Annotated in this window: 106 protein-coding genes and 1 other RNA gene (1 of these 107 only partly in view); 36 read left to right on the top strand and 71 right to left on the bottom strand. The window is 33.1% G+C overall.

Annotation, left to right across the window (positions count from 1 at the left end; genetic code table 11):
* From FUA22_RS02900 to FUA22_RS02880, 5 genes are all read right to left on the bottom strand, one after another.
* Positions 1–1,005, bottom strand: the 5' portion of a protein-coding gene (locus tag FUA22_RS02900) for an ABC transporter ATP-binding protein (protein WP_147766334.1). 261 nt of this gene lie to the left of the window's left edge; 1,005 of the gene's 1,266 nt are visible here — the first part of the coding sequence; its start codon is at positions 1,003–1,005; its stop codon lies off the left edge, out of view.
* Between the two features lie 17 nt (positions 1,006–1,022).
* Positions 1,023–1,838, bottom strand: coding sequence for a glycosyltransferase (locus FUA22_RS02895; protein WP_147766333.1), 816 nt, complete (start codon positions 1,836–1,838; stop codon positions 1,023–1,025).
* Between the two features lie 2 nt (positions 1,839–1,840).
* Positions 1,841–2,704, bottom strand: a complete 864-nt coding sequence (locus tag FUA22_RS02890) for an ABC transporter permease (protein WP_147766332.1) — start codon at positions 2,702–2,704, stop codon at positions 1,841–1,843.
* Between the two features lie 117 nt (positions 2,705–2,821).
* Positions 2,822–5,296 (bottom strand): GumC family protein, encoded by a 2,475-nt coding sequence (locus FUA22_RS02885; protein WP_147766331.1) that lies wholly within the window; start codon positions 5,294–5,296, stop codon positions 2,822–2,824.
* A 3-nt stretch (positions 5,297–5,299) separates the two neighbouring features.
* Positions 5,300–6,091: a polysaccharide biosynthesis/export family protein gene (locus FUA22_RS02880; protein ID WP_147766330.1), complete on the bottom strand. Its 792-nt coding sequence runs from the start codon at positions 6,089–6,091 to the stop codon at positions 5,300–5,302.
* 1,025 nt (positions 6,092–7,116) lie between these two features.
* Here FUA22_RS02880 and FUA22_RS02875 point away from each other — a divergent pair.
* The 5 genes from FUA22_RS02875 (at position 7,117) to secA (ending at position 14,924) form a co-directional block, all read left to right on the top strand.
* A complete protein-coding gene (locus FUA22_RS02875; protein WP_147766329.1) occupies positions 7,117–8,979 on the top strand; it encodes an ABC-F family ATP-binding cassette domain-containing protein in 1,863 nt (620 codons plus the stop codon).
* A 3-nt stretch (positions 8,980–8,982) separates the two neighbouring features.
* A complete protein-coding gene (locus FUA22_RS02870; RefSeq protein WP_147766328.1) occupies positions 8,983–9,756 on the top strand; it encodes an O-methyltransferase in 774 nt (257 codons plus the stop codon).
* A 380-nt stretch (positions 9,757–10,136) separates the two neighbouring features.
* On the top strand, positions 10,137–10,709 hold the full coding sequence (locus tag FUA22_RS02865; protein WP_147766327.1) for a cob(I)yrinic acid a,c-diamide adenosyltransferase: 573 nt from the start codon (positions 10,137–10,139) through the stop codon (positions 10,707–10,709).
* A 469-nt stretch (positions 10,710–11,178) separates the two neighbouring features.
* Positions 11,179–11,400 carry a DUF2795 domain-containing protein gene (locus tag FUA22_RS02860; RefSeq protein WP_019387375.1) on the top strand — a complete coding sequence of 74 codons (222 nt, stop codon included), beginning with the start codon at positions 11,179–11,181 and terminating at the stop codon, positions 11,398–11,400.
* Between the two features lie 170 nt (positions 11,401–11,570).
* Complete coding sequence (secA, locus tag FUA22_RS02855) at positions 11,571–14,924, top strand: preprotein translocase subunit SecA (RefSeq protein WP_147766326.1); 3,354 nt, start codon at positions 11,571–11,573, stop codon at positions 14,922–14,924.
* A 149-nt stretch (positions 14,925–15,073) separates the two neighbouring features.
* Here secA and argS read toward each other — a convergent pair whose 3' ends face one another.
* Positions 15,074–16,846 carry an arginine--tRNA ligase gene (argS, locus tag FUA22_RS02850; RefSeq protein WP_147766325.1) on the bottom strand — a complete coding sequence of 591 codons (1,773 nt, stop codon included), beginning with the start codon at positions 16,844–16,846 and terminating at the stop codon, positions 15,074–15,076.
* A 452-nt stretch (positions 16,847–17,298) separates the two neighbouring features.
* Here argS and FUA22_RS02845 point away from each other — a divergent pair, with 452 nt between their 5' ends.
* Positions 17,299–19,365, top strand: coding sequence for a tetratricopeptide repeat-containing sensor histidine kinase (locus tag FUA22_RS02845; protein ID WP_147766324.1), 2,067 nt, complete (start codon positions 17,299–17,301; stop codon positions 19,363–19,365).
* A gap of 2 nt (positions 19,366–19,367) precedes the next feature.
* Here the strand turns inward: FUA22_RS02845 and ctlX are convergent, their stop codons facing one another.
* From ctlX to FUA22_RS02830, 3 genes are all read right to left on the bottom strand, one after another.
* Positions 19,368–20,303: a citrulline utilization hydrolase CtlX gene (ctlX, locus tag FUA22_RS02840; RefSeq protein WP_147766323.1), complete on the bottom strand. Its 936-nt coding sequence runs from the start codon at positions 20,301–20,303 to the stop codon at positions 19,368–19,370.
* A gap of 91 nt (positions 20,304–20,394) precedes the next feature.
* Complete coding sequence (locus tag FUA22_RS02835) at positions 20,395–21,084, bottom strand: response regulator transcription factor (RefSeq protein WP_147766322.1); 690 nt, start codon at positions 21,082–21,084, stop codon at positions 20,395–20,397.
* A 3-nt stretch (positions 21,085–21,087) separates the two neighbouring features.
* Complete coding sequence (locus FUA22_RS02830) at positions 21,088–22,341, bottom strand: sensor histidine kinase (RefSeq protein ID WP_147766321.1); 1,254 nt, start codon at positions 22,339–22,341, stop codon at positions 21,088–21,090.
* A 133-nt stretch (positions 22,342–22,474) separates the two neighbouring features.
* Here FUA22_RS02830 and FUA22_RS02825 point away from each other — a divergent pair, with 133 nt between their 5' ends.
* Positions 22,475–23,308 carry an energy transducer TonB gene (locus tag FUA22_RS02825; RefSeq protein WP_147766320.1) on the top strand — a complete coding sequence of 278 codons (834 nt, stop codon included), beginning with the start codon at positions 22,475–22,477 and terminating at the stop codon, positions 23,306–23,308.
* Positions 23,309–23,357: 49 nt separating this feature from the next.
* On the opposite strand, the gene FUA22_RS02820 is transcribed toward FUA22_RS02825, so the two are convergent.
* Genes FUA22_RS02820 through FUA22_RS02810 form a run of 3 tightly spaced genes read right to left on the bottom strand, consistent with a single transcriptional unit; the run spans position 23,358 to position 26,642 of the window.
* Positions 23,358–24,236, bottom strand: coding sequence for a class II fructose-bisphosphate aldolase (locus FUA22_RS02820; protein ID WP_147766319.1), 879 nt, complete (start codon positions 24,234–24,236; stop codon positions 23,358–23,360).
* Positions 24,220–25,728 carry an L-fucose/L-arabinose isomerase family protein gene (locus FUA22_RS02815; protein WP_147766318.1) on the bottom strand — a complete coding sequence of 503 codons (1,509 nt, stop codon included), beginning with the start codon at positions 25,726–25,728 and terminating at the stop codon, positions 24,220–24,222. The genes FUA22_RS02820 and FUA22_RS02815 overlap by 17 nt, the downstream gene beginning before the upstream one ends.
* Positions 25,729–25,739: 11 nt before the next feature.
* Entirely contained in the window at positions 25,740–26,642 is a 903-nt protein-coding gene (locus tag FUA22_RS02810) for a carbohydrate kinase family protein (protein WP_147766317.1), read from the bottom strand.
* 115 nt (positions 26,643–26,757) lie between these two features.
* Here FUA22_RS02810 and FUA22_RS02805 point away from each other — a divergent pair, with 115 nt between their 5' ends.
* Positions 26,758–27,627 carry an AraC family transcriptional regulator gene (locus tag FUA22_RS02805; protein ID WP_147766316.1) on the top strand — a complete coding sequence of 290 codons (870 nt, stop codon included), beginning with the start codon at positions 26,758–26,760 and terminating at the stop codon, positions 27,625–27,627.
* A 7-nt stretch (positions 27,628–27,634) separates the two neighbouring features.
* Here the strand turns inward: FUA22_RS02805 and FUA22_RS02800 are convergent, their stop codons facing one another.
* The 37 genes from FUA22_RS02800 to rpsL form a co-directional block, all read right to left on the bottom strand.
* Positions 27,635–28,546, bottom strand: coding sequence for a dimethylarginine dimethylaminohydrolase family protein (locus tag FUA22_RS02800; protein ID WP_147766315.1), 912 nt, complete (start codon positions 28,544–28,546; stop codon positions 27,635–27,637).
* 143 nt (positions 28,547–28,689) lie between these two features.
* Complete coding sequence (locus FUA22_RS02795; protein WP_147766314.1) at positions 28,690–29,976, bottom strand: citrate synthase; 1,287 nt, start codon at positions 29,974–29,976, stop codon at positions 28,690–28,692.
* Between the two features lie 183 nt (positions 29,977–30,159).
* Positions 30,160–31,488 (bottom strand): citrate (Si)-synthase, encoded by a 1,329-nt coding sequence (locus tag FUA22_RS02790; RefSeq protein WP_147766313.1) that lies wholly within the window; start codon positions 31,486–31,488, stop codon positions 30,160–30,162.
* 193 nt (positions 31,489–31,681) lie between these two features.
* A complete protein-coding gene (gene eno / locus FUA22_RS02785) occupies positions 31,682–32,974 on the bottom strand; it encodes a phosphopyruvate hydratase (protein WP_147766312.1) in 1,293 nt (430 codons plus the stop codon).
* 156 nt (positions 32,975–33,130) lie between these two features.
* Positions 33,131–34,234: a glutamine-hydrolyzing carbamoyl-phosphate synthase small subunit gene (carA, locus tag FUA22_RS02780; RefSeq protein ID WP_147766311.1), complete on the bottom strand. Its 1,104-nt coding sequence runs from the start codon at positions 34,232–34,234 to the stop codon at positions 33,131–33,133.
* Between the two features lie 86 nt (positions 34,235–34,320).
* Positions 34,321–34,794, bottom strand: coding sequence for a 50S ribosomal protein L17 (gene rplQ / locus FUA22_RS02775; RefSeq protein WP_147766310.1), 474 nt, complete (start codon positions 34,792–34,794; stop codon positions 34,321–34,323).
* 61 nt (positions 34,795–34,855) lie between these two features.
* Positions 34,856–35,848 carry a DNA-directed RNA polymerase subunit alpha gene (locus tag FUA22_RS02770; protein ID WP_147766309.1) on the bottom strand — a complete coding sequence of 331 codons (993 nt, stop codon included), beginning with the start codon at positions 35,846–35,848 and terminating at the stop codon, positions 34,856–34,858.
* A gap of 100 nt (positions 35,849–35,948) precedes the next feature.
* A complete protein-coding gene (gene rpsD, locus FUA22_RS02765) occupies positions 35,949–36,554 on the bottom strand; it encodes a 30S ribosomal protein S4 (protein WP_147766308.1) in 606 nt (201 codons plus the stop codon).
* 185 nt (positions 36,555–36,739) lie between these two features.
* Positions 36,740–37,123, bottom strand: a complete 384-nt coding sequence (gene rpsK, locus FUA22_RS02760; protein ID WP_147766307.1) for a 30S ribosomal protein S11 — start codon at positions 37,121–37,123, stop codon at positions 36,740–36,742.
* A 6-nt stretch (positions 37,124–37,129) separates the two neighbouring features.
* Positions 37,130–37,498, bottom strand: coding sequence for a 30S ribosomal protein S13 (gene rpsM, locus FUA22_RS02755; RefSeq protein ID WP_147766306.1), 369 nt, complete (start codon positions 37,496–37,498; stop codon positions 37,130–37,132).
* A gap of 107 nt (positions 37,499–37,605) precedes the next feature.
* Entirely contained in the window at positions 37,606–37,722 is a 117-nt protein-coding gene (gene ykgO / locus FUA22_RS02750; RefSeq protein WP_013305171.1) for a type B 50S ribosomal protein L36, read from the bottom strand.
* A gap of 4 nt (positions 37,723–37,726) precedes the next feature.
* Positions 37,727–37,942: a translation initiation factor IF-1 gene (gene infA, locus FUA22_RS02745; RefSeq protein WP_007094967.1), complete on the bottom strand. Its 216-nt coding sequence runs from the start codon at positions 37,940–37,942 to the stop codon at positions 37,727–37,729.
* A 10-nt stretch (positions 37,943–37,952) separates the two neighbouring features.
* Positions 37,953–39,299 (bottom strand): preprotein translocase subunit SecY, encoded by a 1,347-nt coding sequence (gene secY / locus FUA22_RS02740; protein WP_147766305.1) that lies wholly within the window; start codon positions 39,297–39,299, stop codon positions 37,953–37,955.
* A 15-nt stretch (positions 39,300–39,314) separates the two neighbouring features.
* Positions 39,315–39,767, bottom strand: a complete 453-nt coding sequence (gene rplO, locus FUA22_RS02735; protein WP_147766304.1) for a 50S ribosomal protein L15 — start codon at positions 39,765–39,767, stop codon at positions 39,315–39,317.
* Positions 39,768–39,784: 17 nt separating this feature from the next.
* The gene (gene rpmD / locus FUA22_RS02730; protein WP_147767400.1) at positions 39,785–39,964 is read right to left on the bottom strand and encodes a 50S ribosomal protein L30; all 180 of its coding nucleotides are present in this window, start codon (positions 39,962–39,964) and stop codon (positions 39,785–39,787) included.
* Between the two features lie 12 nt (positions 39,965–39,976).
* Positions 39,977–40,501, bottom strand: a complete 525-nt coding sequence (rpsE, locus tag FUA22_RS02725) for a 30S ribosomal protein S5 (protein ID WP_116038977.1) — start codon at positions 40,499–40,501, stop codon at positions 39,977–39,979.
* A 6-nt stretch (positions 40,502–40,507) separates the two neighbouring features.
* The gene (gene rplR / locus FUA22_RS02720; RefSeq protein WP_147766303.1) at positions 40,508–40,864 is read right to left on the bottom strand and encodes a 50S ribosomal protein L18; all 357 of its coding nucleotides are present in this window, start codon (positions 40,862–40,864) and stop codon (positions 40,508–40,510) included.
* A gap of 10 nt (positions 40,865–40,874) precedes the next feature.
* Positions 40,875–41,417 carry a 50S ribosomal protein L6 gene (gene rplF / locus FUA22_RS02715; protein WP_147766302.1) on the bottom strand — a complete coding sequence of 181 codons (543 nt, stop codon included), beginning with the start codon at positions 41,415–41,417 and terminating at the stop codon, positions 40,875–40,877.
* Between the two features lie 18 nt (positions 41,418–41,435).
* A complete protein-coding gene (gene rpsH, locus FUA22_RS02710; RefSeq protein WP_147766301.1) occupies positions 41,436–41,834 on the bottom strand; it encodes a 30S ribosomal protein S8 in 399 nt (132 codons plus the stop codon).
* 73 nt (positions 41,835–41,907) lie between these two features.
* Entirely contained in the window at positions 41,908–42,177 is a 270-nt protein-coding gene (gene rpsN, locus FUA22_RS02705) for a 30S ribosomal protein S14 (protein WP_147766300.1), read from the bottom strand.
* Positions 42,178–42,180: 3 nt separating this feature from the next.
* A complete protein-coding gene (rplE, locus tag FUA22_RS02700) occupies positions 42,181–42,732 on the bottom strand; it encodes a 50S ribosomal protein L5 (protein WP_147766299.1) in 552 nt (183 codons plus the stop codon).
* 2 nt (positions 42,733–42,734) lie between these two features.
* The gene (gene rplX, locus FUA22_RS02695; protein ID WP_147766298.1) at positions 42,735–43,046 is read right to left on the bottom strand and encodes a 50S ribosomal protein L24; all 312 of its coding nucleotides are present in this window, start codon (positions 43,044–43,046) and stop codon (positions 42,735–42,737) included.
* Between the two features lie 12 nt (positions 43,047–43,058).
* Positions 43,059–43,427 carry a 50S ribosomal protein L14 gene (gene rplN / locus FUA22_RS02690; RefSeq protein WP_019386277.1) on the bottom strand — a complete coding sequence of 123 codons (369 nt, stop codon included), beginning with the start codon at positions 43,425–43,427 and terminating at the stop codon, positions 43,059–43,061.
* A gap of 2 nt (positions 43,428–43,429) precedes the next feature.
* A complete protein-coding gene (gene rpsQ / locus FUA22_RS02685) occupies positions 43,430–43,687 on the bottom strand; it encodes a 30S ribosomal protein S17 (protein ID WP_147766297.1) in 258 nt (85 codons plus the stop codon).
* A gap of 12 nt (positions 43,688–43,699) precedes the next feature.
* Positions 43,700–43,891 (bottom strand): 50S ribosomal protein L29, encoded by a 192-nt coding sequence (gene rpmC, locus FUA22_RS02680; protein WP_147766296.1) that lies wholly within the window; start codon positions 43,889–43,891, stop codon positions 43,700–43,702.
* 12 nt (positions 43,892–43,903) lie between these two features.
* On the bottom strand, positions 43,904–44,323 hold the full coding sequence (gene rplP / locus FUA22_RS02675) for a 50S ribosomal protein L16 (RefSeq protein ID WP_147766295.1): 420 nt from the start codon (positions 44,321–44,323) through the stop codon (positions 43,904–43,906).
* A gap of 21 nt (positions 44,324–44,344) precedes the next feature.
* Positions 44,345–45,058 (bottom strand): 30S ribosomal protein S3, encoded by a 714-nt coding sequence (rpsC, locus tag FUA22_RS02670; protein ID WP_147766294.1) that lies wholly within the window; start codon positions 45,056–45,058, stop codon positions 44,345–44,347.
* Positions 45,059–45,065: 7 nt separating this feature from the next.
* Positions 45,066–45,473: a 50S ribosomal protein L22 gene (rplV, locus tag FUA22_RS02665; RefSeq protein ID WP_147766293.1), complete on the bottom strand. Its 408-nt coding sequence runs from the start codon at positions 45,471–45,473 to the stop codon at positions 45,066–45,068.
* A 6-nt stretch (positions 45,474–45,479) separates the two neighbouring features.
* Positions 45,480–45,758, bottom strand: coding sequence for a 30S ribosomal protein S19 (rpsS, locus tag FUA22_RS02660; RefSeq protein WP_013869040.1), 279 nt, complete (start codon positions 45,756–45,758; stop codon positions 45,480–45,482).
* A 3-nt stretch (positions 45,759–45,761) separates the two neighbouring features.
* On the bottom strand, positions 45,762–46,589 hold the full coding sequence (gene rplB / locus FUA22_RS02655; RefSeq protein WP_147766292.1) for a 50S ribosomal protein L2: 828 nt from the start codon (positions 46,587–46,589) through the stop codon (positions 45,762–45,764).
* Between the two features lie 10 nt (positions 46,590–46,599).
* Positions 46,600–46,890: a 50S ribosomal protein L23 gene (rplW, locus tag FUA22_RS02650; protein WP_147766291.1), complete on the bottom strand. Its 291-nt coding sequence runs from the start codon at positions 46,888–46,890 to the stop codon at positions 46,600–46,602.
* Positions 46,891–46,897: 7 nt separating this feature from the next.
* Positions 46,898–47,527 (bottom strand): 50S ribosomal protein L4, encoded by a 630-nt coding sequence (gene rplD, locus FUA22_RS02645; RefSeq protein WP_147766290.1) that lies wholly within the window; start codon positions 47,525–47,527, stop codon positions 46,898–46,900.
* The gene (gene rplC / locus FUA22_RS02640) at positions 47,527–48,144 is read right to left on the bottom strand and encodes a 50S ribosomal protein L3 (protein WP_147766289.1); all 618 of its coding nucleotides are present in this window, start codon (positions 48,142–48,144) and stop codon (positions 47,527–47,529) included. The genes rplD and rplC overlap by 1 nt, the downstream gene beginning before the upstream one ends.
* A 139-nt stretch (positions 48,145–48,283) precedes the next feature.
* The gene (rpsJ, locus tag FUA22_RS02635; protein ID WP_044626940.1) at positions 48,284–48,589 is read right to left on the bottom strand and encodes a 30S ribosomal protein S10; all 306 of its coding nucleotides are present in this window, start codon (positions 48,587–48,589) and stop codon (positions 48,284–48,286) included.
* A gap of 11 nt (positions 48,590–48,600) precedes the next feature.
* Positions 48,601–50,727: an elongation factor G gene (gene fusA / locus FUA22_RS02630; protein WP_147766288.1), complete on the bottom strand. Its 2,127-nt coding sequence runs from the start codon at positions 50,725–50,727 to the stop codon at positions 48,601–48,603.
* Between the two features lie 3 nt (positions 50,728–50,730).
* Positions 50,731–51,207, bottom strand: a complete 477-nt coding sequence (gene rpsG / locus FUA22_RS02625; protein WP_147766287.1) for a 30S ribosomal protein S7 — start codon at positions 51,205–51,207, stop codon at positions 50,731–50,733.
* A gap of 20 nt (positions 51,208–51,227) precedes the next feature.
* Complete coding sequence (gene rpsL / locus FUA22_RS02620; protein ID WP_133357246.1) at positions 51,228–51,602, bottom strand: 30S ribosomal protein S12; 375 nt, start codon at positions 51,600–51,602, stop codon at positions 51,228–51,230.
* Positions 51,603–51,852: 250 nt separating this feature from the next.
* On the opposite strand from rpsL, the gene FUA22_RS02615 reads away from it, so the two are divergent.
* The 8 genes from FUA22_RS02615 to rlmB all read left to right on the top strand — a co-directional run bounded on the left by FUA22_RS02615 (position 51,853) and on the right by rlmB (position 66,850).
* Complete coding sequence (locus tag FUA22_RS02615; protein ID WP_241664737.1) at positions 51,853–53,478, top strand: BamA/TamA family outer membrane protein; 1,626 nt, start codon at positions 51,853–51,855, stop codon at positions 53,476–53,478.
* A gap of 117 nt (positions 53,479–53,595) precedes the next feature.
* A complete protein-coding gene (locus FUA22_RS02610) occupies positions 53,596–56,754 on the top strand; it encodes a SusC/RagA family TonB-linked outer membrane protein (RefSeq protein WP_147766285.1) in 3,159 nt (1,052 codons plus the stop codon).
* Between the two features lie 24 nt (positions 56,755–56,778).
* Positions 56,779–58,431 (top strand): RagB/SusD family nutrient uptake outer membrane protein, encoded by a 1,653-nt coding sequence (locus tag FUA22_RS02605; protein WP_147766284.1) that lies wholly within the window; start codon positions 56,779–56,781, stop codon positions 58,429–58,431.
* Between the two features lie 248 nt (positions 58,432–58,679).
* On the top strand, positions 58,680–61,802 hold the full coding sequence (locus tag FUA22_RS02600) for a SusC/RagA family TonB-linked outer membrane protein (RefSeq protein WP_147766283.1): 3,123 nt from the start codon (positions 58,680–58,682) through the stop codon (positions 61,800–61,802).
* Between the two features lie 11 nt (positions 61,803–61,813).
* Positions 61,814–63,253 carry a RagB/SusD family nutrient uptake outer membrane protein gene (locus tag FUA22_RS02595; RefSeq protein WP_170309826.1) on the top strand — a complete coding sequence of 480 codons (1,440 nt, stop codon included), beginning with the start codon at positions 61,814–61,816 and terminating at the stop codon, positions 63,251–63,253.
* A gap of 97 nt (positions 63,254–63,350) precedes the next feature.
* Positions 63,351–65,273 carry a S8 family serine peptidase gene (locus FUA22_RS02590; RefSeq protein WP_170309825.1) on the top strand — a complete coding sequence of 641 codons (1,923 nt, stop codon included), beginning with the start codon at positions 63,351–63,353 and terminating at the stop codon, positions 65,271–65,273.
* A 28-nt stretch (positions 65,274–65,301) separates the two neighbouring features.
* Positions 65,302–66,045, top strand: coding sequence for a hypothetical protein (locus FUA22_RS02585; RefSeq protein WP_147766280.1), 744 nt, complete (start codon positions 65,302–65,304; stop codon positions 66,043–66,045).
* Positions 66,046–66,112: 67 nt separating this feature from the next.
* A complete protein-coding gene (gene rlmB / locus FUA22_RS02580) occupies positions 66,113–66,850 on the top strand; it encodes a 23S rRNA (guanosine(2251)-2'-O)-methyltransferase RlmB (protein WP_147766279.1) in 738 nt (245 codons plus the stop codon).
* Between the two features lie 31 nt (positions 66,851–66,881).
* Here the strand turns inward: rlmB and FUA22_RS02575 are convergent, their stop codons facing one another.
* The gene (locus FUA22_RS02575; protein WP_147766278.1) at positions 66,882–67,607 is read right to left on the bottom strand and encodes a rhomboid family intramembrane serine protease; all 726 of its coding nucleotides are present in this window, start codon (positions 67,605–67,607) and stop codon (positions 66,882–66,884) included.
* 212 nt (positions 67,608–67,819) lie between these two features.
* Here FUA22_RS02575 and FUA22_RS02570 point away from each other — a divergent pair, with 212 nt between their 5' ends.
* Positions 67,820–69,100, top strand: a complete 1,281-nt coding sequence (locus FUA22_RS02570) for a replication-associated recombination protein A (RefSeq protein WP_147766277.1) — start codon at positions 67,820–67,822, stop codon at positions 69,098–69,100.
* Between the two features lie 109 nt (positions 69,101–69,209).
* Here the strand turns inward: FUA22_RS02570 and FUA22_RS02565 are convergent, their stop codons facing one another.
* The 6 genes from FUA22_RS02565 to radC form a co-directional block, all read right to left on the bottom strand.
* A complete protein-coding gene (locus FUA22_RS02565) occupies positions 69,210–70,100 on the bottom strand; it encodes a hypothetical protein (protein WP_147766276.1) in 891 nt (296 codons plus the stop codon).
* A 90-nt stretch (positions 70,101–70,190) separates the two neighbouring features.
* Complete coding sequence (locus tag FUA22_RS02560; protein WP_147766275.1) at positions 70,191–71,585, bottom strand: DUF5723 family protein; 1,395 nt, start codon at positions 71,583–71,585, stop codon at positions 70,191–70,193.
* Entirely contained in the window at positions 71,582–72,145 is a 564-nt protein-coding gene (locus FUA22_RS02555) for a hypothetical protein (protein WP_147766274.1), read from the bottom strand. Before FUA22_RS02555 ends, FUA22_RS02560 begins: the two co-directional genes overlap by 4 nt.
* A 40-nt stretch (positions 72,146–72,185) precedes the next feature.
* A complete protein-coding gene (locus tag FUA22_RS02550) occupies positions 72,186–72,872 on the bottom strand; it encodes a YjjG family noncanonical pyrimidine nucleotidase (RefSeq protein WP_147766273.1) in 687 nt (228 codons plus the stop codon).
* Positions 72,862–74,163 (bottom strand): polysaccharide deacetylase family protein, encoded by a 1,302-nt coding sequence (locus tag FUA22_RS02545; RefSeq protein ID WP_147766272.1) that lies wholly within the window; start codon positions 74,161–74,163, stop codon positions 72,862–72,864. Before FUA22_RS02545 ends, FUA22_RS02550 begins: the two co-directional genes overlap by 11 nt.
* The gene (gene radC / locus FUA22_RS02540) at positions 74,164–74,862 is read right to left on the bottom strand and encodes a RadC family protein (RefSeq protein WP_147766271.1); all 699 of its coding nucleotides are present in this window, start codon (positions 74,860–74,862) and stop codon (positions 74,164–74,166) included. It lies immediately after the preceding gene.
* A 53-nt stretch (positions 74,863–74,915) separates the two neighbouring features.
* Here radC and FUA22_RS02535 point away from each other — a divergent pair, with 53 nt between their 5' ends.
* Complete coding sequence (locus tag FUA22_RS02535; RefSeq protein ID WP_147766270.1) at positions 74,916–75,368, top strand: DUF1569 domain-containing protein; 453 nt, start codon at positions 74,916–74,918, stop codon at positions 75,366–75,368.
* A 23-nt stretch (positions 75,369–75,391) separates the two neighbouring features.
* Here FUA22_RS02535 and FUA22_RS02530 read toward each other — a convergent pair whose 3' ends face one another.
* From FUA22_RS02530 to FUA22_RS02515, 4 genes are read right to left on the bottom strand one after another with little or no spacing between them, the layout of a single operon-like run.
* Positions 75,392–76,711 (bottom strand): TolC family protein, encoded by a 1,320-nt coding sequence (locus tag FUA22_RS02530; protein WP_241664736.1) that lies wholly within the window; start codon positions 76,709–76,711, stop codon positions 75,392–75,394.
* Complete coding sequence (locus tag FUA22_RS02525) at positions 76,698–79,880, bottom strand: efflux RND transporter permease subunit (protein WP_147766268.1); 3,183 nt, start codon at positions 79,878–79,880, stop codon at positions 76,698–76,700. Before FUA22_RS02525 ends, FUA22_RS02530 begins: the two co-directional genes overlap by 14 nt.
* A 3-nt stretch (positions 79,881–79,883) precedes the next feature.
* Positions 79,884–80,999, bottom strand: a complete 1,116-nt coding sequence (locus tag FUA22_RS02520) for an efflux RND transporter periplasmic adaptor subunit (RefSeq protein ID WP_147766267.1) — start codon at positions 80,997–80,999, stop codon at positions 79,884–79,886.
* A gap of 10 nt (positions 81,000–81,009) precedes the next feature.
* The gene (locus FUA22_RS02515; protein WP_147766266.1) at positions 81,010–81,468 is read right to left on the bottom strand and encodes a MarR family winged helix-turn-helix transcriptional regulator; all 459 of its coding nucleotides are present in this window, start codon (positions 81,466–81,468) and stop codon (positions 81,010–81,012) included.
* A gap of 261 nt (positions 81,469–81,729) precedes the next feature.
* Here FUA22_RS02515 and FUA22_RS02510 point away from each other — a divergent pair, with 261 nt between their 5' ends.
* The 3 genes from FUA22_RS02510 to FUA22_RS02500 all read left to right on the top strand — a co-directional run bounded on the left by FUA22_RS02510 (position 81,730) and on the right by FUA22_RS02500 (position 83,907).
* Positions 81,730–82,617: a dienelactone hydrolase family protein gene (locus tag FUA22_RS02510; RefSeq protein ID WP_147766265.1), complete on the top strand. Its 888-nt coding sequence runs from the start codon at positions 81,730–81,732 to the stop codon at positions 82,615–82,617.
* A gap of 70 nt (positions 82,618–82,687) precedes the next feature.
* A complete protein-coding gene (locus FUA22_RS02505) occupies positions 82,688–83,167 on the top strand; it encodes a hypothetical protein (protein ID WP_147766264.1) in 480 nt (159 codons plus the stop codon).
* A gap of 8 nt (positions 83,168–83,175) precedes the next feature.
* Entirely contained in the window at positions 83,176–83,907 is a 732-nt protein-coding gene (locus FUA22_RS02500; RefSeq protein WP_147766263.1) for a Tim44 domain-containing protein, read from the top strand.
* 5 nt (positions 83,908–83,912) lie between these two features.
* Here FUA22_RS02500 and FUA22_RS02495 read toward each other — a convergent pair whose 3' ends face one another.
* Complete coding sequence (locus FUA22_RS02495) at positions 83,913–85,268, bottom strand: UDP-N-acetylmuramate--L-alanine ligase (RefSeq protein WP_147766262.1); 1,356 nt, start codon at positions 85,266–85,268, stop codon at positions 83,913–83,915.
* A gap of 36 nt (positions 85,269–85,304) precedes the next feature.
* Complete coding sequence (locus tag FUA22_RS02490) at positions 85,305–86,258, bottom strand: tetratricopeptide repeat protein (RefSeq protein ID WP_147766260.1); 954 nt, start codon at positions 86,256–86,258, stop codon at positions 85,305–85,307.
* A gap of 142 nt (positions 86,259–86,400) precedes the next feature.
* Between FUA22_RS02490 and FUA22_RS02485 the strand changes: the two genes are divergently transcribed.
* The gene (locus tag FUA22_RS02485) at positions 86,401–92,964 is read left to right on the top strand and encodes an alpha-2-macroglobulin family protein (protein WP_147766258.1); all 6,564 of its coding nucleotides are present in this window, start codon (positions 86,401–86,403) and stop codon (positions 92,962–92,964) included.
* Positions 92,965–92,986: 22 nt separating this feature from the next.
* On the opposite strand, the gene FUA22_RS02480 is transcribed toward FUA22_RS02485, so the two are convergent.
* Both FUA22_RS02480 and typA read right to left on the bottom strand, forming a co-directional pair.
* The gene (locus tag FUA22_RS02480; RefSeq protein ID WP_147766256.1) at positions 92,987–94,309 is read right to left on the bottom strand and encodes an O-antigen translocase; all 1,323 of its coding nucleotides are present in this window, start codon (positions 94,307–94,309) and stop codon (positions 92,987–92,989) included.
* A 449-nt stretch (positions 94,310–94,758) separates the two neighbouring features.
* The gene (typA, locus tag FUA22_RS02470; protein ID WP_147766252.1) at positions 94,759–96,558 is read right to left on the bottom strand and encodes a translational GTPase TypA; all 1,800 of its coding nucleotides are present in this window, start codon (positions 96,556–96,558) and stop codon (positions 94,759–94,761) included.
* Positions 96,559–96,788: 230 nt separating this feature from the next.
* Between typA and kdsA the strand changes: the two genes are divergently transcribed.
* Positions 96,789–97,607: a 3-deoxy-8-phosphooctulonate synthase gene (kdsA, locus tag FUA22_RS02465; protein WP_147766250.1), complete on the top strand. Its 819-nt coding sequence runs from the start codon at positions 96,789–96,791 to the stop codon at positions 97,605–97,607.
* 24 nt (positions 97,608–97,631) lie between these two features.
* On the opposite strand, the gene FUA22_RS02460 is transcribed toward kdsA, so the two are convergent.
* The gene (locus FUA22_RS02460; RefSeq protein ID WP_206667076.1) at positions 97,632–97,958 is read right to left on the bottom strand and encodes a DUF1801 domain-containing protein; all 327 of its coding nucleotides are present in this window, start codon (positions 97,956–97,958) and stop codon (positions 97,632–97,634) included.
* Positions 97,959–98,036: 78 nt separating this feature from the next.
* The gene (locus FUA22_RS02455; RefSeq protein ID WP_147766246.1) at positions 98,037–98,768 is read right to left on the bottom strand and encodes a slipin family protein; all 732 of its coding nucleotides are present in this window, start codon (positions 98,766–98,768) and stop codon (positions 98,037–98,039) included.
* 172 nt (positions 98,769–98,940) lie between these two features.
* Between FUA22_RS02455 and FUA22_RS02450 the strand changes: the two genes are divergently transcribed.
* From FUA22_RS02450 to FUA22_RS02405, 10 genes are all read left to right on the top strand, one after another.
* Complete coding sequence (locus FUA22_RS02450) at positions 98,941–99,549, top strand: hypothetical protein (RefSeq protein ID WP_147766244.1); 609 nt, start codon at positions 98,941–98,943, stop codon at positions 99,547–99,549.
* 56 nt (positions 99,550–99,605) lie between these two features.
* Positions 99,606–99,902 (top strand): winged helix-turn-helix domain-containing protein, encoded by a 297-nt coding sequence (locus tag FUA22_RS02445; protein ID WP_147766242.1) that lies wholly within the window; start codon positions 99,606–99,608, stop codon positions 99,900–99,902.
* A gap of 48 nt (positions 99,903–99,950) precedes the next feature.
* The gene (locus tag FUA22_RS02440; RefSeq protein WP_147766240.1) at positions 99,951–101,330 is read left to right on the top strand and encodes a DUF4153 domain-containing protein; all 1,380 of its coding nucleotides are present in this window, start codon (positions 99,951–99,953) and stop codon (positions 101,328–101,330) included.
* A 5-nt stretch (positions 101,331–101,335) separates the two neighbouring features.
* On the top strand, positions 101,336–101,713 hold the full coding sequence (locus FUA22_RS02435; protein ID WP_147766238.1) for a hypothetical protein: 378 nt from the start codon (positions 101,336–101,338) through the stop codon (positions 101,711–101,713).
* Positions 101,710–102,219, top strand: coding sequence for a hypothetical protein (locus FUA22_RS02430; RefSeq protein ID WP_147766236.1), 510 nt, complete (start codon positions 101,710–101,712; stop codon positions 102,217–102,219). The genes FUA22_RS02435 and FUA22_RS02430 overlap by 4 nt, the downstream gene beginning before the upstream one ends.
* The gene (locus tag FUA22_RS02425; RefSeq protein WP_147766234.1) at positions 102,197–102,883 is read left to right on the top strand and encodes a SanA/YdcF family protein; all 687 of its coding nucleotides are present in this window, start codon (positions 102,197–102,199) and stop codon (positions 102,881–102,883) included. The genes FUA22_RS02430 and FUA22_RS02425 overlap by 23 nt, the downstream gene beginning before the upstream one ends.
* A gap of 1 nt (position 102,884) precedes the next feature.
* Positions 102,885–103,274, top strand: a complete 390-nt coding sequence (locus FUA22_RS02420) for a ribosomal maturation YjgA family protein (protein WP_147766232.1) — start codon at positions 102,885–102,887, stop codon at positions 103,272–103,274.
* Positions 103,246–103,911, top strand: coding sequence for a DUF1361 domain-containing protein (locus FUA22_RS02415; RefSeq protein WP_147766230.1), 666 nt, complete (start codon positions 103,246–103,248; stop codon positions 103,909–103,911). The genes FUA22_RS02420 and FUA22_RS02415 overlap by 29 nt, the downstream gene beginning before the upstream one ends.
* Positions 103,912–104,272: 361 nt before the next feature.
* Positions 104,273–104,667: a transfer-messenger RNA gene (gene ssrA / locus FUA22_RS02410) on the top strand.
* A gap of 172 nt (positions 104,668–104,839) precedes the next feature.
* Positions 104,840–105,370: an Hsp20/alpha crystallin family protein gene (locus FUA22_RS02405; protein ID WP_147766228.1), complete on the top strand. Its 531-nt coding sequence runs from the start codon at positions 104,840–104,842 to the stop codon at positions 105,368–105,370.
* Positions 105,371–105,483: 113 nt separating this feature from the next.
* Here the strand turns inward: FUA22_RS02405 and FUA22_RS02400 are convergent, their stop codons facing one another.
* From FUA22_RS02400 to FUA22_RS02385, 4 genes are read right to left on the bottom strand one after another with little or no spacing between them, the layout of a single operon-like run.
* Positions 105,484–106,503: a UDP-glucose--hexose-1-phosphate uridylyltransferase gene (locus FUA22_RS02400; protein ID WP_147766227.1), complete on the bottom strand. Its 1,020-nt coding sequence runs from the start codon at positions 106,501–106,503 to the stop codon at positions 105,484–105,486.
* A gap of 20 nt (positions 106,504–106,523) precedes the next feature.
* Positions 106,524–107,675, bottom strand: coding sequence for a galactokinase (gene galK / locus FUA22_RS02395; protein WP_147766225.1), 1,152 nt, complete (start codon positions 107,673–107,675; stop codon positions 106,524–106,526).
* Positions 107,676–107,687: 12 nt separating this feature from the next.
* Entirely contained in the window at positions 107,688–108,581 is an 894-nt protein-coding gene (locus tag FUA22_RS02390; protein WP_147766224.1) for an aldose 1-epimerase, read from the bottom strand.
* A gap of 4 nt (positions 108,582–108,585) precedes the next feature.
* Entirely contained in the window at positions 108,586–109,578 is a 993-nt protein-coding gene (locus FUA22_RS02385; protein ID WP_147766222.1) for a GntR family transcriptional regulator, read from the bottom strand.
* 146 nt (positions 109,579–109,724) lie between these two features.
* Between FUA22_RS02385 and FUA22_RS02380 the strand changes: the two genes are divergently transcribed.
* On the top strand, positions 109,725–111,386 hold the full coding sequence (locus FUA22_RS02380; RefSeq protein ID WP_147766220.1) for a sodium/sugar symporter: 1,662 nt from the start codon (positions 109,725–109,727) through the stop codon (positions 111,384–111,386).
* Between the two features lie 330 nt (positions 111,387–111,716).
* Here the strand turns inward: FUA22_RS02380 and FUA22_RS02375 are convergent, their stop codons facing one another.
* The gene (locus FUA22_RS02375) at positions 111,717–112,136 is read right to left on the bottom strand and encodes a (4Fe-4S)-binding protein (RefSeq protein WP_147766218.1); all 420 of its coding nucleotides are present in this window, start codon (positions 112,134–112,136) and stop codon (positions 111,717–111,719) included.
* Positions 112,137–112,253: 117 nt separating this feature from the next.
* Here FUA22_RS02375 and kynU point away from each other — a divergent pair, with 117 nt between their 5' ends.
* Positions 112,254–113,525: a kynureninase gene (gene kynU / locus FUA22_RS02370; protein ID WP_147766216.1), complete on the top strand. Its 1,272-nt coding sequence runs from the start codon at positions 112,254–112,256 to the stop codon at positions 113,523–113,525.
* A 423-nt stretch (positions 113,526–113,948) separates the two neighbouring features.
* Positions 113,949–115,343 (top strand): FAD-dependent oxidoreductase (locus FUA22_RS02365; RefSeq protein WP_147767399.1); only part of this gene is annotated, 1,395 nt, incomplete at its 3' end.

The raw sequence follows: 115,343 nt of genomic DNA, 5'->3' as shown, positions 1-115,343 counted from the left end.
AGGATCTCCCATTTCATTAAATATATGATATGTAATATGATAATCCTCTGGGTTGGGCGCTTTAAAATTCAAAAATGTCTTTATCTCAATTTCGGCATCTTCAACAATGGCATCATCTACCAACCTATTGGTATTCTTTACACTTATTTGGTGTAAATGAAAGACTTCTTTATTTATTGCGTTTCCAAATTTACGGTGATTTAATAAATCTGCACCCCCTTTTAAATAAAAGCTCACTGCATCATCGGTTGACCCATTGTATACTACTTCTCCGTGCTCTAAAACCAAAGCCCTGGTGCATAAAGACTTTACAGATGCCATATTATGACTAACAAATAAAACCGTACGTCCTTGCCCTCTACTAATATCTTGCATTTTACCTATGGCTTTTTTCTGAAACTCTGCATCACCAACAGCCAGCACTTCATCAATTACCAAGATATCGGGTTCTAAAAAGGCAGCCACGGCAAAAGCCAATCTCACCCGCATTCCAGAAGAATAGCGCTTAACTGGTGTATCAATATAATTTTGACAACCACTAAACTCAATAATATCAGCTTCCTTTTGTTTAATTTCGGATTTGGTCATGCCTAGTATAGCCCCGTTGAGATAAATATTTTCTCTACCCGTTAGTTCTGAATGGAAGCCCGTACCTACCTCTAAAAGAGAAGCAATACGCCCTCTAGTCTTTACAACACCTGTTGTAGGCATGGTTATTCTAGATAATATTTTAAGAAGTGTAGATTTCCCTGCTCCATTTTTCCCTATGATACCTAAAACCTCTCCTTCCTTGACTTCTATGTTAATATCTCTAAGCGCCCAAACATAATTAGAATCACTTTTTTGATGACGAATATTAACCGCGCCCACTTTAAGAAAAGGATCTGGCTTTTTTAGAAGCTTATACCACCAACGCTTTAAATCATCGCTTAAAGTTCCCGTACCAATAAGTCCTAAACGGTATTGCTTAGATAAATTTTCAATTTTTAAAATTATGGAACTCATGAACTTAATGTAGTTGATTAATTATTACGAAACTGATACATTCTTTTTTTTAGTTTCTTGTAAAGGATAAATATATAATATCTAAAACTAAATGTTATGTTTTCTAAAAAATCAAAGCCATCCAAATATGCTTTTTTGTAAGTAAGCTGATTTCCTAAAGCATTAGATACATTTCTATCATGTATTATTTGCAACCAATAAAAGCCATTCTTCACAGGTATATAGTCTACAACACCTACCCAAGACGTATGCTCTCTATTATATACGGTTAATATGGGTTCGTTTAGTATCAAATTCTCACATAAACTTATAAACGGTCCTGACACCACATTTTTCCTTAGTGCTAATTTATATTCACCCGACACCTGAAGTGTTAATCCATTAGATAAATCAATAATGCTCCGTTTCTTGTTTGTGAAATGCTCTTGAATGACACTTATAGCATCCTTATGAAAACAATCGTCGTTATCCAAGCGTGTTGTGATTACATATTTGAAATTAGCCTCTAAATTGGTTTCAATAATTTCTGGTAATTCAACATGGAAGGCTTCAAAATCTTTAACATATATGGGAGTAAATTGGCTAAAAACTTTATTTAAATTTATATTCTTTTCTCTAAATAATTGCGGTGTGGTTTCATCAAAGAACACTAACCATTTAAAGTCCAAATTGGTCTGGTTCCTCATGGATGGAAAACAATATTTTTCAAAAATATCATATCTATTCTTTAACCATATGTTATTATTAAGCTCTACTCCTTTTTTATCAGAACCCCAAATAGATTGCCTTAAATTAAACCTAGTGATAACAAAATGATTAAAAGGTTTGGACATTATTAAACGGTATCAATAAATTTCTTTTCCGTGGCGTTAAAAATTAGTATCCCAAAAAACAAGACTATCAAAGTAATTACGCAAGTATATAATAAACCATACCAGGACATGGTACCATCACTAAGTAACATGAATCTGGCCGTTTCAACAACATAGGCCATGGGATTATATTCTACCAACCACGCGAAACGTGGCAGTTTTTCGCGCATTAAACTAAGCGGGTACATCACTGCCGATAGATACATTAACAACTGCACTCCAAAGCCTATTAAAAATTTTAAATCTTTATATTTAGTAACCATGGAAGAAATAAGCATCCCAATACCTAAGCCAAATAAACCCATAATAACCACTAATACAGGGAATAATATAATTAATCCATTGACATGTATCTGGGCACCGTTAACGTAATAATATATGTAAAAGCCAATAAAAATAAGTAATTGAATCCCAAATTTGAACAAATTTGTGATGACCACTGATAAGGGTATAATGATTCTTGGAAAATACACTTTACTAAACATACCAGCGTTTGAAGCAAAGGTATTTGAAGTACCAGTTAAACAGGATTTAAAATAGGTCCATACAGAAATACCAGCCAAATTAAACAAAAACGATGGTACTTGGCCTGTTTCTATATTGGCCACCTTATTAAAAATAATAGTAAATGTAAGTGCCGTAAACAAGGGTTGAATCAGATACCACAGAGGCCCTAAAATAGTCTGCTTATAAACAGTAATAACATTTCGTTTGACAAACAGAAACATGAGGTCTCTATACTTCCATATTTCTTCAAAATTGAAGTCAATAAATTTTCTGTTAGATGAAATGGTATATAACCATTTATTATTAGTAGAAATACTCAAAGTTAAGGGCTTAAAATTATACCGCTAAGATAAAATAATTTAGAAACTCTTTATTAGATTTAAAAGATAGACACTTTATTAGGTATTTTTAAAGTGTCTTTTTTGTCTTATTATAATTTATGACCAAAGCTTTAGCCAGCTCTTTAATTTATATTTTAGGCCTTTTTTAGAGCTTTCATGATAAGCCTCACCATACACCCCATAACCATAACCATAGCCATAGCCATAACCATACCCGTAATTTTGATTGGTTTTGTGTTTATAAAAATTCAGGACAAAACTTACATTTTTCAACTCTCCCTTTCTGTATTTGGCATTCACCAATTGTAACATCCCTTTTTTTGTATAATCTAAACGCACTACAAACAAAGTAGCGTCTGCAAAATTGGAAATTTCCAAAGCGTCAGTCACCAAACCTAAAGGTGGTGTGTCTAAAATAATCATATCATATTCCTGTCTTAAATCTTCTATCAATTTAGACAAACGATTGCCCATAAGCATTTCTGAAGGATTTGGAGGGATAGGACCAGAAGTCACCACATCTAAATTTTCAATATGCGTTTTATTTAAGACTTCGTGAAATTGAGCGTCTTCAATCAAATAGTTCACAATGCCTTGTTCGTTATTTAAATTAAAATCGTTAAAGATTTTTGGTTTTCGCAAATCAAGACCTAATAAAATGGTTTTTTTGCCAGATAAGGCATAGGCCGTAGCTATGTTAATAGAGCAAAAGGTTTTTCCTTCTCCACTCACCGAAGAGGTAAGCATAAGTGTTCTGCCTCCTTCTTTCTTTTTATTTTTATAAAAAAACTGCAAACTAGAACGAATGGACCTAAAGGACTCTGCCTCCGCCGACTTCGGTTTTTCATTAACGACCAAATTATTATGATACCGATACTTACCTATTAACCCAAGGATTGGAATGGTAGACAAACGTTCAACCTCATCCGATCCGTGAATGGTAGTATCTAGTAGAAACACCACAAAAATAAGAGCTAAAGGCGCAAAGAAGCCCACCATTAAGGCCATCATATAGTTCAGACTTTTATTAGGCCCTATGGGGCCATTCCCAATATCTTTGGCTTCATCAATCATAGAAATATCAGACACATTAGCCGCTTTTACAATAGCCGCCTCACTACGTTTGGCCAAATAGACGTTATAAGCTTCCTGACTCAGGTCTAGCTTACGCTGAATTTTTAAAAACTGTTGTTGATCTTCGGGTAAGTCGGATAACTTAGACTCTAATCTGGCGATTTGGTTATTTATAGAATTTAACTGAATGTTGACTGTCCCTTTTGTGCCTTTTATTATTTCAAATAAGACATTCTTTTCCGCATCAATCCTACTATCCAATTCCTTAAATAAAGAAGAACCTTCCTTTGTAGTGGCTTCCAGATTTTGGCGTTCAATGGCCAAATTTGTAATTTTACCTACACTTGTTAAGATATTAGACTCCTCAATACCTACGGAAGTCGGTGCCGCTATTTCGGTATAATCTGTTTTAGTTCTCAGGTAGTTTTCTAATAAATCTAAGTACTTTATCTTATTGTTTACAGCTTCCTTTTCCTTATCTAACGTCTTTAATTTAGAAGATACTTCTTGCAATTCCTCATCTACATCAAAAACTTTACTTTGTCTTCTAAAGTCATTCATTTCCTCATTCACAGATTTCAAATCGGAATTAACAGCTGCTAAACTACTATCAATAAATTTTATGGTATTGGTAGCATATTGGTTTTTATGCTCTAATTCTGTCTTACTCAATATGGCAACCGTGGCATTTAAATAATCTACAATTTTCCCCTTGTTTGCACCATTCATTGATAGTCTTAAAACTGAGGAAGTCTGTCCACTCGGGCTAGCTCTTACTATATTTTTGTATTGGTTTACAATACCATCAAAATCTAAGAACTGCACATAATATTCTGATTTGGGTGTTATTGAAGTTGAAGGTCTTTTATGTAAAATAAAGTGAGCAAAGGGCAGTGAAACCTTTTCTCCAATTTTAAACTCTTTGGTAAACTCTCCCAAAGGAACCTTAACTCCTACTTTTTTCTTATTTAAATATACCTGCCCACTCGCATTTTCACTTTCGGAAGATGTAAAAACCTCATAACGCTCATTACTCAAAAAGCGTATACCAATATACCGTCCCAAAACTTGCGCTTTAGACTTATCAATTTCCAAATAAAAAGGCGCTTTTTTATAAATATCTATCTTTCTGTATTTCCCTTCGACCATATAACGCATATAGTATTGCAAGGAGTCTACCACTTTCTCATTATGCCGTCTGGTCCCTAATGTTGTGATGACTTTGCCTACCTTTCCAGAAACGCCTCCCCAATTAAAGGAAATACTGGTATTGGCTGTAAAAAACGGATTTTGATCATTCTCTATAGATACCAAAGCTCCTAATCTGTAGACATTTTGTTTCCTTACATTAATAGAATACGCTACAATAAGTGCCACCCCAATGGAAAGAAAGATTAACTTCCAAAGGTGTAAGACCTTAAATAAAAAGCCTTTAAAATCAAAGGTCATCCCCTTTGATTCTACATGGTCTAAATCTTCAAATTCGTTATAAGACATAGGTTAGATTCGTTGAAATAGCAAAATAGACGTTGTAACAAGTGATAAAATAGTGGCTATTGAACTTATATTTTGTAAAGCATTTGTACCCGTGCCCCATGATTTTTGCTTTACAGGCTTCACATAGATCATATCATTGGGTTGCACATAATAGTAAGGCGAATTCATAACATTAAGATCGGTTAAATCGATATGATGAATTTTTTGACCTTGTGGATACTGCCTTACAATTAAAACATCTGTTTTATCACCTGTATCTGTTATGTCTCCAGCATTAGCGATGGCTTCAAAAATATTAACACGTTCTTGGTATATGGTTTGCATACCTTTACCTATCTCTCCATAAGTGGTGTATCTTAAACCGGTAAGTTTTACCGTTACAAATATATTAGCCGTTTCCTTAAATTGATCTTCTAACAGCTTATCTGTTATCAATTTTTCAATTTCCGTAGTGGTATATCCTAATACATTCATCTCACCCAATTCCGGGATTCTTATGTTCCCATGTAAATCAACCGTAAAACCATCAAAATAAGCCCGTTCTGATCCACTGGCATTTAAATTACCGATACCAATAGGATTGAAAATCTGCACATTATCCTGATCTGTTACCTTGATACGTACATTTAGAATATCATTAATTTGTACGCGATACGGTTTTTGTTGTTCTACAATAACTTGAAGCGAATCTGTAGCCGTACTTTTATTCTGTAGATACAAGGTGTCCTTATAAGGAATACATGATGTATAAAAAATGGATAAAAGTATTATAGAAACTAAAAAGTATCTCTTCATATTGAGGCACATTGATGAAACACAAATCTACATATTTTTTTTGTTTTAAAACATCCTAATATGGTGCTTTAGTGGAATGCTTGGACCAGTGGTTGTTCCGGATATTTATACTGAGTCCTATCGAAGAGCAATCCTGATAAAAAATGGGATTACTTGAACTGAGGTATTCATATATTCTTGATTTGATAAGCATAACGGATTCGATACGTATTTTATTGGTGGAACCTTTAAGTTTTAATATGAATGTGGAAGTCATAACACTTCGACTGCGCTCAGTGTGACACAGTTAATTTACTTTTCGGGTGCCATAACTTAAGAATAACATGTTTTTAATGGTCAATTTTAATGAAAACGTGAAACTACACTTCGACTAAATCCTCTAGCTACTTTCAAATAAAATATATTTTATTTTCAGCAATGCTCAGTATGACAATGGTCTTTGTTGGGTGAGATTCTTCAGTCGCATACTCCTTCTGAATGACAAGATATATATGATATTAGCTGTCAGTTTAACGAAAACCTAAATAACCACTTCGACGGAGTCTATGCTGAGCGCAGACGAAGTACTCAGTGTAACAGTAATATAAAAATTACGCGCCGTCATTCTGAGCGAGGACTTGTCTGAGCGTAAGAATCTTTTGGTTTTTAGTTCAAATAATGAGATTCTTCAGTCGCATACTCCTTTTGAATGACAGGACATATATGCTATTAGCTGTCAGTTTAACGAAAACCTAAATAACCACTTCGACGGAGTCTATGTTTTACGCAGAAAAATTACTCAGTATGACATTAATATAAAAATCACGCGCAGTCATTCTGAGCGAGGTACGAGCGTAAGAATCTCCTCCAATCAAAACCACATAATCAAAATACTCTTCTTCAATTAATAGATTATTCAGTCGCATACTCCTTCTAAATGACAAGATCTAAGTTATTTAAAGTAAACCGCTGTTAAGCACAGAAACTCATACATAAATCACTTAATTTTTCCTCAATTTATCCCATATTTGCAAAAAAGCATTCCTTTGAACTACTTAACAGTTGAAAATATAACAAAATCTTATGGCGAATTGGTTCTTTTTGAAGACCTCTCATTCAGCGTTCATAAGGACCAAAAAATAGCCTTTATTGCAAAGAATGGCACTGGAAAAACATCTATACTAAACATCTTATCAGGTGATGATGAACCAGATAATGGTAATATTATTTACAGAAAAGACATTAAAGTATCTTTCTTAAGTCAAGACCCAAAGTTTGATAATAAACTAACCATTGAAGAAACAATATTTGCAAGTGACAACCCAATCTTGTCAATCATTCATAATTATGAACAAGCGCTTTTAAATCCTGATGATACCGAGACATATCAGAAAGCTTTTGAATCCATGGAGCAACACCAAGCCTGGGATTTTGAAACCTTATACAAACAAATACTTTTCAAATTAAAACTTGATGATTTAAGTCAAAAAGTAGGACTACTTTCTGGTGGGCAAAAAAAACGATTAGCTCTTGCTAATGCTCTAATTAACAAACCAGATCTACTTATTCTAGATGAGCCTACAAATCATTTAGATTTGGAAATGATTGAATGGTTGGAATCCTTTTTTGCTAAAGAAAATATCACCTTATTTATGGTTACCCATGATCGGTATTTTCTAGAACGTGTTTGTAATGAAATCATTGAATTAGATGAAGGCATATTGTACGGTTACAAAGGTAATTATTCATACTACCTAGAAAAACGAGAGGCAAGAATAGAACGTGAGGCTGTTGAAACGGGAAAAGCCAAACAACTCTTTAAAAAAGAATTGGCTTGGATGCGCAGACAACCCAAAGCTAGAACTACAAAATCGAAATCTAGAATAGATGATTTTGCAGATATAAAACACAGAGCGCATCAACGCAGAAATGACCATGAAGTTCAATTAGAATTGAATATGGAACGTTTAGGAAGCAAGATTATTGAATTCCATAATGTTTCAAAATCTTTTGAAGATAAAACCATTTTAAAAGGATTTGACTACACTTTTAAAAAAGGCGAACGTGTTGGAATCATTGGGAAAAATGGCACAGGAAAAACAACCTTTCTAAACATTTTGACACAAACCGCACAACCTGATGGTGGTAAAGTAGTTAAGGGGGATACAGTTAAATTTGGCTACTATACCCAAAGTGGTATTACCATAAAACCCGAACAAAAAGTTATTGATGTTATAAGAGAATTTGGTGATTACATTCCACTAAAAAAAGGTCGCCAAATTAGTGCTCAGCAACTTTTAGAACGTTTTTTATTTAGTAGAAAGAAACAGTATGATTTTGTTGAAAAACTAAGTGGTGGAGAACGTAAACGTTTGTATTTGTGTACGATTTTAATTCAAAACCCTAACTTTTTAATTCTTGATGAGCCAACAAACGATCTAGATATTGTTACACTCAATGTTTTAGAAAGTTTTCTAATGGACTTCCCAGGGTGTATCATAGTAGTGTCTCACGATAGATATTTTATGGATAAGGTGGTAGATCATCTTTTTGTATTTAAAGGTGATGGTGTTATTGATGATTTCCCTGGAAACTATACAGACTATCGTGTTTATGAAGATAGTCAGCCCGTAATTTCAAAAGTCACGGAGGATAAAAAGGATAAACAATCTTGGAAACAAAACGAGGCTTCTAAGCTTTCTTTTAATGAAGAAAAAGAACTTAGAAATATTGAAAGTAAACTCAAGTCTTTAACTTACGATAAAAAGGAATTGGAAAATAAATTTTTAAATCCGGATTTATCTCAGGATGATATAAACAAATTATCTGAAGAACTTCAAGGTATTATTTCTACTATTGAATCTAAAGAAGAGCGTTGGTTTGAATTATCCGAAAAATTAGAGGGTTGATAAATGTTTTATCAAATAATTCAATACATAAAATTTATATTTAAATCTACCAACCAGCATGGTGTACACTCGCCTTTTATGTATGATTTGGTTACTAAATGTTTTTATGATAAAAAGATATATCCAGAGTATAAGAATATTGCTAATTATCGTAATGAATTATTAAAAAATAATAACTTCCTTGAAGTTAACGATCTTGGTCCTGGCTCTAGAAAAACTAAAACTAACAAAAGACAAATTGGTGAAATAGCAAAAACATCTGGAACTACAATAAAACGAGCAAAATTACTTTATAGAATTTCTAAATATTTTAAGTCTAATACTGTTTTAGAACTGGGAACCTCTTTGGGGACAGCAACACAAGCTATTGGTTTAGGATTTCCCGAATCCAATATCACTACTATTGAAGGTTGCCCTAATATTTCATTCTTTTCTAAAAGTAATTTCAAAAAACAACAATTGAACAATATTGAAGTTTTAACGGGAGATTTTGATGAAACCATTAAAAACCTGTCTAATAAAAGTTATGACCTCATTTTCTTTGACGGGAATCATCAAAAAGAAGCTACTTTAAGTTATTTCGAGAATTTATTGCCTAAAACCAATAACAATACAGTTTTTATTTTTGATGATATTTACTGGTCTAAGGAAATGACCGAAGCTTGGGAAACCATAAAACAACACCCAAAAGTCACCGTTTCTCTTGATACTTTTTATTGGGGATTTGTATTTTTTAGAAAGGAGCAAGCCAAGGAACACTTTACGTTAAGAGTTTAATCGTCATTCTGAGGGAGGAACGACCGTAAGAATCTGTTTAATTAAATAGACAAACTTTATCAATGAAGGCTGTATATGAGGAGATTGTTACGTCACTTCGTTCCTCACAATGACGTAATGTTTATATTATTTTTCGTCGTTCTGAGAGAGGAACGAGCGTAAGAATCTGTTTAATTAAATAGACAAACTATATCAATGAGGTTTGTATAGGAGCAGATTGTTACGTCACTGCGTTCCTCATAATGACGTCTTTTTTAGCTATCAACCCAAAAATTATTTTTAAAAATAAATTCCTGCCTTCGCAAGAATGACAAAGGTCGGTTTATTAGAATTCACACAAAATCTTTTAACTTTTAACTTTTAACTTCTAACTTTGAATTATGAAAGTTTACACAAAAACAGGCGATAAAGGTACCACAGCGTTATTTGGAGGAACACGCGTACCAAAACATCATATTAGAATTGACAGCTACGGAACTGTAGATGAATTGAATTCTTATCTTGGTTTAATTAGAGATCAGGATATTAATTCGCACTATCAAGACCTTTTAATTAAGATTCAACACAACCTATTTACCGTAGGAGCCACCCTTGCCACAGACCCTGATAAAGCCATTTTAAAAAGTGGAAAAGAACGTTTAAATATTGATAAAATTTCTGAAGAGGACGTTATTCTGTTAGAAAAAGAAATGGACACGATGAACGAAGCCTTACCTCCTATGACTCATTTTGTGCTTCCTGGAGGTCATCAAACCGTGTCATTCTGTCACATAGCCCGGTGTGTTTGCCGTAGAGCTGAACGTTTAGCTACTGCGTTAAATGAAATTGAATCTGTTGAAACTAACTCTTTAGTCTATTTGAACCGCCTTTCTGACTATCTTTTTGTATTGGCACGAAAGTTGACCCACGACTTACAAGCGAATGAAGTTAAATGGATTCCTGAAAAGAAATAAATTCTTGAAGGCAAAATCCGAAAAGCAGAAATTTGAAAGTATGCAATTACATATTTTATGTAAAATGAAAATTGCAAACTAGTACGCGTTAGGGATTGAGGTATTGTTGGAGCTACTCAAAGAGAGCGACTACCGAAAGCGCGACCCAATTGGGTAACGCCCAAATTATTTGCACAATAATTGTTATGTTATATTATTATTAACATAGCAGAAATAATTTCAACTGTTTAGAGTACAAAAAGATATGTTCTTTTAATTAATGATTAAATGAGGTTAAAAAATGTTTTAAAAATATTGAGACTATTTTATACCATTTTTTTAACGAAAGCGAAGCGGTTGATATTCAACTAAACCTTTTAATTACTTTTTTTGAAAAAATTAAAAGTTTAAATGAATATGAAATAATTCAATTTTTTCTTGCACGTTTAAACTAAAAAATTATTTTTGCAGAAAAATAAACCTAGAAGAAATGTATTGGACTTTAGAACTAGCATCTTATTTAAGTGATGCCCCTTGGCCAGCGACAAAAGACGAGTTAATTGACTACGCTATTAGAACTGGTGCTCCTTTAGAAGTTGTTGAAAATTTACAGTCTATTGAAGACGAAGGCGATTCGTATGATTCTATTGAAGAAATCTGGTCTGATTACCCAACAGATGAAGATTATCTTTGGAATGAAGATGAATATTAAAACAAAGCATAAAGAATAGTTTAAAAAGTCTCGGTTTGAGACTTTTTTTTATTCTAATAGGTTTATAAACACGGTAACAAAATGTATCTTTGAATGCTTTTGTTACAAGTATAAAAAATTAAGAAAAACACCTAGGGAAACCCTAGTAAAAATATATAAAACATAAAACCATGAGTTTTTTAAATTCTGTCCTAAAAGTATTTGTAGGAGATAAATCTAAACAAGACGTAAAAGCCATTACGCCCATTGTTGAACAGGTAAAAACATTTGAGTCGGCTTTAGAGGCTCTATCACATGATGAGCTTAGAAACAAAACTGTTGAGTTTAAGGCAAAAATTGCTGAAGCTTGTAAAGATTTAAACGATAAAATTAATAATCTAACCGAAGAAGCTGAAAACACCGAAGATATTGACAGACGTGAAGACATCTACCAAGACATTGATAAATTACATGATGATGTTTACAGCGTTACAGAAGATGTATTAAATGATATTTTACCCGAAGCTTTTGCTGTGGTAAAAGAAACTGCTAAACGTTTTGTAAATAACACGTCTATAACGGTACAAGCCACCACTTATGATAGAGAATTATCAGGGTCTAAAGAATATATAACTCTTGAAGGTGATAACGCCACTTGGGCAAATTCTTGGGATGCTGCTGGTAAACCTATTACTTGGGATATGGTTCATTATGATGTGCAGCTCATTGGTGGTATTGCCATGCACCAAGGAAAAATTGCCGAAATGCACACGGGTGAAGGTAAAACACTTGTAGCTACTTTACCAGTTTATTTAAATGCGCTTTCTGGCAAGGGTGTTCATTTGGTAACAGTTAACGATTATCTTGCAAAACGTGATAGCGCGTGGATGGCTCCTATTTTTGAGTTCCATGGTTTAAGTGTTGACTGTATTGATTATCATCAGCCAAATTCTGATGCGCGTAAAAAAGCTTACAACGCCGATATTACTTACGGAACCAACAATGAATTTGGTTTTGATTACTTACGTGATAATATGGCGCACTCTCCTGACGATTTAGTACAACGTCCGCACCACTATGCAATTGTGGATGAGGTAGATTCTGTATTAGTTGATGATGCGCGAACGCCATTGATTATTTCAGGTCCGATACCTAAAGGAGATCGTCATGAGTTTAATGAGCTTAAACCAAAAGTTGAAGACATTGTTAGTGTTCAACGTAAATATTTAACAGGTGTATTAGCAGAAGCAAAAAAATTAATTAAAGAAGGTGACACTAAAGAAGGTGGTTTCCAGTTACTTCGAGTATACAGAGGTATTCCCAAGAATAAAGCCCTTATTAAGTTTTTAAGTGAAGAAGGTGTAAAAATGCTTCTACAAAAAACTGAAAACTTTTATATGCAGGACAACAACCGTGAAATGCCTAAGGTTGATGCCGAATTATACTATGTTATAGATGAAAAGAACAATCAGGTAGAACTTTCTGATAAAGGTGTTGAATTCTTATCTGGAAAAGATGATCCTAATTTCTTTGTGATGCCAGAAATTGGTATTGAAATTGCGAAGATTGAAAATCAAGGTTTATCATCTGAGGAAGAAGCTGATCTTAAAGAAGAATTATTTAAAGAGTTTGGTGTAAAATCTGAACGTATCCATACACTTAACCAATTATTGAAAGCATATGCTTTATTTGAAAAAGACACACAGTACGTGGTCATGGAAAATAAGGTCATGATTGTAGATGAGCAAACGGGTCGTATTATGGACGGTCGTCGTTATAGTGACGGGTTACACCAAGCTATTGAAGCCAAGGAAAACGTAAAGATTGAAGACGCTACACAAACTTTTGCAACCGTAACATTACAGAACTATTTTAGAATGTACCGCAAACTATCTGGTATGACGGGTACGGCGGTTACTGAAGCTGGCGAGTTCTGGGAAATTTACAAATTAGATGTTGTTGAAATACCAACCAACAGGCCTATTGCTAGAGATGATCGAGAGGATTTAGTATATAAAACTAAACGCGAAAAGTATAATGCGGTTATTGATGAAGTTACGCAACTTTCACAAGCAGGTCGTCCCGTATTGATTGGTACAACATCCGTTGAAATTTCAGAGTTATTAGGGAAAATGCTTAGTATTAGAAAAGTACCTCATAATGTACTGAATGCAAAACAGCATAAAAAAGAAGCCGAAATTGTTGATGAAGCTGGTAGAACAGGGCAAGTTACTATAGCGACAAATATGGCCGGTCGTGGTACCGATATCAAGTTATCTGATGAAGTGAAAAAAGCTGGTGGTTTAGCTATTGTAGGTACGGAGCGTCATGATTCACGTCGTGTAGATAGGCAGTTACGTGGTCGTGCTGGTCGTCAGGGTGATGTTGGTAGTTCTCAATTCTACGTATCCTTAGAAGATAATTTAATGCGTTTATTTGGTAGTGAGCGAATTGCCAAAATGATGGATAGAATGGGATTGAAGGAAGGTGAAGTGATTCAGCATTCTATGATTTCCAAATCTATTGAACGTGCACAGAAAAAAGTAGAGGAAAACAACTTTGGAGTTCGTAAACGATTGTTAGAATATGATGACGTTATGAATGCACAACGTGAGGTTGTTTACAAACGTAGAAAGCACGCATTGCATGGTGAACGTCTTCGAGTAGATTTGGCAAATATGATCTTCGATACTTCGGAAGGAATTGCTAATACAAACAAAGGTGCGAATGATTTTAAAAATTTCGAGTTTGAATTGATTCGTTATTTCTCAATGAGTTCGCCTATTTCGGAAGACGAATTTGGAAGTTTATCTGAACAAGAAATAACTTCAAAAATTTACAAGTCGGCTTTTGAGCATTATCGTGAAAAAATGGAACGTAATGCTGATATTGCATTTCCTGTAATTAAAAATGTATACGAAAATCAGCGTGATAAATACAAACGCATTGTAGTTCCTTTTACTGATGGCGTAAAAAGCTTAAACGTAGTTACAGATCTTGAAAAGGCTTACGAAACAAATGGTAAGCAGTTAATCACCGATTTTGAAAAGAACATTACACTAGCCATTATTGATGATGCTTGGAAAACCCATTTACGCAAAATGGATGAGTTAAAGCAATCTGTTCAGTTGGCAGTTCACGAGCAAAAAGATCCGTTATTGATTTATAAGTTTGAAGCTTTTGAATTGTTTAAAGCTATGATTGACCAGGTGAATAAAGATGTTATTTCTTTCTTATTTAAAGGTGAATTACCGCAAGAAACTCAAGATAACATTCAAGAAGCCAGAGCAAGAAAACAAGAGAAGGTACAAACTACTAAAGAGGAAATCCCTAATTTGGATGAGCGTGCTGCCGAAAGTAGAGCTGCTGGTAACACCCAACGTCAGCAACAAGTGGTTGAAACCATTGTACGTGACAAACCAAAAATTGGGCGTAATGACCGTGTAACCATCAAACATGTTATTAATGGTGAAAACAAAACCTTAAAATACAAACAAGCAGAACCTCTAATTGCTAAAGGTGATTGGGTTTTGGTTGAAGAATAAAGACGTCATACGAGGAGAGAATCGACGTAGTAATCTCTTTCTAAGTAGGTAGATTTCCAAATCACACTTAGGTGTGATTCGCAATGACAAACAAAAAATCCCGATAGAAAAACCTATCGGGATTTTTTGATTCTGTTTTACATTTTAACCTACATCCTTTCAGGCACCTGAATACCTAAAACACTAAAAGCATTTTTAATAGTATTTGCAACCACTTTAGACAATTGCACTCTAAACATTTTTTCTTCTTCATTATCAGCACCTAAAATAGACACGTTCTGGTAAAAGGAACTAAATACTTTTACTAAATCATAAGTATAATTAGCTATTAAAGCAGGACTATGTTGAGATGCTGCATTCTGAACCACTTCCGGAAACAATTGTAATTGCTTTAATAGTTCTTTTTCCTTTGCATGTAATTCAACGGTAACGTCTTTTTCTTCAATAGAAGCCTTTCGTAAAATAGATTGGATTCTTGCGTACGCCATTTGAATATATGGTGCCGCATTCCCCTGGAAATCTATAGACTCCTTTGGGTCAAATAGAATGCGCTTTTTAGGATCTACTTTTAAAATATAATACTTCAAAGCACCTATACCAATGGTTTTATATAATGCCTTCTTTTCTTCTTTAGAATAGCCTTCTAACTTTCCGAGCTCTTTAGATATCTCTTCTGCAGTAGAAGCCATTTCCTCAACCAGATCGTCGGCATCAACAACGGTACCTTCTCTACTCTTCATTTTGCCACTTGGTAAATCTACCATACCATAACTTAAATGGTATAGATTCTTAGCCCAGTCAAAACCTAACTTTTTCAGAATTAAAAAGAGCACTTGAAAATGGTAATCTTGTTCATTTCCAACGGTATAAACCATTCCACCAACATCTGGAAAATCTTTTATACGTTGAATTGCTGTACCAATATCTTGAGTCATATAAACAGCCGTTCCATCTGCACGTTGTACTATTTTTTTATCGAGACCTTCATCTGTTAAATCACACCAAACAGAACCATCCGCTTCCGTCTGAAAGACACCAGATTTTAACCCTTCAGCAACAAATTCCTTTCCTAATAAATACGTGTTACTCTCATAATACAAGGTATCAAAATCAACTCCAAGATTTTTGTAGGTTTCATTAAAGCCATCATAAACCCATGCGTTCATGGTCTTCCAAAGGGTAACCGTTTCTTCATCGCCAGCTTCCCATTTTCTAAGCATGTCTTGGGCTTCTAACAATATGGGAGCGTTCTTTATTGCCTCCTCTTCTGATGCTCCTGAAGCTACTAAACTTTCAATCTCCTTTTTATATTCTTGGTCGAACTTAACATAATAATTACCAACTAACTTATCGCCCTTTAAACCAGTACTTTCAGGAGTTTCATTATTTCCATAACACTTCCAAGCCAACATACTTTTACAAATATGAATCCCTCTATCATTAATAATTTGGGTCTTGTAAACCTTTTTACCAGAAGCTTTCAAAATTTCAGAAACACTATAGCCTAAAAGGTTATTTCTAATATGCCCTAGGTGTAACGGCTTGTTGGTGTTTGGTGAAGAATACTCAACCATTATAGCTTTTTCATCTGGATTTGGCTGGACGAATCCGAAGCTATCATTATTCTTAATCCCATTAAAAAAGTTAAGGTAGTATGAGTCACTTATTTCAATATTCAAAAAACCCTTCACAACGTTAAACGCTTTTACATCATCTACATTTTCTACTAAATAACCGCCAATAGTCTCACCAATTTGTACTGGGTTTCCCTTTAGATATCTTAACATTGGAAAAACAACTACGGTAATATCTCCAGCAAATTCTTTTCTTGTTGCTTGAAACTCCACAGATTCAATTTCAACATTAAAAGAGGCTAAAACAGCTAGTTTTACTTGGTTTGATAAGGTTTCTTGAAGGCTCATTAATAGACTTTTTTTAGGTGAGCAAAGATAAAACTTTTATTAAAGCTTTATTATAAAAATGAATAGATAAAATTAAAGAGAAAATCTTTAGATAAATATCATTAAATCATGTATTGGGGTTTCAAATAAACTATTAACCTCACTTAGTTAAGATATGTATTTCATCGACAAAAGTGCATTTTTCCCATGATTTATGCCGTTCATCTATTCGTCGAATTTTTAACGAATTTTACGGCTTCATTTTATCTAATATATTGGTATTAAAACGCAGAAATTAGATTTTAAAAGGGCTTTTTGCAAATTTTGTTATACAGAGCTATTAATTATTCATAAAATATATCATTTTAAAAGCTAACTAACAAACGCTATAACTTAATAAATAATAAAGTATTCTTAATCTCCCTCCATATTAGAAAGCTTTATATATAGAAGAGTTTCAGTATATACATTGTATGAGGAAATTTATTACGTTAAGTTTATTATTAATTACATTTTTTGGTTTTTCTCAGACCAAAGAAATAGATAGTCTCACTATAGAATTAGCGTTTCAAAAAGAAGATAGTTTAAAAGTTGATACTTCTTTAAAATTAATCAATTCGTTTTATAACCTTAAGGATTATGATAAATCACTTGATTATATCATTAAAAGTGAAAAGCTATCAAACGACATTGGTTACCAAAGAGGTATTGCCGAAACAGCTTACTTTAAAGCTTTAATTTATGCTCAAAAGGATGATTATATAAATGCGATTAGCGGTTATAACAAAGCTAAAAAATTATTCAGTGATTTAAATGACACGCTCGGTGTGGCTAAAGTGCATAATGGCATTGGTTTAATAGAAATTAAACGCGGGAATTTCGCAAAAGGATTACAGTACTCACTTTCAGCAATTACAACACTAGAGAAACGTAGTTTGAAAGGAGAACTTAAGCTAGCTTATGGTAATTTGGCCAAAGCCTACCAAAGTGTTAAGGCTTATGACAAGTCTGTTGAATACTATTTAAAAGCTTTAGATCTACAAAAAGAACTCAATGACACTGAAGGTATAGTTCAATCTTATAGTGAATTAGCAGGTTTATACTCTATAAAGAAAGAACATAGAAAAGCCATTGAATATTATGAAAAAGTTTTGGCAGCAACTGATGCCGAAAATGTGGTTGTACGTGGAAACATTTATTCAAAATTAGGCGGTGAATATTTAAAATTTAATGATTACGCTAAGGCAACAGACTACCTTGTACAAGCCTACAATATTTCTATAAGAAGTATTGATCAAAGCGGTTTATTACCAGTACTAAATAATCTTGGAGATTTAAATTTACGTAAGAGTAGATTAATTGTAGCTGAACGCCAATTATTGCAGGCCGGAGCTATCGCCAAAGAATTGGACAACAAAGTTGAATTACTAAAGCATTATAAGCTCATGAAATCTTTAGATTCTACTAAAAGAAGATTTGATAGAGCTTTTGTATGGCAGCGTGAATATTATAATTTAAAACATGAGCTTGACATGGCTCAAATATTAGTTAAAACAGAACCAGAAGATGCCATTAACCTAGAACTTGATCCAGGATTTGATCAAATCGTTAAAACGGATATTGGCGAAAATGAATCACAAAACACATCAGGTCCAACCAATAAAACTTCTAATAAGTTTAAGCTTATTTTTTACATTTTACTGGCAGCCTTGGCTATAGTTTCTACGTTTTTGATTTTAACCTATTTGAAACAAAACAACAATGTTCGGCATTCTCAAGAGTTGGAAGAAAAAAGCATTAAACTTGAATTACAGAATGAAGCTTTTGAAGAGCAAATAACGCACCTGGAAAATATCAATAATGTAAAGGATAAATTATTTTCTATTGTTTCTCATGACTTAAAGGACTCTCTATCCTCAATTAATGGATTTATTAACTTATTAAGCGATGGCTCACTATCTAGAGAAGAATTTGATAACTTAATCCCTGAATTAAGCGAGAATGCTAATAATGCTTCTTTATTATTATTCAATTTATTGAACTGGTCTAAATCGCAAATGCAGTCCTTAGAGCCTAAACCAAGCTTATTTGATATTCAAGAAGTATTTGAAGATAAGGTAAAGCTTATTGAGGGGCGTATGGAAGGCAAAGGCATCACCTTAATTGATCATTCCTTGAGAGATTTTGCTTATGCTGATAAAAGTATGTTTGAAATAGTAGTTCAAAACTTATTGGCTAATGCTTTGAAGTTCTGTAAAAAAGGAGATACTATTACTATTTCTAATCATATTAGCAACGGAAGCTGCATTATTAGTATAGCAGATACAGGTATTGGTATCTCTAAAGAAAACTTATCAAAATTATTTAAAAACACCTCTTTTACAACCGTTGGAACCAGTAATGAAAAAGGGACTGGTTTAGGGCTTTCTATTTGTAAAGAGTTAGTTGAACTAAATCATGGTAAAATTTGGGTGGAAAGTACCTTAAATGTTGGAAGTACATTTTATGTCCAGTTACCTAAATCTAAGCCTAACACCTAATCTTAAGCCCTAGGCAAGAACACCTCAGCCATCATACAGCGTGCACTTCCGCCACCACATGCTTCAATAGTATCTAAGGAACTAGAAATTATGGGGCAGTGTTTTTCTATTTGTTTAACCTGATTAGGCGTTAAACTATTATATGCCGCTTGACTCATTATTAGATATAATTGGTCATTTGCCCCTTTTACCTGAAGCATATTTCCAGCAAAACAATTCACCTGACCTTCAGTAATGGCAATAACTTCCTTATTATTCTCTTTCAAATGTTTTACTACATGCTTGCGCTCCTTTTTGTCATCAATAGCATCTAAACAAATTACAGCAAATGTTTCTCCTAAACACATCATTACATTTGTATGATAAATGGCTTTTCTGGATCCATTTACAGTCTGGTTTGCGGTAAAAACAACTGGTGTATATTCAAAGTCTTCACAGAACTCAATAAATAAATCTTCATCTGCTCTAGGTGATAAGGCACAATAGGCCTTTCCATTGTCTCTATCTAACAACAAACTTCCGGTTCCTTCTAAAAAAATATCTTCAGCTTCAGCCGACGTATAATCAACTACATTTTCAATTAAAAATCCACTTTCTTCAAGTGTATTTAATACATCTTCTCGTCTTTCATGTCTTCTATTTTCAGCAAACATAGGATACAACGCAACAGTTCCATCTTGATGAAAAGAAATCCAATTATTCGGAAAAATTGAATCTGGTGTATCATACTCATCTGTATCAGAAACAACAATAACATTAATACCAAACGATCTTAACTTATCAACATAAGAATCAAACTCTTCCTGTGCTTTTTTATTAACGGATGCTGGCAGCAAATCATCTATTACCTTCTGATAATAATTGTTTACAGCGGTCTGCTCATTCATCCTAAAGTTAATAGGACGAATCATTAAAATGGTATTTGTTGTTTGTTGCATCTTGTAAAATATTGAGCAGCTAAATTATGATTATTTCATAATATGATTACTTGATTTTAAAGAAAAATCAAGCTTACTTATAACACATTCGCTATTCCAAAACCTCAAATTTATATCCTGTTCCATGAATATTTACTATACTAATTGCCAAGTCTTGCTTAAAGTGTTTTCGTAATTTTGAAATAAAAACATCTAAGCTCCTACCCACAAAATAGCTATCATCTTTCCAAATGGTTTTCAGAATATATTCCCGTTTTAAAAGGGCATTTTTATTAGTAACAAAAAGTGCTAAAATATCTGCTTCTTTTTGTGTTAACTGTATGGTATTTGTAGATGTTGTAAGACTTAAGTTATTAAGGTCTATTTTATAATCTAAAAATGATATTTCTTTTTTGGTAGTTTCCAGAACAAAACCACGTTTTAAAATAGCTTTTATTCTAAGCACCAATTCTTCAACGCTAAAAGGTTTGGTTACATAATCATCTGCTCCCAGCTTAAACCCTTTTATACGATCTTCTTTCATGGCTTTAGCTGTGAGAAAGATAATGGGCACATCAACATTAGTCTTTCTAATTTCTGAAGCTAGGGTAAACCCATCCATATTGGGCATCATGACATCTAACAGACATAAATCGAAATGGTCATTTTTAAACGCTTCTAAAGCGGATTTTCCATCAGGTGCATGTGTGACGTTATAAAAATAACTTTCCAAACTATCCTTTAACAGAAAGCCCATACTTTTATCGTCTTCAACTAGAAGAATATGTTTTTTAAGCTCCATAAATTATTGTGGTAAAAATATGGAAAATGTACTACCTAAGTCTTTAGCACTATTAAATGTAATGGCTCCATTATGTTTTTCCACTATAAATTTTACATAACTTAGACCTAAACCGTAACCCTTTGTGTTATGCAAATCACCACTTTCTTCTCTAAAAAATCTATCAAATATTTTATGCTGATTTTCTTTAGCTACCCCAATACCCTTATCGGTTATTTCTAATAATATTCCATCCTTTCTGTTTTTAGATTTTACCACAATCTCTAAAACATTATTCGAATATTTTATGGCATTATCAATGAGGTTAGAAATAGCATTTGACAAATGTGTTTTATCTCCTATAACCTTAAAGTTATTTGCTTTTAAATCATGATTAATAATTCCGTTCTTACTAAGAACAACAGGGCCAAAACTACTAGTGATAGTGCTAATTATTTCATGAATATTTAATTCTTCAAAAGAAAAAGTATCTTCTTCCTTTTCTAAAGAAGAAATTTGCATCACCTTATCTACTAAACCATGTAATTTTTCATTTTCCTTATAAATAATATCTGCATATTGCTTCCGCTTTACCTCATTCATTTCTTTATTCCGGAGTGCTTCAGAAGCCACTGAAATATTGGCTATTGGCGTTTTGAGTTCGTGCGTCATATTATTCACAAAATCCTTTTTCAACAAGGCCAGTTTCTTGCCTTTTATAATTGAAATTACAATAAACGTGAATACAGCTAATACTAGCAAAAGGGTTATTGATGAATACATCCAAATACCCATAGCCCCCAGTAAGTACGTAGTTTTATTGTTTACTCTTACTTTAAAATCTACATTTTCTCTACCATCCGTTCGTTCTAAACAAGCAGCTTCAGAAGTATCAAATGCACTAGAGAGGGTATTACCCAATATTATTTCATTACTAACAGATTTTAATATTAGATAGTCATAGTTTATATCAATATCTCTTATTGAAAACTCATTCTTAAGAATACTATCCAATGATTTTATATTGAAATAACATTCTGTTCTTACGTAAAACTCATTTGAAGACAGTTTTACAACAGGTGCAATTCTAGAAAGTGAGTCGTTATCTTGTTTTAATAATCTATCCGCGACATTTCTCAAGGCAACATTTAGTTTTTCATCAAACTGACGTTCCTCCAGCCTAAAAGATTTATTAAACCAATACCCTTGTGTAACAAACAAAGCTCCTAAAGTGAGGAGCATTATAGCAATTATTAGCCTTATAGTTTTACCAGACATACAGCGAAATTAACCTATTTATTGCTTGATATTGTTGAATTTACATTTCATTAACATCTTTTTACATTTCGTTTTCACAATTTACTTTAAGTGGGTATTAGATTTGTTTCAAGAACTTTAAAAACAAATCATCATGAAAAAACGTACAGGCACTATTCTTACACTTGCTATAGCCACCGTTGGCTTTATAGCCCTAGGTTTTAGTAAAAAGGAAGTTGAAACTAAAGTTGATAATGCAAATATTTCAGAAGCAAATTTTAGTCCAACAACGGTAAACACCAACTTTTTTCCAGCTGAAATAATTAAAATGAAAAATACAAAGAAATCAGATTTAGATTTATTTTATATGGTAAAAGGTAAATACTCACTTTCAGTTTCTGAAGGCAAACTAAAGAAAGCTCGAGACATTAGTGAATTTATTCCAGATTTACCCACCTCATGGATATCAAGCTATAACTTTATAGAAATTACAACAAAATCCAATAACAAAATCAGAACCGCATATAGCGAGAATGGTGTTTTACTAACAGACGAGCAAAAAAATCTTTTGTCAAATGCTGAAATTGACACTCCTGTAAGTATTGCTGTTAACTACAAATCTAGAAATTCAATATCGGAAAAATACGATGACCGAGAAATGCAAGTTTCTTTTACTGTTGTACCTGAAACAAAAGCAGAATTTGTAGGTGGGTACGATAATATGATTGTTTATTTAAAAGAACATAGCCTTAAAAAGATTGAAGCAGCCAAGATTAAGGAATTCAAACCTGTTTCCATCACTTTTCAGGTTGATGAAAATGGAGAAACTGAAAGCATTAACCTCACCAATTCTTGTGGAAATCATCAAATAAACAGTTTGCTAATAAAAGTTATAGAAAATATGCCTAAATGGAAACCAGCTGTAAACTCTAATGGAGAAAAAGTTAAACAACAATTTGAACTTATAGTGGGACCGGATATGTGCTAACCGGTTTAAACATAAAAAAGCCTCTTGATTTTTCAGGAGGCTTTTTGTTTTAGAAATTTACTGCTCTTAATCTGTCTTTTACAACTTCCTTTATTTTTGGAAGTACTTCCTTCATTATAAAAGGAGGATACGCACTATCTCCAGCTTTTTGAATTTCTTCAAATGCATGTTTCATATAAGTAGTGTGCACTATTGTACCAATATTAATCTTACTCATTCCTATTTTAATAGACTTTTGAATATCGGCATCTGGAATTCCGGTACCTCCATGTAGAACCAATGGGATTGGAATGGCATCCGCTATCTCTTGTAATCTATCAAAATGAATTTTAGGCTCTGTTGGAGTAAAGCCGTGTGCTGTACCAATACCAACTGCCATAATATCAACATTGGTTTCCTCATATAATCTAACAACTTCTTCTAAATCAGCTAAAAAATCATTATCAGATTTCACTTCAACACCTCTGCCCATAATTTTCCCAATTTCAGCTTCAACTACAACACCTCTCGGTTTTGCATAATCAACCACGGCTTTGGTCATTTTAATATTTTCTTTAAGCGATACTTGAGAACCATCAATCATAACAGAATCATATCCCGCATCGATAGCATGTTTACACTGTTCTACTGACGTACTATGATCTAGGTGTAAATAAATATTATTCTTTGATATCTTTTTAAAACCATCAACTAAAGCTCTAAACACCTCAGGTGTATTTAATTCTGCAACCGGCGGATAGGTCATTACCATAACATTGGTATCCATTTCTTCAGCGGCTTCAACAACGGCTTTTAAATCATAATTATCATTTACATTAAATGATGGTAGACAGCGTTTGGTTGCTCTATAATCAACAAACAACTCTTTTAAACTAGTGTAATTATTGTTATACACTCTGGGTTTTATATTACTAATTACTGTGTCCATACAAATGATCTTTACTTTTTTCTATTTCTATATTTTCAATTCCTAACCAATGGTTAAGCTCGTTTAAATCTTTTTGAAGATAGCCTCTACCAATAATCCAATGATGATCTAATCCGTTATTTAAAACAGTGGCTAAAATATCTCCACCAGAATTTCTTTTTGGTTCAACCTCAGCATAACTACCCCTAAAGGCCATTTCAGAAGGTCTAATATCTCCTTCCCAAACTAGTACTCTACCAGCATTTGGGTATTGATATTTAGCTATAGTAACCTCGCCTTGTTTGTGTAAAAACTCTAATAACATCCCTACGCTACTTTCTTCACTATAGTTTTCAAGAATACTATGGTTACGAACTTCATAACCTGTGGACTCATTAATCAACTTTGTAGGAGCACCACCACAGTGCCAAAATCCTATTTGATTATCTTTTTTGTTGATTAACGATAGGTCGACTAATGTTGGAATAGATTCACCAAAACTTAACTGGTTCATAATAACCATAGTCAATAATGCTCCCATATCAGATTCGTCTGCCACAGGAATTCCTAAATCTTGGATTAATGCCCCAGCTCCATCACCTGCAATTCCATAATGATCAAATAATTCAGGCCAGTTTTTAAGACCTATTCCTAAATAATCATTTATACGAGCATAATCTGCTACGGCCAATGAAAGACGAATTGACTTTTCAACTTGTTCATCTGACACGTTATTAAACTTACATAATGGATGATTCAACAATTCTGACTTAATCTCAAAAATAATTTCTTCTGTAAATTTCTCTCCATGTTGCCAAATAGTTTGAAAATCTATTCTATCTACTTTTATTCCGAATCTATTCAACAACGACAATTCATTAAGTTCACAATCATAGAAACCAGGGACTCTAAATCCTCCTATCATACCAACTGCTTTTTGGTTGATAGATGCTTTTACATATACTGATTTTGCAAACTTTAAAATATTGGAATTGAATTCATCATCATCTGGTGATTCAAACAACCACGAATATTTTACCCCACAAGAATTCAAAATATTTAATAAGAAATTCTGACCGCATAATCTATTATTTGATAATCGTCCTCCAGTCACCTCATCATGTGACCAACTCAATACAGGAATTACATTTTGATTCATCCATCTTGCAATGGTCGCTGCCAAATCCCCAGCAATAAAGGATGCTTGATATATAATTAATCCATCTATATTTTTAGCGTGCATGTTTTGTAACCAGTCATGAATTTCTTCTTTGGTTTGTAAAGGTTCCTTTGAGGTTATTAACTCAAATTTATCTTGAGGCAATGCTTTTGTTAAACCGATTTTTGCCTTTTCATAATTCTCAAGTATAGACTGCCAATCAAAATGCTCTTCTAATCCAATACCAACCAAAGCAATTTTTGCCACGTAAGCAGGTTTAGAAGGTGTAATTACTTTTTCAAATAAGTGACTTACAATGCCTTTTTTTACCGATATATTATTTAAAACTTCCATAAAGTATTTTTTTAATGTTCAACTTGAAGTGGGCAATTTACTTCCATAAATGTTCTATCTGGAAAGAAGGTTCTTCCTCCAAAATGTTGTGCTACTTGAGACGCAAAGAAACTGCCATAAATCATTCTATTTTTCAAATCTAAACCTTGCAATAATGCTGATGCATAGGCTGCATGAAAGGAGTCACCGCAACCAGTGGTATCTACTACATCTACCTTGAAAGCCGGTTGATGTATAACAATTTCATTTTCCAAAGCGTAAGAACCATTAGACCCATCTGTTATCACTATCTGACCATTAGTCATTTTTGAAATAACCTTTAAACAATTTGCGGCTTCTTTTTCCCCAGAAAGGTTCTGCGCACATTCTAGTGGCAATATTGGATCTGTACTCAAACTCAACATAGTTTTCATAATATCCATATCTGCACTTTCCATATCAAGGACAGTCCTAATACCGTGTCTCTTAGCTATTTCTAATAGATGAATATTTATAGTTGTATCGTACCCATCAACTAAGAATAGGTCGAAATCTTTTACCGCATCTTCATCTAAATCCACAGGATTAAAAGGCACATAATCCTTAATAGAATATAACACAGTTCGTTCTCCTTGGTCGTCAATCTGTACAATAGCAATTGCCGGAGACGCTTCTTTCTTGTACATTAAAAAGTCGTCTTTTACATTGTAGTTTGTTAATTCATTTTTTGCTACAATACTTAAAGGGTTGTCTCCTACATATCCCAAAAAATAGGTATTATGACCTAAACTTGCCATTCCACAAGCTGCGTTACCAGCAGGTGCTCCACCTTGCATTAAAATTTGATCACATTCATTTTTATGACCCACTTTTAAATCTTTTGGAGTTGAGACTAATAAGTCAACCACATTTAATCCGCTACAAAGTACTTTCATAACTTCAATTATTTATTCAAAATTACTGATAGAATGGTCTACAATTAAATCTGCTATTAGACAAAATATATACTATTTTGTCGTTAAATAAGTATTTATTAATTTTATATTCATTTTGAAAGCACAATTAGAACATATTCCACATGAGCTTGAAGGCTCTATTCATGCTTTTAAGTATGTTAATTCATACTTTGATGCGCCTTGGCATTACCATGAAGATTATGAATTAACCTATATCTCAAAGAGTAGTGGTATTAGGCATATTGGTAATAATATTGACAATTTTTCTAAAGGTGATTTGGTATTAATTGGGAAAAATGTACCTCATAATTGGAAAAACGAATTCAACTATTCTGAAGGTGTAGAATCATATTGTATTCAATGGAAAGATGATGCTTTTTCTTCATTTTTGTCTGAGACAAAAAGCTTAAAGCCAATAAAAAAACTGCTTGAAATTTCACAGTCCGGAATTAAATTTAGTGATATTGAATTCAGTGCAAAGATTGGAAATAGGTTAGCTGAAATTATAAATTTTAACCCAGGGAAAAAGCTAATTTCTTTGTTGGATATTCTTTATCAATTGAGTGAACATCAAGACAAAGAATTACTTTCAATTGAGGGGAACTTATATCAATATTCAAAAAAATCTAACTCACGAATTAAAAGCATTCTAGATTTCATAGAAGAAAATTACAGACGAAAAATAAAAATTGAAGAGTTATCGGCTATTACTTATATGACTGATGGTGCTTTTTGCAAATATTTTAAAAAGGAATTTAATAGATCTTTCACCAACTACTTAAATGAGTTTAGAATTAGAAAAGTTTGTATTCTATTACAAGACACAAACGATAAATTACTAGATATTGCTTTTAGATGCGGTTATGAGAACATGTCCTTTTTCCACCGACAATTTAAAAAGTACATTAAAATGACACCTTTAGAATATAAAAAGAAGCTGTATGCTTCTAATCATCAGTTTTAGATTAACCTTAATCTCTTGTTAAAGGCATAGTTGTACAACGCAGTAAACCTTCTTGTTTTCCAATTTCTGCATAAGGCACTTCTTCAACCGTAAAACCTTGTTTTCTTAACCAATTATTTAAACGTGTAAAGTTCTTTTCAGAAATAATTACGTCTTCAGAAATGGAGAAAACGTTACTGTACATTTCGTACATCTCATCTTTAGTAATTTCAAATACGTTATCTTTTCCAAAGAAGTTTATCAACCATTCATATTCACTTTCAATTAAAAAACCATTTTTATGTATAATAGCTTTATTCTTTCCTATAGGTTGAAAACAACAATCTAAATGCAATGCATTTTCCTTAGGGTTGGTATTAGATTTCCTTAACTCAAATGCCTTTACTTTCTTATAAGGAAACATATCTTTAATAGCATGAACCGCATGTATATTTGTTCGGGCCGTAATAATATCAGGGTAATCTTCACCAGTATATGTACCAATAAAAATATAATCATTCCAAGGCATTACATCACCTCCTTCTACGTGACATTCTTCAGGCAAAATAATTCTGTTCTTCCTGTCTATTTTATTCCAAACATATCTAATAGCCTCAATTTCTTTATCTCTATCAGGTAAAATATTGGCCTTAAAAACTTTATCATCAATAACGAAGGCAATATCTCGTGAAAATATCTGATTACAATCTTTTAATACATCTGGTCTAAAAACTGTTACATTATATTTTTTAAAAACATTAGCCACAGCTTCCATTTCCAAAATCATATCTTCTTCCCTAGGGTATGTTCCTGCTAAAACGTGCTGAATACTTTTTGGGTCATAACAGTCTTCTACTTTAGGCGTTGGCCCACAACTTTCAGCGGTTCCTAATACAACTACTCTAAGTCTGGAAGTTTCATTCTGAATATTTAATTTCACAAGCTTTGAATTAAATCTTTTAAAGTTTCAAAACTAATGATAAAAAAGTATATTTTGAATTATTCTTAAAAATAACTCTTAAAAAAGAAAAAGCTTCATGAAAAATCCATGAAGCTTAACAATTATTTAAAAATAATTAAGTTTTATCTTTCTGAAATAGGCTCAAAAGACCTTTCTGTTTCACCAATATAAAGTTGTCTTGGTCTACCAATTGGTTCTTTGCGTAAACGCATTTCTCTCCATTGAGCAATCCAACCTGGTAAGCGCCCTAATGCAAACATTACAGTAAACATTTCTGTTGGAATACCCATTGCTCTGTAAATTATTCCTGAATAGAAATCTACATTTGGATACAATTTTCTATCAACAAAATATTGATCTTCTAAGGCTTCTTTTTCCAATCCTTTGGCTATATCTAAAATAGGGTCTTCAACACCTAAATCTCCTAATACTTCGTCTGCAGCTTTTTTAATGATTCTAGCTCTAGGGTCGAAGTTTTTATAAACTCTATGACCGAATCCCATTAAACGGAATGGATCATTTTTGTCTTTAGCCTTAGCCATATACTTTTTAGTATCACCTCCATCTTCTTTAATGGCCTCAAGCATTTCTAATACAGCTTGATTTGCACCACCATGAAGCGGTCCCCATAGTGCTGAAATTCCTGCAGATAGGGAAGCGAATAACCCTGCATGCGATGAACCTGTTATTCTAACAGTAGATGTTGAACAATTTTGCTCATGATCTGCATGCAAAATAAGAAGTTTATCTAAAGCATTTACTAATATAGGGTTTTGAGTATATTCTTCATTTGGAACCTTAAACATCATTTTTAAGATGTTCTCAACATACCCCAAGCTTTTATCTCCATAATCTAAAGGTAATCCACTTTTCTTACGCATTGTCCATGCCACTAGAACAGGAAATTTACCTAAAATACGTACCACAGAATTATACATATCTTGTTCAGAAGTAACATCTACTGAACCAGGGTTAAATGCTGTTAATGCACTTGTCAAAGAAGATAAAACGCCCATAGGATGAGCTGCCTTTGGAAACGCATCTAAAATCTTATGAATATCCTCGTCTACTAGAGAGTTTCTTTTTATATCCTCATGAAACTTATCTAATTGTTCTTTTTTTGGTAAATCACCAAAAATTAAAAGATAAGCAACTTCTAAAAAATCTGCTTTTTCAGCCAACTCCTCAATAGTGTACCCTCTATATCTTAAAATTCCTTTTTCACCATCTAAAAAAGTTACTGCGCTTTCACAAGAACCTGTGTTTTTATAGCCAGAATCTAAAGTTATATAACCACCTGTAACAGCTCTAAGACTGGTAATATCAATTGCAATTTCGTTTTCAGTTCCCTTAACTAAAGGAAATTCATGTTTTTGACCATCTATTTCTATGGTAGCAGTATTTGCCATAAGTTCTCGTAAATTTATTTTTTTAAGCGGAGCGCTAATTTACAAAATATATACGGATTTTTAAAGTCAACAATAAAGCAGTCAAACCAAATTTATAAATTGTCAAAATTGATATAAAATAAAAAAGTGATTGTTAAAAAAACTATCACTTTTTTATTTAATCATAATCCTTAAATAATCTTGCTAATTCGTATTCACCAAACTAGGCTCAGACTGAACCATTTTTTCTAACATTTCAGTTGTAATTGATTTAGGCCTTTCTAAAGGATACCCTAAAGCTCTATCCCAAATAATATTAGATAAAACACCAAATGCTCTTCCTATTGCGAACAATACCGTATAAAAATCAAATTGAGTAACTCCATAATGCCACTGTACAACACCAGACTGAGCATCAACATTCGGCCATGGGTTTTTAGCTTTACCTTGTTCCCTTAAAATGTCAGGAACTACTTTATACAATGCATCTACATATTTAAACAATTCATCATCTGGCATATGCTTTAAGCAAAATTCACGTTGAACAGTATATCTTGGGTCTGTTTTTCTTAATACAGCATGACCATATCCAGGAATAACCTGCCCACTGTTTAGAGTATCCCAAACATATTTTTTCATTTCTTCTTCCGATGGCAACCTTCCATTCATTTGATCTCTTAAACCCTGTAACCAGCGTAAGACCTCCTGATTTGCCAATCCATGTAATGGACCTGCTAATCCATTAATCATGGCTGAAGTTGAATAATAAACATCCGACAGAGAACTTGCTACCAGATGCCCCGTATGAGCACTTACATTACCACTTTCATGGTCTGCATGAATAATAAAATACATTCTTGACACATCATCATAGGGTTTATCTTTACCTATCATATAAGCGAAATTTGCGCCAAAATCTAACGACGGATCTGGATACCTATGCCCCTTTTCAGGATGGTAAAGCTTATTGTAAATATAGGCAGCAATTAAAGGCATTTTTGCTAAAAGATTAGTGGCGTCTTCAAATGTTGAATCCCAATAATCCATTTTACTCATACCCCTTTTGTATTTAATATTAAAATGAGATTCTCTTTGCAAACTCATTACAGCAGCAGAAAAAATGGCCATAGGGTGACTTTCACTTGGAAAGGAATCTATTACCTGCCAAACATACCGAGGAATGACACGCCTATTTCTAAACATCACCCTCACTCTACTAACCTCTTCTAACGAAGGTATTTCCCCTGTCAACAATAAGTAATATAATCCTTCTACAAAAGGCATTTCAGCTCCTTCTGCTTTAGGTAATTTTTTTAGTACTTCAGGAAGTGTATATCCTCTATACCTAATGCCTTCATAAGGGTCTAAATAAGAAATATCTGTAACTAAACTTTTTATACCTCTCATACCACCTATTAATTGAGATACCGTAACTTGATCTATAACTTTATCTCCGTGATCCTTTAAAAGCTTAGTAGTTCTTACTCTATGCTCTTGAATTTTGTGGTATAATCTGTCTTTCAATTTATTCATGGTAGTATATGATATAAAATTACACAAAAAGTGAATTTCATAAAGTTACCACCTAATTAACATTTAAAATATGATATATATCACCAAATCACCCTATCACTGTATAATTATCAATAAATGACAAATCACACTAAATAAAAAAAAAGCCAAATTCTAGTTAGAATTTGGCTTTTCAATATAAATAAGTTTTAGATTATTTTACCTTAAACGCTTTTTCCTGTGGAAAATACGCAACTTCTCCTAACTCTTCTTCAATACGTAATAACTGATTGTACTTAGCCATACGATCACTACGAGAAGCAGAACCTGTTTTAATTTGCCCACAGTTAAGTGCCACCGCTAAATCTGCAATCGTGTTATCTTCAGTTTCTCCAGATCTGTGAGACATTACAGAAGTATAACCAGCATTTTTAGCCATATTAACAGCCGCAATAGTTTCTGTTAAAGAACCTATTTGATTTACTTTTATAAGAATAGAATTGGCAATACCTTCTTCAATACCTCTTGATAAACGTTCTACATTAGTTACAAATAAATCATCCCCAACTAGTTGTACTTTATCTCCAATTAATTCAGTAAGATATTTAGTTCCTTCCCAATCATTTTCATCCATTCCATCTTCGATAGAGATAATTGGATATTTAGCAGCTAATTCAGCCAAATATTCAGCCTGTTCTTTTGAATTTCTAACCATTCCTTTATCACCTTCGAATAAAGTATAGTCATATTTTCCATTTTCAAAAAATTCTGCAGAAGCACAATCTAAAGCAATCTTAACCTCATCCCCAAATTTGTATCCTGCATTTTCAACAGCTTTAGCAATAGTATCTAAAGCATCTTCAGTTCCTCCAGGTAAGTTAGGTGCAAATCCACCTTCATCACCTACTGCAGTGCTTAAGTCTCTATCATGTAAAACTTTCTTTAAATGATGAAAAATCTCAGTACCCATTTGCATTGCATGCGTAAAAGTTTTAGCTTTTACAGGCATAATCATGAATTCTTGGAATGCAATTGGCGCATCACTATGAGAACCACCGTTAATGATATTCATCATTGGAACCGGTAAAGTGTTTGCAGACACACCACCAACGTAACGGTATAATGGCATATTCAATTCGTTAGCGGCGGCTTTTGCAGCAGCTAAAGAAACACCTAAAATAGCATTAGCTCCTAATTTTGATTTATTTGGGGTACCATCTAAATCAATCATTATTTTATCAATTAGGTTTTGTTCAAAAACTGAAACACCTATTAATTCTTCTGCAATTACGGTGTTTACATTTTCAACAGCTTTTAAAACACCTTTACCCATGTAAGTATCACCTCCATCACGTAATTCTACAGCTTCATGTTCTCCAGTTGATGCTCCAGATGGTACTGCAGCTCTCCCTAATATATTATTTTCAGTTACAACATCTACTTCAACGGTTGGATTACCTCTTGAATCTAGAATTTGTCTTGCGTGGACATTAATTATTATACTCATAATTGGTTTATTTTTAATCTTTTAATACTTCAAATTTACGGCTAAATCTTCTGTTATTTTAGATGTTTTTGAAGAAAATAACAAAATAACATCTATAACGTTTTAGTAAAATATAAGCCTTAAAAAAGAATATTTATTAAGGCTTATATTGACTATTTACTTTTTTATATTCTCTATGAATTGATCGAATAAATACGATGAATCATGTGGTCCAGGACTGGCCTCTGGGTGATATTGTACAGAGAACACATTTTTGCTTTTCATTGCTAAACCTGCAACGGTATCATCATTCAAATGAACATGTGTTACTTCTAAATCAGTATTAGCTTCAGCTTCTTCTCTATTAACAGCAAAACCATGGTTTTGAGACGTGATTTCACCCTTACCAGTTTTAAGGTTTTTTACCGGATGATTTATTCCTCTATGACCGTTATACATTTTATAAGTTGAAACCCCATTTGCTATGGCAATAACTTGATGCCCTAAACAAATACCAAACAATGGTAGATCTCTTTTTATAATTTCTTTAGCGACAGCCTGAGCTTCAACTAAAGGTTCAGGGTCTCCAGGGCCATTTGATAAAAAGTACCCATCTGGATTGAAAGCTTCTAAATCTTCAAACTTAGAATTATAAGGGAATACTTTTATGTATACATCTCTTTCAGCAATGTTTCTTAAGATATTCTTTTTAATACCTATATCTAAAGCTGCCACTTTGTAGGCAGCATTTTCATCACCAAAATAATATGGTTCTTTAGTTGAGACTTGTGATGCCAATTCTAAACCTTCCATACTAGGTACTTCGGCTAATTGCTTTTTTAATCCTTCAACATTGTCAACTTCAGTAGAAATTACAGCATTCATTGCTCCGTGATCTCTAATGTAACTTACAAGTGCTCTAGTATCAACATCAGAAATAGCTAAAAGATTGTTCTTATCTAAGAAATCTTCTAAAGAACTATCTGCTGCCTCACGTGAGTAATCATAGCTAAAATTTTTAACTATTAATCCAGCAATTTTAATAGAATCTGATTCTACTTCATCTACATTAGTTCCGTAGTTACCAATATGTGCATTGGTAGCTACCATTAGTTGCCCATAATATGAAGGGTCTGTAAATATTTCTTGGTAACCAGTCATACCTGTATTAAAGCAAACTTCGCCAAATGCTGTTCCTTGCTTATTACCTACTGCCTTACCGTAAAAAATGGTACCATCTGCTAATAAAATGATGGCGTCTTGCTTTTTTTGATATTTCATTTTTAAAAAAAAGTTTTACAAAAATTCAAAAAAAAAGGATAAACTAAAAATAGTTTATCCTTTATATATTAAATGCTTATTAACATTTATTCTTCTTCGTTAGTTGAAGCTTCTACAACTGGAGCAGCTACAGCTGGTTTGCTACCACCTCTTCTACTTCTTCTTGTAGTTTTCTTCTTAGGTTTATCTGCATTGTAAATCTCGTTGTAATCTACAAGCTCTATCATAGCCATATCAGCGTTATCACCTAAACGATTTCCAAGTTTAATAATTCTTGTGTAACCACCTGGTCTATCTCCTACTTTAGTTGCAACATCTCTGAACAACTCAGTAACAGCATCTTTTTGTCTTAATTTACTAAAAACAATACGTCTGTTGTGAGTAGTATCTTCTTTAGATTTTGTTACTAATGGCTCTACAAATTGTTTTAAAGCTTTAGCTTTTGCTACAGTTGTATTAATACGCTTATGTTCTATTAAAGAACATGCCATATTAGCTAACATTGCTTTTCTGTGAGCTGTTTTTCTTCCTAAGTGGTTGAATTTTTTTCCGTGTCTCATGACATTTGTTTTATCATCTTGCTACCAAACTCGAATTATTCGAGGAGCAAAATATGATTAATTAATCTTTATCTAATTTATATTTACTTAAATCCATTCCGAAGTTTAATCCTTTAACGTTTACAAGCTCTTCAAGCTCAGTTAAAGACTTTTTACCAAAGTTTCTGAATTTCATTAAATCATTTTTGTTGAATGATACTAAGTCTCCCAAAGTATCAACTTCTGCGGCCTTCAAACAGTTAAGTGCACGTACAGATAAATCCATATCAATTAACTTAGTTTTAAGCAACTGTCGCATATGTAATGACTCTTCATCATATGTTTCAGTTTGTGCAATTTCATCAGCTTCAAGAGTAATTCTCTCATCTGAGAATAACATGAAGTGGTGAATTAAGGTTTTAGCAGCTTCAGTTAAAGCGTCTTGCGGCGTTATTGATCCATCTGTAATGATTTCAAAAACTAATTTTTCATAATCAGTTTTTTGTTCTACACGATAGTTTTCAATACTATACTTAACGTTTTTTATTGGCGTATAAATTGAATCTGTAAAGATTGTTCCAATTGGAGCAGCAGCCTTTTTATTTTCTTCTGCAGGAACATAACCTCTACCTTTTTCAATTGTAATTTCCATGTTTAAATTCACTTTGGGATCCAAATTACAGATTACTAATTCTGTATTTAATACTTGGAATCCTGAAATGAACTTTTGAAAATCACCAGCTGTAATTCTTTCTTGACCAGATATTGAAATAGAAACAGATTCGTTATCAATATCCTCAATTTGTCTTTTGAAACGTAACTGTTTTAAATTTAAAATGATTTCTGTAACATCTTCAACCACACCAGCAATTGCAGAAAATTCGTGATCTACACCTTCAATTCTTACCGAAGTGATTGCAAATCCTTCTAAAGAAGAAAGCAATACTCTTCTTAATGCATTACCTACTGTTAGTCCGTAACCAGGTTCTAATGGTCTGAATTCGAATTTACCTTCGAAATCAGTAGAATCAATCATGATTACTTTGTCGGGCTTTTGAAAATTAAATACTGCCATAATTTTGTTTCTTCGTTTTAATTGTTATTTAGTTGCGCGGTTTATAAGTTTGAAGAAGTACAAATAAACCCTTTGGCTAAATACCAATATTGTTAATTTATTATTTAGAGTATAATTCGACTATGAATTGCTCGTTAATGTTTTCTGGAATTTGAATTCTAGCAGGAACAGAAACGTAAGTACCTTCTTTAGTGTCATTGTTAAAAGTAATCCACTCATAAACATTAGATGAGTTAGAAAGAGAATGATCAATTACTTCTAAAGATTTAGATTTTTCTCTTACAGCTACAACATCACCAGCTTTTAATTGGTAAGAAGGAATGTTTACTAATTCACCGTTTACCGTAATATGTCTGTGAGACACTAATTGTCTTGCTCCACTTCTAGAAGGTGCTATTCCCATACGGAATACCACGTTGTCTAATCTAGATTCACATAATTGTAAAAGAACCTCACCAGTAATTCCTTGTGCAGCTCTTGCCTTTTTAAATAAACCTCTAAATTGACGTTCTAAAACACCGTAAGTGTATTTAGCTTTTTGCTTTTCTGCTAATTGAATTGCGTACTCAGATTTTTTTCCACGTCTTCTGTTGTTTCCGTGTTGACCTGGAGGATAATTTCTTTTTTCAAAAGATTTATCTTCTCCGAAAATAGCTTCACCAAATTTTCTAGCTATTTTAGTTTTAGGACCAGTATATCTTGCCATTTTTAATTGTTTTTAAGAGTGATTATGAATTAAGGTCTTAATCTTATCCTTCGATAATCATTTTATCTCTTGTTGATACTTGTTATTACTAATTTTTCAGTCTGCAAATTTATGCAAAAAATTAATACCATCTGACAATCAGATGATATTAATTTTTAGCTTATAAAAATCACATTTTACAGTGATTAAACTCTTCTTCTTTTTGGAGGTCTACACCCATTATGTGGTAATGGAGTAACATCAATAATTTCCGTCACTTCTATACCTGCATTATGGATAGAACGGATAGCAGATTCCCTACCGTTTCCAGGACCTTTTACATAAACTTTTACTTTTTTCAATCCAGCTTCTTGTGCTACACCAGCAGCATCTTCAGCAGCTAATTGAGCAGCATAAGGTGTGTTTTTCTTAGATCCTCTAAATCCCATTTTACCAGCAGATGACCATGAAATAACATCGCCTTTTTTGTTGGTAAGTGATATGATAATGTTATTGAAAGAAGCTGTAACGTGTGCTTCACCAACAGCGTCAACAATAACTTTACGTTTTTTACTACTTGTCTTTGCCATGTTAAATTATGCTTTTTTCTTGTTAGCAACTGTTTTTCTTCTACCTTTTCTAGTTCTAGAGTTGTTCTTAGTACGTTGACCTCTTAATGGTAAACCAGCTCTGTGACGAATACCTCTAAAACATCCTATATCCATTAAACGTTTAATGTTTAATTGAGTTTCTGAACGTAATTCACCTTCTATTGTATAAGCTGCAACAGCTTCACGAATTCCACTAATTTGGTCATCGTTCCAATCTTGAACTTTAATGCTCTCATCAACCTTAGCGGCTGCTAAAATTTCTTTTGCTCTACTTCTACCTACTCCGTAGATATAAGTCAAAGAGATTACTCCTCTTTTGTGTTTTGGGATGTCTACCCCTGCAATTCTTGCCATATTACTTTTTAGTTTCTAGTTGTTAGCTTTAGTTGTTAGAATCCTAAACATTTCTATTTCAAGCAGATTCATCTAACTTCTAAACACTAATGACTTAATGTCTAATTTTAACCTTGTCTTTGTTTAAATCTAGGATTCTTCTTGTTTATAACGTAAAGTCTTCCTTTTCTACGCACAATTTTACAATCTGCGCTTCTTTTTTTAACTGATGCTCTTACTTTCATCTTGCTAGTATCTATAAGTTATACGAGCCTTAGTTAAATCGTAAGGACTCATTTCTAATTTTACTTTATCTCCTGGTAACAACTTAATATAATGCATACGCATTTTACCAGAAATATGTGCAGTCACAATGTGACCATTTTCTAATTCAACACGAAACATAGCATTAGATAATGCTTCTATAATTGTTCCGTCTTGCTCTATTGCTGCTTGTTTTGCCATAGTATAATAATTAAGCTATTGCTTTTCTATTTTTACCCGTTTTCATCAAGCCATCATAATGTCTATTCAACAAATAAGAATTAATTTGTTGCATAGTGTCAATTGCAACCCCAACCATAATTAATAGCGATGTTCCTCCAAAAAACAGAGCCCAACCAGCATTTACATCCATAAGCTTTACAATAAATGCAGGGAACACTGCAATAAGAGCTAAGAATATTGAACCTGGTAAGGTAATTTGAGACATTATTTTATCTAAATATTCCCCCGTTTCAGAACCTGGACGAATACCAGGAATAAATCCACCACTACGTTTTAAATCATCCGCCATTTTGTTGGTTGGCACCGTAATAGCCGTATAAAAATAAGTGAATACAATTATTAATAATGCGAATACTAAGTTGTACCAAAACCCAAATAAATCTGCAAAGTTTGTTTGTAACCAAGCTCCAGTAGCTGTATCCTTTAAGAAACCTGAACCACCAATTAAACCAGGAACAAACATAATAGCTTGTGCAAATATTATAGGCATTACACCCGATGCATTAAGTTTTAATGGAATGTATTGTCTAGATCCTCCAGCTGCAGCTCTTTCATAACTACCAGAAGCAGTTCTTCTTGCATACTGTACAGCAATCTTTCTAACAGCCATTACTAACATAATAGAAGCCAAAATAATAACAAACCAAATTACCAATTCAAAAAGAATAAGCATGACGTTATTACCTTCCATTCTTACAACAGCATTTTGAACAAATGACTGTGGTAAAGTTGCAATAATACCAACCATAATTAATAATGAAATACCATTACCAATACCTTTGTCAGTAATCTTTTCACCTAACCACATAGCGAAAATACATCCTGTAACCAAAATAGTTATAGATGAAAAATAGAATAAAGGCCCTGTACCTAATAAGAAAGCACTAGGCGGCACTCCTAAAGTTGGTAAACTTGCTAAATATGCTGGCGATTGAAACAAACATATTGCAATAGTTAACCAACGCGTAATTTGAGTTATTTTCTTTTGACCACTAGCACCTTCTTTTTGCAGTTTTTGCAAATAAGGAATAGCAATACCCATTAATTGTACAACAATAGAAGCAGAAATGTATGGCATAATACCCAATGCAAAAACCGATGCTTTAGCTAAAGCACCTCCGGTAAACGCATTTAGTAATCCTCCTAAACCACCATCCAACGAATTAGATAAACCAGTTAATTGAGAAGCATCAATACCCGGCATTGTAACCTGAGCACCAAAACGATAAACTAATAACAGACCAAGTGTTACAATGATTCTGTTTCTTAGTTCTTCTATTCTCCAAACATTCTTAATTGATTCTATAAATTTCATACTTACAATAGGGTCTTATAATGTTACAGCTTCTCCACCAGCAGCTTCTATAGCAGCTTTTGCTGAAGCAGTAAACTTATGAGCAGATACTTTTAATTTAGCTTTCAATTCACCTCTACCTAAAATTTTAACTAGATCATTTTTTCCAGCTAATCTATTAGATAAAATAATATCTAAATCTACAGTATCCTTAATTTTCTTATCGTCAACCAATTGTTGTAAAGTATCTAAGTTGATACCTTGATACTCAACACGGTTAATATTAGTGAAACCAAACTTAGGAACACGTCTTTGAATTGGCATTTGACCACCTTCAAAACCAAGTTTCTTAGAATAACCAGAACGAGACTTAGCTCCTTTGTGACCACGTGTAGCAGTACCACCTTTACCAGAACCTTGTCCTCTACCTATTCTTTTTCCTTGATTTTTTACTGAACCTTCTGCAGGTTTTAAATTACTTAAATCCATTTTCAGTTTTATATTATTTAAGCTTCTTCAACAGAAACTAAATGTGAAACTTTAGCAATCATACCAAGAATATTTGGTGTTGCGTCATGCTCTTTTACTTGTCCAATCTTTTTAAGACCAAGAGCTTCTAAAGTTCTTTTTTGTCTTTGCGTACGATTGATTGCGCTTTTAACTTTTGTTACTTTAATTTTTCCCATCATTGATAGATATTAAGCGTTAAAAACTTTTTCAAGTGAAATACCTCTATCCTTAGCAATAGTGTTAGCATCTCTTAATTGTAATAAAGCATCAAATGTAGCTTTTACAACATTATGAGGATTAGAAGATCCTTGAGATTTTGATAATACATCATGTACACCAACCGCCTCTAAAACCGTTCTTACAGCTCCACCAGCAATAACACCGGTACCAGGAGCAGCTGGAATAATATTTACTCTAGCTCCACCATATTTACCTTTTTGCTCATGTGGTAACGTACCCTTTCTAATAGGAATACGAACAAGGTTTTTCTTAGCATCTTCAACAGCTTTTGCAATAGCACTAGCTACATCTTTAGATTTTCCTAAACCTTGACCTACAACACCAGCTTCATCACCAACTACAACAATTGCTGAGAAACCGAAAGCTCTACCACCTTTAGTTACTTTTGTAACTCTTTGCACACCAACCAAACGATCTTTAAGATCTAATCCACCTGGTTTTACTAATTCTGCGCTTTTATAATTTTGATACATAATTTCTTAAAATTTTAATCCAGCTTCTCTAGCACCTTCAGCTAATGATTTAACTCTACCGTGATATAAATATCCACCTCTATCAAAAGCAATAGTTTCTACTCCAGCTTTTAAAGCTTTTTCAGCAAGTGTCTTACCTACTAACTTAGCAGCTTCAACCTTGTTTACTTTTGCAGAATCAATATCTTTATCTCTAGAAGATGCAGCGCTAATAGTTTTACCAGAAACGTCATCTATAATTTGAGCGTAAATTTCTTTATTACTTCTATAAACAGCTAATCTAGGTCTAGTTTCTGTACCAGAAACAACCTTACGGATTCTGTTTTTTATTCTTTGTCTTCTTTGTTCTTTTGTCAATGCCATAACTTAATTATTAAGCTGATTTACCTGCTTTTCTTCTAATTTCTTCACCAACAAACTTGATACCTTTACCTTTATATGGCTCTGGTTTTCTGAAACCACGAATCTTTGCAGCTACTTGACCTACAAGTTGTTTATCATGAGAAGTTAACTTTACAATTGGGTTCTTTCCTTTTTCACTAATTGTTTCAACTTTAACTTCTGGAGCTAAGCTTAAAACAATGTTATGAGAAAACCCTAAAGCTAAATCTAATTTTTGTCCTTGATTTGATGCTCTATAACCTACACCAACCAATTCTAATTCTTTAGTCCATCCTTTAGATACACCTTCAATCATGTTATGCATTAAAGATCTATATAAACCGTGTTTTGCTTTTTGATCTTTTGTATCAGATGAACGTGTTACCCAAACACTTCCGTCTTCAACTTTAATCTCTATAGAATCGTAATTTTGTGTTAACTCTCCTAATTTTCCTTTTACAGTTACTACGTTATCTTTAACATCAACTGTTACACCTTCTGGAATGGCTACTGGATTATTTCCTATTCTTGACATTTCTTTCTGGCTTTAAAATTAGTAAACGTAACATAATACTTCACCACCTACATTATCTCTTTTGGCTTGTTTACCAGTCATTACTCCATGAGAAGTAGAAACAATAGCAATACCAAGACCATTAAGAATTCTAGGTAGTTCATTAGCACCAGCATACTTACGTAAACCTGGTTTACTAATTCTCTGAATCTTCTTGATTACAGGCTCTTTAGTTACACTGTTATACTTAAGTGCAATTTTGATAGTACCTTGAGTAGTAGAATCATCAAATTTATAACTTAAAATATATCCTTGTTCGAATAATATTTTAGTCATGTCTTTCTTTAAATTAGATGCAGGAATCTCAACCACTCTGTGGTTAGCACGCACTGCGTTTCTAATTCTTGTCAAAAAATCCGCAATTGGATCTGAGTACATAATTAATTGATTTTGCGATTTTGGTTTTCGGTGTTGGTTTACCGAACCTTAAACCTGATTATTTATAATAATATTACCAACTAGCTTTTCTAACCCCAGGAATAAGACCTTGATTGGCCATTTCTCTGAATGTTACACGAGAAATACCAAAAGTTCTCATATATCCTTTTGGTCTTCCTGTTAATTTACATCTATTATGCATACGAATAGGTGAAGCATTTTTTGGCAACTTTTGTAATGCCTCATAATCTCCAGCTTCTTTTAAAGCCTTACGTTTTGCTGCATACTTAGCTACTGTTTTAGCTCTTTTTACCTCACGGGCTTTCATTGATTCTTTAGCCATATCTTAATTCTTTTTAAAAGGTAACCCTAATTCAGTTAATAATGATTTTGCTTCTTTATCTGTTCCAGCAGAAGTTACAAATGTAATATCCATACCAGAGATTTTATTCACTTTATCAATGTTAATCTCAGGGAATATAATTTGCTCAGTAATTCCTAAATTGTAATTACCTCTTCCGTCAAAACCTGTAGCTTTAATTCCGTTAAAATCTCTTACACGTGGTAAGGCAGATGTTACTAAACGATCTAAAAACTCATACATTCTTTCTCCACGTAAAGTAACTTTAGCGCCAATAGGCATACCTTTACGAAGTTTAAAAGATGCAACATCCTTTTTAGATATTGTTGAAACCGCTTTTTGTCCAGATATAGTAGTTAACTCTTCTAATGCATAGTCAATTAACTTTTTGTCTGCAACCGCTGCTCCAACACCTTTAGATATTACTATCTTTTCTAGTTTAGGAACTTGCATTACATTACTGTATCCAAATTCTTCTGTAAGAGCTGCAATTACTCTGCTTTTATACTCTTCTTTAAGTCTAGGTGAATATGCCATAACTATATTACTTCGTTAGATTTTTTAGAAAATCTTTCTTTCTTATCGCCTTCTACTCTAAACCCAACTCTAGTTGTTTCTCCTGTTGAAGTTAACAATGATAAGTTAGAAATATGAATAGCAGCTTCTTTCTCTACAATGCCACCTTGAGGATTTTGCGCACTTGGTTTAGTATGTTTCTTAACCATGTTTACACCCTCTACAATTGCTTTGTTCTTATCTTTTAATACTAGTTGTACTTTACCTTCAGATCCTTTATGATCTCCAGCAATTACTTTTACAGTATCTCCAGTTTTTATTTTAAGCTTTGTCATCTTAATAATGTATTAAAGCACTTCTGGTGCTAATGATACAATCTTCATGAATTGTTTATCACGAAGTTCTCTAGCAACAGGACCAAATACACGTGTACCTCTCATCTCACCTGTAGGGTTCAATAATACACAAGCATTATCATCAAATCTAATATAAGATCCGTCTGGTCTTCTTACTTCTTTCTTAGTACGTACAACCACTGCAGTAGAAACAGCTCCTTTTTTAATGTTTCCATTAGGAGTTGCATCTTTTACAGAAACAACTATTTTGTCTCCTACAGAAGCGTATCTTCTTTTAGTACCACCTAGAACACGTATTGTTAATACTTCTTTTGCTCCAGTGTTATCTGCTACTTTAAGTCTTGATTCTTGTTGTACCATAATTACTTAGCTCTTTCAATTATTTCAACTAATCTCCAACACTTAGATTTACTTAAAGGTCTTGTTTCCATGATCCTTACTGTATCACCTTCGTTGCAGTCATTTGTTTCATCGTGTGCAACGTACTTCTTCGTTTTTAAAACGAATTTTCCATACATAGGGTGTTTTACTTTTTTCACCTCAGAAACCACAATAGATTTCTGCATTTTGTTACTTGTAACAACTCCTATACGTTCTTTTCTTAAATTTCTTGTTTCCATCTTTCAGCAGAATTATTGTATTTCTCTTTTAGTTAATTCTGTCGCAATTCTAGCTACAGTTCTTCTTACTGAACGTAGTTGAATTGGATTTTCTAAAGGAGATATTGCATGAGCCAGTTTTAGGTCTGAATAACTTTTTTTAGTCTCACCAAGTTTTTCTTGTAACTCAGCTGTAGATAATTCTTTAATTTCTGATTGTTTCATAATATTAATAAATTATGCTTCGTAATCGCGAGCAATTATAAACTTAGTTTTTACTGGTAATTTTTGTGCTGCTAAACGTAATGCTTCTTTAGCTACGTCTAATGGCACACCACCAATTTCAAATAAAACTCTTCCTGGTTTTACAACAGCTACCCAATATTCTACGGCACCCTTACCTTTACCCATACGTACTTCAAGAGGTTTCTTTGTAATAGGTTTGTCTGGAAAAATTTTAATCCAAAGTGACCCTTCTCTTTTCATATAACGAGTAGCAGCAATACGTGCAGCTTCAATTTGACGAGATGTAATAAATACAGAATCTAGTGCTTTTATACCAAAAGTTCCGTTTGAAAGTTGATGTCCTCTACCAGAGATACCTTTCATACGTCCCTTCTGTTGCTTGCGAAATTTTGTTCTTTTAGGCTGTAACATGTTTCTTTACTTTATAAAAAATTACTTTCTACGACGAGGGTTTTTATTTCCACGTCCACCACCTTTTCCTTGCTTCTTAGATAACCCAACAAGCGGAGAAAGCTCTCTTTTACCATATACTTCACCTTTCATGATCCATACTTTTACACCTAATCTACCATAAGTAGTATGTGCTTCAACTAAAGCATAGTCAATATCGGCTCTAAAGGTTGATAAAGGAATACGTCCTTCTTTATAGTGTTCAGAACGTGCCATTTCAGCTCCGTTTAAACGACCACTAATTTGAATTTTGATTCCTTCAGCATTCATACGCATTGTAGCAGCAATAGCCATCTTGATTGCACGACGGTAAGAAATTCTATTTTCTATTTGTCTTGCAATACTTGATGCTACTAAAAATGCATCTAGTTCAGGTCTTTTAATTTCAAAAATATTAATCTGAACTTCTTTTCCAGTAATCTTTTTAAGCTCTTCTTTTAACTTGTCTACCTCTTGACCGCCTTTACCAATAATGATACCTGGACGAGCCGTTGTGATAGTAACGGTTACAAGTTTTAAAGTTCTTTCAATAATTACTCTACTAACACTAGCTTTAGATAAACGCGCGTGAACGTATTTTCTAATCTTATCGTCTTCGGCAAGTTTATCACCATAATCGTTTCCTCCGTACCAGTTAGATTCCCATCCTCTGATAATTCCTAAGCGATTCCCGACTGGATTTGTTTTTTGTCCCATACTGTTATTAAGCTTGTGTGTTATTGTTAGCTCCCACCACTAATGTTACATGGTTAGAACGTTTTCTAATTCTATGCGCACGACCTTGAGGAGCCGGACGTAATCTTTTTAACATAGATCCTCCGTCAACTCTAATCTCTTTTACAAATAATTCAGCCGACTCAACATCTGCCTCTTCGTTTTTAGATTGCCAGTTTGCAATTGCAGATAATAACAATTTCTCTAAACGATTAGACGCTTCTTTTTGACTAAATTTTAAGATATTAAGTGCTTTTTCAACGCTTTCACCTCTTACTAAATCGGCTACTAAACGCATTTTTCTTGGTGATGTAGGACAATTATTAAGTTTAGCGAAAGCAACTTGCTTCTTAGCTTCCTTAATAGCGTCTGCCATTTGTTTTTTACGACTTCCCATAGCTTACTACTTTTTACCTTTATTTTTAGCACCTGCATGTCCACGGAATGAACGTGTTGGTGAAAATTCTCCTAATTTATGACCTACCATGTTTTCAGTTACATAAACTGGTACAAATTGACGGCCATTGTGCACTGCTATTGTTTGTCCAACAAAATCTGGTGTAATCATACTTGCTCTAGACCAAGTTTTGATTACAGTTTTTTTGTTAGCTTCAACATTTGCAGCTACTTTTCTCTCTAATTTATAATGAACGTAAGGTCCTTTTTTTAATGATCTTGCCATGTCTTATTTCTTTCTACGTTCTACAATATATTTATTACTAGCTTTTGTTTTAGAACGGGTTCTATAACCTTTAGCAGGTATACCGTTTCTTGAACGTGGGTGTCCACCAGAAGATTTTCCTTCACCACCACCCATTGGATGATCAACAGGATTCATAACTACTGGTCTTGTTCTTGGTCTTCTTCCTAACCATCTTGTTCTACCTGCTTTACCAGATACTAACAATTGATGATCTGAGTTAGAAACCACACCAATAGTTGCCATACAATTTGCAAGAACTAATCTTGTTTCACCTGATGGTAACTTAATGGTAGCAAATTTACCATCTCTTGCCATTAACTGAGCAAAAGCACCAGCACTACGCGCCATAACAGCACCTTGACCTGGACGTAATTCTACACAAGAAATAATAGTTCCTAATGGAATTTGACTTAAAGGCATTGCATTTCCTATTTCTGGAGCAATTCCTTCATTACCTGACACTATGTTTTGCCCAACTTGTAAACCATTTTGTGCAATTACATATCTTTTTTCACCGTCTTGATAATTCAATAAAGCTATAAAAGCTGATCTGTTTGGATCGTATTCTATTGTTTTAACTTCAGCAGGAATACCATGCTTACAACGTTTAAAATCAATAATACGATACTTTCTCTTATGACCTCCACCTTTATAGCGCATGGTCATTTTTCCTTGACTGTTTCTACCACCAGACCTTTTTTTCGGAGCTAACAAACTTTTCTCCGGCTTATCAGTAGTAATGGCGTCAAATCCATTTACTACTCTAAATCGCTGTCCTGGGGTGATTGGTTTTAATTTTCTTACTGACATTTTTGTCTAATTACATATTAGCATATAAATCAATCATCTCACCATCCGCCAGTTGTACAATTGCTTTTTTAACAGCATTTGTTTTACCATGTTGAATACCAGTTTTTGTAAACTTGGTACTACGATCTGGACGGACATTTATAGTACGAACTTTTTCAACAGAAACACCATAAGTAGCCTCTACAGCCTTTTTGATTTCCACCTTGTTCGCCTTTGTATTCACCGCGAAAGTATAGCAGTTTCTTAACTCGCTATCAGCAGTCGCTTTTTCCGTGATTATAGGTTTAATTAAGATACTCATCTGTTTCTTATTTACTTAAGTTAGATTCAATTCCTTCAATAGCACCCTCTACAAGCACTATTTGATTAGCATTTAAAATCTTATAAGTGCTTAATTCTGAGTTAGTTATAACCTCAGAACCGTTTAAATTGCGCGATGACAAATATACGTTATTATTTGACCCACCCAACACAAACAAAGATTTTTTGTTTTCTAAATCTAAAGCCTTTAAAACAGCCGTAAAGTTTTTAGTTTTAGGAGCATCAAAATTGAAGTCTTCTAAAACTGTTATTGCTTTCTCTCCTGCCTTAATACTCAATGCAGATTTACGTGCTAAACGCTTTAAATTTTTATTAAGTTTAAAGTTGTAATTTCTTGGTCTTGGACCGAACATACGACCTCCTCCTTTAAATACACCAGACTTAATACTACCAGCTCTTGCTGTACCAGTTCCTTTTTGCTTTTTAATCTTACGTGTACTACCCGTAATCTCAGCTCTTTCCTTAGATTTGTGAGTACCTTGTCTTTGGTTAGCTAAGTATTGCTTAACATCCAAATACACTGCATGATCATTTGGTTCAATAGCAAACACTTCTTTAGAAAGCTCTGCTTTCCTTCCAGTGTCTTTTCCGTTTATATCTAAAACTGCTACTTTCATTACTTCTGAATAATTACATAAGAATTTTTGTGCCCAGGTACGCAACCTTTAACAACAAGTAGGTTCTTTTCAGCAACTACTTTTAAAACTCTTAAATTTTGAACTTTCACTTTTTCACCACCCATTCTTCCGGCCATTTTCATTCCTTTGAAAACTCTTGCAGGATATGAAGCAGCTCCAATAGAACCAGGTGCTCTTAAACGGTTATGTTGACCGTGAGTAGCTTGACCTACACCACCGAAATTATGACGTTTAACAACTCCTTGAAATCCTTTACCTTTAGATGTTCCTGCAATATCAACAAACTCTCCTTCGTTGAAGTGTTCTACAGTGATTGCATCTCCTAATTTGTACTCCTCATCAAAACCTTTGAATTCAGCAACTTTACGCTTTACAGAAGTACCCGCCTTTTTAGCATGACCAAGGTCTGCTTTAGTAGCGCTTTTTTCTGTCGCGTCATCGAAACCTAATTGAACAGCATTATAACCGTCAACCTCTTCAGTTCTGACTTGGGTAACGATACATGGTCCAGCCTCTATAACAGTACAAGGAATATTCTTCCCGTTGTCATCGAAGATGCTGGTCATACCGATTTTTTTTCCAATTAACCCAGACATAATTATTTATTTAATTTATTTACTTGTTTAAAAAAATTCAGGGACAAAATACCTTTCGTCCCTGAAATGTATTTATCCGTTTTTCCCGCGACCGCATCGGTGGGACATGTTTCCTTTCTGCTAAAAGCAGAAATTGCAACTATACTTTAATCTCTACTTCTACACCACTTGGCAACTCAAGCTTCATTAACGCATCAATTGTTTTTGATGACGAAGAATAAATATCCAATAATCTTTTATAAGAAGATAATTGAAATTGTTCTCTTGATTTCTTGTTTACGTGTGGAGAACGTAAAACTGTAAAAAGTTTTTTATGAGTTGGTAAAGGAATTGGTCCAGTTACAACAGCCCCTGTACTTTTTACTGTTTTTACAATCTTATCAGCAGACTTATCTACTAAATTGTGATCGTAAGATTTTAATTTTATTCTGATTTTTTGACTCATTTTCTTAAATTTTAAGCTTCAACGCCTTTAGCTGCCTTAATTACTTCTTCAGATATATTAGAAGGAGTTTCAGCATAGTGTGAAAATTCCATTGTTGATGTGGCACGACCTGAAGATAATGTTCTTAATGTGGTTACATATCCAAACATTTCAGATAATGGTACTGTAGCTTTAACAGTTTTAGCACCAGCTCTATCTCCCATGTCACTAACTTGACCTCTTCTTCTATTTAAATCACCTACAATGTCACCCATATTTTCTTCAGGAGTAATTACCTCAAGTTTCATAATAGGTTCCATTATTACAGCTTTTGCAGCTTTTGCAGCATTTTTGAATCCTAACTTAGCAGCTAATTCGAATGATAGCTGATCAGAATCTACATCATGGTAAGACCCATCACTTAAAGTTACCTTCATTGAATCAACTTCGTAACCAGCTAATGGACCATTTTGCATAGCCATTTTGAATCCCTTCTCAACAGAAGGAACAAATTCTTTAGGAACGTTACCACCTTTAATAACAGATTCAAACTGTAATCCAGTTGCACCTTCATCAGCAGGCTCAAGTGTAAATACAATATCTGCAAATTTACCACGACCACCAGATTGTTTCTTATAAACCTCTCTGTGTTCAGCACGTTGTGTAATAGCTTCTTTGTACTCTACTTGTGGTTGACCTTGATTTACTTCAACTTTAAACTCACGTTTAAGACGATCAACAATAATATCTAAGTGAAGCTCACCCATTCCAGAAATAATTGTCTGTCCTGAAGCTTCATCAGTTCTTGCAGTAAACGTTGGATCTTCTTCAGCTAATTTAGCTAAAGACATTCCTAATTTATCAACATCAGCTTTAGTTTTAGGCTCAACTGCAATACCAATTACTGGATCTGGAAAGTCCATAGATTCTAAAACTATTGGATTCTTTTCATCAGATAAAGTATCACCAGTTTTAATATCTTTAAAACCTACTGCAGCTCCAATATCACCTGCCTCGATAAAATCGATAGCGTTTTGCTTATTAGAGTGCATTTGATAGATACGAGAGATACGCTCTTTTTTACCAGAACGATTATTCAATACGTAAGAACCAGCATCTAAACGACCAGAATAAGCTCTAAAGAATGCTAAACGTCCAACAAAAGGATCTGTAGCAATTTTAAATGCTAAAGCAGCAAATGGCTCCTTTACATCTGGTTTACGAATTTCTTCTTTATCTGTATCTGGATTAGTTCCTACAATACCTTCCTTATCTGTTGGAGAAGGTAAGTAACGACATACAGCATCTAATAAGAACTGAACTCCTTTATTTTTGAAAGCAGAACCACAAATCATTGGAATAATTGCCATATCCATCACAGCAGCTCTAAGTGCAGCGTGCACTTCTTCTTCTGTAATAGAATCTTCATCTTCCATGAATTTTTCTAACAAGTTCTCATCATAAGTAGCCACTTCTTCAATTAAAAGTGCACGATACTCACGAGCTTCTTCTTTCATATCTTCTGGAATATCGATAATATCAAAAGTTGCCCCTTGAGTTTCATCATGCCAAACAATAGCACGGTTTTTAACTAAATCGATAATTCCTTTAAAGTCTGCTTCATCACCAATGTTCAATACAATTGGCACAGCATTAGACTTTAACATGTCTTTTACTTGTTGACAAACACCTAAGAAATTAGATCCTTGACGGTCCATTTTGTTAACAAAACCAATTCTAGGTACTTTATAGTTATCAGCTAATCTCCAGTTAGTTTCAGATTGAGGCTCAACACCATCAACAGCACTAAATAAGAATACTAACCCATCAAGTACACGTAAAGAACGATTTACTTCAACCGTAAAATCAACGTGACCCGGAGTGTCAATTATATTAAAATGATATCCTTTAGTTTCAGGAGTTGGTTGCCCGTTTTCAATTGGGAATTTCCAAGTACAAGTAGTAGCAGCAGAAGTAATTGTAATACCTCTTTCTTGCTCTTGCTCCATCCAGTCCATTGTAGCAGCACCATCATGTACTTCTCCAATTTTATGAGATACACCTGTATAATAAAGAACACGTTCTGTAGTAGTAGTTTTTCCTGCATCAATATGCGCAGCAATACCTATGTTTCTTGTAAATTTTAAATCTCTTGCCATTTCTTAAAATCTAAAGTGAGAGAATGCTTTATTAGCTTCTGCCATTTTATGAGTATCAACTCTTTTCTTAACCGCTGCTCCTTCTTCTTTAGCTGCTGCTAAAATTTCTGACGCTAATTTTAAAGCCATAGATTTTTCATTACGCTTTCTAGCATAACCAATTAACCATTTCATAGCTGTAGAAATTTTACGGTCTGGACGAATTTGCATTGGAATTTGAAATGTTGCACCACCAACACGACGACTACGTACTTCTACGTGAGGCATCACATTAGATAAAGCATCTTTCCAAAGCTCTAAAGCCGTTTTCTCTTCATCTGTTTTTTTAGCATCTACAATATCAATTGCATCATAGAATACTTTGAACGCTACAGACTTTTTACCGTCCCACATCATGTTATTAACAAAACGTGTTACCAATTGGTCGTTAAACCTTGGATCTGGTAAAAGTGGTCTTTTTTTCGCTGCTCTTTTTCTCATGTCTTCTTCTTAAAGTTTAATTACTTTTTAGGGCGTTTAGCACCGTACTTAGATCTACGTTGGGTTCTTCCAGCAACACCTGCCGTATCTAAAGCCCCACGAACAACGTGATATCTAACACCTGGTAAATCTTTTACCCTTCCACCTCTAACCAATACTATCGAGTGCTCTTGTAGATTATGTCCTTCTCCACCAATGTATGCATTAACCTCGTTACCGTTTGTTAAACGAACCCTTGCTACCTTTCTCATTGCTGAGTTAGGTTTTTTAGGTGTTGTTGTATAAACACGAGTACATACACCACGTCTTTGCGGACAAGAATCTAAAGCAGCCGATTTACTCTTCTTGGTTATTTTGGCTCTTCCTGTTCTTACTAATTGTGAAATTGTTGGCATATATAATTATTATATAAAATTTAAAATCCTCTTATTAGAGGGCTGCAAAGGTAGAAATTAAAATTTATAATTCAAACCCTAATTCATTAATTTTCAAGGGAATTTAAATTTAACCTAGAAAGCCATATTATATCTCTAGTATTTCCGTTAGATTTACATAGAAATTCAGTCAAATTTTAGCGTGAAGAAAAGCTTTCTCTTACTCCTTATTATATACACTCTTTTTTCTTCGGAAATTTTTTGTCAAAATTTGAAACTAAAAATTACGGGCAATACACCTTTAGAAACTCAAGTAATTGATTCACTGAATTATTTGAAAAATCATAATAATTATGCTTCTGTTAAAAATGAGGCTAATTCTATTCAACAACGGCTTTTTAGAAAAGGATTTATTGAAAACAAACTACTAGGAATAAAGAAAGTTAAAGACTCATTATTCAATGCCAATTTCTCTTTAAAAAGGAAATTTAAAACCATATATATATACTATGACAAATCTTTAGTCACAAATTCAATTTTAAACCTAGTAACTAGTCATGTATTTGATGATTATTTCGAACTTAAATTCACCGAAGTTGAAAATGCATTAAAAACTATTAACTCGAAAATTTCTGAAGAAGGATTACCTTTTTCAAAATTGAAACTATCAAATATTAGAATTATAGATAATACTAATTTATTAGCACAATTATCAATTGATGCAACGGAAGAAAAAAGAATCATTAACAACATAATTATTAAGGGGTACGAAAATTTCCCAAAATCATACCTAATGCATTATTTAAAAATTAAACCAAAGCAGGTTTTCGATATAGATGAAATTAAAGTCAAAACGGAACAACTTAACAATCTAAGATTTGCTAGCGAGTTAAAATCTCCTGAAGTGTTATTTTCGAAAGATTCTACCACCTTATATTTATACTTAAAAAAAACTCAAAGTAATTCGTTTGACGGCTTTCTTGGTTTTGGCACTAATGAAGAAACAAATAAAATTGAATTTGATGGTTATTTGAATCTAAACCTAACAAACAATTTAAACTTCGGAGAATCTTTCAGACTACTATATAAAAGTGATGAAAACGATCAAAAGACTTTCACAACAAACTTAAGCCTACCCTATTTGTTCAAATCTCCAATTGGAGTTGATTTATCTCTTAACATTTTTAAAAAAGATTCATCTTTTACAACAGTTAACCAATCAGCCAAAATTCATTATCAAATAAATTCACGTCATAAAATTTATGCGGGAGTTTTATATGAAGAATCTAACAACCTTCTAAACGAAAATTCTGTAACCCAAATTTTTGACTACAAAAAGAACTTTTTGTCTCTAGCTTATGAATTTCAAAAACCACAAACTAACAACTTTCTTTTTCCTACCAACACCTATTTATATTTAGAAACCAATTTTGGCAACAGAAAAGAATCTAACCAAAAAGAAAGGCAGTCATTCCTAAATGTTAATACATTTAAGATTTTCAATTTAAACAGAAAGAATAGTTTATTTATAAGAGCAAATGCTGCAACCATTAATTCCGACACCTATTTTGAAAATGAACTGCTACGTTTTGGTGGTATTAATTCAATAAGAGGATTTGAGGAAAACAGCTTATTTGCAACCATGTACGGACTTCTTAACACAGAGTATAGGTATCAACTTAATAATTCCATTTACATTCACTCTATAATTGACTTAGCTTATTTTGAAAATGATATAGCTAAAATAAATCAAAAATTATTTGGGTATGGCTTTGGCTTTGGACTGTTTACAAAGGCCGGCCTTTTCAAATTCAATTACGCCAATGGCAAAAATGAAGGTCAAAAATTCAAATTTTCAGACTCCAAAATACATTTAAGCTTAACTACCAATTTTTAATCAATAACAAACAATCAACTTCAGTTCTTAGTCAAAAATCAATTTTTAACTAAAATTTATTGTGTAATTAACTTTTTATTAAGATTTTTGATGCTGACTAATTCAAATAATTATAACATGAAAACAAAGTTTAGTGTAATTCTAACGCTAACACTAGCGTTTGTTGTGCAATTATCTTTTGCTCAACAAAAGACAATTTCAGGTACTGTAAGCGATGAAACAGGTTTACCATTACCAGGAACAACTGTCTTAGTAAAGGGCACCTCTTCAGGGGCCTCAACAGATTTTGATGGAAAATACTCCATTCAAGTTAATCAAGGTGATATCCTCGTGTTTAGCTTTATTGGATATACTACACAAGAAATTTCGGTTGGATCTTCCAACACAATCAATGCAATTATGACTGAAGACGCAGCTTCTCTTGAAGAAGTTGTTGTTGTTGCATATGGTACAACAACCAAAGAGGCATTTACAGGTTCGGCAACAGTTGTAGGATCTGAAGAACTTACGCTTAGAAATGTCACCTCTCCGATAGCTGCTATTGAAGGTAAGGCTACAGGTGTACAGTTTACTTCACCATCTGGACAACCAGGCTCTTCTCCTGGAATAATTATTCGTGGTGTAGGAACACTTAACGGTAATGAGGCCCCTCTTTTCATTGTTGATGGCATGCAATATGAAGGAGCTTTGAGTACAATTAACCAAGAAGACATATCATCTTTTACAATTCTTAAAGATGCTGCTTCAACATCTTTATATGGTTCTCGTGCAGCAAATGGAGTTGTATTAATAACCACAAAAAGTGGTAACAAGGGAGATATTAGAACGACGGTTTCCACATCTGTTGGTATCGTAGACAGATCTATTCGAAATTATAATGAGGTTACCCCTGGACAATATTATGAAACCATGTGGGAGGCTTTAAAAAATACCAGTGCAGCTGGAGGAGATCCAGCATATGCGTCTGCAAACATTTATAATAGCTTAGGTTACAACCCATTTAATGTAGCAAACGATCAGATTGTTGGAACAGATGGACGTTTAAATCCTAACGCAAGCGTGATTTACAATAGCTTAAATTGGTATGATGTAATGGAGCAAACCGGAATAAGAAGCAATTACAATGTTAATGTATCTGGCGGAGGAGAGAAGCATAAAGTATTCTTCTCAGCTTCATATTTAGATGAAGAAGGGTATGTTGTAACTACAAAATACAATCGTTTAACTACAAGATTAAATGCCGAATTTGAACTAAATAATTGGCTGACCATGGGTGGTAGTGCTAATATTACAATATCAGAAGCTAAAGGCCCTTCTTTAGATGGACTTGGAAGTATTGTTAACCCATTTGCTTTTGCTAAAAACATTGGGTCAATTTATCCTGTATATATCAACGATTTGGGAGGGAACCTAGTGCTTGATGCTGGAGGAAACCCTGTATTTGATTCAGGAGAAGGTTTCTCAGAATACAACATTGGTTCAAGACCAATCAATCAAGGTCGCCATGCTCTTCAAGAATTACTTTTAAACGACGAACGAGACCGAGATAATACTTATGGCTTCAGGTATTTTGCAGACTTTAAAATCTTAGACGGTCTTAACTTTAGAATAAATTATGGTAGAGATATTAATGAAGGCTTAGAAAAAGAATACGAAAACAACATTATTGGTGATGCTCAACCAACTGGTAGATATTCAGAAGAAAGATCTAGAAGAGAAGTAGAAAACTTCAATCAGATTATATCTTACAATAGAAGTTTTAATGATGTCCATAATTTAGAGCTAACATTAGGTCATGAAAGCTACAAAAGAACATTTTCAGATATTGATGCTCTAGGTGTCGATCAAGTTGCTGAAGGCATTTTTGAATTTGACAACTTTGCTACTCCAGTAAGCCTTGGAGGTTCTTCGTCCAAAAAAACAATTGAAGGTTACTTTTTCAGAGCTAACTACAATTATAATAACAAATATTACCTTAGTGCTTCTGCCAGAAGAGATGCTTCTTCTGTTTTTGATGCTAAGTCAAGATGGGGTAACTTTTATTCCTTAGGAGCTTCTTGGAGAATTGACCAAGAAGATTTCATGAAAGATGTTTCATTTGTAGACCGCTTAAAAATTAGAGGGTCATATGGTGAAGTTGGTAATGATGCCCTTGGTGGTAGAGATGCAAGAAACCGTTTTGTTCCTGACTTTTTCATTTCTCAACCTAGATATATTTTAACATCTAATGCGGGTAATCCAGCTATTACATGGCGAGAAATTGGTAGTTCTGTTTTGCAATGGGAAACTATTGAAAGCTGGGATGTAGCCTTAGAATTTGGTCTGTTTAATAATTTCCTTGATGGATCCATTGAATACTATAAAAGAAACTCTTCAGACCTTCTATATGACTTACCAATTGCACTTAGTAACGGTTTAAATTCATTCCCTGATAACGTTGCAGATATGTTCAATTCGGGTTGGGAACTTGGCTTAACTGGACATCTTGTGAGAAATGACAATTTTTCTTGGGATTTAGGGTTACAAGCGTCAACATTTAAGAATGAAATCACCAGTTTACCAGACCCATTTATTAATGGCTCTAAAAGATGGGAAGAAGGAAGATCTAGATATGATTTCTACCTATTGCATACCGCTGAAGTAGATTCTGCAACTGGTGATCAATTATTTTATATGTATGAAATAGATGATGATGGCAATAGTATACCTGTACTTGATGCTAGTGGAAATCATGAGACTACAAATGACTGGGAAGAAACTGAAAGAGCATATACAGGTGCCAAAACAATACCAGATTTAATAGGCTCTGTTAACAACAGCTTTAATTATAAAGGATGGTCTTTAGATGTACTTATAACATACGGAATAGGTGGAGAAGTTTTAGATAATGGGTATTCCGATATGATGCATAGTGGTTCTTATGGAAGATCGTTACACCCAGATATATTAAATGCCTGGCGTCAACCTGGTGATATCACAGATGTACCTAGATTACAAAATGGATCTGTAGACTTAGTAAGAACTCAATCTACAAGATTTTTGACTGACGCCTCTTTCTGGACACTAAAGAATGTTAATATAGGTTATTCATTTAATAGATCTCTTACAGATAAATTAGGAGTAGAAAATTTAAAACTCTCAATTACTGGTGAAAATTTATACTTAAAAAGTAAAAGAACAGGTTTAGACCCTCAATATAATATAGCGGGTACTGGTGCAGGTGATGACTTTAAACCCGCAAGAATAATATCTCTTGGTTTAAATGTATCATTCTAATTAACAACAAAAAACATAATAGAAATGTTAAGAAAAATAAACTTTATGTTATTAGTAATAATGACTATTACGATAACCTCGTGTTCGGAAGATTTCCTAGAAACCAAGCCAACAGATGCTATTTCTTCTGCTGATGCATTAGCTACACCAGACAATATGGCGCTTATACTTAATGGGCTACATCGTCTTTTATATGCGCAGTCACAAGTGATTCTTCCAGGAGGAACAAGCACAAGAGCTGGAAATCATTTTTGGATACCACTAGGCGATAATCTTACTGGAGATGTTATTCATACTGCCCCAGCCAATAATTTAGGTTGGCAAAACCAAACAAAATGGATATCTCATACGCTTGAAACATCAAGAACAACTGAGCATTTATGGTACCAACGTTATCATATTATTGCTAGTGCAAACGCAATAATTAATAGAGCTACAGATGGCAGTATCCCTGAAGATGCTAGATTAAAAGAAATTTTAGGACAGGCATTTACCTATAGAGCTTATGCATATCTTTCGTTAGTTCAGCATTATGCTAAAGGTTATTTAATTGGAAATCCGGCTTCTGATCCTGGCGTACCTCTATTATTTGCTTCTGAGGCACCATTTACTAGTGAACCAAGATCTTCTGTTCAAGTTATTTATGACCAATGTATGGCAGATGTTGACACCGCAATAGGTTATTTTCAAGGTGCTACGGCTAGACCTACCGGAAGTGCAGATGCTAAATCACAATTAAATATTGATGTTGCGTATGGTCTTAAGGCACGTATTGCTTTAAATAGTGGACAATGGCGCATTGCCGCTGACGCTGCGAAAAAATCACGTGAAAATTATCCGATAATGGATGAAACTGATTGGAAATCTGGCTTTAACACTACTCTCCTTCCAGAAGTTATATGGGGAAGCAATGTAATAACTACAGAAACCACATTCTTCCGTGCTTATTTTTACTTAATGAGTAATACATTTAATGGAAGTCAGATTAGAAATAATCCTAAAGCTGTAGATATAAGATTATACAATCAAATTCCTGATACAGACTACAGAAAGGACGTCTTTTTAAAGGATGCTCCAAATTCAAATGGTTCAGCATCCAATGGAGAAGGTGGTTGGGATAATAATACTAACCCTCTGTATACAACTGAAGATGAATTTGATTCCGCCATAGCAGCAATTAAAGCTGAGTATGGTTTAGCTTCTGGCCATAATACCCATCCGTATATGCATTTTAAGATGAAACAAAAAGTACCTGGTGGTATTGAACCAGATGATATTATTTTAATGAGAGCTTCTGAAATGTATTTAATTGAAGCTGAAGCTGAAGCTATGTTAAATAATATTGCCGCAGCTCAAGCAGCCCTTCAGCCATTAGGCTCTGAAAGAGATACCGCCTATGACGCCACCTCATTCACCACACAGGCAGCACTAATGGATCATATTAAGTTTCAACGAAGCCTTGAATTATGGGGTGAAGGATTTGGATATACTGATCATATCCGTTGGGATGAAGGTATAGATCATGCAGCCAATGGGGGCTCTGGAGCCTCTGAAGTACTTTATGTAGACGGCTTTAAACAAGACAAGCCATCCATTAATGATGATTGGGTTTTTAAAATTCCTCAAGCTGAAATAGACGCTAATCCAAATATTACCTCATCTGATCAAAACCCTTAATAGTTTAAACAACAATTTATTTAAACCACCTTTAAAAAAGGTGGTTTTTTTTATCCATTTTCCAATAACACATTATCCTAAAAAGCAAGCTTAAAATAACAATTAGACCATATTATTAGCCCATACACCTTAAATTTTGAGCCGAAAATCAAATTAAACTAACATTTTAATCAATTTTAACCCTTATTAATTGTTTTATTAACTTTTTATTATGATTTTTGACATTGACTAATTCAAATAATTATAAAATGAAAACAAAGTTTAGTGGAATTCTAACGCTAATACTAGCGTTTGTTGTGCAATTCTCGTTTGCGCAAGAAAAGACAATTTCAGGTACTGTAAGTGACGAAACAGGCTTACCCTTACCAGGAACAACTGTCTTAGTAAAAGGTACTTCATCAGGTACATCTTCAGATTTCGATGGAAAGTATTCAATAAGAGCAAATCAAGGTGACGTCCTTGTTTTTAGCTTTGTTGGTTATACATCTGCAGAAGTCACTGTTGGCGCTTCTAACACCTTAAATGTTACCATGAAAGAAGATGCAACCTCTTTAGAAGAAGTTGTTGTTGTGGCTTATGGTACGCAAACAAAACAATCTATTGTTGGGTCCGTTGGTGTTGTTTCCGATGCTGTTATAGAAACACAACAGGTAACCTCTCCTCTTAGAGCTATTCAAGGAGCTGTTCCAGGTGTTAATTTATTAACTGCTGGTGGGCAACCAGGTAACAATCCAGTCATTAGGATTAGAGGTTTTGGTAGTTTAAATGCATCCCAAGACCCTTTAATTGTTGTTGACGGTGCTGCCTTCAATGGTAATTTAAATACCATTAGCCAGGATCAAATTGAATCGATTTCCGTTTTAAAAGATGCATCTTCTACGGCTTTATACGGTTCTAGAGGTGCGAATGGTGTTATATTAATTACCACTAAAAAAGGATATAAAGATTCCGCCCCTAAGATCACTTTTAGATCTCAAATAGGTATCTCAAATCCTACTGTAGGTCTTCACGATTTAGTAGAGCCAGAAGATTATTTAAAACTTAATTGGGAAGCAATTAAAAACACTAATCAGTATGAAAATGGGCAAACAGCATCAGTTGCTGCACAAAATGCCACTAATCAATTAATTGATTATGTTGGTTATAATCCATTTAGCGTTTCTAACCCTATTGATGCTAACGGTAACCTAGTACCAGGTGCTAATTTATTATGGAATACAGATTGGGAAGATGTACTTCTTAGAGATGACGTTTTACGTGTAAACCACAATGTAAGCCTTTCAGGAGGTGATAGCAAGTCTACTTATTTTATGTCTTTAGATTATTTAAATGAAGATGGTCCAGTAATCCGTTCTGGTTTTGAAAGAATATCATCTCGTTTAAATTTAGAATCACAAGTAACCGATTGGTTAAAAGTAGGTTTAAGAACAAGTTTCTCACGTTCTAACTCTGGTAATCCAGATCAAACTAGTGGTACTGTTCAACAAGTTATTTCATATATATATGGTGTTTCTAGTATTTTCCCTATTTATGTAAGAGATGCTAATGGAGCCTTAATTAGAGATTCTGCAGGGGAATTAATTTATGATATTGGTGATGGTTACATTCCAGGACAACCAGTAAATAGTGTAAGAAATGCCTTTGGTGGTGAAAACGTTTTAGCTTCTATCAACTTAGGTGAAGAAAACAGAAAAAGAACTAATTTTCTAGGAAACGCATTTGCCGAAATTAAAATTTTTGATGGCTTGACTTTCAGAACTAATTTTAGCTATGAAAACTATTTATTTGATTCATTTAGTTTTAATGATGATAGAGTAGGTTTTGCGGCTGGTATAAACGGAAGGGTAACTAGAGATAGAGATATCACTACTACTGTTAATGCAGTTCAAACACTTAATTATGTTAATACTTTTGGTAATCACACTATTGGTGCTGACTTAATAACGGAGGCATACACCTTTGAGTATGATGAACTACGAGCACAGGGTACAGGCTTTTTACCAGGTGTAACAGTACTTGATGGTAGAACTGTTCCAGAAGATGTTGCAGGAAATTTATCAAAAGAACGTCTTAACAGTTATTTGGGAAGAGTTTCTTATAACTATAACCAAAAATACTATGCTGAGTTTTCTGGTCGTAGAGATGGTTCATCTAGGTTTAGTCAAGACACAAGATGGGGTAACTTCTTTGCTGCTGGAGCCAGTTGGGTTGTTTCGGAAGAATCATTCTTAAGAGATAGTAACACATTAAGTTACTTAAAGTTTAAAGGATCTTATGGTGAGTTAGGTAATAACAGAGGTATTGGTTATTTCCCTTATCAATCGGTATTTGGTTTAGGATGGAACAATGAAGGAAACACCGGTGTTTTATTATCTGGTGTTGCAGATCCTCTTATTTCTTGGGAAAAAACAGCTTCTACCAATGTTGGTGCAGATTTTGAATTATTTAATGGCGCTCTTTCTGGTTCCGTTGAATGGTTTAACAAAAAATCTATTGATTTAATTTATGACAAACCACTTCCTTCTTCTACAGGGGTTAGTGAAATTAGAACTAATGTAGGATCCATTAAGAATTTTGGTTGGGAAGCATCGCTTCAATCCACCATATTCAATACTGACGAATTTACATGGACTGCGGGTCTTAACTTCTCACTTATTAAAAATGAGATTGTTGAATTAACTCAGGACGAATTTATTAACGGCTCTAAATTATGGAAAGTTGGTAATTCAATTTATGACTTCTATATTAGAGATTGGGCTGGCGTAGATCCTGCTGATGGTAGAGGTATGTGGTTTTTAGACGTTGAAGATGCTAATGGGGATGTTATTGATAAAGTGACAACTAAAAGTTACGACGAAGCTACAAGATATCAAAACGGAACTTCAATACCAGACATTTTTGGAGGTTTTACAACCTTTTTAAAGTACAAACAATTTGATTTAAACATCTTAACCAACTTTAGTTTTGGAGCTAAATTATTAGATACAGATTATTCTGGATTAATAAATCAATTTGAAAACCCTGGAGCTTCTATTCATCCAGACAATGCTAACAGATGGCAAAATCCAGGTGATATAACTAATGTTCCTTTATTATTAGCTAGTAATAACGATCACGCAGCAAGATCTTCAAGATTTCTAGTTGACAACGATTATATTAGACTTAAAAGTTTAACATTTGGATATAATTTCCCAAGTAATGCTTTAAGCAGATATGGCATTAGCAAGTTACGTTTGTTTTTACAAGCTGATAACATCTTAACTTGGCAATCTCATAAAGGTATTGATCCAGAGCAAGCTTTTAATGGTTTAACAAATAATAGATCTCCACTTTCTAGAACCATTACATCTGGAGTAATATTTGAATTTTAAAAAAAATGAAAATGAAAAAAATAATTAAGTTAAAAAGATTTGTAATTCTTTCATTACTAGCAGTTTTTACATTTGTAGGCTGTTCGGAAGAATTTTTAGACGACCCAAAAAATACCGATGGTGTAACTGCCGATGTTGTCTTTGGAGATAAAGCAACAGTAGAAGCCTTTATTACAGGTATTTTTAGACTTTTCAGAAGGCAATATACATCAGTTGATTCGGCTGGATTGCAGTCCATCTATTTTGCAAGAACCATTAAGGGTAATGATTTAATTCAAGCCCCAAGTTGGTACTTGTTTGATTATGCTCATGAAAATAGAGAGCCTACTTACAGGCGTACTGTTTTTAACTGGGATTTTAGTTATGATATGATTAATCAAGCTAATACCTTAATTTTAGGAGTTACTAATAGTTCAGCTCTTGATGACAATGCAAAAAAAGAGTATATTGCAGTTGGTAAAACTTTAAGGGCCTTCTACTATTTTCAATTGGCGCTAGATTTTTGCCCTAACTTAAATACTAATTCAAGTATTTCTAGATTACCAATTTATTTAGAACCAGCTACTGGTGCTTCTGAAGGGAACCCAACAAGTCCTTTAAGTGAAGTGTATAGTTTAATTGTTTCAGACTTAAAAGCAGCTATACAAGATCTTACAGATACTCGTATAGGTAAAAGTTATATTAACAAAGCGGTTGCCCAAGGTATATTAGCACGTGTTTTATTAGTTACTCAAGACGATTGGAGTTTAGCATCATCTTTAGCCAAAGATGTTTACGGTGGTAATGCCGCCACTGCAGTACCATCTTCAAGCTATGGCACTGGTTTCTTAGACATGACCGACCCTGAATGGGTTTGGGCTATGTACCAAGATGCCGTTGAATCTACGTATTACTACGGTGCTCCTGCAAACTTAACAGATCACCTTTCGGCACCTGCTTTTTACAAAGCTACGTATGTTAACACTAATTTTGTTGCAACATTTTCTGCCACAGATGAAAGAAACCTTTTCTTTGATTTATATGGATCTTCAACTCCATACAGAGAGTTTATAACAACAAAGTTCTCCTTTACATTAGAAGAAGACTTTGCTATTATGAGAAAGTCTGAAATGGTATTAATTGATGCTGAGGCTCAATATCATATGGGTAATGAAGGTCCAGCGCATGATTTATTATTTGCTTTACAAAGTGATAGAGATCCAAACGCTGTTAAGTCTTCAAATACAGGGCAAGCTCTTTTAGATGAAATTTTACTTGAAAGACGTAAGGAAATGTATGGTGAAAACGGTGTTGAGTTTTTTGATGCTAAAAGATACCGTTTGCCAATAGACAGAGATCCGGTTCATAGAGTAGAGATTGATTTACCAGCAGATAGTGAATTATTCTGGTTAAAAATTCCACAAAAAGAGATTGACGCAAATCCAAATATTGATGATAGTATCAATAGTTAATTGGTAGGCTATTTTTAAAATTAAAATATATGCAATCATCTAATTTAGATGATTGCATATATTAAAACTCTCTAATTCTCTACCCCTAAGAATGAAAATGACTAAAATTCTTGTTTTCTTGTTTTTTCTAATAAGCACTATAGTAACAGCGCAAACAGATGCTGAGCGCAAAAAAATAGCTGATAGCTATGACCAAAATGGTATTGCAGTGCTTAAAGCAAAACTGCATCAAAAAAACTTAGAAAAAGAAGCTAGAATAGCTAATTATTTTAAAGGGAAGACTCTTAAGCGAAAAGACAAAAAAAATGGTAAATCTTATTATATCGATGATATAGTTGATGGTAAGCCAATTTATATATCTACGGATAATGCAGAATGTGCCCAAGCCACAAAGGCCGATAAATTACATACTGGCGGAATTCTTGGGTTAAATCTTGATGGTGAGAATATGATAGTTGGTGTTTGGGATGCTGAAAGTGCTCTTGCTTCTCACGTAGAGTTTGCGGATGATCAAATCATACCTCAATCAAGAGTTACATTTGCTGATCTTTCGGGAACTATAATTGATGACCATGCGACAATAGTTGCTGGCGTCATAATAGCTAAGGGAATTGATCCTGATGCCAAAGGAATGGCTCCTAAAGCTAAAGTTAATTCTTATGATTGGGATTCTGCTGAATTAGAAATGACAGCAGCAGCAGCTAATGGCTTAATACTATCAAACCATTCATATACAGTTGCAATTTTTAATAATAGTGGTACTCAAGTGCAAAGTGCTGACCGTATTGGAGCCTACCCATCTCGTTCTAGGGAATGGGATCAAATCACTTTTAATGCACCTTACTTTTTGCCTATAACTTCGGCGGGCAATGAAGGGGTATATACTTATACTGGGGGAATCGCATTTGGATATGACAAACTAACTGATTTGAGTGTAGTTAAAAACAACCTAGTTGTGGCATCTGCCAATGTTTTTTTTAATGGTTCAGGAGGTGTACAATTTTTTGCAAGGAGTAGTTTTAGTAGTCAAGGACCTACTGATGATTTTAGAATTAAACCAGATATAGCAGGATATGGAGAAAATATTTATTCTCCAACCGATACTGGCAATACTGATTATACGAATGAAAACTTAACTTGGGGCACCTCATTTTCGGCTCCTAATGTAACGGGATCGCTTATCTTATTGCAAGAATATTATAATCGTCTTAACTCAACTTATATGAAATCAGCCACTTTAAGAGGGTTGGCTTGTCATACAGCTTTAGATGATAATAGTAAAATTGGACCAGATCCTTTTTTAGGTTGGGGATTACTGGATGCAGAAGCTGGAGCAAATGTCATTACTGATAACTCCAATAGTTTAGCTGTTATTACTGAATTAACTTTATCTGACGGTGCATCTTATACCTATAATTTCTCTGCTAATGCAGGACCAATTAGTGCAACCATTTGTTGGACCGATCCGGCAGGTACGGCTTCCAACAGCCCAAATAATGTATTATCACCTAGATTGGTAAATGATTTAGATTTAAGAATTGAAGACCCAGGTGCAATAGTTCATTTACCTTGGAAACTTGATAAAACAGATGTAACTGCAGCGGCTATTAAAGGTGATAATGATGTTGATAATATTGAAAACATTGACATTACATCGGGAACTGCTGGTAATTATACCCTTACTGTTACTCATAAGGGCTCTTTAACTAATGGGTCTCAAGATTTTTCTTTAATTTTAACGGGCACTAATTTAACTTTAAATACAGTTGCCAAAGATGCTATAGCTAATGTTTTAGTTTGGCCAAATCCGGTAAAAAATGTTTTAAACATCGACTTATCTAAACTAGTTGGTGACTCTAACATTAATATTCTGGATATGAATGGTAGAAAAGTTTATCAAGAGCATAATATTAAAAATAGTAAATTACAAATAAAAACAAATTTCTTAAATTCTGGTTTTTATATACTTAGTGTTAAAAATGAAGGCCAAAATTTTTATAAAAAAATTATTATTAAATAATAGTGACTAACTTAAAAACAATATAATTATGAAAAGAATTATAACATTATGTGCAATAATGCTGAGCCTTGTTGTATTTACCAATTGTGAAAAAAATGATGATACCCCTGCAATATTAGATATAGATTATGTAGGTCTTGAATCTGGTTTTACTATTGGTGTAGACCCTACTGGAACTGCTTCACAAGAAGTGCAAATTGCAACTTCTAATACTGCCAGCACTCCTCGTATGTTTAATATTGCTGTAGATACAGATTTAACAACAGCAGATGCCTCTGCTTATTCTGTTCCAAGTTCGGTAACGGTTCCTGCAAATTCAAATGTTGGGATGTTTAGTATAGATGTGGTTGGCCCTAATGTAAGTACTTCTGGGAATGATATTTTAGCTATTGGTTTTACTTCACCTGATGATGGTCTTTTTATTAGTGACCCAATTAGTTTAAACTTAAAACAGGTTTGTCCACAACCTGAAACTATATTAGATTTTACTTTTGATGATTGGCCAGAAGAAATTTATTGGGTAATAGAAGATGCAGGTGGTAATGCTCTTTACGAAAGTGCTCCTGGTGCCTATGGGGCTTATGATGGACTAGAGGGTGGTATAACTAGATCTATTTGTTTAGCACCCGGTGATTATACATTTACGATATATGATCGGTTTGCTGATGGAGCTGGACCTTATACAATTAGTCAAGGTGGTACAGTTTTAGTTTCTTCTGATGGTCTTTATGGACCTGGTGAAGCAAGATCATTCACCGTGTCTGGAAGTTAAAATATTATAAGTAATAGAAATATAAAAAAGCACCTCATTAAGAGGTGTTTTTTTATACCTTTACCCGATGGAAAACCAAACTCAAATTTTCGGGATTAGAGCCATTATTGAAGCTGTTAATGCCGGAGAAACCATAGATAAAGTATTTCTTCAAAAAGGGCTAAGAGGTGAGTTGTTTTCAGAACTCGAAGCGCTTTTAAGAAAGCAAGGTGTCAATTCCTCTTATGTTCCTATTGAAAAACTTAATCGACTTACCAAAAAGAATCATCAGGGAGCCGTAGCTCAAATATCGCCCATTGAGTTTCATGATTTAGAAAATATGGTTTTGAATGTGGTAGAATCTGGTAAAACACCATTATTTCTTTTGTTAGATCAAATAAGCGATGTTAGAAACTTTGGCGCTATTATACGTACTGCAGAATGTACTGGTGTTGATGGCATTATTATTCAGAAAAAAGGAGGCGCTCCTGTAAATGGAGACACTATAAAAACAAGTGCAGGTGCGGTTTTTAAAATCCCTATTTGCAAGGTAGATCATATTAAAGACGCCGTATTTTACATGCAAGCATCTGGTATAAAAGTGATTGCTGCTACAGAAAAGACACAAAATACTTTATACGATGTGTCTTTTAAAGAACCTTGTGCTATTATTATGGGTTCTGAAGATAGAGGTATTAACCCTTCTACCTTAAAAGTAGTTGATGACAAAGCTAAACTACCTTTACTTGGTGACATTGAATCTTTAAATGTATCTGTGGCCTGTGGGGCATTTTTGTATGAAGCAGTAAGACAAAGACTTGATTAGATAACTAGACTTCTTAGATTGTTAGTTTGAATTAGTCCTTATCCTCTTTGAATATATAGTTAATTTTAGCTTCCTCCTGCTCTTCTTGAGGGTCAACATTTTCAATAAAATTCCCATCCTCATCAAAATGTTTTAAAAACGGATCATTGTCCTCATTATAATGATCTTGTTCCCAGTCGAATTTTTTTGGTTTTGCTATTTGTCTTCTAAAAAATAACGCGAATAACAACCCTGTTATTAAACCAGCTAAATGCCCCTCCCAAGAAACGCCTTCTTTAATAGGAATTATATACCATATCATACTTCCGTATAGAAAAACCACTAATAATGACAATGCTATTAACCGATAGTGTTTAGCGAAAATCCCTTTAAAAAACGTAAAGCTAACCAATACATAAATGAGTCCGCTAGCCCCAATATGATATGATGGTCTTCCAATGCACCAGGTTAAAAACCCCGAAATAATAATACCCCATAAAATAACTTTCCAAGCTATGGACCTATAAAAATAGAAAAGTGCCATACTAAGCACAAAAAGGGGCATAGTATTATGATACAGGTGCTCTATACTACCATGAATAAAAGGGCTAAAGAAAATTCCTCTCAAACCTTTTAAGGTAAGAGGATACACACCGTATTCATTAAAGTTAACATTAAAACGGACCTCAAAAGAAAGGACCGACCAAATGATTAGCACAAAAAAAACAGGATATGCTATAACACCCGTTGTAAATTTAAACTGTTGATTTTGCCTCATAATACTAAAGATAGCAAATAGTTAACCAAAACATTGAAAAATGATAAATTGGCAGATATGTGCGTGAGGGATTGTAGCAAGTTACCGTGTAACGCGAAACATTTATGTTCATGAATTCAATAATATAGAATATAAAGCTATGAATAAAAGCCCGACCCAAAATTAATTTTTGGGGCACGCCCAAAACCAAAAAATAGATTAATTTTACATTCATGAATGAACCTTTAGCTGAACGATTGCGCCCAAAGACTTTGGAAGATTATGTGAGCCAAGAACATTTGGTTGGAGCAAACGGTGCCTTAACACAAAGCATAAAGCATGGGTTGATACCGTCAATGATTTTTTGGGGCCCACCAGGAACAGGAAAAACGACATTAGCGAATATAATTGCCGCAGAATCTGGACGTCCGTTTTATACATTAAGCGCCATAAGTTCTGGGGTAAAAGACGTTAGAGATGTTATTGAAAAAGCAAAACAAAGTGGCGGGTTGTTTACTACAAAAAACCCAATTTTGTTTATTGATGAAATTCATAGGTTTAGCAAATCTCAGCAAGATTCTTTACTTCAAGCTGTTGAAAAGGGCTGGATAACCTTAATTGGTGCCACCACGGAAAACCCTAGTTTTGAGGTGATTTCGGCACTTTTATCTCGGTGTCAGGTTTATATTTTAAATGCCTTTGATAAAAATGATTTAGAGACCCTATTAAAGCGGGCCATTGATAAAGATGAGTTGATCTCTAAAAAAAACATAAAGCTTAAAGAAACCTCTGCCCTTTTAAGGCTTTCTGGTGGTGATGCCAGAAAACTGTTAAATATTTTTGAACTCATTATAAGTTCTTATGATGACAATGACGAAATTATTGTTTCTGATGATCTGGTACTTGAAAAAGTTCAAAATAATACGGTGCGCTATGACAAAACCGGAGAACAACATTATGACATTATTTCGGCTTTTATAAAATCTATTAGAGGAAGTGATCCTAATGGAGCAGTGTATTGGTTAGCACGAATGATTGAAGGTGGTGAAGATTTAAAATTTATTGCTCGCAGATTACTTATTTCGGCTAGTGAAGATATTGGGAATGCTAACCCCACAGCACTAGTAATTGCCAACAATACCTTTCAAGCGGTTTCAACCATTGGGTATCCTGAATCTAGGATTATTCTAAGTCAGTGTACTACCTATTTAGCCTGTTCACCTAAAAGTAATGCTTCCTATGCTGCCATAAAACTAGCACAACAAAAAGTAAGGGAGACTGGTGATTTAAGTGTGCCTTTGGAGATTAGAAACGCACCCACCAAACTAATGAAAGAACTTGGTTATGGAGATAACTACAAATACGCGCATAACTATGAAAATAATTTTGCCGACCAAGAATTTTTACCCCATGAAATTAAGAACACTAAGTTTTACCAACCAGGAGATAATACTAGAGAACATGCCCATCGTGAATTTTTAAAACAACGCTGGAAAGGTAAATACGATTATTGACATTAGATTAAAATAATTTTAAGTAATTATTTTATTTAGATTCCCCTTTTAACAGAAATGACAGTGCAAGCGGAAACCTAGACGCAGAGCATCTAAGAATTCTCTTCAATCAAAATTTGATATTTAAAGTTTCCTTTTTTAAGACGCCATTAGTGTAATACTCAATTACCCAAGCACTTCCTTTTTTATAGATAATAGCACTTTTACCTTCAACCAAATAAACATTGTCTAGCCCCGTACTTTTAATCTTATAAACCACTTTTGGACTACTATCCACTAATTGAAAACCACCTGAGATTTCCTGAGCATATAATATATTAGACGTAGGTTTAGCTACTATAGGTTTGGCTGTTTCAATTTCTGTTTTAGGCGGTATTTCAGGCTCAAGTTCAGCAACAGGTTTTGGCTTAACAATCAAATCTTGTTTAGCAGCTGCTAATTTCGCTTTTTTAAGGATTTCAATTTCTTCTTTTAGTTCTTGTATTTCTTGAGATACTTCTCTTTTAGCGGCCGGCTGTGACGTACTAGTTATTGTGGTTGTAGCCAATGATGTAATGCTCTCATTAGGCACATAAGAATAATTAAGATCTCTTATAAAAAGGAATGCTTCTCTTATTGATTGGTTATAAGCTTTTTTAAACTCTTTCTCTCTACTTTCTCCCAACCCAGTTGTATAAATCACTTGATCATTACAATCTTTAAGCTCTACTTTTAATCTAGTCTTGAACATACCTGATTCTTTTAAAACATCAGATCTAAGTGCTAAACAGCGATTAGATCTCAAATCTTGAGGATAGTCTTCACCTTCCTTTAAGGCAGTAAAACCATATTTACCAAATAAAAATTGAGCTAATGAGTTTAATTGATATTGGTCTTTATCTTTTAAAAAATCAAACTTATTAGGAACAATTACATATTTGTAATTGTTTAAATTAGTTTGAGAGAAAACATTAGAAAATAGTAATAAAAAGGCAATGGAGAATAGAAACTTACTTTTCATGTGTTTATGTTTGTTGTTTTCAATTGTCACATGTAACATCCATAAATTCATACGTCACGAGCATAGAACTTTTAACTAGGATGTTTCATTTTAATTAAATATATAGTTAAACCCGAGTTGTAAAGATACACTTTGTGCATCATAAATATTATTATATTCTAAAAAATTGTCTGCCATTATATAAAAATTCAAACCTCCCAATTGGGCAGACATTCCTAATCCAATATTACTAAATGAATACGAATCTAGGGTATAGGTAGCCTTAATATTTAATCCGTTAAATAATCTTCTATAATAATAAGCCGTAAGTGCAACCTGAGGTAATCTAGGTCTTTTTATTGCATATAGCTGTAAACCAACTCTGTTTAAATACTCAGAATCTTCAGAGGTACAATCACATTCTTTATCTAATTTTTCTCCAAAAGCATAATTTATAGAAGCATTTAATTTAATAGGGCGCAACGTGGTGTATTTAGTTTTTACAGTGTCTATAGTAAAAAGGTCTTCAAACTCTTCTTCTATTTCTGTCCAGTATTCATCCGCCGTTTGACCAGATCCTACTTCTGGAAAAAAAGGATTAATTCCTTCAAAAATATAATCGCCTTTCAATTCGTAACTTTCAATATTCTTACTATGCCTTATAAAACCTATATCTAATAAACTCCCGTCTAAATACCATTGTTTATCTATTTGATGAGTAAATCCTAAATCTACACCTAAGCCTAAATTACCTCCTAATAGTATTTGTTTAGTAAGATCATTGGGTTCAAAATCTGTTTTTTCAGTTAAATTAACTAACCCCGATGTTTCAAGACTTAAGTCTAAATCGAAAATATGATCGTAAACATTATTATCCCCTGGTTTGGTTATAAATGTTCCATTATTATTTAAAGATCTTAAATTTATTATACTTGAATAAATCTTTCCTCTAACTCCAAACGTAAATCTTTCGTTTACTTTCTTATTGTAACCAACATGTAAAACTGAAATCAATTCAGCAACTCCATTTAAATGATCTAAACTAAAAGGTCTATTAATATTGTTCTGGTTTCCTTCATAAACTAATACAGCATAGTCTTTAGGGAAATAAACAATGGCATCTAATTCTTGATACAATCCAAAACTTATATATTCATTTTTATTATAACTAGGTCCATAAGCAAAACCTCCTGAAAAAATTTCATGTTGCTGATTTATAGTAAAGAAATCATTAGGTTTTAAATCATAGACAATAGATTCTAATTTAGAATTAAAATCAACACCATCATCAGCAAACAAATCGTAAGTTGAAACGCCAGAAGCTCCAGCATTGGCATGAATATGTGAAAATAATGGTATCCCGAAATACCAATTATTATCTACTTTTCCGCCAGGGTTTTGTAGTAATGACTGTGGGATTTCTGAAAACCCATATAAAATCTGTTTGTTTTGTGAAAAACCAATTACGCAAGCTAAATATAGAATAAACCCAAGGTATTTCTTCATAAGGTATTATCTATATTTAAATAAAAAATTCCTTTAGATTTCAATTGAATACTTCCAAGAGTACTCTCATTTATAGCTTCTCCTGGTTGCAGATTTAATGTAAAAAGCAATTTTTCTGTAGCTAATAGGCTTAAAAGTTCATTACCTTCAAAAACCTCAGTGTAGTTATATATTAACACTGAATTGGTGGGAGATGCGGGCACCGAAAAATTAAAAGTATGTTGGAGCGTATTTGTATCTGTTAGGAAATCAACTCTTAAATTAAATCCACGGTCAATACTATTTGAGGTTTCAAAAACCAACTCAGCTTTAACTAAGTGATCTTTAATGAACTTATCCTTAAAAATTTTAATTGCTACAGAATCTTGAAAAGTTGTTAATTCAACACCATTATTATAGAATTTGTTTGCAGGCTCATTTAAGAAGATAAGACTTGACTCAACAACTGGCGAAACTTCAAAATCATTAATTTGATTAAAATCAACATCTTTAGTGCAGGCACTAAAAACCAAACTATATATCACTGAAATTAAGCATACACATAATATTTTCTTTTTCATTTGCCTTATGAGTTAAAACACCTGATTAAAAAATCGTAATTTATAAGTATTCCTTTAACTCTATGAGCTTATTAACTTGTTTGACTCCCGTTTTATTGTCTCCGTTATTACTAAAAAAGACAACATCCATCCCTATATTTTTAGCTCCCAATATATCGGCTTCATAACTATCACCTACCATAACACTCGTTTCAGCCTTGGCATTTGCCTTTTCTAAGGCGTAATTGAAAATTTTGGGATTTGGTTTTTTGACACCCACCATTTCGGAATTAGTCACCGTATTGAAAAACCCATTAATATTTGATTTTAACAATTTCTTGTGTTGCACCTCTTCAAAACCATTTGTAATTATGTGTAAACTATAATGTTTTTTTAAATAGGCTAATACTTCAATGGTGTTCTCAAACAAAAAGTTATAGGTTGTTAAATAAGTTATATAATCTTCTGAAAGTTTAAAAATTAAATCTTCATTTATTTGCTTACCAATAGCCAAAAAGGCATCATTTAATCTACCAAAACGTAAGGATTTTTTATCTATCCTTTCTTCTCTGTAAAGTTTCCAATAATTTAAATTAATAGGTTCATAATGAAATAAAAAGTCTTCAATTTTAAGATCAATTTCATTGAGTTTAAAAATCTTATCAAACGTGAGTGCTGAATTTCTATCAAAATCCCATAGCGTATGATCTAAATCGAAAAAAATATCTGTTATACCATTAACTTTCATTGGCGGAATCTAAAATAATATTAAACAATTCTTTGAAACCATCCCATCTTTCTAATTCAGAAAAAGTATAATTATGAAAAACCGCTACAAATTCACCGTTTACTTGTTTTATTTCTCTAATAGTTTCATTTAAGACCTTCTTTTTATCCAATAACGATTTGTTTTTTAACAAAGCATAGTCCATCAACTGATATGAACAAATTTTTAATGGCGTTTGAATTTCATAATCTAAATCATAAAAGAAAAACGGTGTACAAGAACCTGCCCTAAAACCAATATGATTTACATAGCCCATAGTATAATCTTCTTTAATTTCTAGGTCGATTAAATTTCTATATGACTCTGGAAGGTTAAGCTTTGAAAAAGACTGTCTAGAAGATTGTAAAGGATTATTTAAAATATCTTCCATTCGATTTTTTTCTTTTTTTAAAACATCAATATTATCAATGGCGAAAAAAGAAGTCTTCAACCCAACATTACAATAATCTGCCACATGTTTTATGAGTGAAACAAAACTCTTTTTATTGGGATTAATACCCTTATCATAAGTTGAATAATCGCCAATTAGAAAGAAAAACAGAAACTTAAACTCACTTGATTTCTGCCTATTAATAATATACTTGAAAGTATCATAAGGATCATGTTTAAAACCTAAAAGCACCATAAAACGCAGATATAAACTTCTAAATCTAAGCTGAAAGAGATCTTTAATTGTTCCGCCTATGGTACGCATTATACCTTTTAACTTATAGTCATAAGCACTTGGAACATCTATAATAGGTTTGATACAATAATTTCTAGTGGGGAATTCAAAATCGGGAAATTGTTTCTGTAAGGCTTCCTTAAATTTGTATGCCCAAATATCAACAACAGGTTGATGTAAAAAATCATGCTTATAGGCTAAACTTTGGGTAGCCGTAAAACGACCATACTCATCTTTTACATGCGGTAAATATTCTTCATATCTAGACAATAAATAAAATGAAGACGCAAAAATATCAAAAGGCAAGCCCCCTTTATCTCCAATAGAAAAGAATCCTTTTGTATTATCCCAATCTTGAACATGAACCTCAATATCTGATAGCCCTTGCTCAAACATCATATCATGGCTTTTTATAAAAAACTCGTTACCAAGTTGTTGTTTGGTATATGACATTTTTAAACTACCATGAGCAATAAACTTTTCAATTTTAGTAGTGAAATCAATTTCAACCCCTAATATTCTACTACAAATATGCTTAAAAACATATCTGACTCGAGGTGATATTTGATGGGTATAAACTAGAAGCATTTACAGTATGTTTTCGTCCGCAAAACTAAAATAGGCGTTTTCGGTAATTATTAAATGATCTAATACCTTAATATCTAAACTTTGAGCAGCATTTTTCAGTTTAGCGGTAATTTGTTTATCTGCCTCACTTGGTTTTAAAGTTCCTGAAGGATGATTATGTGCTAATATTAATCCTGTGGCACCAACCTCCAAAGCATTTTTAAGCACCAAACGCACATCAACCAAAGTACCTGTAATACCACCTTTGCTTAATTGATTTTTTTGAATAACCTTGTTGGAGTTGTTTAAATAAATTATCCAGAATTCTTCATGTTGCAACTCTCCAATTACTGGTTGCATGAGCTCAAAAACAGAAATGCTGGACGTGATTTTCTTTTTCTCCAAAGCTTCCTCACCTCTACGTCGTCTGCCTAATTCCATTGCAGCTGAAATGGTAATAGCCTTTGCCTCTCCAATACCTTTAAACTCCATTAATTGCTTTACCGAAAGTTTTCCTAACTCACTTAAATTATTATCAACGCTAGCTAAAATTCGCATGCATAAAGCTACGGCACTTTCCTCTCTGTTACCAGAACCTATTAAGATAGCAACTAATTCTGCATCACTTAAGGCTACTTTTCCTTTGTATAGAAGTTTCTCTCTGGGTTGATCATCTTGCGACCAATTTTTTATTGAAAAAGAAGCCTTGTTTTCTGCCATCTGCTAAAGATAAATATTGTAAATTTCAGGTGCAATTTAAATTAAGATTTACTATGAAATCATTGTTTGAGGCAGATACTCACAAAGAAATTCTAAATAGAATAAATAAATTGAAAGTCAGCAACAAGCCTCATTGGGGTAAAATGAGTGTAAGTCAAATGGTAAAACATTGCCATCGACCTATTGAAGTTGCCATGGGTACAAAAGAACTCAGCGCTAATCTTGGGTTTATGAAAAAAATGATTTTTAAGCTTTTTAAATCAAGTCTTTACAATAACAAACCATGGAAAGAAGGCATTCCAACAGCTCCCGAATATGTAGTTAGAGATAATCCTGAATTTAAAACAGAAAAGGAACGTTTACAAACTCTTGTAAATGAATTTCATTCTTTAAATGATAAAACTGATTGGGCTGCTCACCCACTTTTTGGCAACCTCTCCAAAGAACAATGGGGAAAGGCACAGTACAAACATTTAGATCATCACTTAAGGCAGTTTGGAGTTTGATTCCATACGATTAACACTTCCTTTTAGAAATTAATATTCAACAATTCTCCGGCGAGCTGCAATAGTTCTAATTCAACTAATTTAGCTTCATATTTAGCATTATTCATTGCTGTTTGTGAGTTCAAAAGATTTATTTGAGCTTGACGAAATTCTATCGAAGATACTTGTCCAAGTTTATAACGTTCTTGTGTTCTTTCAAAGTTATTCTGATTTGTAGCTACATTTTGTGTTTGTGACTCAAATATAAAAAGTGAATTATTATAAGTTTCGTAAGTGTTCCTTAAAGTATTGTCTAAGGTTTCAATTTGTTGTTCTTGAAGTATTTTTTGATTCTCCAAAGCAATTTTAGCATTCGCTAACCTAGTCTTTGATGACCCCCCATCAAAAAGATTCCATGACAAATTTAGCCCTCCATTAAACCCTGTTAAATTAGAGCTTGCCAAAAATGAAGTAGCTGGATTAATACTTTTATTCCAACCATAAGAACTCGTCAAATTGACTTTAGGAAGAAAACTAGATTTATTAATCTTAATATTGAATTCGCTTATAGCTATGTTTTTTTCATTTTGAATTAAAATCACATTATTCTCATGAGCTTTGGCTAGCAATTCTTCAAAAGAAATTAAAGCAATAAAATCCACATCCGTTTCCACGTTATAATCTGTATTGGTATTTGTTCCTAAAACTATATTTAAATCGCGTTTAGCGTTCAAATATATCTGTTTTGTAGAGATGTAATTAATACTATCATTATTTACATCTACCTCAGCATTTAACAGTTCTAACTTGGTAGATTGCCCATACTCATACTGATATTTTGCACGCTGAAGTCGTTGTTTAGAAACTTCTAAAGTTTCTTTTAAATTTCTGGTGTTTTCAGATAATCTTGCAATTTGAAAATACACATTAAACAACTGTAAATGCATATTTTCAATTGTCTCACGTGCCTGAAATTCTGTTAGATTATAAGTTTCTTTTAATTGTTGATAATTATATTTTCTACCTAAACCATCAAACAATGTATAGTTCAAATTTAAAGATGCATTATAACTTTTTGTTTCTGCACCGTCAACACTTATTACATCTCCACTTTGTTGCTCAATTTCTTGGTTACTGTTATTATAATTAGCTCCTGCGTTAGCAGATATAGTTGGTAAATAACCTGAATTGTAAACGCTAGAATTGTTTTTGGCAATCTCCAAATTATTGTTGGCAATTTTAACGCCGTAATTATTCTCAAGCGCAATTTCTAAAGCTTCTTTTTTGGTTAGGAGGTTTTGCCCAAAAGTATATTGAACACCTAAAATTAGTACTATATATAATATTTTTTTAGTGTAAATCATCGTTTTCATTATTTGATTCAATAATAGCTCTTTCAACTTCTTCATTTGTTACATTTTCTCCTGTTATCATCCACTTAATAAAAACCTTAATAGAATTTGAAACAGATAGCATTAACGGCAGAAGTACAAGGGTTAATACAGTAGCAATACCAATTCCGTATGAAATAGCTATGGCCATAGGTTTTAAAAATTGTGCTTGTAAACTACCTTCTAATAATAAGGGAGCTAAACCAGCTATAGTTGTTAATGATGTTAGAAATATAGCCCTGAAACGAGATTTCCCTGCTTGTACTAATGCCTCATTAAAAGGCATACCTTCTCGTAGGTAATTATTAAACTTTCCAATTAAAACAAGTCCGTCATTTACCATAATACCAAGTAATGCTATAATTCCTAACCATGATAATATGTTAATCATAAATCCATGAACAAAATGCCCCAAAACAACACCTATTAAACTAAATGGAATCATTAACATTAGTATTAGTGGCTGACTATATGTTCTGAAGGTAAAGGCTATAACAATATATATTAACAGTAAAATAATTGGTCCCACAAACTTTGCAGAATTCATAACTTTAGAAGCCTCTCTATTCTGACCCTCATAAAGTGCAGAAACTGTTGGATATTTAGATGATATCTCTGGCATAATGTTTTCTCTAATGTTGTCCAAAATATCAGAAGCACTATCATCCAAAGATTTTAAATCAGCTGTTATTTGAATTTCCCTTTGTCCTTCTAAGTGATTAATTGCTACATCACCTCGCTCAATTTTATAGGTTGCTATTTCAGAAAATGGCACTTTGCTTCCTAATGGCGTATTAATCCACATATCATCTAAATCTTTGATTGATGATCGGTCTTCTTTTTTATAACGAACCCAAACTCTAATTTCATCCTGTCCACGCTGAAAACGTTGCGCTTGAAATCCGAAAAAACCGGATCTTACTTGACTCATCACGCTCTGAAGATTTAAACCTAAAATATATGCCTTATCTTTTAACTGAATTTGAATTTCCTTTATTCCAGCGGGGTCATTATCTGAAATATCTTTCAATATTGGAATTGAGGTTAATTGAGCTTTCAATTCGTCTTTAGCAGCCTTAAGCTCCTCTATGTTATTTCCTAATAAGGAAACTGCAACAGGACTGCCTCCAAAGTTAGTACCAGAACCAAAAGTTAAACTTTCAACACCTAACACTCGCCCAACTTTATTTCTGATTTTACCTGTTATTTCTTGAGATGATAATTCACCTCTTAATTCACCAGGTAATAAGTTTACAGTTAACTTAGCATTTGATGTTCCTGGGCCAATACTTTTAATAACATTTCGAACAACGGGTTCATTATCAAATAGGTTTTTATCATATTGCTCATTTACTTCCCAAACTTTTTCCTCAATATCAGAAATAATAGAGTCTGTAATCATTTCATTTGTTCCTTGAGGCATTTTTAAACTTATTGAAACAGTATCACTTGCAACTCTAGGAAAGAATGATGTACCAACAATGCCACCACCAAGAGCACCAATACTAAAAACAAATAAGGCAATTGGAATGGCAAACCCTAAGAACTTATGCTTTAAAAAGAAGCGTAAAAATGGCACATAATAGTTGTCTCTAAAAGAGTTTAAATATTTATCAGCGCCCTTATTTAGCTTAATAAAAAATGCATTTAATTTATTTGGCTTTCTATTTTCGCGTTGAAGTGCTTTTGAATGCGCAACATGAGCGGGAAGAATAATTAGTGCTTCAACCATAGAAACTAATAAAGTCAAAATAACAACCGTAGAAACTTCTCCAAAAAAATCTCCAACTCTTCCGTCTAAAAAGAAAAACGTTGAAAAGGCAATCATGGTGGTTAACAAAGCGGAAACAACTGGTGGCAAAACTTCAATGGTACCATCAATAGCAGCTTTAATTGGTGACTTTCCTTGTTCATAATGATGATAAATATTTTCACCAATAACAATACCATCATCTACAAGGATACCGATAACGATTATCATTCCGAAAAGTGATAGCACATTAATTGTAACACCCATTTGGGCAGCAAAAATGAACATACCAAAGAAGGAAATTGGGATTCCTACTGCCACCCATAAAGCTAAACGTGCATTCAAAAATATGGCTAAAAACAGTAAAACTAGAAGCACTCCCATTATAGCATTTTCTACTAATAAATCCGTCCTTTGATTCAAGGTGATGGACTGGTCACTAGAAATATCTAATTGTACATTATCATATAGTTGATTAAATTTATCAAGGTATTTTTTTACATCATCAGCCGAAACTAATAAGTCCTCACTATTGGTATTACTCACCGTTATATCAATGGCTTTTTTACCATTAAAAAAGCTTCTCTCGGGAGTTTCAGACCAAGCATCTTTTACATCTGCAACATCTTTTAACCTAATAATATTCCCATTAGGTTCTGCCCTAACTATAATATTATAAAGTTCATTACTGTAATATGACCTATTACTTGCTCTAATTAAATAATCTTCTTCATCGGTTTTTATATTTCCTCCAGTAATTAAAATATTTGTATTACTTACAGCATTTGCAACATCTTGAAAAGACAAATTATAAGCTCTCAAATCATTTTCTCGCACAGAAACCGCAATTTCCTCTTCAGGAAACCCAGAAATAGTAACTTGAGAAATTCCGGGTATACCTCTTAAATCATTTTCAACAGTTCTAGCATATTGTTTTAATGTTACCAATGGAATATTCTCCCCACTTAAAGTCATACTAATAGTTGGTCTAACACTTTCAACTTTAGCAATTACTGGAGGCTCCATACCACTTGGAAAAGATGGCACTCTATCTACAGCATTCTTAACATCGGTTAAAACAACATCAATATTTTTTCCTTTTTCGGTCTCAACGTTAATAATTGCAGCATTTTCCTGAGACACCGATGTAACCCGTTCTACTCCAACAATTCCTTTAAGATTGTCTTCAATTTTAAGAACAACACCCTCTTCCATTTCCATAGGAGAAGCTCCTAGGTAAGTAAGGTTTATTCGTATTAATTGGGAATCAGTTAATGGAAAAAAGGAAGATTTTATAGATTTCACACCAATAAAACCAAAAATCACAAATGCAAAAATTAATACATTAACTGCAACAGGGTATTTTATAAAATAACTTATGAGTTTTTTCATGATCTATTGCTTGTCTTCAAAGATTTTTACTTGCATTCCTGAATAAGCTCCTGGTGTAGGTTTAGAAAGTATAAGTGTGCCGTTTTCTACACCTTTTATTACGGCATGTTCTGCTGAAAAATAAATAGGATTAACATCAATAAGATCCAGAACAGAATCTCTAACAACATATAATTGTTTGTTATCAACTAATAATTTTCTTGAGACCTCCAGAGCATTGCTTTCGCTCCTTGCTGTTAAATTAGCCTCCAAATACATACCCTCTTTTAAATCTTTGTGAGTCACTTTAATGTAGGCTTTAATAGTTTGAGAAATAGCATCCACCTTTCCATTAATCCTAATAACTTCTCCTTTATACGCTTTAGTTTTTTCTAGGTTATGAAGTGTTACTGTATTTCCTTTCTGCAGTAAATCGGCAAACTCTGAATTAACAGACACTTCCATTTCATAAACACTTGGATCTATAAACTCTCCCAATTTTTGCCCTACTCTAACCAAAGTCCCGGGAGTGACCAAAGCCTCAGTTAATACGCCTTTAAAAGGTGCCCTCAAGTCGTATTTACCAAGTTTAACCTCCATGTTTTTAACATTGTAGTAGGCCGTATTAATTCCTCTACCAGAAATAAAATACTTTTCTTTTTCAGAACTTGTTTTTGGTAATTCTGGAATCGATTTGTTAATATCAAAATCCACGAGATAAGTTTGCCATTTTATATATTCATTTGGATAATCCAATCTAATATCAGGCATTATAGCAGTAATTAAGTTATAAAAATTACTTTTCTGTGATTGCAAGTTGGCATAGAACTCATCACTATTAATTCTGATAATATGTTCTCCTTTGGAGTAAGAATTACCAGCCTTAAAATCTTTAGTTGATTGTTTTAAAACACCTTGAACTTCAGCAAACAATTCAATTTTGTTTTTAGCTGTTAAATTTCCGCTTGTTGTAATTACAATTGGTATTTCTCCATTAATTACTTCCTCTACAAAAACAGTTTTTACTACTTTTTCAAATGTAGGCTTTGGTTTCTTTTTATTATCAATTAAACTTTTAGCAATAAAAACAGCTAAGGCTAATAATAAGACTCCTAAGGCAATAGATATAAATTTTCTCATCTTTGATTTGTTATATTGTAGAGAAGGACTCCCCAAAATTTGATTGTATTTTCTTTAAAACAGAAATCATTATTTGTTTCTCTTCTTTTGAAACATCCGTTTCTATTTTATTTATAATCTCGTTAATAATTGGTCTGGTTTTTTTAAAAACCTCCCTCCCTACATCGGTTAGAAAAAGATTATTGCAACGCTTGTCATCAGTACATTGTACTTTTATTATATAATTTTTGCGCTCCATTTTTGAAAGTAATCGTGCCAGTGATGATTTATCTCTTAAAACTAAAAGAGCCAGTTCATTTTGATTTAGCCCATCATGGCTATGCAACCTTTTAAGAACAATCATTTGTTCTTTTGTTAAGTCTAATCCGGCCTCCTTGAAACCCTTGTGCAAATAATACTGAATCACCTTAACGGTTTTACCTAGCCAAGGCCCGAGTGAATTATCAAAATCTATAAATTGTTCTTCCATGGCACAAAATTAGACCAAAACTTTAGATAGTTGCATATGCAACTATCTAAAGTTTTGTTAAAAAAGAGATAGAATATAGTCGAATCGAAAGACTTTATCTTCTATCCTATATACTAAAACTATATTATTAATTTAAACCCTCTGAGATTAAGTCAAAAAAATCCTTTTAGATACAGCAACAAAATAATTTCTATTATTTATTGTAACTTTAAAAACCTCAACAAACTTACTTCCATTAAATTCTACTTAAAAACCACAATTATGAAACCGTTAAAAAAAGAAGACATTAAACAAGATGTATTTGACCTTTATGATGATTATGCCCATAACAAATTAGACCGCCGGCAGTTTATTGAAAAGTTATCACTTTATGCAGTAGGCGGAATTACTGTAACATCTTTATTAAGTTTTATTTCACCTAATTATTTTGACAATCTGGTGGTTAAACCAGACGATAAGCGTATAGATTCAGAATATATTAAATATGAATCTCCTAAAGGTGGAGGCACAATAAAAGGCTTATTATCTAAACCAAAAAAGAAATCTAAAAAATTTCCTGGAGTTATTGTGGTTCATGAAAACCGTGGCTTAAACCCTTATATAGAAGATGTTGGTAGACGTGCTGCTACAGAAGGTTTTATAAGTCTAGCACCTGATGCACTTACTCCTTTAGGTGGTTATCCTGGAAACGATGATGAAGGCAGAACCATGCAACGTAAAAGAGATAGAAATGAAATGCTAGAAGATTTTATAGCTGCATATAACTACCTCAAAAACCATAAAAATTGTGATGGAAATATTGGTGTAGTTGGTTTTTGTTTTGGCGGTTGGATTTCTAATATGATGGCCGTAAGAGTACCCACTTTAAAAGCAGCTGTTCCTTTTTACGGCGGACAACCATCGGCCGAAGAAACTGCTAAAATTAAAGCGCCATTAATGTTGCAATTTGCTGAATTAGATAAACGCGTTAATGCTGGCTGGCCAGATTATGAAAAAGCCTTAAAAGCTAATAATATTGAACATACCGCTCATTTTTACCCTGGTGTTAATCACGGTTTTCATAATAACAGCACACCAAGGTACGATGAACCTGCTGCAAATTTAGCTTGGGAACGAACTATTGATTTTTTTAAGAAAAAACTTAAGTAATATCTTGTTGATTTCTGTTTCAAAATATCAGAAAAAACGTTTAAATTAGTCATCTATCTAATTTAAAAGATTGAGAATTAATTTTTCTAAATATAGTAGGCAGGTCAAATTATTAGCCATAATCCCTGTGGTGGCAGGTTTACTTACTTTTTCTGAGTCATTCTTACCTTATAAAGAGATTGAAACCACAGTAGTGTCTAAAAACGAAAGCTATAGAGCAAAGTTTGACAGAACTACGTACAGCATCTATTTTGAAAACAATAACGATCAATTCACTCAAGAAGTATTTAATGCTCTCAAAGTTGGAGATAATGTAATTTTAACAACGTCTTTCTTTCACGAAGAAACTTCAAAAATAACCAAGGTAGATACTGGTAAGTGGTATCTAAATTCTACAGGTGAAATTTATATACAGTATGTCTTTGCATTAGTATTTTTATTACCAGCATTAAGTTGGTTAAAACAAAGAAGTTTAAGCTCTAAACAAGTAAAATATATTGCTATAATTATACTTTTTAGCCTTTTTGATTTTTATAGAATTTTAAAGTAATACAAACCATGAAACAGCAACACAAACTAACCCTAATTCTAACAATTGTATTCGTTTTATTTTTATTTATTGACCCGGTTTATGCAGGGCCAGGAGGAACAGTAGCTAAGGCGCTATTTAAAACTTGGTGGGGTAAAGTTATCTTAAGCCTTTTAGCCATAATTCTTTTACCGTTAATCTTTTATTTAAGAACAATTGAGTTTATAGCTATAAGAAAAGCCAAAAAACAACTTGCTAAACTTGGACTTATAAATAGAGATTTTATGTGGTTAAACCTTGAAAAGAATGTTTCAAATGTTTTTAGTAGAGTTTATTTAGCATGGAATAAAGAAGACATGAAGGAGGTTTCTTCTTATGTTAATCATTGGTATTGGCAAAATCAACAGCTGGTACATTTGGATAGATGGAAAAGTGAAAACCTTAGAAATGTATGTAAACTTCAAAGTATAAGTAGTATAAAACCTTTATACCTAGAAATTACTGATGAAGACAACTTTGAAGGATCTAAAATTGCTTTCAGTATTACCGGAAGTATTGAAGATTATCTCATTAATAGAGAGACTCATCGGGTGGTTCAGGGCAAAAGAGGATTCTATGATGAAACAAAAGTTTGGATAATGGAATATACCGATGGCAATTGGCTTCTTGATGATATACGTAATGATGAATTCACCTTAGCTTATGCTAAACTTGATAATGTTATTCCAGAAAAATTACAGCCAATAAGGGTTAAATCATAACTAGCTTAACCAATTAAACCTTTAACAGCTTCAAAATCTAATCCGCCATAATTCCCAGAACTCATCAATAATAAAGCCTTATTATCAAAGTTTTGAGAAAATAGAAAATCTTTAAAATCGTCTGGGTTGGTGTAAATAACCAAATCATCACGTTGGAAAGCATTGGCTATTTGCTCATGCGAAACAGCATCTAGTTTTTTAATTTCTACAGCATGCGGTGAATAGAAAACAACAGCAACATCGGCAGCATTTAAAGCGCCTTTATATTCTTTTAAAAACTCAGCATTTAAACTACTGTATGTGTGTAATTCTAAGCATGCAACCAACTTTCTATTTTGATATTGTTCTTTAACTGCATTGGCTGTGGCTTCCACTTTACTAGGTGAATGCGCAAAATCTTTATAAGCCACACTATTGGATCCTTCAGCTATTTTCTCTAAACGCTTACTAGCTCCTTTAAAAGTAGCAATGGCTTCATAAAAATCATCTTCATCAATACCCATGTGTTGACAAATCCACTTAGCACCTGCCAAATTATTAAGGTTATGTTTACCAAATACTTCAATAGGTAATGGTCCTTCAGGAGTTTCTAAAAGAGTTTCACCATTTTCAACAGTATAATCTGGAGTTTGATACGGTATTTTTCTAATGGTATTTTCTGAAGCTTCAACAACTCTTTTTACTTCTGCGTCTTCTACATTATAATTAATACTTCCACCATTTACAATAGAATCTATAAAAATGCTGAATTGCTCAACATAATTCTCGTAAGTTGGAAATACATTAATATGGTCCCAAGCAATACCACTTAACAGAGCAATATTAGGTTTGTACAAATGAAATTTTGGCCGTCTATCAATTGGAGAACTCAAATATTCATCGCCCTCTAAAACTATAAAATCGTTTTCTTCGGTGAGTTTCACCATCACATCAAAACCTTCCAATTGTGCCCCCACCATATAATCAACATCTCTATCATGATAATGCATAACATGTAAAATCATTGAGGTAATGGTTGTTTTACCATGACTTCCACCAATTACAACTCTGGTTTTATGTTTAGACTGTTCGTATAAAAACTCCGGGTAGCTATAAATTTTCAATCCTAATTCTTGAGCTTTCAATAACTCCGGATTATCCTCTTTGGCATGCATCCCCAATACAATAGCATCAAGATTTTCTGAAATTTTTTCTGGAAACCACCCAAACGCTTCAGGCAATAAACCTTTTGCCTCTAATCTAGACTTTGAAGGTTCAAAAATAGTATCGTCACTTCCCGTAACTTGATATCCTTTGTTATGTAATGCCAGTGCCAAATTATGCATTGCAGCACCACCTATAGCAATAAAATGTACGTTCATGTAACAAATGTCAAGAAGGAAACTTCAAAAAGCAAATTAAAGAGCCAATATTTTAGCTTTTTCTTCTTCGGCTTGTTCAAAATCAACTTTAGTGGCCAATGCTTTATTAATCCACTTTAAAGCACCTGGTTTATCCAATTTGTTTTTACGTATTTGAGCCAACCTAAAATAACCCCATTCTAACGGCACACCATCTTTTACTGAATGGTTTTTAATAAAGGCTTTTAAACAACGTTCTCCTTTCTCTAATTGAATATTGTAGTCTGCACAAACCTTACCTATTTGATAATGCATAGCATTTCTGTTATGCTTTCTGTATGCCTTTTCTAAATTACCAATGGCCTTTAAGGGTTCATTTTGGTTTTCATAAAAGCTAGTAAGTTTTTCAAAACAAGTAACAGAACCCCCAATTTTTAATGCTTGCATATAATATTTTTCAGCAAGTTCTGGTTCTTTGTCGTATTCATGAATGTACCCTTTAGCTAGATAACCATCTACAGGTGATAGATTTTCTAATTCGCTGGCATACTTTAGTGATTTACTTTTACTACCACCTATAATTCCAGGTAATTGCATATACAACTCTACCAAAGCCCAACGAACATCAACATGCTCTGGATCTAATTCTGCCGCCTTTAAAAAAGAAGCCTTTACATCTCCAATGATACCTAAAGCTTTAAGCTTACTTACAGAAAGTGATTTCATCCCTAATACACCTCCATACTTGTAATGATAATTTGCGTTTTGTGGACTAGATTCTACCAGCTTCTTATATTGCTCAATAGCCTCATCCCATTTTTTTTGATGACCATACGCATCTCCTAAAAGCTCTGTAGCCTGAATATCATTGGGGTTGCCATTGACATACTCTACCAGTATTTGTTCTGCTTGTTCAAATTGATTCTTTTTAATTAAATCTTGAGCTCTATCAATATTAAGCTGGCCGAAGCCAAAAATGGGTAATAATAACAAGTAGATAAATTTGTTCATGGAGTTTATGTCGGAAGCACAAAGTTAAACATTACAAGTTTCTTTAAAAATAAGTAACTTCACTCAACCATTTATGCGGTTTACTCATTCTACTTTTTTTGGTATAGCTTTTGAATATACTTTAGATGTAAATTAATTTACAATGAAACGAATTTTACCCTTTTTAATGATAATATTATTTGCTCATGGTTCAATAGCTCAAAATAAGGATTACGCCACCCTTTGGAAAAATGTTGAGAATTTTGAAATTGAAGGCTTGCCTAAATCTGCTCTTAAAATAGTAGAGGATATTTCGGCAAAAGCCAAAAAAGACAATAACACGCCTCAACTTATTAAAACCATGCTTTTTAAAAGCAAATTTGCTTTAATATTAGAAGAAGATGCACAATTTAAAATCATAAATAATTTTAAAGCTGAAATAGAAAGGAGTGAATTCCCTACTAAGAACATTTTAGAAAACTTGCTTGCAAACTTGTATTGGCAGTATTTTAATAAGAACAGATACAAATTTTATAACCGAACCAAAACATTAGAAAAGGTAGACGACTTAGATTTCCGTACTTGGGATTTACAAACCTTATTCAATGAAATTCATGGGCATTACCAAAATTCATTACAAAATGGTTTAATGCTTCAACTAGAATTACTAAATAAATATGATGACCTTCTAGTTACTCTAGAAAATTCTAAAACATATAGACCTACTTTATTCGATTTTTTAAGCCACAATGCTTTGGTGTTTTACAAAACCAATGAAACGCATATTACCAAACCTGCTTACAAATTTGAGATTGACAATCCTGAATTTTTAGGTGATGCTATTGTATATTCAAAACTAAAATTATCATCAAAAGATACAACTTCTCTACAATTACATGCTTTAAAAATATATCAAAATTTAATTCAGTTTCATTTAAAAGATGAATCACCAGAAGCTTTAGCAAGCATTAATATTGAACGATTAAAGTTCGTTAATCAGCACGCTACTTTTAGCAACAAACAAGACATTCTTTTAAAAGCATTACAGGCTGAAAGTAATAGATTTGAATCTCATGAGATTTCTGCTTTATATGACTTTGAAATTGCTTCTGTTTACCATGAACAAAGCAAAAAGTATAGTCCGAATTCTAATGAAGCATTTAGATGGAAAGCAAAGGAGGCTATTGAAATTTGTGATGGGGCAATCTCTAAATTTCCAAAAAGCACAGGTTCTGAAAAATGTAAAGCCCTAAAAAAGCAAATAGAGCAAGAATCATTAAATATTACTACCGAAACATTTTTGCCTATTCAAAAGCATTCCAGAATATTAGTGCGCTACAAAAACTTAGACACTCTTTTCTTTAAAGCTTTTAAGTTAAGTGAAAAACAATTTGAAAAATTCAATAAATCTTACAGACAAGAAGACAAATGGGAATTCATAAACAAATTAGATGCTTCTAACACTTGGGAAAGCATTCTAAGAAATGAAAACGATTATCAAACTCATACCACCGAGGTATTAGTACCTAAACTTAATAATGGCAGGTATTTAATTGTAGCAACAAGTCAAGAAAACAATCAAGATTCTTATGCTTTTACCACACTTCAGGTTACAGATATGGCATTAATTGATTCCGAAACTAATACGCATCAAATCTTTCAAATTATAAATAGAAATAATGGAGAGCCTATAGTAAATGCAAGTATTGAATTATCTTTTTATATAAGTAATCAGAAGAATAGGCAAACACACCATTACACTACCGATAGTTACGGAATTATAAAAATTGAAAAAAGTAAGAGCTACTATAGAAACTTAAAATTAAAAGTTAAGAAGGGAAATGAAACAGCCTATTTTGGAAACTATTGGATGGGTAATCGTCAAAACACTGAAAGAGAAGAAGAGCAATACAAAGCCTTTCTTTTTACAGATAGAAGCATATATAGACCCGGTCAAACTGTTTATTTTAAAGCTATAGCTATGAAATTAAAAAACAGGAAATCTGAGGTTGTACCAAACGAACCTGTTTATGCAGCCTTATTTAATTCTAATGATGATGAAATAAAAGAACTTGAATTTAGAACCAATGAGTATGGATCTGTTTCCGGCGAATTTATTCTTCCTAACAATGGGTTAAATGGTGAATATTATATCGAATTTGATGGTGATGATGAAGATTTTTATTTAGAGCATAGATTTTCTGTGGAAGAATACAAACGTCCCAAGTTTGAAACAAAATTTGAACCTATAACCGAAACCTTTAAAATTAATGATTCCATTACCGTAAAAGGAAATGCTTTAGCATATGCAGGAAGTAACATTACCAATGCAAAAGTAGTTTATAGAGTACATAGAAAAGTACAATATCCACAATGGTATTATTGGTATCGTCCGCGATTCAATAGTGAACCTCAAGAAATCACACATGGTAAAAGCATAACAAATGACAAAGGTGAATTTGAAATCACATTTAAAGCGATACCAGATAAAAGCGTTGACAAAAGCGGTTTACCCATTTTTAAATATGAAGTTATTGCTGATGTTACCGATATAAACGGCGAAACCAGAAGTGCTAATACTATAGTTAATATTGGGTATCATGCCTTGGTTGCCAATATAAATATTGAAACCGAACTTGATAAAACAAAAAAAGACCATAGTATTACAATTGATACTAAAAACTTAAATGGCGAGTTTGCTCCTGCTAGTGGTACCATTAAAATCTACAAACTTAATGCTCCAGACCGTGTTTTAAGAAATCGCTTATGGCCTTCTCCCGATTATCAAGAATTTTCAGAAGAAGCTTTTAAAAATCTATTTCCACATGATGCTTATACTAATGAGCATAATCCGGAGAATTGGGAAAAAGGTGATTTAGTTTTTGAAAAAGAATTTAACACCAAAGACTCCAAAAAACTTAAACTTGGTAAAATTAAAAAATGGTTATCTGGTCAATATCTTATCACTTTAGAAAGTAAAGACAAGTTTGGTCAAAAAGTGAAAGACCAAACAAAAATCACACTTTTTAGTGAAGATGACAAAACCTTAGCAGACCATCAATTGTTCAGTGTCTCAAGTAATAAACCGTCTTATAACATTGGTGATACGGCATACATAACCTTTGCCTCTGCTGCTGAAAATATTTCTGTTACTATTACTGTTGAAAAGGATAAAAAGATAATTCAAACCGAAATTCTTCAATTAAATAATAATAAAAGAGTTATTAGTATCCCTGTTAGTAAAGAAGACGTTGGAGGCTTTGTAGTTCATTATAGCTTAGTGGCCTTTAACAGTTTTAAATCAGGTACGAAGTCCATTTCAGTTCCATATCCTAAAACCGATTTGAAAATAGTAACCAAAACTTTCAGAGACCGTTTACAACCGGGAACTGATGAAACTTGGAGTTTCAATATTAAAGGACCAAAAGGAGATAAAGTTAGTGCCGAATTATTAGCTAGTATGTACGATGCTTCTTTAGACCAATTTAAACCACATTCTTGGAGCTTTAATCCAATTAATAATCCAATCTATAATTCATCATTTAGAAGTAACGCTGGACAGAGCTTTGGAACAAACAGATTTAACGTTTATAATAAAAATAGATATCGTTTTCATTACCCTAGTCAAAACTTTGACACTTGGAATTGGTTCGGGTTTTCTATGAATTTCAATAAATGGAGATATGATAATTATTTGAATAACCTCCGAACAATAAGATCTGAAGAATTCCATGAAAACTTAAAAGATGGTTTTATTTCTGGAACTATTAGGGATGAAAGCGGTCTTCCTTTACCTGGCGCTAATGTTATGGTAAAAGGAACAACTAATGGTACCACCACAGATTTTGATGGTAATTTCATGATTAAGGCTAGTTCAAAAGACGAACTTGTTATTAGTTACTTAGGCTTTAACACCCAAAAAATAGGAGTTAGCCAAAACAGACTTAATATTACACTATCTGAAGATGGTGCTGCCTTGGATGAAGTTGTGGTTGTTGGGTATGGCACTCAAAGGAAAAAATCTATTACAGGTGCTGTTAGTATGGTTGTCTCCGAAGAATTAGAAGTTTCAGAAGGTATGGCCGATGCTATCCAGGGAAAAATTGCAGGAGTATCTGTTTCAAGTTCTTCTGGAGTTCCAGGTGCTACTGCAAATATTCAAATACGTGGTATGGGTTCTGCCGATAAAAACAAAAAGCCATTATTGATTATTGACGGAAAAATAATTGAAGGAGATTTAGATATCCCGACTTCGGACATTCAATCCATTGATGTTTTAAAAGATGCTGCAGCAACAGCTATTTATGGAGCACGAGGAGCTAATGGAGTTGTTATAATTACTACAAAAAAAGGTTTAAATGAATTAACTCAAGTACAGGTTAGAAAAAACTTAAATGAAACCGCCTTTTTCTTCCCTCATTTAAAAACTGATGAAAACGGGAGTGTAAGTTTTAGTTTTACCACACCCGAAGCACTAACACAATGGAAATTACAATTGATAGCACATACTAAAACTTTAGAAAGTGCTACAAAAACCTTAACCACAGTAACTCAAAAAGAATTGATGGTGATACCTAATGCACCACGTTTTTTACGTGAAGGAGACCAAATAACTATAAGCACTAAAGTTGCAAACCTTACGGAAAAAGAACTTTCTGGTCAAGCACTGTTAGTTTTAACCGATGCTATTACTGGAAACAATATAGATGCTAAACTTTCTAATTCAACCAATAACAAGCCTTTTGTAATTAATGCTAAAGGAAACACACAAGTGTCTTGGAATTTATCTATTCCAGAGGAAGTACAAGCCGTTCAGTACAAGGTCATTGCCAAAACAGCAGATTTTAGTGATGGCGAACAAAATGCCCTTCCAGTATTATCAAACAGAATGTTGGTTACAGAAACTTTACCCATGTGGATTAAGAGTAATGAAACCAAAACATTTACTTTGGACAAATTAAAAAATGTGTCATCAGGTAGTCTAAAGCACCATAAGTTAACTTTAGAAATGACTTCCAACCCAGCGTGGTATGCTGTTCAGGCTCTACCATATTTAATGGAATATCCGTACCAATGTAATGAGCAAACATTTAGCAGATATTACGCTAATACATTAGCGAGTCATATTGCTAATTCAAATCCTAGAATCCAAGAAGTATTTAATCAATGGAAATCTCAAGACGCCCTAATTTCTAATCTTGAAAAAAATGATGAATTAAAATCAATTCTAATTCAAGAAACACCATGGTTACGAGATGCACAGAGCGAAACCGAACAGAAAAAACGCATTGCTTTATTATTTGATTTAAATAAAATGAATAATGAACTGCAATCTGCTTTAGATAAACTTGAAATCAATCAAATGTCATCAGGTGCCTGGGCTTGGTTCAAAGGAGGATACGAAAATAGATGGATTACGCAACATATTATTGCTGGTTTTGGACACTTAAATAAACTTAGTGTCACCTCGAGTTCAGTCGAAGGGTCAATGATTAAAAGAGCCATTAAATATTTAGATGCTCAGTTTGTAAAAGAATATAATAACTTAAAAAAATATGATGCCAAAAGAGATTTAAGCAAAGACCATTTAAGTTATACTCAACTACATTATCTGTATGCGCGTAGCTTCTATCCAGAGAATAAAAAATCAAAAGAAGTTGAAGAAATTAGCAAGTATTATCAATCGCAAATACAGAAATATTGGTTAAAACGTTCTTTATACGCAAAGGGTTTAATGGCTTTGGTATCTCATAGAAACGGTGACATTAAAACTGGTGGTAAAATTTTAAAATCGTTAAAAGAAAACAGCATTACATCAGAAGAATTAGGTATGTATTGGAAAACTAACACCAATTCTTGGTTCTGGTATCAGGCTCCTATTGAAACTCAAGCGTTAATGATTGAAACTTTTTCTGAAGTGGGTGCGGTCATTCAGAATGAAGCGAAGAATCTTGAAACTATTGATAATCTTAAAATTTGGTTACTTAAAAACAAGCAAACCAATAAATGGAAAACAACAAAAGCAACTACAGATGCAGTTTATGCTTTATTACTTCAAGGCAGTGAATGGCTAAGTGTGACTGATATGGTTGATATAGTTTTAGGTGGTCAAAAAATTGAACCTTCAAAACTAGAAGATGTAAAAGTTGAAGCAGGAACCGGTTATTTTAAAACCTCCTGGAATACTTCAGAAATTAAACAAGATATGGCAGAAGTTGAACTCACAAAAAAAGGTGATGGTATTGCTTGGGGAAGCCTGTATTGGCAGTATTTTGAAGATTTAGATAAAATTACATCGGCTGAAACACCGCTTAAACTTGCGAAAAAACTATTCTTAAAAAAGAATACTGATACTGGTGAGGAAATCTCTGAAATTACTTCTGACACCAATTTAAAAGTAGGTGACTTGGTAAGGGTAAGAATAGAATTGAGAAGTGATAGAGCTATGGAATTTGTTCACATGAAAGATATGAGAGCTTCTGGCTTAGAACCTGTAAACGTGATTTCGAAATACAAATGGCAAAATGGATTGGGGTACTATGAAAGCACCAAAGATGCCAGCACCAACTTCTTCTATGACTATTTACCAAAAGGGGTTTATGTCTTTGAATACGATTTACGAGTAAACAACGCTGGTAATATGAGTAATGGCATCACAACTATTCAAAGCATGTATTCTCCAGAGTTTAGTAGCCATAGTGAAGGTGTTAGAATAAAAGTTCAGTAATGAAAGCGTATTAAAACTGGTTTTAATTTAAAGCTGATTCATCTCGGTCATCAACCTTATCAATTCCAAAAAGTGTGCTTCCAAAGATTAACAAAATAACACCAAAATACAGTAAGTAACTCACAAAATGAGCCACTACAGCACCCTGAATGCTATTGAACATATCAATAAAGTTGATGCTTGTTATATATAACATCACAACCAAAAATGCTTCGGTTATAATATAATGCCAAAACATCTTTTTAGCTAAAAGTTGATAGGCTATTACCATTGATAAGACTTTAACAAAATCACCTAACAACTGCCATAAAAACAAACCTTCCATAGGTCTAAATTCCTCAGTAAATACCACAGTAACAATGAATGGTCTTAAAAGGTAAATTAGAAGAAGCCCCAAGCCTAGTTTAGGCATTACGGTTTTATAAAAACTAAAAACTTCTTTTTTAAAATCCGCTCTATTATCTATTTCTGCAAACCTAGGCAAAATGTATAATGCCATTAAAGAGGTAACAAACATTAAATAATATTTAGAAATTCTTGTCATAGCTTCCCAGAAACCAGCATCTTTATAACCTATATTTTCGATGATATGAGATCTTATCGCTATTGCAACAATTGGCAACATTATCATTGGAAAGAAAGCCATAAAAGAATACGAACTAATTTTCTTTAAAAAGGTAAAATCTACGCTTTTTACTTTGATAAGCGATATTAAACTTCTTCGGTTTACTATACCCACTAAGGTTATTAAGAAAATCAAAGATTCAGCAATTACAACAGATATCAATGCGCCTTTTAATTCCATCTGATAGATTAATAGCAAAGCAACTAATACACTTAAAATCTGCCCGATGATATTTATAACAATAAGAATTTTATATTTCGAAAAACCGTTCATTATGGAAAATGAAAACATGTTCAAAGCATAAAATGGAAGTACAATTGCAAAAACCCTTATAATCTTGGTATAGTGATTATAAGAAGGAAATATAATATCATTTATTAATTCTGCATTAAAGTAACATAATAATGAAACAAAAATTGTTGCTATAAAACCAGTATAAAAAACAGTTGAAATAGTTTTGCTTAATTCTTCTAAATTTTCTTTAAAACCTGAAACATACTTTACAACTCCTTTATAAAATCCAAGTATAGAAATAGTATGAAAGGCGCTTACAAAATTTCTTAAATTTCCAATTAAAGCTAAGCCTTCAGCTCCTATAAAAACAGCTATGGCCTTTGAAGTTAATAATCCGGCAACTATTCTGGTTACAACTGAAGCAATCTGTAACGAAGTAATTTTAACTAAAACGTTATTATTTATATAATCTATTAATCTCCTCAATTAATATATGTTTTCTTTTTAAGCAATTTCACCTTTGTGCAAATAATTAGGCGTAGATATTGATAAGGTCAAATATACGAAATCGATTATCTTTCAAAAGTAAATTTACCACATTATAAAATGAAGTGTAACTTAACTATTTTTTTTTATCAAATAAAACAAGTTAACACAGAAAATAGCAGCATTTGCAATAATTATGGGTAGACCAATTCTTAATGTAGACATTAAAAACCCGTAGATAACGAATAGAATACAACCCATCATGTTTACAAGACGAAGTATTTTAACTTTACGCATTGTAAAAGATAACAATACCATAAAGGATGCTAAATAACCTATATATTCCGTTAATGTAATTCCAAATAATTCCATAGAGCAGTATAATAAAAAAAGAGAAACTCTAGTATTAGAATCTCTCTTTAATTTAATTATTACAATTCTAAATATTCTTAGATTGCTTTGTTTCGTTTGCGTTCTACCTCTTTCAAGAAAATCTTTCTTAATCTTAAAAAGTTTGGTGTAACTTCTACATATTCATCTTTTTGAATATATTCTAAAGCCTCCTCTAATGAGAATTTAATAGCTGGCACTATTTTCGCTTTATCATCTGCACCTGCAGAACGTACATTACTTAATTTTTTTGTTTTAGTAACATTAACCGTCATATCGTCTCCGCGAGAATTTTCTCCAATTACTTGACCCTCATAAATATCTTCACCTGGATCAACAAAAAACTTACCTCTATCTTGTAATTTATCAATAGAGTAAGGAATAGCCTGACCTTTTTCCATTGAAACCAATGACCCGTTTTGACGCTCTGGAATACCTCCTTTAAGTGGTTGATATTCTTTAAATCTATGTGCCATGATAGCTTCACCCGCAGTAGCAGTTAATAAATTATTACGTAAACCAATAATACCTCTTGACGGAATAACAAACTCACAAACCATTCTATCTCCCTTAGCCTCCATGCTTAGCATTTCACCTTTTCGCATAGTCACCATTTCAATAGCTTTACCTGAAACTGCTTCAGGTAAATCAATTGTCATTTCTTCTACAGGTTCACATTTTACACCATCGATTTCTTTAATGATAACTTGAGGCTGACCTATCTGTAACTCATACCCTTCTCTACGCATGGTTTCAATTAATACAGATAAATGCAGAACACCTCTACCAAAAACCATAAACTTATCTGCGCTATCAGTTTCTGAAACTCTTAATGCTAAGTTTTTCTCAAGCTCTTTGGTTAATCTTTCTTTTATATGACGAGATGTTACAAATTTACCATCCTTCCCAAAGAAAGGTGAATCGTTAATAGTAAATAACATGCTCATTGTTGGTTCATCAATAGCAATAGTTTTTAAACCTTCTGGATTCTCCCAATCGGCAACGGTGTCACCAATTTCAAAACCATCTAATCCAACAATAGCGCAAATATCACCTGCTTGAACTTCCTCAACTTTCTTTCTACCTAAACCTTCAAATGTATGAAGCTCCTTAATTCTTGATTTTACAATACTTCCATCTCTTTTTACTAAAGAAATATTCTGACCAACTTTTAATTCACCCCTGGTTAAACGCCCAATAGCAATTCTTCCAGTAAATGATGAAAAATCTAAAGAGGTAATTAACATTTGCGTACTACCTTCTTCAATTTTAGGTGATGGAATATGATCAATAACCATTTCTAATAATGGTTCAATATTCTCAGTTGGTTGTTGCCAATCTTCACTCATCCAATTGTTTTTGGCAGAACCATAAACCGTTGGGAAATCTAATTGCCACTCTTCTGCTCCTAATTCAAACATTAAATCGAACACTTTTTCATGAACCTCATCCGGTGTACAATTTTCCTTATCAACTTTATTTACAACCACACAAGGTTTCAATCCTAAATCAATAGCTTTTTGTAGCACAAAACGAGTTTGTGGCATGGGCCCTTCAAAAGCATCAACCAATAACAGTACACCATCAGCCATATTTAAAACACGTTCTACTTCACCTCCAAAATCGGCGTGACCAGGCGTATCTATAATATTTATTTTAGTGTCCTTATAAGTAACTGATACATTTTTAGAAGTAATAGTAATACCTCTTTCACGCTCTAAATCGTTATTATCAAGAATTAAATCACCTGTATTTTCGTTTTCACGAAACAACTGACAGTGATACATAATCTTATCAACCAAAGTAGTTTTACCATGATCTACGTGAGCTATAATAGCAATATTTTTTATTTTGTTCATACCCAGTGCCTTAAATTAAGCGTGCAAAGTTACTCATTATTAATGGATATCTAATACATTATTTAGGGCATTACTTTTTTTATAAAAAAGTCGCGCTATCCGCTATATCTTTTGCTTTAGCAAAAGGATGCCACTTCTATCGCTAATGCGGGTGGAGGTTAAAAATTAAACTTCAGTTAAATATTCGGCATAAGTAGTATCTTTGTGCCTTAAATTATTGATATTTTTATATGAATCTTCAAGATATTCCAAAGATAAAACACACCAATTCAAATAATTTCTTTTTACTATGCGGTCCATGTGCCATTGAAGGAGAAGAAATGGCGCTACGAATAGCTGAAAAAGTGATTACCATTACAGATAAATTAGAAATACCTTATGTGTTTAAGGGCAGCTTTAAAAAAGCAAATCGTAGTAGAATTGATAGTTTTACAGGAATTGGTAATGAAAAAGCACTTGAAATTCTTAAGAAAGTTTCTGATACTTTTGATGTTCCAACAGTTACAGATATTCATGAAGTTTCTGATGCAGCTATAGCCGCTCAATATGTTGATGTATTACAAATACCTGCATTTTTAGTGCGCCAAACCGATTTAGTAGTTGCTGCAGCCAAAACTGGTAAAGTAGTTAATTTAAAAAAGGGACAATTTATGAGTCCTGAAGCCATGAAACACGCTGTACAAAAAGTTAAAGATGCTGGCAGTGATAAAGCTTGGATTACAGATAGAGGTACCATGTTTGGTTACCAAGATATGATTGTAGACTTTAGGGGTATTCCAACAATGCGTGAATATGCTCCAACCGTTTTAGACGTAACGCATTCGCTTCAACAACCTAACCAAACTGTAGGTGTAACAGGAGGCAGACCAGATATGATTGAAACTATTGCCAGGGCAGGAATTGTTAATAATGTAGATGGTTTATTTATTGAAACCCATTTTGATCCTGCCAATGCAAAAAGTGACGGTGCTAACATGCTTCATTTAGATAATTTAGAAAACCTCCTAACTAACTTAGTAGCTATTAGAAAAACTATTAATAACCTATAGTTTCTCCACACCTTTTTGTGAGCATCAATAAGTTTTGGCAGCAGTATTTATTATTTTAGAAAGTTCCTGCTGATTAATAGATTCTATACTTGTATACTGCATTGACCTAACATTTTTCCTATTATTATAATCTTTCAATTGTGGGAATTGGTCTTTCATTAATACACCTTTAACAAAAGCAACATCAACAAAATTGGTGCGTTTCAAAATATTTAAATAAATAAAAGGTTTCCCTTTGTAATGATAAAAAGGTATGCCATAATTATACTTTTCCTGTACTTCAGGTAATGTATTTTGAATGATATCACGCACATAGAGCATAATGGATTGATACGGCTCTGTCTGGTTCAAAAAATATTGATCTACTGGCTTCAAATAAACTATTTATTTAGTCAAATTTAAAAAATGAGCATTTAATTCATAGCCTGTTTATTTTTTTTTTGGTAATACCTCTTCAGGGAAAGGGAATAAAATGGTTGAATTCTTCTCTGCGGCTATATTTGATAAAGTTTGATATAACCTCAATTTTATGGCCGATGGAGATTGATCTATTAATTTACCTGCTTCTAATAATTTACCAGCAGCTTGTTCTTCAGCTAAAGCCAAAATAATACGTGCTCGTCTAGAGCGTTCAGCTTCGGCTTGATTAGCCATCATGCGCTTCATATTTTCAGGCAATTGAATATCTTTTATTTTAACATCAATAATATCCACACCCCATTCCTTAGTTTCAATTTCAACAATATTTTTAATATTCTTGCCCATTTCCTCGCGTTTAGATAAAATGGTATCCAATTCAACTTTTCCACATACATCCCTTAGAGCTGCTTGAGATAATTGTGTAATTGCGAAAGTATATTCCTCTACCTCAAGAACGGCTTTTTCTGGGTTTTCAATCTTGAAAAAGACAACACCGTCAATGCTACAAGGTACATTGTCTTCTGTCATAACTTCTTGAGAAACCACATTAATAGTAATAACTCGAATATCTACTACCTGTATGGTCTCAACAATAGGAATAATCCATCTAAATCCAGGTTGTAAAGTTTTAATATATTTTCCAAATCTAAATTTTAAAGCGCGTTTATACTCGAAAACTACTCGTATCCCAGAAAGCAAGAATACGATAATAAAAACCGTAAATATTAAAGGAGGATTCATAATTCATTCTTTTAAATTAATATCAGTTAAGTAACTCTTTAAGATAGTGAATTTTGATGAAATTTGAAAGAATTTGAAACTGTAAATAGTTAAGTTAGAAACAAAAATTAAGAAATTTTTAATAGTCTCATTCAAAATATTTTATTTACTTTGTATTACAAAGTACTTTTACATGGAATCAAAAGATTATTTAAAAGACATAAGTGAGATTAAAGATTTAATGAATAAATCTTCTCGCTTTATTTCACTTAGTGGTTTATCTGGAATACTAGCAGGCATTTACGCATTAATCGGAGCTGCCATAGCTTATTGGTTAGTAATGACCTATAGTAACGGCATACTAATATTAGATGGCCAAATATATAGACTCTGTATGTTAACGTTATGTTTGGTAGCTTTTTTAAGTATAGTTACTGGAATATTTTTAACAACTAGAAAGGCAAAAAAACACGGCGCTAAAATTTGGGATGCCACCTCTAAACGTTTAGTACTTAATTTTTTAATTCCTCTAATAGTTGGCGGATTATACATCTTAATAATTTTAAGTCAAGGAAAATATGGGCAATCTGGTGGTTTAATGCTTATATTTTATGGCTTGGCATTGGTTAATGCCTCAAAATATAGCATAGGAGACATAAGGTATTTAGGCTATATTCAAATCATCCTTGGTTTAATTGGAGCATGGAGACCCGGTTTTGGTTTCTGGCTTTGGGTAATTGGCTTTGGTTTCATGCATATTATTTATGGCACTTGGATGCATTTCAAATATGACAGAAAATAGTTCTGAATTTTCAGCGACAGTTTTCAGTAACTTTGAACTTTAAGAATTATTAGAAAATGAGTATCATAACCAACATAAACAAACTTTTTGATCATAGAATTAGGCTTGGTATCATGTCTGTTTTAATGGTAAATGAGTATGCAGATTTTAATATGTTAAAAGAGCTACTGGGTGCCACCGATGGTAATTTAGCAAGTCATACCAAAGCCCTTGAAAAAGGTGAATATATAAAAGTTGAAAAACAATTTATAGGTAGAAAACCAAATACCCGCTACTCTACTACAAAATTAGGAAGAGCAGCCTTTAAAAAACATATTGAAGCATTAGAGTCAATAATAAATAAACAAAAATAATTTTTTTATCATTATACTTTGAATTTCAAAGTACTTTAAAATAAGAATATGAAAAAAATATCACTACTAATTGGCGCTGTACTATTCAGCACACTCTTTTACAAACAAAGTCTTGGTTTAAACATGTCTTTATTCAGCATAGTGACCATAGTTATTTTGGCAACCTATAATCCAAAATCCTTTAAGCAGAAAAGCTCCATTGCTTTCAGTTTACTCTATTTAATATCCGCAATCTCAATTTTCTTTTTTCAATCCAGTCTGTCTTTTATCGCAAACTTTGTAGCCTTCTTTACATTAGTTGGTCATGTTTCAGAACATAAATCCTCAATTTATGTCAGCTGGTTAAATGGGTTTTACTCTTTTGTCGCTGGTTTTTTTCATAGAAATTTTAATCCCCATGAAAAAGAAGAAAAAGTGAAGATTAAAAGGGATATTGACTATGTTCATTGGATAAAAATCATAGGCATTCCCCTAATAGTTGTTATCATTTTTATTCTTCTTTACAGAAATGGTAACCCAGTATTTAATGACCTTACTTCCAAAATAAACTTCAGTTTTATAAACATTCAATGGTTATTATTAACAGTACTGGGATATTATCTGCTTTATAATATTTCAGAACCTATTCCGGTTAATCCAGCAACTACGATCGACTTAGAAACTAAAAATACTTTAAAGAATAAAGGGGAATTTTCAATCAAATCAGTTAAAAATGAGAACCAATTGGGTGTTGTACTAATATCGCTTTTAAACCTGCTTATCATCTTTTTCCTTGTTACGGATTTCACCTTTTTGTTTTCAACCCAAGATTTAATGGCGTCAGTATTCTCAAGTCAAGTACATAGTGGTATAAATGCACTTATTGCCTCTATAATCATTGCCATAATAATTATTCTATACTTTTTTAGAGGAAATCTAAACTTCTTTGAAGGGAGCAAAAAGCTAAAATCTTTAGCCTACATCTGGATTGTTCTAAACGCTATTCTTGTTATAAACACAGCTATAAAAGATTGTCAATACATCTACTATTTTGGTTTTACATATAAAAGAATAGGTGTTTTAGTCTACCTATTATTAACCGTTATTGGTTTAGCAACAACAGCCATTAAGGTGAATCAAATTAAAAACTTATGGTATCTATTTAGAGTTAATTCGGTAACTGCTTTTGCCATTTTAATTATTGCATGCACTATTAATTGGGACAAGCATATAACCTACTACAATCTTAATCATGCCCAATCCATAGATTTCTTTTACTTAACTAAATTATCTAATAACAATACCTTTCTACTCAAGGAATACAGTGATAATATTCCTTTAAAAGGTGAAAATAAAATAAGGGTAGACAGAAAGTACCGCAATTATTTAAAAAAACTTAAAGACAATAATTGGCAGGAGTTTACTTATGATAACCTTAAAATAGATTAATCATTATGAGCATAGGAAAAACAATTGCCAAGGCAACTCTTTTAGCTACATGTATCTTCTGGTTTCTAATCTTTTGTGATGATTTAGACTTGGGAATGCTTCCATTTGTTTTCTTATCAATGATACCTATTTGCCTTTGCTGCTCATTGGTAATTATTTTTACTATTGCTCCCTTCTTTTGGACCTGCAACAAAGAGCAGAATGGCACCGAAATAGTTTTCCAATGGTTTTTCCCATTCTATGCCATAGCATGTTTTTGTTTATGTGCTTATGGATTTTGGAAAGCTCCTGATGCTGTATCTTTTTTTACGGCTGCATTTTTTACGTCATTACAATCTTGGGTTTGGTTAGCTAAGAAAAAAGTAACAAAGCTTGAGTCATGAAGTATAGAAAAAAACTCATAGAACGGCTGTTTGAAAAAAGCCAAAAAACATATACGAATATGTTTAAAAACCATGAACCTTGGGGGATTTACAAAAAGGAATTACTCACATATCCTGAAGATTCTATAGGAAAACACCTAGGTGTGTTTTTAGATAAAAACAACTTTGAATTAATTTCAAAAGTCGAACGACATGACGCCTACCAAACCATAACTGGTTATGGAACAAAAGTTGAAGATGAAATAGGCCTACAATGCTTATGCTTTGGAAACGGAAAAAGAAGCCCTTATCTATATGGAGCCATGATACTGGGCATTATCATTTTACCGGATTATTATAGATACTATTTCAAATCTTATTGTATAGGTAAAAATGCCAACTTATTTCATCATTATGATTATAAAAAGCTTTTAAAAGTCTCCATTCATGACTTTAGACAAGCCATCTTTTCTATAAAACAAGTTAACCTAATAAAGATCAAAAATGAACAAACTGAAATATTCTAAAACCTTGAAACATCTAATTGATTTTTTCAAACCGAAAGAAATTTTTAAAAACTTAAAGCGTTTATCTCTAATTACCATTGTTTATGTAGTAATCATAAATATCTGGATTGATATTCAGGCCAAAAATTCAACCTATAATGATGTTAACCAAATTCCAAAGAATAAAGTAGGTTTGATTTTAGGTGCTAGTAAATTTACTTCTTATGGTAGTATTAATCTTTATTATAAATATCGGCTAGAAGCTGCCCTTGCTTTATTTAAAGCAGGTAAAATTGAATTTATTTTAATAAGTGGTGATAATGGTAGAAAAGAATATGACGAACCAACAGATTTTAAAAATGATTTAATTAAAAGAGGCGTCCCAGAAAGCAAAATTTATCTTGATTATGCCGGCTTCAGAACACTTGATTCCGTAATAAGAGCTAAAGAAATTTTTGGTTTATCATCAGTAACGCTTATTTCTCAAAGATTTCATAATGAGCGTGCTTTGTATTTAACCAGACATTTTGATATTGAAGCCGTAGCTTTTAATGCAAAAGATATTAAAGGAAAGTACGGTATTAAAACAAGGGCAAGAGAATATTTAGCTAGAACAAAAGCCTCAATAGATTTATTGTTTAACGTTCAGCCAAAATATCTGGGTAAAAAAATTGAAATAGTATAAAATGAAATTGAATAAAACTTATATAATGTTGACTATACTTATTTTAACTATTGAAATTCTAATAGCTACCTATCTAAAAACAGGTTTGATCAGACATACATTTGGAGACTTTCTAGCTACCATTTTGCTATACAGCATAGTTAGAAGTTTTATAAAAGTCAATGCCTTAAAACTTGGGGTTTCTGTATTAATTTTCTCATTTTCAATTGAATTTATTCAATTACTGAATATTCTAGATTTATTAAATATTCAAAATAAAATCATACGAATTATTCTAGGTACTTCATTTCAATTTTCAGATTTAATGGCCTATACTTTAGGTATTATAACAATAGTAATTGTAGACTTAAAAATTTTAAAAAATGAACAACATAAAACAACTCATATTTAGTCAATTTAAAACATTTTCACTTTTAAGTGTTTCTATAGTATTCAGCATAGTGCTGTTAATGATTAGAATGAAGCTAACACATTCCTTTTTTTACTTGTTTTTAGTTTGGAATGTCTTTCTAGCAGTCATACCTTTTGCCATTACAACCTATTTAGTAAGTTTGCCCAAGCTTAATAAATTAAAGCTGATTATTTGGTTTGGTGTATGGCTGCTTTTTTTACCTAATGCCCCTTACATTATAACAGATCTTCTACACTTAAAAATTAGTAACTCTCACTTACTTTGGCTTGATATTTTGGTGATTAGTTCGTTTGCATTAGTGGGGTTGATGCTATTCTATTTATCAATGGTTGATATGAAAACCATACTTCAGGAAAGCATGAAAAGCAATTATAAAGACTCTCTCATAATATTTATTCATTTTCTTTGTGGGTTTGGTGTTTATTTGGGTAGGTACCTGCGTTATAATTCTTGGGAAATAGTTCAAGATCCAATTTCTCTTTTTACCGATATTTTAGAAATAATTCATCAACCAAGTCAATATTACGAAGCATGGTTGTTTACATTATTATTTGGAGCTTTTTTGACTATTGGATATTGGGTATTTCAAAACTTCAAGTACAAATCAGAAACCTAAATTAACGCCTTAATGTAAAATGTGCTCTAAATTGTCTTTCCATATTGTCTAATGGGTCTACAAAATATACCATAAACCAATAATCGTCTGTTGGCATTGGTTGTCCATTAAACGTAACGCACAACCAATACCTAACGAGTTAAGTTGCTTTAATCACCCAAAAAGGCATAATTTTTGTTAGTTTTTAATACCTTTGCCCTCCGCGTTAGGGATGGAGGCATTGTTGAAGTTCTTTTTGTGTTGTTGCACCTAAGCAACACAAAAAAGCGACTGCAGAGAGCCCGACCCATTGTGGGTAACGCCCACTTCTCGATACAATTCCGAAAAAGAATCGGAATCACTCGAAGTGGCAATTAATTAAGGGGTCGACTGGTTTTGACAGCGAGATTAATTAAACGGTAAGCACGTGGTGTAATGACTTTGAAACACCTTAAAGGCTAGGTCAAATTTTAAACGGCGAGAATAACTACGCTTTAGCTGCATAATCCGAATTATAGTAGGATTGGCCTAGGTACACAAGGTGTACAAGCTTTATGTCTCCGGAAAGCCTTGGTTAACGGCGTTCCATTTTGAGGCATCGTAAATGTTAACATAGATTGGGTAGTGCTTTGTTGCTCTTTCGAAACTAAAGAAGTTAAGTTATATGTAGGTTGTCTTTAACCAGCTTATAATCGAAAAAACAAGAAAAGAATAAACGTGTAGAAAGCTCTTTGGTTACTTGTTTGGACGAGGGTTCGAATCCCTCCGACTCCACAGAATTACACTTAAAAATCCGATTTATATAAATCGGATTTTTTTATTTTAACTCAAATATCCTTCAATTAAATACCTATAAATCAAACGTAGAACATGATAAAAATCATTGGATATTTCTATTATAGTTAATACATTTTTAAGTGAAATTTTGTTTAACCTAAATTATTGTATCATGACTTCATTGACAAAACGCAAAAGAAGACATCGCACTTTAAATCCATGGAGTAACAGACTGTTTGCCCCTTGGAGACATGGCCCTTTATCACCTTTGAGTGATCGTATTCTGGTACCAAATTATAATGATTTTAAAAGCTTAATGAGGTTTGACAATCCCTTTGAAAGTGATTTTTTTGATAATGACAATTTAGTGCCTGCAATGAACGTAAAAGAACTGGATAATCATTTTGAAATAGAGTTTGCCGTTCCAGGATTTAAAAAAGATGATTTTAAAGTTTCTTTGGAAGATGATGTGCTTTTTGTAAGTGCCAAAAAGGAATCTGAAGAAACTAAAGAAGAAGATAATTATTCTAGAAAAGAGTTTAGTTATAATTCTTTTAATCGTTCATGTGCCTTACCAGAAACTGTAGATTTAGATCAAGAGATTAAAGCCGTTTATAAAGATGGCATTTTATTAATTACACTTTTAAAAAACAAAAATGGTTTTAAGGAAGAACCTGTGAAAAAGGTTATAGACATTGAGTAGAAAAGTAGAATTTAAATCTGCATTAGCTTTATGATGACTCTACATAGGGCTAAAAATAAAAGCCCTTACATATTGATGCAAGGGCTTTTTAATTGCTATTAACACTAAGGAGATTAAACTAAATCTCTTATCATTTGAGCAGCTTTTTCTGCTGTAATATCGCGCTGTGGAGATCCGAACATTTCGTAACCTACCATAAATTTCTTCACAGAAGCACTCCTTAATAATGGTGGATAAAAACTCATGTGGAAATGCCAATGACTATTATCTTCTCCGTTTGTTGGTGCTTGATGAATACCACTAGAGTAAGGGAATGACGTATTGAAAATCTTATCATAAGCTTTGGTTAATACTGAAATGGCTTCGGCATATAAATAAGCTTCCTCTTCATTTAAATCTGAAATACTAGATTTGTGAGCTTTAGGAACTATCATAGCTTCAAAAGGCCATACAGCCCAAAATGGAATTAACACAACAAAGGCGTCGTTTTCAAAAATGATACGCTCTTTCTTCTCTAATTCTTGAGCTAAATAATCACCTAATAAACTACTGCCATTTTTTTGGTAATAGTTTAATTGTTGGGTGTTCTTTTTATCAACTTCGTTAGGAAGTGTAGACTGACTCCAAATCTGTCCATGCGGATGCGGATTACTACATCCCATTACAGCTCCTTTGTTTTCAAATATTTGTACGTAGTTGATTAAATCATTACCACCTAAATCTTTGTATTCTTTTTGCCATGCAAAAACCACTTTTTGAATTTCGTTAGCATCCATGTCTGCTAAACTCTTTGAGTGATCAGGACTAAAGCAAACTACTTTACAGATACCTTTTTCGCTTTGAGCAATTAATAAACCATCATTAACAGAAAAATCTGGTGAATCTTTTTGTAGTGCAGCAAAATCATTGGTAAAAATAAATACATCCTCATATTTAGGGTTTATTTCACCATTAATTCGTGTGTTGCCAGCACATAAATAACAAGACTCATCATGTGTTGGTCTCTTTTCATTATTTACAGCTTCATTCTGGCCCTGCCAAGGTCTTTTAGCTCTGTGAGGTGATACTAAAACCCATTCGCCTGTTAGTATATTTAAGCGCTTATGTGAATAATCTTCTAATTCGGTACTCATTATTTTATAACTTATTAATATTATTGTTTTACTAAATGTGTTCCATCAGAAAGTGCCACAGAATACACTGAGCAATCTTTTCCAAATGTTTCTCTATAAGGACCAGATACTAAAGTTTCAAAGTCATCTGCTTTTCCTTTTTCAATAAGGTTAATGGTGCAGCCACCAAAGCCACCACCCATCATTCTTGCTCCTATAACGTAACCACTTTCTTTAGCTTTTTCTACTAGAAAATCAAGTTCATCACAACTTACCTTATATTGTTTAGAAAGTCCTTCATGAGAACCGTATATTAATCTTCCAAGTTTTTCTAAATCACCCTCTTCCATAGCTTTAGAAGCATTTCTTGCTCTATTATTCTCTTGAATAACATACAATGCTTTTTGATAATTTTCTGGTGTTACTTCATCTTTAATAGTTTCTAAATCATCTTCTGTAGCATCACGTAATGCTTTTACATGAAGTAGTTTTGCTATGTTTTCACAAGCCGAACGTCTGTCGTTATATGCACTATCAGATAAACTGTGTTTTACATTAGTGTTTATTAAAAGAAGTTCGTGATTTTCGAAATCAATCTTGAAAGGTTTGGCTTTTATCGTTCTACAATCTAACAACAATGCATGGTCCTTAATACCAAACATACTAGCATATTGGTCCATGATTCCACAATTAACACCAACATAATTATGCTCTGCTTTCTGAGAAATAAAAATCATTTCTTCTTTTGTGAAACCAAAATTAAATAGTTCATTTAGCCCAAAAACCACACTGTTTTCTAATGCTGCCGATGAAGACATACCAGCACCTCCCGGAATATCACCTTTAAAAACAATGTTGAAATTCCCAACTACTTTATTTCTGTTTAAAATTTCTGCAATCACGCCAAAAACATAGTTTTCCCAACTACCTTCTTTTAATGGCTTAAGATCACCTATTTTAAATTCTACTTTGCTATCCATATCTAATGCATAAGCTGTAGAAACCCCAGAATCACTCTTTTGAATGGCCGCTGCAATACCTTTATCTACGGCAGCAGGAAATACAAATCCGTCGTTATAATCAGTGTGTTCACCAATAATATTGATTCTTCCAGGTGAGAAAATTAAAATAGGTTCTGTGTTGAACTCTTGAATAAAAATGTCTTTTACATCATTAATTAATCTTGCACTCATTTTATATGTTGTTTAGTTGTTGTTTTTAATATTTAGGCTCCAAGTAATAGCGCAGGTTTCACCAGCTTTAAGAACTTTCAAACCTATTTCATTATTAAAACTATCTGAAACCCCGGTAGTTGGCTCAATGGCGATGGTATTTACCTTTGGTGGTGTATATACTTGTAAAAAGTTATTATCTCCTGTAGCGTTGAATTTTAGCTTGTAATTTGGTGTATGAAACACTACCTCATCTGAATTTAAAACCCAACAATCATCTAATTGTTGTCCAGCAATTTTAATAGGTAGGGTAGTGTCCGTTTTCATTGTACCTGTTGTGATATTTCTATCCCCTAAAACTAATTTGCTGGTACTATTTAATTGAAGTAAACTATCATATAAATTACTACTCAAAAAGTAAGGGTGCCAACCTAAAGTAAACGGAAACGGTTTTGCATCTGTATTTTTAACTGTAACTTTCAACTCAAAATCTTCATTACTAAAAATATACTCCAATTGAATATTATATAAATAAGGAAATCCTTGAGATTCATTGGTCTCGTTATATTCCAGTTTTACTGAAGCTGAATCTTCATTTGATGTACTATCAATAACAGCAAAAGTTTTGTTGTAAACTAAGCCGTGTAAGGCATTGTTTTCTTCTTTTTGATTGGCTTCAAACTGAAAGTCTTCTCCTTTAAAGGCATATTTACCATCCTTTATTCGATTAGCAAATGGAAACAGAATAGAAGAGGCGTAAGTATCTGCATAACTTAGCGGAGTTAGATCTTTTATTATAGCATGCCCGTTAAGGGTAAGTTCCTGCATGCTGGCACCATCATTTAAATAAATTTTTGCATAAACGTTGGCAGCTGGGTTTTCAACTTCTAAAAGTCCAGATTCTTGGTTATGTTTAATGTTATACATTTAGTTATAGTGAGTTTCTAATTATTAATTTATTTGGGTTTTCAATTTGCCCTTGCTCTTTATCTAAAATCATTTCTGCCAAACGTTTGCCCATAGCATTAAAATCAGTTGAAATAGTGGTGATACCTCCTTCAACAATCTCCTTAAGCAGGGTATCGTTATATGATATAACTCCAATATCGTTTACTAATTCTAGCTGAGATTCTTTCATTTTTTTGATAACTCTTAAAAGGCTTTTATCATCTGGCATAATGTAGGCTTCCCCTTTTTGAAGCTCTCTATCTGTTAAATCATTAACTAATTCATAAGATTTATTATTCTCTTCACAAAACATAATAAACCCATTGCGCATACCCTTAGGTTGTTTGTTTTTATTGAAGACCAAAACAAGCTTTTTATATTTCTTAATTAAATGATTTGCTTTAGTTAGATTATTAAAAATAGCCTTGTCAAAGTTTTGGTATACAGCAGAGTATTTAGTTAAGTCATCATGTATCTGGTCTAAAATATAAACCTTGTCTTCCGGAAGATTTTGAATATCATCATTAGTACCTTCCATATTTGCAGGCATAATTACATAATAATTATAATCACCAACATTTTCTTGTATCAGCTTACTAAAACTATTTTTATTAAAGTGATGAAAATATATATCTACCTGAATATCATTACCTAAATTTTCTAAAAAGGAATTATAAAGATCTTCTTTAAAGGAATTAAGTTCATCAAAAAGCAAAAATATTTTTTGACTAACACTTACATTTTCACTAGAAACATAATACCCTTTACCTACAACAGATTGAATGATTCCTCTATTCTTCAATTCGTTAAAAGCCATTAAAACGGTGTCTCTTGAGAGGTTATGATCATTCTTAATCTTGTTTATAGATGGAATTTGATCACCTTTTTGAAGCACACCGGTAACTATCATTTCTTCAATAGAATTGATTATCTGCTTATACTTAGGTATACCTATTTTACTTTTAATTTTTATCATAATGTGTGACTACAAATATATAAAAATTATTTTAAAAACCTACTAGACCCTACTAGTTTGGTTTTTTTATTGAAAATTGGCTTTTTTTTAAAATTTAATTTCTATATTTGAAACTTATTAATACTAACTAAACTAAATTTTTTACTATGACAGCAGGATTTGAAACGTTGGATTATGTAATCTTCGTTGCTTACGCCATTTTGATTTTGGGTGTAGGATTATGGGTATCCAGAGATAAGGAAGGGCACCAAAAAAATGCCGAAGACTATTTCTTGGCAAGTAAATCGTTACCATGGTGGGCTATTGGAGCTTCATTAATTGCAGCGAACATATCGGCAGAACAATTTATTGGAATGTCCGGTTCTGGATTTGCATTAGGATTAGCAATTGCGTCTTATGAATGGATGGCGGCACTTACCTTAATTATTGTAGGTAAGTACTTTTTACCAATTTTTATTGAGAAAGGTCTTTATACCATTCCAGAGTTTGTTGAAAAACGATTCTCTACTAATTTAAAAACTATTCTTGCCGTTTTCTGGCTAGGACTATATGTTTTTGTTAACCTAACTTCTGTATTATACTTAGGAGGTTTAGCCATTGAGACTATTATGGGCGTTGATATGATGTATGCCATAATTGGTTTAGCATTATTTGCTGCGGCTTATTCGTTATACGGTGGTTTATCGGCTGTTGCATGGACAGATGTAATTCAAGTTGTATTTCTAGTTTTAGGTGGTTTAGTAACAACATATTTGGCATTAAATACTGTATCTGGAGGAGAAGGTGTTATGGCTGGATTCAGTAAGGTATGGGAAGCTGCTCCAGACAAGTTTCACATGGTATTAGAAGAGTTCAATGGCGATGGAAGTGCCAATGCTAATTACTTAGATTTACCTGGTGTATGGGTATTGGTTGGAGGACTATGGGTTGCCAACTTATATTATTGGGGATTCAATCAGTATATTATCCAAAGAACTTTAGCTGCTAAATCTTTAAAAGAATCTCAAAAAGGTATTTTATTGGCTGCCTTTTTAAAATTAGTTATTCCTTTAATTGTTGTAGTGCCAGGTATTGCAGCATACGTAATGGTAAATGACCCAGAAATAATGGCTAGTTTAGGAGAAGTAGGACAATTAAATATACCTTCTGGAGAACAAGCAGATAAAGCTTATCCATGGTTACTTCAATTCTTACCAACTGGATTAAAAGGTGTGGCATTTGCTGCTTTAGCTGCGGCAATTGTATCTTCTTTAGCTTCTATGTTGAATTCTACGTCAACTATCTTTACAATGGATATTTACAAGCAATATTTCAATAAAAATGCTAATGATAAAAAGACCGTTAATGTAGGTAGAATGACAGCAGCCGTGGCTTTAGTTATTGCTGTATTAGTAGCACCTCTTTTAGATGGGTTAGATCAGGCATTCCAATATATTCAAGAATATACAGGTCTTGTGAGTCCAGGTATATTAGCAGTTTTCTTATTAGGTTTATTCTGGAAAAAGACATCAAACAAAGGGGCTATTTGGGGAGCTGTTTTATCTATTCCAATAGCTTTAGCACTAAAACTTTTACCAATATATGTTGAGTCATTTGATTTCTTAGCACCATGGATGCACCAAATGGGTCTTGCAACTTTACTATCAATGGTAGTAATTGCAATTATTAGTAATAGCGAAAACAAAGGAGCTGATGATGTGAAAGGTATTCCACTTACCAAAGAATTATTTAAAACAACACCACTATTTAATATTGGTTCGTTTGCAGTAATGATTATTTTGGCTGTATTGTATGCTATTTTCTGGTAGAAAATAATAAATTGATATAATTAAAGCGTCATATTTATATGGCGCTTTTCTTTTGCCTAAAGTTCTAGGTAACTTCGGCATTAAATTTGAGTTTATTCCAATAAAAAAAATAGTTTATCTGTAATTTTACCATCCAGATTCCGACTAATACTCGTATATAAAGTATAACAGAATTTTCCGCACTAGCGTCTATATATATGAAAAGGGCTTCAATCAATGGTTGAAGCCCTTTTCCTTTTTTAGTGAAACTCAATTTTTGGAAGTTTTTATACGACCTAAAAATTCTAAGTTGAACTAATCCCGATGAAAATCGGGATCTCAACTACTAATTTAATCTTTAAATCCTGCTTTTAAATGAGCACCATCGCAGTAAGGTTTATTGTCAGACGCACCACATCGGCAAAAAGCCGTTGTTTTATTTTTAACTTCAGAAGTCCCATCCTTATGAGTAACCGTTAAGGTTCCGTAAACCAAAAGCGGTCCATTTTCCAGTACCTCCACTTTAGTTTCTAATACCTCCGAAGTTTGGTCTTCTTCATCGTTCATATAATAGCTCAAGGCGCCAGACGGACATTGTTTCACCTGATCCATTATGGCCGCCGTTGTGGCCGCATCAATTTTAATCCAAGGACGTTCCCTAGGCTTAAAAACTTCCGGCAACCCTTTAGCACATGTAGCTGCATGGATGCATATTTCTGGTTTCCAAACCACGGTTACCTCCCCGTTTGAATATTCTTTTGTCTTTCCCATATCTTAGTGATTTCTTTAAATATACAAAAAATCAAGCTTTAAGATTATCTTCAGTTTAGACAGTAACTTCATTTTTTAAATTCTTATTTTTGTTAGAAACCGATAAAAAACTTCAAATTGCCAACATATAAATTAGGTTTAGATTTTGCTTTAGAATTAGACAAAAATGACGACTTAGCATCATATAAAAATCAGTTTCATATTCCTAAAGACAAAGATGGAAACGATTTAATTTATATGACAGGAAACTCTCTGGGGCTTCAACCTAAAATCACAAAATCTTATGTGAATCAAGAGTTGGAAGATTGGGCAAATTTGGGTGTTGAAGGACACACCGAAGCTAAAAACCCATGGCTACCATATCATGAATTTCTAACCGAAAGTATGGCGCATATTGTAGGCGCTAAACCTATTGAAGTGATAGTAATGAATACGCTCACTGCCAATTTGCATTTTATGATGGTGTCATTCTATAAACCAACGAAAACCCGTTATAAGATTTTAATTGAGAGTGCTGCCTTTCCCTCTGATAAATATGCTGTAGAATCTCAATTGAGACATCATGGATATGACGATAAAGAAGGCGTGGTATTATGGAAACCAAGAAAAGACGAAGAGTTATTAATACACGAAGATCTAGAAGAAATTCTTGAGCAACAAGGTGATGAAATAGCACTTATTATGATTGGCGGTGTAAACTACTATACAGGACAGTTTTTTGATTTAAAAAGAATTACAAAACTAGGTCATAAACATGGATGTGTTGTTGGTTTTGATTGTGCCCATGGCGCGGGAAATGTTCAACTCAACTTGCACGATTCTGGAGCTGATTTTGCCGTTTGGTGCACCTATAAATATTTGAATTCGGGTCCGGGAAGTTTAGCGGGTTGTTTTGTGCACGAGCGTCATGCACACCAAAAAGATTTAAACCGATTCACTGGTTGGTGGAGTCATAATAAACATACACGATTTAATATGCGTGATGAGTTTGATCAACTTCCTGGAGCAGAAGGCTGGCAATTAAGCAACCCTCCTATTTTATCTATGGCAGCGATAAGGGCATCATTAGATATTTTTAATGATGTTGGTATTGAAAAACTGGTGGGAAAATCTAAAATACTCACAGGCTATTTTGAGTTTTTACTTAAAGAGTTAGGAGAAGATGTAATTAGAATTATTACACCTAAAAATGAGGATGAACGGGGTTGTCAGTTATCTATTCAGGTGATTAATGCTGATAAATCCTTGCATAATAAATTAACAGAAGCTGGTATTATAAGCGATTGGAGAGAACCTGATGTGATACGTTGTGCTCCTATTCCTTTATATAATTCATTTGTAGATATTTATAATTTGGTGGAACGCTTGAAAGCTATTTTGAATGGATAGTGTTAAATACATAAATTCAATTCTTAAAAAGGAACAAAACATTTTCCTACTAAAAAAATCATCGGAACCAGGTATTCTCGATAATACCTTAGTTGGGTTGGCCTACCTTATCTTAAACAGAAACAAAGACTATTTGTTAATTACCAATAAACGGATAGTTTGCTTGGTTAAAAACAGGTTAATCACAAACGAAGAATACAATAGCTTTTCTAAAATTCAATTTAATTCTAGTAGTGATAAAATTATTTTTGAAAACCTAGAAAACAAAAAACAGAATTTAGGACTAAGAAAATTTAGACTTAGCTATGAAGAAATTCAAAAATTAAAGCAAATTTTAAACTAACTTGTCATTCCTGCGAAGGCAGGAATCCATTTGAAATTGAAATAATTATGAGATCCTGAAACAAGTTCAGAATGACGAAAATGAAAGAAAAAAAACAAAACATACTTATAGTTGGTGCGGGTCTATGCGGCTCATTGTTAGCCTTACGGTTAGGGCAACGCGGGTACAATGTCACCGTTTATGAAAAACGTCCAGATTTAAGAAAAGTGGACATAAGTGCAGGCCGTTCCATAAATTTAGCATTTTCCAATAGAGGCATCAAAGCCATGAAACTTGTTGGTTTAGATGAGCAAGTAAAAGCACTTTGTATTCCAATGAATGGGCGCATGATTCATGACGGTAAAGGCAATACCTTTTTATCAAACTATAGCGGAAGAGAACATGAATATATAAATTCCATCTCTCGCGGTGGATTGAATGCGCTACTTTTAGATGAGGCCGAAAAGCATGATAATGTAACCATTCATTTCAACAAAAAATGTAAATCGATAAACTTTGAAAAAACAACCGCTCTTTTTAAAGATTACACAACCAAAACAGAATTTATAGAAGATGCCGATGTTATCATAGGAACAGATGGAGCAGGTTCTTCTCTTCGAAAAAGTTATTATTTAGGTAAAAAGTTTTTATTCAGTTTTTCACAAGATTATTTAACCCATGGTTATAAGGAATTGAGCATCCTTCCAAAGGGAAAAGACGATTTCAGAATCTTCAAAAATGCCCTTCATATTTGGCCTCGTGGTAGTTTTATGCTTATAGCACTACCCAATCTTGACGGTAGTTTTACAGTGACTTTGTTTTTAAGTTACAATGAAGGTGAATACAATTTCAATAATTTAAATACAGATAAAAAAGTGCTGGAATTTTTCAAAAAAGAATTCCCGGATACCTTAGCTCAAATGCCAAATCTGTTGGAAGACTTTAACAACAATCCTACTTCGGCTTTAGGTACCGTAAAATGTTCACCGTGGCATTATAAAGGCAACACACTTTTAATGGGTGATGCGGCTCATGCAATTGTTCCGTTTTACGGACAGGGCATGAATGCTTCTTTTGAAGATGTAGTTGAGTTTGATAAGGTTTTAGATGCCAATTTAGGAAATTGGGAAGCCATTTTTAAGGCCTATGAAAAATCCAGAAAAAAAGACACCGATGCCATTGCAGACTTAGCTATCGACAATTTTTACGAAATGCGAGACCACGTAGCAAACCCTATATTCCAAGAAAAGCGTAAATTGGAAATGGCTTTGGAGAAACAATTTCCAAATGAATATGCTTCAAAATACTCATTAGTTACCTTTAATGAAGATTTAGATTATCGTGAAGCCATGCTAAAGGGAAGGGCTCAAGACAAAGCCATTTTAAATATGCTTTCTGATAGTGATATTGATTTAAATGCTGATTTAAAATTGACTCTAGAAAAAGTTCAAAAAGAGACCCAAGAAATTCTTGAAGAAGATAAAATTGCAGGTTTG

The organism is Seonamhaeicola maritimus, assembly GCF_008056315.1.
In the GTDB taxonomy this organism is placed as follows: domain Bacteria; phylum Bacteroidota; class Bacteroidia; order Flavobacteriales; family Flavobacteriaceae; genus Seonamhaeicola; species Seonamhaeicola maritimus.
This window is presented reverse-complemented; position numbering and strand designations above follow the sequence as displayed.

What these genes read in the sequence shown, in the direction of transcription:
- FUA22_RS02895 (WP_147766333.1), bottom strand. Translation starts at nt 1,838, where the DNA reads ATGTCCAAACCTTTTAATCATTTTGTTATCACTAGGTTTAATTTAAGG.
- FUA22_RS02885 (WP_147766331.1), bottom strand. Translation starts at nt 5,296, where the DNA reads ATGTCTTATAACGAATTTGAAGATTTAGACCATGTAGAATCAAAGGGG.
- FUA22_RS02880 (WP_147766330.1), bottom strand. Translation starts at nt 6,091, where the DNA reads ATGAAGAGATACTTTTTAGTTTCTATAATACTTTTATCCATTTTTTAT.
- FUA22_RS02870 (WP_147766328.1), top strand. Translation starts at nt 8,983, where the DNA reads ATGTTTTATCAAATAATTCAATACATAAAATTTATATTTAAATCTACC.
- FUA22_RS02865 (WP_147766327.1), top strand. Translation starts at nt 10,137, where the DNA reads ATGAAAGTTTACACAAAAACAGGCGATAAAGGTACCACAGCGTTATTT.
- FUA22_RS02860 (WP_019387375.1), top strand. Translation starts at nt 11,179, where the DNA reads ATGTATTGGACTTTAGAACTAGCATCTTATTTAAGTGATGCCCCTTGG.
- secA (WP_147766326.1), top strand. Translation starts at nt 11,571, where the DNA reads ATGAGTTTTTTAAATTCTGTCCTAAAAGTATTTGTAGGAGATAAATCT.
- argS (WP_147766325.1), bottom strand. Translation starts at nt 16,846, where the DNA reads ATGAGCCTTCAAGAAACCTTATCAAACCAAGTAAAACTAGCTGTTTTA.
- FUA22_RS02845 (WP_147766324.1), top strand. Translation starts at nt 17,299, where the DNA reads ATGAGGAAATTTATTACGTTAAGTTTATTATTAATTACATTTTTTGGT.
- ctlX (WP_147766323.1), bottom strand. Translation starts at nt 20,303, where the DNA reads ATGCAACAAACAACAAATACCATTTTAATGATTCGTCCTATTAACTTT.
- FUA22_RS02835 (WP_147766322.1), bottom strand. Translation starts at nt 21,084, where the DNA reads ATGGAGCTTAAAAAACATATTCTTCTAGTTGAAGACGATAAAAGTATG.
- FUA22_RS02830 (WP_147766321.1), bottom strand. Translation starts at nt 22,341, where the DNA reads ATGTCTGGTAAAACTATAAGGCTAATAATTGCTATAATGCTCCTCACT.
- FUA22_RS02825 (WP_147766320.1), top strand. Translation starts at nt 22,475, where the DNA reads ATGAAAAAACGTACAGGCACTATTCTTACACTTGCTATAGCCACCGTT.
- FUA22_RS02820 (WP_147766319.1), bottom strand. Translation starts at nt 24,236, where the DNA reads ATGGACACAGTAATTAGTAATATAAAACCCAGAGTGTATAACAATAAT.
- FUA22_RS02815 (WP_147766318.1), bottom strand. Translation starts at nt 25,728, where the DNA reads ATGGAAGTTTTAAATAATATATCGGTAAAAAAAGGCATTGTAAGTCAC.
- FUA22_RS02810 (WP_147766317.1), bottom strand. Translation starts at nt 26,642, where the DNA reads ATGAAAGTACTTTGTAGCGGATTAAATGTGGTTGACTTATTAGTCTCA.
- FUA22_RS02795 (WP_147766314.1), bottom strand. Translation starts at nt 29,976, where the DNA reads ATGGCAAATACTGCTACCATAGAAATAGATGGTCAAAAACATGAATTT.
- FUA22_RS02790 (WP_147766313.1), bottom strand. Translation starts at nt 31,488, where the DNA reads ATGAATAAATTGAAAGACAGATTATACCACAAAATTCAAGAGCATAGA.
- eno (WP_147766312.1), bottom strand. Translation starts at nt 32,974, where the DNA reads ATGAGTATAATAATTAATGTCCACGCAAGACAAATTCTAGATTCAAGA.
- carA (WP_147766311.1), bottom strand. Translation starts at nt 34,234, where the DNA reads ATGAAATATCAAAAAAAGCAAGACGCCATCATTTTATTAGCAGATGGT.
- rplQ (WP_147766310.1), bottom strand. Translation starts at nt 34,794, where the DNA reads ATGAGACACGGAAAAAAATTCAACCACTTAGGAAGAAAAACAGCTCAC.
- FUA22_RS02770 (WP_147766309.1), bottom strand. Translation starts at nt 35,848, where the DNA reads ATGGCAGTATTTAATTTTCAAAAGCCCGACAAAGTAATCATGATTGAT.
- rpsD (WP_147766308.1), bottom strand. Translation starts at nt 36,554, where the DNA reads ATGGCAAGATATACTGGTCCTAAAACTAAAATAGCTAGAAAATTTGGT.
- rpsK (WP_147766307.1), bottom strand. Translation starts at nt 37,123, where the DNA reads ATGGCAAAGACAAGTAGTAAAAAACGTAAAGTTATTGTTGACGCTGTT.
- rpsM (WP_147766306.1), bottom strand. Translation starts at nt 37,498, where the DNA reads ATGGCAAGAATTGCAGGGGTAGACATCCCAAAACACAAAAGAGGAGTA.
- ykgO (WP_013305171.1), bottom strand. Translation starts at nt 37,722, where the DNA reads ATGAAAGTAAGAGCATCAGTTAAAAAAAGAAGCGCAGATTGTAAAATT.
- infA (WP_007094967.1), bottom strand. Translation starts at nt 37,942, where the DNA reads ATGGCAAAACAAGCAGCAATAGAGCAAGACGGAACAATTATAGAAGCA.
- secY (WP_147766305.1), bottom strand. Translation starts at nt 39,299, where the DNA reads ATGAAATTTATAGAATCAATTAAGAATGTTTGGAGAATAGAAGAACTA.
- rplO (WP_147766304.1), bottom strand. Translation starts at nt 39,767, where the DNA reads ATGGATTTAAGTAATTTAAAACCTGCAGAAGGTTCAGTAAAAAATCAA.
- rpmD (WP_147767400.1), bottom strand. Translation starts at nt 39,964, where the DNA reads ATGGGAAAAATTAAAGTAACAAAAGTTAAAAGCGCAATCAATCGTACG.
- rpsE (WP_116038977.1), bottom strand. Translation starts at nt 40,501, where the DNA reads ATGTATCAAAATTATAAAAGCGCAGAATTAGTAAAACCAGGTGGATTA.
- rplR (WP_147766303.1), bottom strand. Translation starts at nt 40,864, where the DNA reads ATGGCATTGACAAAAGAACAAAGAAGACAAAGAATAAAAAACAGAATC.
- rplF (WP_147766302.1), bottom strand. Translation starts at nt 41,417, where the DNA reads ATGTCAAGAATAGGAAATAATCCAGTAGCCATTCCAGAAGGTGTAACA.
- rpsH (WP_147766301.1), bottom strand. Translation starts at nt 41,834, where the DNA reads ATGTACTCAGATCCAATTGCGGATTTTTTGACAAGAATTAGAAACGCA.
- rpsN (WP_147766300.1), bottom strand. Translation starts at nt 42,177, where the DNA reads ATGGCTAAAGAATCAATGAAAGCCCGTGAGGTAAAAAGAGCTAAAACA.
- rplE (WP_147766299.1), bottom strand. Translation starts at nt 42,732, where the DNA reads ATGGCATATTCACCTAGACTTAAAGAAGAGTATAAAAGCAGAGTAATT.
- rplX (WP_147766298.1), bottom strand. Translation starts at nt 43,046, where the DNA reads ATGACAAAGCTTAAAATAAAAACTGGAGATACTGTAAAAGTAATTGCT.
- rplN (WP_019386277.1), bottom strand. Translation starts at nt 43,427, where the DNA reads ATGGTACAACAAGAATCAAGACTTAAAGTAGCAGATAACACTGGAGCA.
- rpsQ (WP_147766297.1), bottom strand. Translation starts at nt 43,687, where the DNA reads ATGGAAACAAGAAATTTAAGAAAAGAACGTATAGGAGTTGTTACAAGT.
- rpmC (WP_147766296.1), bottom strand. Translation starts at nt 43,891, where the DNA reads ATGAAACAATCAGAAATTAAAGAATTATCTACAGCTGAGTTACAAGAA.
- rplP (WP_147766295.1), bottom strand. Translation starts at nt 44,323, where the DNA reads ATGTTACAGCCTAAAAGAACAAAATTTCGCAAGCAACAGAAGGGACGT.
- rpsC (WP_147766294.1), bottom strand. Translation starts at nt 45,058, where the DNA reads ATGGGACAAAAAACAAATCCAGTCGGGAATCGCTTAGGAATTATCAGA.
- rplV (WP_147766293.1), bottom strand. Translation starts at nt 45,473, where the DNA reads ATGGGAAGTCGTAAAAAACAAATGGCAGACGCTATTAAGGAAGCTAAG.
- rpsS (WP_013869040.1), bottom strand. Translation starts at nt 45,758, where the DNA reads ATGGCAAGATCATTAAAAAAAGGACCTTACGTTCATTATAAATTAGAG.
- rplB (WP_147766292.1), bottom strand. Translation starts at nt 46,589, where the DNA reads ATGTCAGTAAGAAAATTAAAACCAATCACCCCAGGACAGCGATTTAGA.
- rplW (WP_147766291.1), bottom strand. Translation starts at nt 46,890, where the DNA reads ATGAGTATCTTAATTAAACCTATAATCACGGAAAAAGCGACTGCTGAT.
- rplD (WP_147766290.1), bottom strand. Translation starts at nt 47,527, where the DNA reads ATGAAAGTAGCAGTTTTAGATATAAACGGAAAAGACACTGGAAGGAAA.
- rplC (WP_147766289.1), bottom strand. Translation starts at nt 48,144, where the DNA reads ATGTCTGGGTTAATTGGAAAAAAAATCGGTATGACCAGCATCTTCGAT.
- rpsJ (WP_044626940.1), bottom strand. Translation starts at nt 48,589, where the DNA reads ATGAGTCAAAAAATCAGAATAAAATTAAAATCTTACGATCACAATTTA.
- fusA (WP_147766288.1), bottom strand. Translation starts at nt 50,727, where the DNA reads ATGGCAAGAGATTTAAAATTTACAAGAAACATAGGTATTGCTGCGCAT.
- rpsG (WP_147766287.1), bottom strand. Translation starts at nt 51,207, where the DNA reads ATGAGAAAAAGAGCAGCGAAAAAAAGACCACTTTTACCAGATCCAAGG.
- rpsL (WP_133357246.1), bottom strand. Translation starts at nt 51,602, where the DNA reads ATGCCAACAATTTCACAATTAGTAAGAACAGGAAGAGCCAAAATAACC.
- FUA22_RS02610 (WP_147766285.1), top strand. Translation starts at nt 53,596, where the DNA reads ATGAAAACAAAGTTTAGTGTAATTCTAACGCTAACACTAGCGTTTGTT.
- FUA22_RS02605 (WP_147766284.1), top strand. Translation starts at nt 56,779, where the DNA reads ATGTTAAGAAAAATAAACTTTATGTTATTAGTAATAATGACTATTACG.
- FUA22_RS02600 (WP_147766283.1), top strand. Translation starts at nt 58,680, where the DNA reads ATGAAAACAAAGTTTAGTGGAATTCTAACGCTAATACTAGCGTTTGTT.
- FUA22_RS02595 (WP_170309826.1), top strand. Translation starts at nt 61,814, where the DNA reads ATGAAAAAAATAATTAAGTTAAAAAGATTTGTAATTCTTTCATTACTA.
- FUA22_RS02590 (WP_170309825.1), top strand. Translation starts at nt 63,351, where the DNA reads ATGACTAAAATTCTTGTTTTCTTGTTTTTTCTAATAAGCACTATAGTA.
- FUA22_RS02585 (WP_147766280.1), top strand. Translation starts at nt 65,302, where the DNA reads ATGAAAAGAATTATAACATTATGTGCAATAATGCTGAGCCTTGTTGTA.
- rlmB (WP_147766279.1), top strand. Translation starts at nt 66,113, where the DNA reads ATGGAAAACCAAACTCAAATTTTCGGGATTAGAGCCATTATTGAAGCT.
- FUA22_RS02575 (WP_147766278.1), bottom strand. Translation starts at nt 67,607, where the DNA reads ATGAGGCAAAATCAACAGTTTAAATTTACAACGGGTGTTATAGCATAT.
- FUA22_RS02570 (WP_147766277.1), top strand. Translation starts at nt 67,820, where the DNA reads ATGAATGAACCTTTAGCTGAACGATTGCGCCCAAAGACTTTGGAAGAT.
- FUA22_RS02565 (WP_147766276.1), bottom strand. Translation starts at nt 70,100, where the DNA reads ATGAAAAGTAAGTTTCTATTCTCCATTGCCTTTTTATTACTATTTTCT.
- FUA22_RS02560 (WP_147766275.1), bottom strand. Translation starts at nt 71,585, where the DNA reads ATGAAGAAATACCTTGGGTTTATTCTATATTTAGCTTGCGTAATTGGT.
- FUA22_RS02555 (WP_147766274.1), bottom strand. Translation starts at nt 72,145, where the DNA reads ATGAAAAAGAAAATATTATGTGTATGCTTAATTTCAGTGATATATAGT.
- FUA22_RS02550 (WP_147766273.1), bottom strand. Translation starts at nt 72,872, where the DNA reads ATGAAAGTTAATGGTATAACAGATATTTTTTTCGATTTAGATCATACG.
- FUA22_RS02545 (WP_147766272.1), bottom strand. Translation starts at nt 74,163, where the DNA reads ATGCTTCTAGTTTATACCCATCAAATATCACCTCGAGTCAGATATGTT.
- radC (WP_147766271.1), bottom strand. Translation starts at nt 74,862, where the DNA reads ATGGCAGAAAACAAGGCTTCTTTTTCAATAAAAAATTGGTCGCAAGAT.
- FUA22_RS02535 (WP_147766270.1), top strand. Translation starts at nt 74,916, where the DNA reads ATGAAATCATTGTTTGAGGCAGATACTCACAAAGAAATTCTAAATAGA.
- FUA22_RS02530 (WP_241664736.1), bottom strand. Translation starts at nt 76,711, where the DNA reads ATGATTTACACTAAAAAAATATTATATATAGTACTAATTTTAGGTGTT.
- FUA22_RS02525 (WP_147766268.1), bottom strand. Translation starts at nt 79,880, where the DNA reads ATGAAAAAACTCATAAGTTATTTTATAAAATACCCTGTTGCAGTTAAT.
- FUA22_RS02520 (WP_147766267.1), bottom strand. Translation starts at nt 80,999, where the DNA reads ATGAGAAAATTTATATCTATTGCCTTAGGAGTCTTATTATTAGCCTTA.
- FUA22_RS02515 (WP_147766266.1), bottom strand. Translation starts at nt 81,468, where the DNA reads ATGGAAGAACAATTTATAGATTTTGATAATTCACTCGGGCCTTGGCTA.
- FUA22_RS02510 (WP_147766265.1), top strand. Translation starts at nt 81,730, where the DNA reads ATGAAACCGTTAAAAAAAGAAGACATTAAACAAGATGTATTTGACCTT.
- FUA22_RS02500 (WP_147766263.1), top strand. Translation starts at nt 83,176, where the DNA reads ATGAAACAGCAACACAAACTAACCCTAATTCTAACAATTGTATTCGTT.
- FUA22_RS02495 (WP_147766262.1), bottom strand. Translation starts at nt 85,268, where the DNA reads ATGAACGTACATTTTATTGCTATAGGTGGTGCTGCAATGCATAATTTG.
- FUA22_RS02490 (WP_147766260.1), bottom strand. Translation starts at nt 86,258, where the DNA reads ATGAACAAATTTATCTACTTGTTATTATTACCCATTTTTGGCTTCGGC.
- FUA22_RS02485 (WP_147766258.1), top strand. Translation starts at nt 86,401, where the DNA reads ATGAAACGAATTTTACCCTTTTTAATGATAATATTATTTGCTCATGGT.
- typA (WP_147766252.1), bottom strand. Translation starts at nt 96,558, where the DNA reads ATGAACAAAATAAAAAATATTGCTATTATAGCTCACGTAGATCATGGT.
- kdsA (WP_147766250.1), top strand. Translation starts at nt 96,789, where the DNA reads ATGAATCTTCAAGATATTCCAAAGATAAAACACACCAATTCAAATAAT.
- FUA22_RS02455 (WP_147766246.1), bottom strand. Translation starts at nt 98,768, where the DNA reads ATGAATCCTCCTTTAATATTTACGGTTTTTATTATCGTATTCTTGCTT.
- FUA22_RS02450 (WP_147766244.1), top strand. Translation starts at nt 98,941, where the DNA reads ATGGAATCAAAAGATTATTTAAAAGACATAAGTGAGATTAAAGATTTA.
- FUA22_RS02445 (WP_147766242.1), top strand. Translation starts at nt 99,606, where the DNA reads ATGAGTATCATAACCAACATAAACAAACTTTTTGATCATAGAATTAGG.
- FUA22_RS02440 (WP_147766240.1), top strand. Translation starts at nt 99,951, where the DNA reads ATGAAAAAAATATCACTACTAATTGGCGCTGTACTATTCAGCACACTC.
- FUA22_RS02435 (WP_147766238.1), top strand. Translation starts at nt 101,336, where the DNA reads ATGAGCATAGGAAAAACAATTGCCAAGGCAACTCTTTTAGCTACATGT.
- FUA22_RS02430 (WP_147766236.1), top strand. Translation starts at nt 101,710, where the DNA reads ATGAAGTATAGAAAAAAACTCATAGAACGGCTGTTTGAAAAAAGCCAA.
- FUA22_RS02425 (WP_147766234.1), top strand. Translation starts at nt 102,197, where the DNA reads ATGAACAAACTGAAATATTCTAAAACCTTGAAACATCTAATTGATTTT.
- FUA22_RS02420 (WP_147766232.1), top strand. Translation starts at nt 102,885, where the DNA reads ATGAAATTGAATAAAACTTATATAATGTTGACTATACTTATTTTAACT.
- FUA22_RS02415 (WP_147766230.1), top strand. Translation starts at nt 103,246, where the DNA reads ATGAACAACATAAAACAACTCATATTTAGTCAATTTAAAACATTTTCA.
- FUA22_RS02405 (WP_147766228.1), top strand. Translation starts at nt 104,840, where the DNA reads ATGACTTCATTGACAAAACGCAAAAGAAGACATCGCACTTTAAATCCA.
- FUA22_RS02400 (WP_147766227.1), bottom strand. Translation starts at nt 106,503, where the DNA reads ATGAGTACCGAATTAGAAGATTATTCACATAAGCGCTTAAATATACTA.
- galK (WP_147766225.1), bottom strand. Translation starts at nt 107,675, where the DNA reads ATGAGTGCAAGATTAATTAATGATGTAAAAGACATTTTTATTCAAGAG.
- FUA22_RS02390 (WP_147766224.1), bottom strand. Translation starts at nt 108,581, where the DNA reads ATGTATAACATTAAACATAACCAAGAATCTGGACTTTTAGAAGTTGAA.
- FUA22_RS02385 (WP_147766222.1), bottom strand. Translation starts at nt 109,578, where the DNA reads ATGATAAAAATTAAAAGTAAAATAGGTATACCTAAGTATAAGCAGATA.
- FUA22_RS02380 (WP_147766220.1), top strand. Translation starts at nt 109,725, where the DNA reads ATGACAGCAGGATTTGAAACGTTGGATTATGTAATCTTCGTTGCTTAC.
- FUA22_RS02375 (WP_147766218.1), bottom strand. Translation starts at nt 112,136, where the DNA reads ATGGGAAAGACAAAAGAATATTCAAACGGGGAGGTAACCGTGGTTTGG.